At 66.3% G+C, this 84,628-nt stretch carries 93 protein-coding genes, 1 tRNA gene and 1 pseudogene (1 of these 95 only partly in view); 45 read left to right on the forward strand and 50 right to left on the reverse strand.

Going from position 1 to position 84,628, the window contains the following annotated elements; all coding sequences use genetic code 11:
- Positions 1 to 132 carry the 3' end of a PleD family two-component system response regulator gene (locus tag HCU64_RS17390; RefSeq protein ID WP_233385405.1) on the forward strand. Its footprint begins 1,242 nt before the window's first position, so 132 of the gene's 1,374 nt are visible here — the last part of the coding sequence; its start codon lies off the left edge, out of view; the stop codon is at positions 130 to 132.
- Here the strand turns inward: HCU64_RS17390 and HCU64_RS17395 are convergent.
- The 5 genes from HCU64_RS17395 to HCU64_RS17415 form a co-directional block, all read right to left on the reverse strand.
- Positions 129 to 317, reverse strand: coding sequence for a hypothetical protein (locus HCU64_RS17395; RefSeq protein ID WP_233385406.1), 189 nt, complete (start codon positions 315 to 317; stop codon positions 129 to 131). The genes HCU64_RS17390 and HCU64_RS17395 overlap by 4 nt on opposite strands.
- A gap of 98 nt (positions 318 to 415) precedes the next feature.
- Positions 416 to 1,657, reverse strand: coding sequence for a DUF2254 domain-containing protein (locus tag HCU64_RS17400; protein WP_233385408.1), 1,242 nt, complete (start codon positions 1,655 to 1,657; stop codon positions 416 to 418).
- A gap of 147 nt (positions 1,658 to 1,804) precedes the next feature.
- Positions 1,805 to 2,779 carry a cysteine synthase A gene (gene cysK / locus HCU64_RS17405; protein ID WP_233385409.1) on the reverse strand — a complete coding sequence of 325 codons (975 nt, stop codon included), beginning with the start codon at positions 2,777 to 2,779 and terminating at the stop codon, positions 1,805 to 1,807.
- Positions 2,780 to 3,059: 280 nt separating this feature from the next.
- Positions 3,060 to 3,233 carry a hypothetical protein gene (locus tag HCU64_RS17410; RefSeq protein WP_233385410.1) on the reverse strand — a complete coding sequence of 58 codons (174 nt, stop codon included), beginning with the start codon at positions 3,231 to 3,233 and terminating at the stop codon, positions 3,060 to 3,062.
- A gap of 147 nt (positions 3,234 to 3,380) precedes the next feature.
- Entirely contained in the window at positions 3,381 to 3,863 is a 483-nt protein-coding gene (locus HCU64_RS17415) for an META domain-containing protein (RefSeq protein WP_233385411.1), read from the reverse strand.
- A 239-nt stretch (positions 3,864 to 4,102) separates the two neighbouring features.
- On the opposite strand from HCU64_RS17415, the gene HCU64_RS17420 reads away from it, so the two are divergent.
- Positions 4,103 to 4,423, forward strand: coding sequence for an XRE family transcriptional regulator (locus HCU64_RS17420; RefSeq protein WP_233385412.1), 321 nt, complete (start codon positions 4,103 to 4,105; stop codon positions 4,421 to 4,423).
- A 6-nt stretch (positions 4,424 to 4,429) separates the two neighbouring features.
- On the opposite strand, the gene HCU64_RS17425 is transcribed toward HCU64_RS17420, so the two are convergent.
- Both HCU64_RS17425 and HCU64_RS17430 read right to left on the reverse strand, forming a co-directional pair.
- Complete coding sequence (locus tag HCU64_RS17425) at positions 4,430 to 5,665, reverse strand: NAD(P)/FAD-dependent oxidoreductase (protein WP_233385413.1); 1,236 nt, start codon at positions 5,663 to 5,665, stop codon at positions 4,430 to 4,432.
- Positions 5,662 to 6,615 (reverse strand): LysR family transcriptional regulator, encoded by a 954-nt coding sequence (locus tag HCU64_RS17430; protein ID WP_233385414.1) that lies wholly within the window; start codon positions 6,613 to 6,615, stop codon positions 5,662 to 5,664. The genes HCU64_RS17425 and HCU64_RS17430 overlap by 4 nt, the downstream gene beginning before the upstream one ends.
- Before the next feature lie 166 nt (positions 6,616 to 6,781).
- Between HCU64_RS17430 and HCU64_RS17435 the strand changes: the two genes are divergently transcribed.
- From HCU64_RS17435 to HCU64_RS17460, 6 genes are all read left to right on the forward strand, one after another.
- Positions 6,782 to 7,831: a class 1 fructose-bisphosphatase gene (locus HCU64_RS17435; RefSeq protein ID WP_233385417.1), complete on the forward strand. Its 1,050-nt coding sequence runs from the start codon at positions 6,782 to 6,784 to the stop codon at positions 7,829 to 7,831.
- Between the two features lie 32 nt (positions 7,832 to 7,863).
- Positions 7,864 to 8,724, forward strand: coding sequence for a phosphoribulokinase (locus tag HCU64_RS17440; protein WP_233385419.1), 861 nt, complete (start codon positions 7,864 to 7,866; stop codon positions 8,722 to 8,724).
- Positions 8,725 to 8,855: 131 nt separating this feature from the next.
- Positions 8,856 to 9,539, forward strand: a complete 684-nt coding sequence (gene rpe / locus HCU64_RS17445; RefSeq protein WP_233385420.1) for a ribulose-phosphate 3-epimerase — start codon at positions 8,856 to 8,858, stop codon at positions 9,537 to 9,539.
- On the forward strand, positions 9,533 to 10,297 hold the full coding sequence (locus HCU64_RS17450) for an HAD-IA family hydrolase (protein ID WP_233385422.1): 765 nt from the start codon (positions 9,533 to 9,535) through the stop codon (positions 10,295 to 10,297). The genes rpe and HCU64_RS17450 overlap by 7 nt, the downstream gene beginning before the upstream one ends.
- Before the next feature lie 296 nt (positions 10,298 to 10,593).
- A complete protein-coding gene (locus tag HCU64_RS17455; protein WP_233385423.1) occupies positions 10,594 to 11,703 on the forward strand; it encodes an OpgC family protein in 1,110 nt (369 codons plus the stop codon).
- Positions 11,652 to 12,572 carry an SGNH/GDSL hydrolase family protein gene (locus HCU64_RS17460; protein ID WP_233385424.1) on the forward strand — a complete coding sequence of 307 codons (921 nt, stop codon included), beginning with the start codon at positions 11,652 to 11,654 and terminating at the stop codon, positions 12,570 to 12,572. Before HCU64_RS17455 ends, HCU64_RS17460 begins: the two co-directional genes overlap by 52 nt.
- A 12-nt stretch (positions 12,573 to 12,584) precedes the next feature.
- On the opposite strand, the gene radA is transcribed toward HCU64_RS17460, so the two are convergent.
- From radA to HCU64_RS17475, 3 genes are all read right to left on the reverse strand, one after another.
- A complete protein-coding gene (gene radA, locus HCU64_RS17465) occupies positions 12,585 to 14,015 on the reverse strand; it encodes a DNA repair protein RadA (RefSeq protein WP_233385425.1) in 1,431 nt (476 codons plus the stop codon).
- A gap of 119 nt (positions 14,016 to 14,134) precedes the next feature.
- The gene (gene alr, locus HCU64_RS17470; RefSeq protein ID WP_233385508.1) at positions 14,135 to 15,229 is read right to left on the reverse strand and encodes an alanine racemase; all 1,095 of its coding nucleotides are present in this window, start codon (positions 15,227 to 15,229) and stop codon (positions 14,135 to 14,137) included.
- Positions 15,230 to 15,405: 176 nt separating this feature from the next.
- A complete protein-coding gene (locus tag HCU64_RS17475; RefSeq protein WP_233385426.1) occupies positions 15,406 to 15,768 on the reverse strand; it encodes a hypothetical protein in 363 nt (120 codons plus the stop codon).
- A 93-nt stretch (positions 15,769 to 15,861) separates the two neighbouring features.
- On the opposite strand from HCU64_RS17475, the gene HCU64_RS17480 reads away from it, so the two are divergent.
- The gene (locus tag HCU64_RS17480; protein ID WP_233385427.1) at positions 15,862 to 16,812 is read left to right on the forward strand and encodes a LysR family transcriptional regulator; all 951 of its coding nucleotides are present in this window, start codon (positions 15,862 to 15,864) and stop codon (positions 16,810 to 16,812) included.
- A gap of 246 nt (positions 16,813 to 17,058) precedes the next feature.
- Here the strand turns inward: HCU64_RS17480 and HCU64_RS17485 are convergent, their stop codons facing one another.
- Together HCU64_RS17485 and HCU64_RS17490 are read right to left on the reverse strand one after the other, a co-directional pair.
- Positions 17,059 to 17,559, reverse strand: coding sequence for a hypothetical protein (locus tag HCU64_RS17485; protein WP_233385428.1), 501 nt, complete (start codon positions 17,557 to 17,559; stop codon positions 17,059 to 17,061).
- A 200-nt stretch (positions 17,560 to 17,759) separates the two neighbouring features.
- On the reverse strand, positions 17,760 to 18,251 hold the full coding sequence (locus HCU64_RS17490; RefSeq protein ID WP_233385429.1) for a hypothetical protein: 492 nt from the start codon (positions 18,249 to 18,251) through the stop codon (positions 17,760 to 17,762).
- Between the two features lie 416 nt (positions 18,252 to 18,667).
- Between HCU64_RS17490 and HCU64_RS17495 the strand changes: the two genes are divergently transcribed.
- Positions 18,668 to 19,786 (forward strand): metallophosphoesterase, encoded by a 1,119-nt coding sequence (locus HCU64_RS17495; RefSeq protein ID WP_233385509.1) that lies wholly within the window; start codon positions 18,668 to 18,670, stop codon positions 19,784 to 19,786.
- Positions 19,787 to 19,824: 38 nt separating this feature from the next.
- On the opposite strand, the gene HCU64_RS17500 is transcribed toward HCU64_RS17495, so the two are convergent.
- From HCU64_RS17500 to HCU64_RS17525, 6 genes are all read right to left on the reverse strand, one after another.
- The gene (locus tag HCU64_RS17500; RefSeq protein ID WP_233385431.1) at positions 19,825 to 21,312 is read right to left on the reverse strand and encodes a replicative DNA helicase; all 1,488 of its coding nucleotides are present in this window, start codon (positions 21,310 to 21,312) and stop codon (positions 19,825 to 19,827) included.
- 336 nt (positions 21,313 to 21,648) lie between these two features.
- Positions 21,649 to 22,221 (reverse strand): 50S ribosomal protein L9, encoded by a 573-nt coding sequence (gene rplI / locus HCU64_RS17505; protein WP_233385433.1) that lies wholly within the window; start codon positions 22,219 to 22,221, stop codon positions 21,649 to 21,651.
- A 28-nt stretch (positions 22,222 to 22,249) separates the two neighbouring features.
- Positions 22,250 to 23,281, reverse strand: coding sequence for a DUF2232 domain-containing protein (locus HCU64_RS17510; protein WP_233385434.1), 1,032 nt, complete (start codon positions 23,279 to 23,281; stop codon positions 22,250 to 22,252).
- A gap of 136 nt (positions 23,282 to 23,417) precedes the next feature.
- Positions 23,418 to 23,687 carry a 30S ribosomal protein S18 gene (gene rpsR / locus HCU64_RS17515; RefSeq protein ID WP_233385435.1) on the reverse strand — a complete coding sequence of 90 codons (270 nt, stop codon included), beginning with the start codon at positions 23,685 to 23,687 and terminating at the stop codon, positions 23,418 to 23,420.
- Between the two features lie 2 nt (positions 23,688 to 23,689).
- Positions 23,690 to 24,151 (reverse strand): 30S ribosomal protein S6, encoded by a 462-nt coding sequence (gene rpsF, locus HCU64_RS17520; protein ID WP_233385436.1) that lies wholly within the window; start codon positions 24,149 to 24,151, stop codon positions 23,690 to 23,692.
- A 270-nt stretch (positions 24,152 to 24,421) separates the two neighbouring features.
- A complete protein-coding gene (locus HCU64_RS17525; protein WP_233385437.1) occupies positions 24,422 to 25,195 on the reverse strand; it encodes a TIGR01458 family HAD-type hydrolase in 774 nt (257 codons plus the stop codon).
- A 446-nt stretch (positions 25,196 to 25,641) separates the two neighbouring features.
- On the opposite strand from HCU64_RS17525, the gene HCU64_RS17530 reads away from it, so the two are divergent.
- Positions 25,642 to 26,430, forward strand: coding sequence for a hypothetical protein (locus HCU64_RS17530; RefSeq protein WP_233385438.1), 789 nt, complete (start codon positions 25,642 to 25,644; stop codon positions 26,428 to 26,430).
- Between the two features lie 917 nt (positions 26,431 to 27,347).
- On the opposite strand, the gene HCU64_RS17535 is transcribed toward HCU64_RS17530, so the two are convergent.
- The 7 genes from HCU64_RS17535 to HCU64_RS17565 all read right to left on the reverse strand — a co-directional run bounded on the left by HCU64_RS17535 (position 27,348) and on the right by HCU64_RS17565 (position 34,020).
- The gene (locus tag HCU64_RS17535) at positions 27,348 to 27,677 is read right to left on the reverse strand and encodes a nitrile hydratase accessory protein (RefSeq protein WP_233385439.1); all 330 of its coding nucleotides are present in this window, start codon (positions 27,675 to 27,677) and stop codon (positions 27,348 to 27,350) included.
- Positions 27,674 to 28,336 carry a nitrile hydratase subunit beta gene (nthB, locus tag HCU64_RS17540; RefSeq protein WP_233385440.1) on the reverse strand — a complete coding sequence of 221 codons (663 nt, stop codon included), beginning with the start codon at positions 28,334 to 28,336 and terminating at the stop codon, positions 27,674 to 27,676. The genes HCU64_RS17535 and nthB overlap by 4 nt, the downstream gene beginning before the upstream one ends.
- Positions 28,333 to 28,983: a nitrile hydratase subunit alpha gene (gene nthA, locus HCU64_RS17545; protein WP_233385441.1), complete on the reverse strand. Its 651-nt coding sequence runs from the start codon at positions 28,981 to 28,983 to the stop codon at positions 28,333 to 28,335. The genes nthB and nthA overlap by 4 nt, the downstream gene beginning before the upstream one ends.
- A 122-nt stretch (positions 28,984 to 29,105) precedes the next feature.
- On the reverse strand, positions 29,106 to 30,518 hold the full coding sequence (gene pyk / locus HCU64_RS17550) for a pyruvate kinase (RefSeq protein WP_233385443.1): 1,413 nt from the start codon (positions 30,516 to 30,518) through the stop codon (positions 29,106 to 29,108).
- A gap of 97 nt (positions 30,519 to 30,615) precedes the next feature.
- Complete coding sequence (locus HCU64_RS17555; protein WP_233385445.1) at positions 30,616 to 31,467, reverse strand: haloacid dehalogenase type II; 852 nt, start codon at positions 31,465 to 31,467, stop codon at positions 30,616 to 30,618.
- Between the two features lie 77 nt (positions 31,468 to 31,544).
- The gene (locus HCU64_RS17560; protein WP_233385446.1) at positions 31,545 to 32,621 is read right to left on the reverse strand and encodes a tartrate dehydrogenase; all 1,077 of its coding nucleotides are present in this window, start codon (positions 32,619 to 32,621) and stop codon (positions 31,545 to 31,547) included.
- Positions 32,622 to 32,691: 70 nt separating this feature from the next.
- Positions 32,692 to 34,020 carry an MFS transporter gene (locus tag HCU64_RS17565; RefSeq protein ID WP_233385449.1) on the reverse strand — a complete coding sequence of 443 codons (1,329 nt, stop codon included), beginning with the start codon at positions 34,018 to 34,020 and terminating at the stop codon, positions 32,692 to 32,694.
- Positions 34,021 to 34,179: 159 nt separating this feature from the next.
- Between HCU64_RS17565 and HCU64_RS17570 the strand changes: the two genes are divergently transcribed.
- The 7 genes from HCU64_RS17570 to era all read left to right on the forward strand — a co-directional run bounded on the left by HCU64_RS17570 (position 34,180) and on the right by era (position 39,629).
- Positions 34,180 to 34,878, forward strand: a complete 699-nt coding sequence (locus HCU64_RS17570; RefSeq protein ID WP_233385450.1) for a GntR family transcriptional regulator — start codon at positions 34,180 to 34,182, stop codon at positions 34,876 to 34,878.
- Between the two features lie 214 nt (positions 34,879 to 35,092).
- Positions 35,093 to 35,833 carry a pyridoxine 5'-phosphate synthase gene (locus tag HCU64_RS17575; RefSeq protein WP_233385510.1) on the forward strand — a complete coding sequence of 247 codons (741 nt, stop codon included), beginning with the start codon at positions 35,093 to 35,095 and terminating at the stop codon, positions 35,831 to 35,833.
- Between the two features lie 465 nt (positions 35,834 to 36,298).
- On the forward strand, positions 36,299 to 36,712 hold the full coding sequence (gene acpS, locus HCU64_RS17580) for a holo-ACP synthase (protein WP_233385451.1): 414 nt from the start codon (positions 36,299 to 36,301) through the stop codon (positions 36,710 to 36,712).
- A gap of 122 nt (positions 36,713 to 36,834) precedes the next feature.
- Positions 36,835 to 37,641 (forward strand): signal peptidase I, encoded by an 807-nt coding sequence (gene lepB, locus HCU64_RS17585; RefSeq protein ID WP_233385452.1) that lies wholly within the window; start codon positions 36,835 to 36,837, stop codon positions 37,639 to 37,641.
- 92 nt (positions 37,642 to 37,733) lie between these two features.
- A complete protein-coding gene (locus tag HCU64_RS17590; RefSeq protein WP_233385453.1) occupies positions 37,734 to 37,898 on the forward strand; it encodes a hypothetical protein in 165 nt (54 codons plus the stop codon).
- A 1-nt stretch (position 37,899) separates the two neighbouring features.
- Positions 37,900 to 38,688 (forward strand): ribonuclease III, encoded by a 789-nt coding sequence (gene rnc / locus HCU64_RS17595; protein WP_233385454.1) that lies wholly within the window; start codon positions 37,900 to 37,902, stop codon positions 38,686 to 38,688.
- Positions 38,685 to 39,629 carry a GTPase Era gene (era, locus tag HCU64_RS17600; protein WP_233385455.1) on the forward strand — a complete coding sequence of 315 codons (945 nt, stop codon included), beginning with the start codon at positions 38,685 to 38,687 and terminating at the stop codon, positions 39,627 to 39,629. Before rnc ends, era begins: the two co-directional genes overlap by 4 nt.
- Before the next feature lie 114 nt (positions 39,630 to 39,743).
- Here era and HCU64_RS17605 read toward each other — a convergent pair whose 3' ends face one another.
- Positions 39,744 to 40,376, reverse strand: coding sequence for a LysE family translocator (locus HCU64_RS17605; protein WP_233385456.1), 633 nt, complete (start codon positions 40,374 to 40,376; stop codon positions 39,744 to 39,746).
- Between the two features lie 53 nt (positions 40,377 to 40,429).
- On the opposite strand from HCU64_RS17605, the gene HCU64_RS17610 reads away from it, so the two are divergent.
- Both HCU64_RS17610 and HCU64_RS17615 read left to right on the forward strand, forming a co-directional pair.
- Positions 40,430 to 41,386 carry a class I SAM-dependent methyltransferase gene (locus HCU64_RS17610; RefSeq protein WP_233385457.1) on the forward strand — a complete coding sequence of 319 codons (957 nt, stop codon included), beginning with the start codon at positions 40,430 to 40,432 and terminating at the stop codon, positions 41,384 to 41,386.
- Entirely contained in the window at positions 41,383 to 42,120 is a 738-nt protein-coding gene (locus tag HCU64_RS17615; RefSeq protein ID WP_233385458.1) for a pseudouridine synthase, read from the forward strand. Before HCU64_RS17610 ends, HCU64_RS17615 begins: the two co-directional genes overlap by 4 nt.
- Before the next feature lie 9 nt (positions 42,121 to 42,129).
- Here HCU64_RS17615 and HCU64_RS17620 read toward each other — a convergent pair whose 3' ends face one another.
- From HCU64_RS17620 to HCU64_RS17630, 3 genes are all read right to left on the reverse strand, one after another.
- Positions 42,130 to 42,906, reverse strand: coding sequence for a creatininase family protein (locus tag HCU64_RS17620; RefSeq protein WP_233385459.1), 777 nt, complete (start codon positions 42,904 to 42,906; stop codon positions 42,130 to 42,132).
- Between the two features lie 160 nt (positions 42,907 to 43,066).
- Positions 43,067 to 43,483 (reverse strand): CsbD family protein, encoded by a 417-nt coding sequence (locus tag HCU64_RS17625; protein WP_233385460.1) that lies wholly within the window; start codon positions 43,481 to 43,483, stop codon positions 43,067 to 43,069.
- A 161-nt stretch (positions 43,484 to 43,644) separates the two neighbouring features.
- Positions 43,645 to 43,848 carry a CsbD family protein gene (locus HCU64_RS17630; protein WP_233385461.1) on the reverse strand — a complete coding sequence of 68 codons (204 nt, stop codon included), beginning with the start codon at positions 43,846 to 43,848 and terminating at the stop codon, positions 43,645 to 43,647.
- A gap of 182 nt (positions 43,849 to 44,030) precedes the next feature.
- On the opposite strand from HCU64_RS17630, the gene HCU64_RS17635 reads away from it, so the two are divergent.
- Positions 44,031 to 44,441, forward strand: a complete 411-nt coding sequence (locus HCU64_RS17635) for a hypothetical protein (RefSeq protein ID WP_233385462.1) — start codon at positions 44,031 to 44,033, stop codon at positions 44,439 to 44,441.
- Positions 44,442 to 44,448: 7 nt separating this feature from the next.
- Here the strand turns inward: HCU64_RS17635 and HCU64_RS17640 are convergent, their stop codons facing one another.
- Both HCU64_RS17640 and HCU64_RS17645 read right to left on the reverse strand, forming a co-directional pair.
- The gene (locus tag HCU64_RS17640; RefSeq protein ID WP_233385511.1) at positions 44,449 to 45,180 is read right to left on the reverse strand and encodes a M48 family metallopeptidase; all 732 of its coding nucleotides are present in this window, start codon (positions 45,178 to 45,180) and stop codon (positions 44,449 to 44,451) included.
- A 181-nt stretch (positions 45,181 to 45,361) separates the two neighbouring features.
- Positions 45,362 to 46,636 (reverse strand): polyhydroxyalkanoate depolymerase, encoded by a 1,275-nt coding sequence (locus HCU64_RS17645; protein WP_233385463.1) that lies wholly within the window; start codon positions 46,634 to 46,636, stop codon positions 45,362 to 45,364.
- A 185-nt stretch (positions 46,637 to 46,821) separates the two neighbouring features.
- Here HCU64_RS17645 and HCU64_RS17650 point away from each other — a divergent pair, with 185 nt between their 5' ends.
- The 3 genes from HCU64_RS17650 (at position 46,822) to HCU64_RS17660 (ending at position 49,152) form a co-directional block, all read left to right on the forward strand.
- Positions 46,822 to 48,195, forward strand: a complete 1,374-nt coding sequence (locus tag HCU64_RS17650) for an ActS/PrrB/RegB family redox-sensitive histidine kinase (protein ID WP_233385512.1) — start codon at positions 46,822 to 46,824, stop codon at positions 48,193 to 48,195.
- A gap of 36 nt (positions 48,196 to 48,231) precedes the next feature.
- Positions 48,232 to 48,834, forward strand: coding sequence for an ActR/PrrA/RegA family redox response regulator transcription factor (locus tag HCU64_RS17655; RefSeq protein ID WP_233385464.1), 603 nt, complete (start codon positions 48,232 to 48,234; stop codon positions 48,832 to 48,834).
- Between the two features lie 84 nt (positions 48,835 to 48,918).
- Entirely contained in the window at positions 48,919 to 49,152 is a 234-nt protein-coding gene (locus HCU64_RS17660) for a hypothetical protein (protein ID WP_233385465.1), read from the forward strand.
- Positions 49,153 to 49,158: 6 nt separating this feature from the next.
- On the opposite strand, the gene HCU64_RS17665 is transcribed toward HCU64_RS17660, so the two are convergent.
- Positions 49,159 to 50,082, reverse strand: coding sequence for a 3'-5' exonuclease (locus HCU64_RS17665; RefSeq protein WP_233385466.1), 924 nt, complete (start codon positions 50,080 to 50,082; stop codon positions 49,159 to 49,161).
- A gap of 450 nt (positions 50,083 to 50,532) precedes the next feature.
- On the opposite strand from HCU64_RS17665, the gene HCU64_RS17670 reads away from it, so the two are divergent.
- Together HCU64_RS17670 and HCU64_RS17675 are read left to right on the forward strand one after the other, a co-directional pair.
- The gene (locus HCU64_RS17670; RefSeq protein ID WP_233385468.1) at positions 50,533 to 51,012 is read left to right on the forward strand and encodes a PAS domain-containing protein; all 480 of its coding nucleotides are present in this window, start codon (positions 50,533 to 50,535) and stop codon (positions 51,010 to 51,012) included.
- Positions 51,013 to 51,127: 115 nt separating this feature from the next.
- Positions 51,128 to 51,203: transfer RNA gene (locus tag HCU64_RS17675), tRNA-Thr, on the forward strand.
- A gap of 739 nt (positions 51,204 to 51,942) precedes the next feature.
- On the opposite strand, the gene HCU64_RS17680 is transcribed toward HCU64_RS17675, so the two are convergent.
- Complete coding sequence (locus HCU64_RS17680) at positions 51,943 to 52,218, reverse strand: DUF6894 family protein (RefSeq protein WP_233385469.1); 276 nt, start codon at positions 52,216 to 52,218, stop codon at positions 51,943 to 51,945.
- Between the two features lie 392 nt (positions 52,219 to 52,610).
- A complete protein-coding gene (locus HCU64_RS17685) occupies positions 52,611 to 53,402 on the reverse strand; it encodes an IclR family transcriptional regulator (RefSeq protein ID WP_233385470.1) in 792 nt (263 codons plus the stop codon).
- Positions 53,403 to 53,730: 328 nt separating this feature from the next.
- On the opposite strand from HCU64_RS17685, the gene HCU64_RS17690 reads away from it, so the two are divergent.
- Complete coding sequence (locus HCU64_RS17690) at positions 53,731 to 54,255, forward strand: peroxidase-related enzyme (protein WP_233385471.1); 525 nt, start codon at positions 53,731 to 53,733, stop codon at positions 54,253 to 54,255.
- Positions 54,256 to 54,344: 89 nt separating this feature from the next.
- Here HCU64_RS17690 and acuI read toward each other — a convergent pair whose 3' ends face one another.
- From acuI to HCU64_RS17705, 3 genes are all read right to left on the reverse strand, one after another.
- Positions 54,345 to 55,328 (reverse strand): acrylyl-CoA reductase (NADPH), encoded by a 984-nt coding sequence (gene acuI, locus HCU64_RS17695; RefSeq protein ID WP_233385472.1) that lies wholly within the window; start codon positions 55,326 to 55,328, stop codon positions 54,345 to 54,347.
- A 71-nt stretch (positions 55,329 to 55,399) separates the two neighbouring features.
- Entirely contained in the window at positions 55,400 to 56,968 is a 1,569-nt protein-coding gene (locus HCU64_RS17700) for a tripartite tricarboxylate transporter permease (RefSeq protein ID WP_233385473.1), read from the reverse strand.
- 1 nt (position 56,969) lies between these two features.
- Positions 56,970 to 57,428, reverse strand: a complete 459-nt coding sequence (locus HCU64_RS17705; RefSeq protein ID WP_233385474.1) for a tripartite tricarboxylate transporter TctB family protein — start codon at positions 57,426 to 57,428, stop codon at positions 56,970 to 56,972.
- A gap of 310 nt (positions 57,429 to 57,738) precedes the next feature.
- Here HCU64_RS17705 and HCU64_RS17710 point away from each other — a divergent pair, with 310 nt between their 5' ends.
- From HCU64_RS17710 to HCU64_RS17750, 9 genes are all read left to right on the forward strand, one after another.
- Complete coding sequence (locus HCU64_RS17710) at positions 57,739 to 58,698, forward strand: D-2-hydroxyacid dehydrogenase (RefSeq protein ID WP_233385475.1); 960 nt, start codon at positions 57,739 to 57,741, stop codon at positions 58,696 to 58,698.
- Positions 58,699 to 58,766: 68 nt separating this feature from the next.
- A complete protein-coding gene (locus tag HCU64_RS17715) occupies positions 58,767 to 59,966 on the forward strand; it encodes a mandelate racemase/muconate lactonizing enzyme family protein (RefSeq protein ID WP_233385477.1) in 1,200 nt (399 codons plus the stop codon).
- A gap of 75 nt (positions 59,967 to 60,041) precedes the next feature.
- Positions 60,042 to 61,004 (forward strand): Bug family tripartite tricarboxylate transporter substrate binding protein, encoded by a 963-nt coding sequence (locus HCU64_RS17720; protein ID WP_233385478.1) that lies wholly within the window; start codon positions 60,042 to 60,044, stop codon positions 61,002 to 61,004.
- 2 nt (positions 61,005 to 61,006) lie between these two features.
- Positions 61,007 to 62,566, forward strand: a complete 1,560-nt coding sequence (locus HCU64_RS17725) for a class I adenylate-forming enzyme family protein (protein ID WP_233385479.1) — start codon at positions 61,007 to 61,009, stop codon at positions 62,564 to 62,566.
- The gene (locus tag HCU64_RS17730) at positions 62,563 to 63,303 is read left to right on the forward strand and encodes an enoyl-CoA hydratase/isomerase family protein (protein WP_233385480.1); all 741 of its coding nucleotides are present in this window, start codon (positions 62,563 to 62,565) and stop codon (positions 63,301 to 63,303) included. The genes HCU64_RS17725 and HCU64_RS17730 overlap by 4 nt, the downstream gene beginning before the upstream one ends.
- Positions 63,304 to 63,370: 67 nt before the next feature.
- Positions 63,371 to 63,949 (forward strand): cysteine dioxygenase, encoded by a 579-nt coding sequence (locus HCU64_RS17735; RefSeq protein ID WP_233385481.1) that lies wholly within the window; start codon positions 63,371 to 63,373, stop codon positions 63,947 to 63,949.
- Positions 63,950 to 63,978: 29 nt separating this feature from the next.
- The gene (locus tag HCU64_RS17740; protein WP_233385482.1) at positions 63,979 to 64,584 is read left to right on the forward strand and encodes a glutathione S-transferase; all 606 of its coding nucleotides are present in this window, start codon (positions 63,979 to 63,981) and stop codon (positions 64,582 to 64,584) included.
- 150 nt (positions 64,585 to 64,734) lie between these two features.
- A complete protein-coding gene (locus HCU64_RS17745; protein ID WP_233385483.1) occupies positions 64,735 to 65,580 on the forward strand; it encodes a nitroreductase family protein in 846 nt (281 codons plus the stop codon).
- A 133-nt stretch (positions 65,581 to 65,713) separates the two neighbouring features.
- A complete protein-coding gene (locus HCU64_RS17750; protein WP_233385515.1) occupies positions 65,714 to 66,268 on the forward strand; it encodes a methylated-DNA--[protein]-cysteine S-methyltransferase in 555 nt (184 codons plus the stop codon).
- Positions 66,269 to 66,273: 5 nt separating this feature from the next.
- On the opposite strand, the gene HCU64_RS17755 is transcribed toward HCU64_RS17750, so the two are convergent.
- The 3 genes from HCU64_RS17755 to HCU64_RS17765 form a co-directional block, all read right to left on the reverse strand.
- Positions 66,274 to 67,677, reverse strand: coding sequence for a polyhydroxyalkanoate depolymerase (locus HCU64_RS17755; RefSeq protein ID WP_233385484.1), 1,404 nt, complete (start codon positions 67,675 to 67,677; stop codon positions 66,274 to 66,276).
- 250 nt (positions 67,678 to 67,927) lie between these two features.
- Positions 67,928 to 69,361, reverse strand: coding sequence for an NAD-dependent succinate-semialdehyde dehydrogenase (locus HCU64_RS17760; RefSeq protein WP_233385485.1), 1,434 nt, complete (start codon positions 69,359 to 69,361; stop codon positions 67,928 to 67,930).
- Between the two features lie 73 nt (positions 69,362 to 69,434).
- On the reverse strand, positions 69,435 to 70,223 hold the full coding sequence (locus HCU64_RS17765) for a class II glutamine amidotransferase (RefSeq protein WP_233385486.1): 789 nt from the start codon (positions 70,221 to 70,223) through the stop codon (positions 69,435 to 69,437).
- Between the two features lie 383 nt (positions 70,224 to 70,606).
- Here HCU64_RS17765 and HCU64_RS17770 point away from each other — a divergent pair, with 383 nt between their 5' ends.
- On the forward strand, positions 70,607 to 71,002 hold the full coding sequence (locus HCU64_RS17770) for a response regulator (protein ID WP_233385487.1): 396 nt from the start codon (positions 70,607 to 70,609) through the stop codon (positions 71,000 to 71,002).
- Positions 71,003 to 71,089: 87 nt separating this feature from the next.
- On the opposite strand, the gene rpsU is transcribed toward HCU64_RS17770, so the two are convergent.
- From rpsU to HCU64_RS17795, 5 genes are all read right to left on the reverse strand, one after another.
- On the reverse strand, positions 71,090 to 71,401 hold the full coding sequence (gene rpsU, locus HCU64_RS17775) for a 30S ribosomal protein S21 (protein ID WP_147047328.1): 312 nt from the start codon (positions 71,399 to 71,401) through the stop codon (positions 71,090 to 71,092).
- Between the two features lie 274 nt (positions 71,402 to 71,675).
- A complete protein-coding gene (locus HCU64_RS17780) occupies positions 71,676 to 71,915 on the reverse strand; it encodes a DUF2188 domain-containing protein (protein ID WP_233385488.1) in 240 nt (79 codons plus the stop codon).
- A 64-nt stretch (positions 71,916 to 71,979) separates the two neighbouring features.
- Entirely contained in the window at positions 71,980 to 72,207 is a 228-nt protein-coding gene (locus HCU64_RS17785) for a hypothetical protein (protein WP_233385489.1), read from the reverse strand.
- Positions 72,208 to 72,689: 482 nt separating this feature from the next.
- A complete protein-coding gene (locus tag HCU64_RS17790; RefSeq protein WP_233385490.1) occupies positions 72,690 to 73,253 on the reverse strand; it encodes a glutathione peroxidase in 564 nt (187 codons plus the stop codon).
- A 239-nt stretch (positions 73,254 to 73,492) separates the two neighbouring features.
- Positions 73,493 to 73,936 (reverse strand): histidine kinase, encoded by a 444-nt coding sequence (locus HCU64_RS17795; RefSeq protein ID WP_233385491.1) that lies wholly within the window; start codon positions 73,934 to 73,936, stop codon positions 73,493 to 73,495.
- Between the two features lie 233 nt (positions 73,937 to 74,169).
- Here HCU64_RS17795 and argJ point away from each other — a divergent pair, with 233 nt between their 5' ends.
- The 3 genes and pseudogenes from argJ (at position 74,170) to HCU64_RS17810 (ending at position 76,563) form a co-directional block, all read left to right on the forward strand.
- Positions 74,170 to 75,426 (forward strand): bifunctional glutamate N-acetyltransferase/amino-acid acetyltransferase ArgJ, encoded by a 1,257-nt coding sequence (argJ, locus tag HCU64_RS17800; protein WP_233385492.1) that lies wholly within the window; start codon positions 74,170 to 74,172, stop codon positions 75,424 to 75,426.
- Positions 75,423 to 76,144, forward strand: a pseudogene (locus HCU64_RS17805) (SIMPL domain-containing protein). The gene argJ and the pseudogene HCU64_RS17805 overlap by 4 nt, the downstream one beginning before the upstream one ends.
- Positions 76,141 to 76,563: a (deoxy)nucleoside triphosphate pyrophosphohydrolase gene (locus tag HCU64_RS17810; protein WP_233385493.1), complete on the forward strand. Its 423-nt coding sequence runs from the start codon at positions 76,141 to 76,143 to the stop codon at positions 76,561 to 76,563. Before HCU64_RS17805 ends, HCU64_RS17810 begins: the two are co-directional and overlap by 4 nt.
- An 81-nt stretch (positions 76,564 to 76,644) precedes the next feature.
- Here the strand turns inward: HCU64_RS17810 and HCU64_RS17815 are convergent, their stop codons facing one another.
- Together HCU64_RS17815 and HCU64_RS17820 are read right to left on the reverse strand one after the other, a co-directional pair.
- A complete protein-coding gene (locus HCU64_RS17815; protein ID WP_233385494.1) occupies positions 76,645 to 77,004 on the reverse strand; it encodes a DUF427 domain-containing protein in 360 nt (119 codons plus the stop codon).
- Positions 77,001 to 77,903, reverse strand: a complete 903-nt coding sequence (locus HCU64_RS17820; RefSeq protein ID WP_233385495.1) for a methyltransferase domain-containing protein — start codon at positions 77,901 to 77,903, stop codon at positions 77,001 to 77,003. The genes HCU64_RS17815 and HCU64_RS17820 overlap by 4 nt, the downstream gene beginning before the upstream one ends.
- A gap of 131 nt (positions 77,904 to 78,034) precedes the next feature.
- On the opposite strand from HCU64_RS17820, the gene HCU64_RS17825 reads away from it, so the two are divergent.
- Entirely contained in the window at positions 78,035 to 78,259 is a 225-nt protein-coding gene (locus HCU64_RS17825) for a hypothetical protein (protein WP_233385496.1), read from the forward strand.
- 12 nt (positions 78,260 to 78,271) lie between these two features.
- Complete coding sequence (locus tag HCU64_RS17830) at positions 78,272 to 79,024, forward strand: ComF family protein (RefSeq protein WP_233385516.1); 753 nt, start codon at positions 78,272 to 78,274, stop codon at positions 79,022 to 79,024.
- Between the two features lie 132 nt (positions 79,025 to 79,156).
- Here HCU64_RS17830 and HCU64_RS17835 read toward each other — a convergent pair whose 3' ends face one another.
- On the reverse strand, positions 79,157 to 79,459 hold the full coding sequence (locus HCU64_RS17835; protein ID WP_233385497.1) for a hypothetical protein: 303 nt from the start codon (positions 79,457 to 79,459) through the stop codon (positions 79,157 to 79,159).
- Between the two features lie 333 nt (positions 79,460 to 79,792).
- Here HCU64_RS17835 and HCU64_RS17840 point away from each other — a divergent pair, with 333 nt between their 5' ends.
- Positions 79,793 to 80,770, forward strand: a complete 978-nt coding sequence (locus HCU64_RS17840; protein WP_267922466.1) for a L,D-transpeptidase — start codon at positions 79,793 to 79,795, stop codon at positions 80,768 to 80,770.
- 86 nt (positions 80,771 to 80,856) lie between these two features.
- Here the strand turns inward: HCU64_RS17840 and HCU64_RS17845 are convergent, their stop codons facing one another.
- On the reverse strand, positions 80,857 to 81,225 hold the full coding sequence (locus HCU64_RS17845; RefSeq protein WP_233385498.1) for a hypothetical protein: 369 nt from the start codon (positions 81,223 to 81,225) through the stop codon (positions 80,857 to 80,859).
- Positions 81,226 to 81,296: 71 nt separating this feature from the next.
- Positions 81,297 to 82,343 (reverse strand): alpha/beta hydrolase, encoded by a 1,047-nt coding sequence (locus HCU64_RS17850; RefSeq protein ID WP_233385499.1) that lies wholly within the window; start codon positions 82,341 to 82,343, stop codon positions 81,297 to 81,299.
- Between the two features lie 206 nt (positions 82,344 to 82,549).
- On the opposite strand from HCU64_RS17850, the gene meaB reads away from it, so the two are divergent.
- Positions 82,550 to 83,539, forward strand: a complete 990-nt coding sequence (gene meaB, locus HCU64_RS17855; RefSeq protein WP_233385500.1) for a methylmalonyl Co-A mutase-associated GTPase MeaB — start codon at positions 82,550 to 82,552, stop codon at positions 83,537 to 83,539.
- Positions 83,536 to 84,171, forward strand: a complete 636-nt coding sequence (locus tag HCU64_RS17860; protein WP_233385501.1) for a pyroglutamyl-peptidase I family protein — start codon at positions 83,536 to 83,538, stop codon at positions 84,169 to 84,171. The genes meaB and HCU64_RS17860 overlap by 4 nt, the downstream gene beginning before the upstream one ends.
- The last annotated feature ends 457 nt before the right edge of the window (positions 84,172 to 84,628 follow it).

Here is an 84,628-nt window from a genome sequence, read left to right on the forward strand (position 1 = left end):
ACGGTCTCCGTCGGCGTCGCGACCCGGCATACGAGCGACACCAGCGCGTCGGACATGCTCAAGCGCTCGGACGACGCCCTCTACCGGGCCAAGGCCGACGGCCGGAACCGCGTGGTCGCGGAAGCGGCTTAACCGCCGCCCGGGTCGGCATCCCTGCCTTGGCCGGAATCCGAGGGAAGCCCCGGCTTGCCCTCGGTCTTCTGATTGGGATCTTTGACGGCGTCCGGCGCCACGTTCTTCTTCTTCTCGTCGCCGGATCGCGATCCGTCATGCGGATCGCCATGCTTGCGATCGCGGCTTGTTGTGGTGTTGCTCACGCTGACCCCGCGGATGCCATGCCCGGCAACGCCGAGAGGCGTCTCCGGGCCTTCCTTCTCAACGGATCGCGACGGGAGAGGTTTCTTCCGGCCGACGGCTACGAGCGCCCAGCGGCCGCCGTGATCGCCTCGACGTCTTCCGAGATCATGCCGCTGGCCTGAGCGCGCTTGATGGCGAGTGAGGCATGCCGCTCGGCCGTCGGCGCGAAGTCAGGACCTCCGATCCGTCCGAGGGCCGCCAGGGCCTTCTGCAAGCGGATGCCGACCTCGACGAGGCCGGCGCCATCCCGCGCGATGGGCGTGAAGCCGTCCTCGAACAGGTCTTCCACCGTCAATCCCAGGACGTAGAGGCGCGGAAAGTCGGGTTCTTCCGCAATCGAACGGTCGCGGGTGGCCCAGATCTCCAGAACGCGCACCAGCGTGCCGATCACGTCGATCGCCGTGCCGGGATCGTTCACCGCCGGCGACAGGGCACGGGAGGCGACCTCGGAGAGCGCGATGATGCCGAAGCGGGGATCGTTCTCGTAGACGCGCCGATCGCCGACGACGAAGGCCCGGCGCACGATCGCATGATCGTCCTCGTCGAGCGAGCCGGTGACCTCGGCGATCGGGCAGCCCCCATGGACGAAGCTGCCGGGAACGACGGCGAGATGTATCTCGACGCCCTTCTTCTCGGCCCAGGCATCGAGGCTGCGCGTATCCACGTGCTGGACGTATCCGGTCTCGCGGGACGCGACGCCTTCGGAGCCAGCCGGAGCGGGCCGCCAGGGACGGCCGCCGAGATAGGGCATCTCGGCTCGGCGCTTGAGGGCTTCGCCGGCCGCCGCTTCGATCAGATCGATCGTCGTGCCGACCCGTCCGAGTTCGGACAGCGTGTCGATCCAGCGGATGAGCGTCGCCACCACGAGCACCATCACGACGAGCGTCACGGCGAAGACGACGACGCGGCCCTGCTGGCCGTAGTAATCGGTCTTCAGCGCGATCAGGCCGACCACGCTATAGAGAAAGGCGCCGATGAAGCTCGCCAGCGCCGTCTGGGCGCGGGTGTCCTGCAGGAGGAGCGGAACGGCGCGCGGCGTGACGTTGCTGGTCGCCGAGCCATAGGCCTGAACCATGGTCGACAGCGAGAAGGTCGCCACCGGCAGCATGCTCGTCGCCAGGATCGACAGGATCTGGTCGACGGCTTCCGAGCCGATCGAGGAGGCGATGCTCGACGGGATGAATGGTCCGAGCGCCGAAGCCGCCAGAGCCGCGACGACGGCAGCGAAGCAGAACAGCGCGACCCTGATCCACGGCCGGCGGCTCAGGACCTTCAGATGGAAATAGCCATTCGAGAACACGACGCACGAACCCCGGTCGATCCAGCCGGGATCGCCGCTGGACGGGCGCCGGTCTCTCAGCGGTGACCCTCGGGGATCACCGCAATGGAATGATGCCGCCAGGCGGCACGCGCCGAGGACATCGATCCCCGGCGCGACGCGTGCGTGCTAGCCGATGCCTTCGAACAGCACCGAGGAGATGTAGCGTTCCGCGAAGGAGCAGGCGACGGTGACGATGCGCTTGCCCTTGAACTCGGGCCGCTTCGCCAGTTCGAGAGCCGCCGCGACGTTGCCGCCGGTCGAGATGCCGCCGGGGATGCCTTCGAGCTTGGCGAGCTGGCGGGCGGTTTCGATGGCCTGCTGGTTGGTGACGGCGAGCACGCCGTCGAGGATCGAGCGATCGAGGTTGTCCGGGATGAAGCCTGCGCCGATGCCCTGGATCTTGTGCGGGCCGGGCTGGCCTCCGGCGATCACCGGGGAATCCGTCGGCTCGACGGCGAAGACCTTCAGGTTCGGCAGGCGCGGCTTGAGCACCTGGCCGACGCCGGTCACGGTGCCGCCGGTGCCGACGCCGGCGACGAAGGCATCGAGCTGGCCGTTGGTGTCGTTCCAGATCTCCTCCGCCGTGGTCTTGCGGTGGATCTCGGGGTTGGCCGGGTTCGAGAATTGCTGCGGAATGACCGAGCCGTCGATCTCCTTGTGGAGTTCCTCGGCCCGGGCGATGGCGCCCTTCATGCCCTGCGGGCCGGGGGTCAGTTCGAGCTGCGCGCCGAGGAAGGCGAGCATCTTGCGGCGCTCGATCGACATGGTCTCGGGCATCACCAGGATCAGACGGTAGCCGCGGGCGGCGGCCACGAAGGCCAGCGCGATGCCGGTATTGCCGGAGGTCGGCTCGATCAGCGTGCCGCCGGGCTTGAGCCGACCGGAAGCCTCGAGCGCATCGATCATGTTGACGCCGATACGGTCTTTCACGCTGGCGATCGGGTTGAAGAATTCGAGCTTCAGCAGGATCTCGGCATCGACACCGTGCTCCTTCGGCAGCCGGTTGAGGCGCACGAGCGGCGTGTTGCCGATGGTTTCGGTGATCGAGCCGTAGATGCGGCCGTGGCCCGGCTTGCGCGCTGCAGTGGTATCGTCGGCCATCACGGGTCTCCTGATCGTCCAAGGCAAGAAGGTTGGAAGCCTTGGATGCACGTGCGCCGAATATGGGCCGGCGACGCCGATGTTCCACCAGACTTCTCGGAGCGACCGGATATCGCGTCACCGCGGCAGGAGCAATTGACCTAAGCCCCTCTAAAGCAATTCTTTTCTTGATTTCCTCCGCACTGCGGCCAAGCGGAGAAGAACGGTATCGCCGGTTTGGGCAAGCGGAGAATTTACTTCCGCGGCGCCTATCGACCGATCAATCGCCGCCGGAAGCGGATCAGCCGCGCAGGACGATGGCGCAGCACACGAGCAGGAAGGAGGCGAAGATCGTCACGCCGAGCGCGAGGAAAGCGGCGTTCTCGTCGAAGCCTCGGGTCGTGACGTAGCGGGCCGTGGCCGTGCGCGCAGAGGCCCGGACGATCGACTGCCGACCTGCCTGCACGATCTTCATCGGTCCCGAGCTCCATGGAGCCACCCAGGACGGGCAGGCTCGACAGGGCCAGAATGACGAAATCAGTCTGAGGGAGTTCTGAATCCGCGGTCGCGACCGCGGATTGTCGTCAATGAAGACTTAAAGGCGCCCGGGAGGGCGACACCGTCACAGCGAGCGGTCGAAGCGCAGCTCGCCGGCCTGGCTCTTGATCACGAGCTGGGAGCCGACGATGTCCCAGACGCCTGCCGTACGCAGGGCCGTGAGAAAGGCGGTCTCGCTGGCGGCCAGCGCCTTGTCGCAGGACTTCTTGGTGATCGCGAGCGGCCCGACGGCCAGATGCTGCTCCTTCAGCGGGAAGGCGGTCGCCGCGAAGGTGTTGCAGCCGCCATATCCGCGGGCACGGTACTGCGTGTCGATGATGAAGCTCGGCCGGTCGCTGCCGCCGAAGGGCTTCCCGTTCAGGCTCACCGCGGTCCAGGTGGTGCCGAGCGGAAACACCTTCTCCTGCGCCTTGGCGCCGGGGACGTATTGCGGCTTCTTCTCCTGCTGCTGCCCCTGACCGAGATTGCGCACGCCGCTCATCTGTGCCGACGCCGGAGCGGCGGCCAGGATTGCGCCCGTCAGCGCGACGGCTAGAATCTTTTTCATGGTGAAGCCCCCTTGGTTCGCAGCGCTGCGGCGTCGATGGAAAGTCGGTCTCGTACCTTTCCGAGGCACGTAGCGGACCGCGCATCCGATAGGAATCGAGCGCAAATAAGGTCGAGGACGGCCGTTCCCTCGTTGTCGCACCCGCCGTTGCAACGATCCCCGGCCTCTTCGTGTTGTCGAGGCTCTCGGGGCCGGTCTCCGGGTTCGAGCGGGTTTCGAGGGCGGCAAGGAGTGCGCGAGTGTCCGGATCGGATGAGGGAGGGGCGAGCGGCCGCTTGCCCAATACGATGACGCCGGAGCAGTGCCGTGCAGGTCGCGCGCTGATCGACTGGTCGGTCGGTGATCTCGCAGCCAAGGTCGGCCTCGGCGAGGCGATGGTGCGCGATTACGAAGGTCGGCTGAGCGACCCGCCCTCCGGGCAGATCGAGGCGTTGCGCAGCGCGCTCGCGACGGCCGGCGTGATCTTCACCGATGACGGCTCGGCCGGGGTGCGGCTCGGCCGCCGTGGCGCCGACGAGGGGACGCGGCTCGATAGCCTGACCACCGAGAACGACCGCTGACGGGATTCAGCCGGCCGTCGCCAGGGCCTTGAGGTCGAAGGCCGGCTCGGCTGCCTGCGCCGGGGTCAGCGCCCGGCCCAGTGCGAGGATGCGGCGGGCCGCCATGTGCTCGGCCGGCCGGTTGATGGATTCGACGGCGCAGAGCCGCCCGTCTCGGAAGCGAAACACCGAGAAGGCCTCTCCACCACCGCGCACGACGCTGCCGTCGCCCGTCTCCGCAAGGCCGGCGATCTGCAGCTTGTGCCGGCCCTGGTCGCTCCAGAACCACGGCACCGCATCGTAGGCGCTCGGCCGCCCGGTCAGCCGCGCGGCGAGGCATCGGCCCTGGTCGATGGCATTCTGCACGGATTCGATCCGCACACGGTCGCCGCGCGACATCCCGGCCGCGAACCGCGTCGGGAAGCGGGCACAGTCGCCGATCGCCGAGATGGCCGGATCGGAGGTCGTGAGGAAGGCGTCGATCTCGATGCCGTCCCGAACCGCCAGCCCGGCCCGCTCGGCAAGCTCCTGGTTGGGCAACACGCCCACACCGACGAGGACGAGGTCGGCCGGAATGCTTTCGCCGTCTGCCAGGACGACCGCGGCGGCGCGGCCCTCATGGCCTTCGATCGCGACGACGCCGGCCCGGAGGCGGAACGTCACGCCCATGGCTTCGTGCGCGATCCGGAACGCGTCGGAGGTTTCGGCCGAAACCGCGCGTTCCATCACGCGCTCGGCCGCCTCGACCACCGTGACGGCGAGGCCGCGTCCGGCGCAGACGGCGGCGAATTCGAGCCCGATGAAACCCGCGCCCACCACTACGATCCGGGCGGCGGCCTCGAGCGCCTCGCGCAGCCGGTCGGCATCGGCGAGCGAGCGGAGCTGGTAGACGCCGGGCAGATCGGCTCCCGGCACCGGGAGGGCGCGGTTGCGCGAGCCCGTGGCGAGGACGAGGTGGTCGTAGGCGAGCTCCGACTCGTCATCGAGTCCGAGCGTCCGGGCATCCCGATCGATGCGCACGGCCCGCGCCCGGCGGTGCGCGATGCGATGCTCGGTGAAATACGAGGCCGGCCGCAGCAGCAGGCCTTCAGCGTCGGTCTTGCCGGCGAGATAGGCTTTCGAGAGAGGAGGACGCTGATAGGGCAGCGCATCCTCGTCGCCGACCACGGTGATCGGAGCGGCAAATCCCGCCTCGCGCAGGCTCGCGGCCGTCTGCAGGCCGGCTTGGCCGGCCCCGACGATGACGACGCCCGCCTGGCTCACGGCTCGACCTGCTCGGGCGAGGCCTGTCTGATGATCTCGTCGATCCCGGGCAGGAAGCCCTCGCCCTCCTGGACGAGGTAGTGCCAGAACGAGTCCGAGGCCGGCCCGAGGACCTTGTCGGCGCGGCGCACGACGTACCAGTCGCGCCGGATCGGCAGCCCCTGCACATCGAGAAGCACCAGGCGCCCGCTGGCGAGCTCGGCGGATACCGTGTGCGAGGAGAGCAGGGCGATGCCGAGCCCGGCCATCACCGCCTGTTTCAGGGTCTCGTTGGACCCGGCATCGATCCCGAGCCTCGCCCGGCGGATCATCACGCCGTTCATGAATTCCTCGAAGACCGCGCGCGTCCCCGAGCCTTCCTCGCGCACGAGGAAGGATTGGTCGGCGATGTCCTCGCGCGTGAGGCCCGTCTTGCCGGCCAGCGGATGGTCCGGCGCGGCGATCAGCACGAGGGGGTGCGGCCCGAACCTTTCCGCCTCGATCGCGAAGTCGCGCGGCGGCCGGCCCATGATCGCGAAATCGATCTCGTAATTGCGCAGCGCATCCACCGTGCCGGTGCGGTTGCCCACGGTGAGGTTGATCTCGACCTGCGGATGCGAGCCCATGAATCCGGCGATCACGGCCGGCGCGAAGTACTTCGCCGTCGAGACCACGCCGAGCGCCACGCGGCCGCCGCCGGCACCTTTCAGCGTCCGCAGCCGCTCGGTGCAGGTCTCGAGGACGGTATTGATGCTGTTGATCGCCCAGAGCATCTCGCGGCCGGCATCGGTTGGCTTGAGGCCGGTGGGCGTGCGGTCGAAGAGCAGCAGGCCGGCCTCGTCCTCCAACTGGCGGATGCGCGCGTAGAGCGCGGCCGAGGTCACGTTCAGCTCCTGCGCCGCACGTGTCATGGTCCCGAGCCGGGCGACGGCGGCGACGGCCTGCAACTGCTTGAGCGAGAGGTTGCGCATAGGCCGCTTTTAGTTTTTTTGCGCGGCACCACAAGTTTGGTCAGATTATTTCGCGGCCTCGTGCACCGGATCTGGTACTGGCGAGCGGCGGCGGGATATCATCTGGCCAATCGGGACTGCGCCGCAGGCCTTGCCCGGCATTCGTATGGGGATTTGGGTTCAGCACATGGCGATCACGATCGGCTCAACGCTTTCCGAGTATCTCGACGCGGAAGTGGCGCGTGAGTCCGGCCTCGCCGACACCGCAAAGACCCTGCTGGCGCTTGCCGCCGCCTCGATCGACGTGAGCGAAGTCTGTGGGCGCGGCGCGCTCGCCGGCGATCTCGGCGCGCAGGGCGAGACCAACAGCGACGGCGACGTGCAGAAGGCGCTCGACGTCATCGCCCACAAGCGCTTCACCGAAGCCCTGAAAACGGCCCCTGTCGCCGAGGTCTGCTCGGAAGAGGCCGAGGACGTCATGGTCCTCAATCCCGGCGCGCCGCTCGCCGTGGCGATCGACCCGCTCGACGGCTCGTCGAACATCGCCGTGGGCATGGTGGTCGGCACGATCTTCGGCATCCGCCCCGTGGTGTCGGACCCGAAGGATCCGAACGCCTCGTTCAAGACGCCGGGCACCACGCAGACGGCCGCCGGCTTCACCGTGTACGGGCCGGCGACCACCTTCGTAATCACGCTCGGCAACGGCACGCGCATCTTCACGCTCGACCGCGCGGCCAAGGTCTTCACGCTGACCCATGACGCGCTCCAGGTCGTCGAGAGCGCCAACGAATACGCGATCAACTCCTCGAACGGCCGCCATTGGGACACGCCGGTGCGCGCCTTCATCGAGGATTGCATGCGCGGGGACGAGGGGCCGCGCGATCGCAACTTCAACATGCGCTGGACCGCAGCCCTGGTGGCGGACGCCCAGCGTGTGCTGATCCGCGGCGGCGTGTTCCTGTATCCCGGCGACAGCCGCAAGGGCTACGAGCAGGGCCGCCTGCGCCTGCTCTACGAGACCGCACCGATCGCCTTCGTCATGGAGCAGGCCGGCGCTGCCGCCACGGACGGGCGCGGCCGCATCCTCGACGTCGTCGCCAAGAAGATCCACGAGCGCTCGCCGCTGGTTTTCGGCTCGAAGGAAGAGGTCTCCAGCGTTCAGGCGTATTATGACGGTCGTCAGCCCGCCGCCGGCCGCTCTCCTCTGTTCGGCCAGCGCGGCCTGATGCGAAGCTAAGCGCCCCTACGGCCCCCGGAAGCCCAGTCACGATGTCGGCGCGTCATCCCATCATCTCGGTCACGGGCTCCTCGGGTGCCGGCACGACCTCCGTGCGCAACACCTTCGAGCAGATCTTTCGACGCGAGGACGTGAGCGCGGTCTATATCGAGGGCGACGGCTTCCATGCCTTCGACCGCGACACCATGCGTGCGCGCATGGCCGAGGAACCGCATCTCAGCCACTTCGCGCCGCGCGCCAACCTGCTGCCTGCGCTGGAGGAAACCTTCCGCCGGTACAGCGAATCCGGCGAGGGCCGGACGCGGTCCTACGCCCATGATGAGGTCGACGCCGCCCGGCTCGGCGTACCGATGGGCAAGTTCACCGAGTGGCAGGACTTCGCGCCCGGCTCGGACCTGCTCTTCTATGAGGGCCTGCATGGCTGCGTCGTCGACAACACCATCGACCTCGCCCGCTACCCGGACCTGAAGATCGGCGTCGTGCCGGTCATCAACCTCGAATGGATCCAGAAGCTGCATCGGGACCGCTCGATCCGCGGCTATTCCACCGAGGCCGTGACCGACGTGATCCTGCGCCGGATGCCGGATTACGTGCAGACGATCTGCCCGCAATTCTCCTGGACGGACATCAACTTCCAGCGCGTGCCGATGGTCGATACCTCGAACCCGTTCATCGCGCGCTGGATCCCGACCGCCGACGAATCGATGGTGGTGATCCGCTTCCGCGATCCGCACGGGATCGATTTCTCGTATCTCGTCTCGATGATCCACGACTCGTTCATGAGCCGGGCGAATTCCATCGTGATTCCGGGCTCGAAGCTCGATCTCGCCATGCAGTTGATCCTGACGCCGATGATCATGCAACTCGTCGAGCGCAAGCGCAGGCTGGGATGACATTGCGGTCCTCGCGGCATTCCTGCCCGGACGAAAGACCACTACATCGGCGGCAACCCGCGCCTTAGTTTTGCATTGCACACTTCTACGGGCCGGGTCGCGCGCCATCTGCGTTCCCCATCGAGGACCCCATGACCATCATCGCCCCCTCCATCCTGTCGGCTGATTTCTCCCGGCTCGGGGAAGAGGTTCGCGCCGTCGACGAGGCCGGCGGGGACTGGATCCATCTCGACGTGATGGACGGGCATTTCGTGCCCAACATCACCTTCGGGCCGGCCCTGGTGAAGGCGCTGCGTCCACACACGAAAAAGCACTTCGACGTGCATCTGATGATCGCGCCGGCCGATCCCTATCTCGCGGCCTTCGCCGATGCCGGCGCGGACACGATCAGCGTGCATGTCGAGGCGGGGCCGCACATCCACCGCTCGCTGCAGACGATCCGGGCGCTCGGCAAGCGAGCCGGCATCGCGCTCAATCCCGGCACGCCGGCCGCGATGGTCGAGCCTCTGCTCGACATGGTTGACCTCGTCGTCTGCATGACGGTCAATCCCGGCTTCGGCGGCCAGAGCTTCCTGCCATCGGCTCTGGAGACGGTCTCGCGCGTGCGCACCATGGTCGCGGGGCGCGCCATCGACATCGAGGTGGACGGCGGCATCACTCCGGCGACCGTCGCCGAGGCGGCCCGGGCCGGCGCCAATGTCTTCGTGGCCGGCTCCGGCGTGTTCAGCGGCGGCCCGAGTGCCTACGCCCGCAACATCGCGGCGATCCGCGAGGGCGCGAATACGGCAACCGGCCGAGACGGCCTGCGATGCTGAAGGCGCTGATCTTCGACGTCGACGGTACGCTGGCCGAGACCGAAGACCTGCACAGGCAGGCGTTCAACCGCGCCTTCGCGCAACTCGGACTCGACTGGCGGTGGAGCCCGGAGGTCTATGCCGAACTGCTCAAGGTCATGGGCGGCAAGGAGCGGCTGCTGCACTATATTGCGCAAACGCATCCCGAGGATGACGGTGCGCTCGCCTCGCGGATGCCCGAAATCCATCACCTCAAGACCCGCATCTATGGCGAACTGATCGAGACGGGCCATCTCGCGCTTCGGCCGGGCATCGGTCGGCTGATCGCCGAGGCGCGTGCCGCCGGCGTCCGGTTGGCCGTGGCGACGACGACGACGCGACTGAACCTCGACCGGCTGATCGCTATCAATTTTCCCGAGGGCGGCACTCCATTCGACGTCATCGCGGCGGGAGACGAGGCGGCCCACAAGAAGCCTGCGCCCGACATCTTCGACATCGCCGTTGAGCGGCTCGGCATCGCTCCGTCCGAGGGCATCGCCTTCGAGGATTCCGCCGCCGGCATCCGTTCGGCGCTCGATGCGGGTCTCGCGGTGCTGGCCACCCGCAGCCGGTACACGGAGAGCCATCGCCTCGACGGCGCCTTCTCGGCGGTGTCCGATCTCGGTGAGCCTGGGCAGCCGCATCAGCATCTTGCCGGCGCGGTCTGGCCGAATGGCGTGGTCACGCTCGCCGGGCTCCAGTCCTGGCACGCTGCCCATCGAATGGGCGCGACGGCATGACGTTCGCCCAAAAAACAAACAGCGCGCCCGAGTTGGACGCGCTGGCTGAGGTAGTCCGTGGTCTCTGGAACGGACGCTGCCTGTTTAACGGGCTTGTATGCAAAATACAGTCACTTTTGGGCAACGGTACATCTTAACATGTGACAGCCGCCGTTCGCATGCACGGGAACTGCGGCGGCGGTTCCACTTTCCAGAACGTGACAGGAGCCGTATCACGGCGCGCCTTCGTCTCGTGACATCCGTCCGCGCTCTCGTTTGAGCGTCATCATGCAACCTTCGCCGGAGTCGGGAGCCCGATGCGTGGACCGAACGCGATCGATTTCTGGCGCGGCTTCGCCCTCATCACGATCTTCGTCAACCACATCCCCGGCAACACCTTCGAGCGCTGGACCTATTCCCAGTACGGCATTTCGGATGCCGCCGAGCTTTTCGTGTTCCTCGCCGGCTGGTCGATCGGCATCGCCACGACGGACCGCGAAGGACGGCCCGAGCCGGCGCTGACCTCGATCCTGCGGCTGCTGTCGCGAACGGTCGAGGTCTATCGTGCGCAGGTGATCATCATGGTGCTGGCGCTCGCGATGATCGCGGGCACGGCGCTGTTGCTCGACAACCCGCTGATCCTCGAATGGCACAATGCCGGCGGCTTCTTCGCCGACCCGATCCAGTCGATGGTCGGCCTCGTGCTGCTGACCTACCAGCTCGGCTACTTCAACATCCTGCCGCTCTACGTCGTGCTGATCGCGGTGGCGCCGGTCTTCGTGCTGATGTCGCGGGTGAGCCGGGCCGGCGCGCTGTTCCTGTCCTTCAGCCTCTACGCGGCGAGCCTCGTCTTCGAGTGGGATGTCCCGTCCTGGCCGGGTGAGGGCGACTGGTTCTTCAACCCGTTCTGCTGGCAGTTGCTGCTCATGCTCGGCTATTGCCTGCAGGGCTGGAGCCGCGAGTGGCCGCGCTTCCGCGTCTGGTGCTTCCGACTGATGCCGCTCGGCATCGTCATCGTCGTCGTCGGGATCGTGCTGGCCGTCTTCGAGATCCGGCCCGATCCGCTGATGGTGCCGGAGCCACGCCTTATTTTTACCTTCGACAAAACCTACCTGTCGCCGGCACGGCTGATCCATTTCTGTGGTGTTCTCCTGGCCTTCCAGGCGGTCTACCGGTGGGTATCCCCCTGGATCGGGCCGATCGCGCGCTTCCTTGCAAGCCTCGGGCGGAACTCCCTCGCGGTCTTTTCGATGGGATCGCTTCTGAGCCTCGCCGCGCAGTTCGTGAGGTTTCAGTACGGTGGTGGTATATTCGTCGACGTTTCGGTCGTAGGCTCCGGCCTGTTCGCTCTGGGTTTCACTGCATGGTTCGTCGAATGGCGTTCCCGCAAGCCGAAGAAGGCGGCCGTCGCTCCTGCCGCGCCGTAGGTGTGGCCGCGCTCGGCCTCTTCCTCACCGTTTCGGCAGCCTCTGCCCTCGCCGAAGGCGCCGCGACCGTCGTGTCGCCGCCGCATCCGCCTGCGGCCGCCCCCGGCGCCGTGCCGATCGAGGGCGTCGACCTTAGCCTCTCGCCGGAATGCCGCGTTCCGGGCTCCAAGCTCTACACACTCGCCCGGCTCGCCGCCGTGAAGCATGCCCTCAAGGAGAAGCGCCCGGTGCGCGTGCTCTCCGTGGGCTCGTCCTCTTCAGGCCTCGGCGCCTCGGCCTCCTATCCCGTACGGCTCGAGAACGCCCTCGAGCGCTCGCTTCCCAACGTCGACGTCCAGATCGATTCGCGCGGGCTCTCCGGCGAGGTGGCGAGCGGCGCCGGCGAGCGGCTTCGCACCATGGTTGCCGAGGTCGAGCCGGATCTCGTTGTCTGGCAGGTCGGCACCAACGATGCGCTGGCGCGCGTGGATGCCGATGCCTTCGCCGATGCGCTGAAGGACACGGTGGAGTGGATCAAGTCGCACCATATCGATGTGGTGCTGATCGACCCGCTCTTCACTCAGAGCGTCGCCGAGGACGAGTCGTATAACGGGCTCGTACACAAGGTGCAGGACGTGGCGGTGGCGCAGGGCGTCCCGCTGGTGCGCCGCTACGAGGCGATGCGCTTCCTCTCCGCCAGCGCCGACAAGGGCAGCGAGACGCACATGCTCGGCCGGCACTTCCGGCTGAACGATCTCGGCCTGCGCTGCATGGCCGAGCACGTCACCCGCGCCATCACGCTGTCGCTGCTGCAGCCCGATCTCGCGGTTGCGCCGGCCGCTGAGCCGCAGGCGAAGACGACCGAGCCTGAGAAGCCGTCAGGGCACTGAGGCCAGCCTCTTTCAGTCGTCGTCGCTCGGCCAGTCCCGTGCCGCCTTGCGCCGGCCGCCGCGCGGCGCGCCGGAGGCGATGCCGGCGACGAGATCCGCGATGTGCCGCAGGGCCTCCGTCTGCATCCCACGCTCACCGACCTCGCTGCGGGCCTGGGGCATGACGGCCTTCGAGAAGCCGAGCTTCTCCGCCTCCTTCAGCCGCGCCACGGCCTGCGAAACCGGACGGACTGCGCCGGACAGCCCGAGCTCGCCGAAATAGACCGTCTCCGCGGGCAGGGCCGCGCCCGACATGGAGGAGACGAGGGCCGCCGCGACGGCAAGGTCGGCCGCGGGCTCGGTGATGCGCAGGCCTCCGGCGACATTGAGGTAGACATCATGCGCGCCGAGCCGGATGCCGCCATGGGCCTCCAGCACCGCAAGCACCATCGAGAGCCGGTTCGGGTCCCAGCCCACCACCGCGCGGCGCGGCATGCCGAGCGAGGAGGGCGCGACGAGCGCCTGGATTTCAACGAGAAGCGGACGCGTCCCCTCCATGCCGGCGAAGACGGCGGTGCCTGGCGCCGCATGGTCGCGCCCGGCGAGAAAGAGCGCGGAAGGGTTCGGCACCTCCGCGAGGCCGCCATCGGTCATTTCGAAGACGCCGATCTCGTCGGTCGGGCCGAAGCGATTTTTGACGGCGCGCAAAATCCGAAAGTGGTGGCCCTGGTCGCCCTCGAAGGAGGCGACCGCGTCGACCATGTGCTCGACGACGCGCGGGCCGGCGATCTGGCCGTCTTTGGTGACGTGGCCGACCAGGATCACCGCGGTGCCGGTCGTCTTGGCGAAGCGGATCAGGGCCTGGGCCGAGGAGCGCACCTGCGTGACCGTGCCGGGCGCGGATTCCACCGTCTCCGTCCACATGGTCTGGATCGAGTCGATGATGGCCAGCGCAGGCGGGCGCCCTTGAGAGAGCGTCTCGACGATGTCCTCGACATTGGTCTCGGCGGCGAGCTCGACCTCGCGGTCGGCGAGGCCAAGGCGCTCGGCCCGCAGCCGCACCTGGCCGACCGCCTCCTCGCCCGAAATGTAGACGACGCGCTCCTTGCGGAAGGCCATGGCGGCGCCGGCCTGCATCAGCAGGGTCGACTTGCCGATGCCGGGATCGCCGCCGATCAGGATCACCGAGCCGCGCACGAAGCCGCCGCCGGTGACCCGGTCGAGCTCGGCGATGCCCGAGGGCGTGCGCGGCGCCTCCTTGGCCTCCCCCGTCAGGCCTTCGAGCGGAAACACGCGGCCCCGCGCCCGGGAAGGGCGGGTCGCAACAGGGCCCGATGCGGGGCCGGTCGTGCCGGTTTCCTCGACGATCGTGTTCCAGCCGTTGCAGGCCTCGCAGCGTCCGCGCCAGCGATTGTAGACCGCCCCGCAGGACTGGCAGACGAAGGTCTGGTGGATCTTTGCCATCGACGATGCCGTGCGCGAGCGAGGGTTAGCCCACTCACACCCTCATCCTGAGGCGCGAAGCGGAGCGAAGCCTCGAAGCACCTCAGGATGAGGTGGTTGGGTGGAATGGGCGGCGAAGCTCAGCCGCCAGTATAGCTGCGAACATAACGAGAACCTAGACCCGTCAGGATCTCGTATCCGATGGTTCCTGCCGCTTCGCCGACCGTATCGACGTCGAGACCGTCGCCGATCAAGGTGGCCATGACACCGCGCCGGGCGCCGGGCGCGTCGGTGACGTCGAGGATGATCAGGTCCATCGAGATCAGGCCGAGGATCGGGCAGAGGACGCCACCGACCAAGGCGTGGCCGGTCTGGCTTCCCGAGCGCGGGTAGCCATCGGCATAACCCAGGGAGAGCGTTGCGAGGCGGCGGGGCGAAGGAGCCTGCCAGCGGCCATTATAGCCCGCAGTGTCGCCGGCTTCGACGTCGCGGATCTGCAGGATCGGCGATTCGAGCCGCACCACCGGACGCATCGGGTTTTCCGCGCGATAGGGCGTCGGGTTGCCGCCGAATAGCGCGTAGCCGGGCCGCAGCAACTCGTGATGGGCCGGGGCGCCGAGAAACACGCCGGAGGAATTGGCGAGCGAAGCCGGGATGCCGGGATGCGCCTGCCTCACCGCCGCGAAGGCCTCGATCTGGCGCGCGTTGATCGGCTCATCCGGTTTCTCGGCGCTGACGAGATGGCTCACGAGCAGGCGGATGCCGGCCCGGGCGAGAAGCGGATCGCCTGCCAGCGCCAGGGCCTCGGACATGTGCAGGCCGAGGCGGTTCATGCCGGTATCGACATGGAGCGCCGCTGGGAGAGCGCCGTCGGAGATGCCGGCCCATTCGGCCAACTCCTCTTGCGAGCCGAGCACCGGCATCAGGCGGTGTGCCGCGAAGCTCTTGCCGGCGCCCGGCGCGAGCCCGTTCAGAATGTAGATGTCGGCATCCGGAAGGCACTCCCGTGCGGCGAGCCCCTCTTCGAGATGTGCGACGAAGAAGGTGCGGCAGCCGGCCCGCGCCAGGGCCGGGGCAACGGCGGTGAGGCCACAGCCATAGGCGTCGGCCTTCACTACGGCGGAGCATTCGGCCCGCGGCGCTTGCGCCCCGAGGCGCCGCCAATTCGCGACGATCGCGTCGAGATCGATCGTGAGACGCGCGCCATGCGCGACGGCGGGAATTGCGGAGGGGATCGGGCTCTCCCAACGGCGAGGACGTCGCCCCGGAGGTATCGCCGTTGCGGTGCGATGTCATCCGCGAGTGGGCAGCTTCCGACAGGCGATCCCACCCAACAACCTCATCCTGAGGTGGTTTGGTGGGAAAGGTCGTCGCGAAGCGGACGGAAGGAGTGCCTTCCGCCCGCTCTTGCTTATTCGGCCGGCGCCGAGGTCCAACGGACGGCGGCCGCGGTCCGGGCACCGCCCTGACGGCCAACCTCACCGGGATTGGTGGCGAGGCCGAGGGTTTCGAGCGTCAGGGCGCCGACGCTGCCGGCATTGTGGATGACGGCCGAGGCCTGCTCGGCCGGCGTTGCCGTCCAGCGCACGGTGCCGGCGGTGGCAAAACCGCCCTGGCGGCCAACCTGCATCGCATTGACGGCGATGCCGCGGGTCTCGAAGGTCATCGCGCCGACCGTCTTGGCGCCCGCGGTTTCGTCGGCGAGGGCAGGGGTGGCGAGAGCGGCGAGGGCGATGGCGGCGGCAGTGGTGATGGTGGCGATACGGTTCGACATGGTGTGATCCTCAACGGGCCGGCGGGCTGTCCGCCGTTTCGTGAGCACAATCTGTTTGCGCTGCACCAATTAATCAAACAGATTGCATGCATAATGAGTATCGATCACATTCATCTTGCCAGGCTCGACCTGAACCTGCTCGTCGCCCTCGATGCTCTACTCACCGAGCGCAGCGTGACGAGAGCAGCGTCGCGGGTCGGCATCGGCCAGTCGGCGATGAGCCATGCGCTCGGTCGTTTGCGGACTGTCTTCCACGACGAGATCCTGACGCGGGCGCCGGAAGGCATGCGGCCGACGCCGCGCTCCCTGGCGCTGGTCCAGCCGGTGCGGGCGGCCCTGGCGCAGATCGAGGCGATCGTCGCGCCGCCCCAGGCCTTCGATCCGGCAACGGCGGACGTCACCTTCACCCTGGGCATCCCGGATTCGACCGAGGTCCTGCTCATGCCGCAGCTCGTGGCGCATCTGCGGGCGGTGGCGCCGGGGGTGAAGCTTCTGCTGCACACCGTCGACCGGCTGCGCATCCTGGAGGATCTCGATACCGGCCGGGTCGATCTCGGCATCGGCGTGTTCGAGCAGGGTCAGACCCACCACAAGAGGCGCGTGCTCTACCGGGAGAACTATCTCTGCGTGTTCAACGCCGATCTCGTCGGCGTAACGCCGCCGATCTCGCTCGAGGATTACGTGCGGCTGCCGCACCTGCTGACCAGCCTCGTCGAGACCCCGCATGGCGTGGTGGACGATGCGCTGGCCAAGATCGGCCTCACGCGTGTGATCGCGATGACCTCGCCGCGCTTCACCGTGATGCCGTTCGTGCTGCAGCAGGCTCCCGTGATCGCGACGATGCTTTCGCAGCTCGCCCGCTTCTTCGGCGACTCCATGGGGCTGACCGTGAGCCCGGCGCCGATCGCGCTGCCGGATATGGCGATCTCGATGATCTGGCACGCCTCGAACGACGAGGTGCCGGCGCAACGATGGCTGCGGGAAACGATCGTGCGATTGCAGCGGGAGGATCGCAGACCGATGCCGGCGTCCCAGCAGACCTGAGTCGCCGACACAGTGTCCCACGCAGAAAAAAGGCCGCCCTGTTGAGAGGGGCGGCCCGAAGTCTTGGGAGGAACGCAGCCTGGAGGGGCTGCAGGAACCGCGACGCCATCGCGATCCCGTCCCCAGCAAGATCGAGCGTTCTGGCCGCTTGTTCAAGCGGCGGAGGCTCGCTTTCGGCGCATAAGTGCGGTGGATCTTGCTGCGAGGTGCGCAACCGCACCATGGCTCGATAGCGAAGGGCCTCGATCAGGCGCCGGCTTCGGCGGGGCGCCGACGGCGGCGCAGGGTGCCGACGATCGCTCCGAGGATGATCGCGACGATGGCCCCGGCGCCGACGACGAGCGTGATCGTGCGGTTCCAGAGCTGGTTCAGGCCGAGATCCGTCGTCGCCAGCTCGGGATGCGCCGGATCCGCCATCACCGAGACGCTGTAATTGCCGACATGGACGTCCGTGAACACGTAGTTCACCCGATGCTCGATCCGTCCCTTCGGCGTCTGCAGGCCGATCGTGGCGTTGCAGATGTGGAAGACGAGCTTGCTCGTGCATTTGGCATCGCTCACGCGGCCATCCTCGACGATCCGCGCGCTTCCATGGACCTGCCAGTCCGTCATGAGCGCCGGCAGCGTGTAGACGGCGCTGGCGACCAGGATGCCGGCCAGGGCAACGAGCCCGACGATCGACCAGAGGATCTGCTTCCAGCCTCCCCCTTCGGATGGAGAAGGCGCGCGTTCGGTGGATGCGGTCATGGTGAGACTCTCTTCGATATGCGGCGGTGATGGGGATCAGGAACGGCTTGCCGGCATGCGTATCTGGCCGTCTCGCACCGTGCTGCCGGAGCGCAGCGGAGGCCTCGCGGGAAGGCGAGGATGGGGGAGCCGATCACATTCACGAGGAACGCCCCCCTTCCCAGAAGGGAGAGGGGCGCTCGGCTCGGCCGGGGTATGGATCAGAGGTTCTTTTCCAGAAGCTGCACGATGGCGTCGACGCGGGGCTTGAAGTCCTGCGTGTTCGCGAAGGGCCGCCAGTTCACGTCCAGTACGCCGCCGTCGAACTTCAGGCTGCCGAGGTAATTACTGGACGAGGTCTTCTCGTCGTAGCGCACGCGGATCGACTTGAGCTTGGCCTTGAGTGCCTGGCGGCCCATGTCGTCCTTGCCGACCTCCTTCAGGCCGGCCGCGAGCGGCTCGAAGATGGTTTTCCCGAAATAGCCGTCATCGGCGTAGTATTTCGCGTCGCCCGCCACGGCGAGCTGGTCCCAGTTCACCTCCACCGGCACGGCGAAGCCCGCCGCATCCTGAATCGCCTTGAGGAGCGCAGGGTATTTCTCCTGCTGGTAGGCCGTGATTGCCCGCCGTTCGCCGAGACCGCCCTCGGCGGCGGCTCCCGAGATCGTCGCGAGAACGATGGCGGCGCCGAGTAGGGTGCGTCGTGAGATCATGGTGGTCCTGTCTCGATTCGTTGGCTGAAGCCCGCTCGCCAGATCCCATAGGAGCGAAGCGCGACAGTTCTATCGCTCGTGACGAATGCTTCGGTGCGGGCTTGCACCTGCGGATCGCGACGCTGCGCAACTTGGACCGAGGTGTCTCGATACCGATAGAGACTTCGGCAGCCGGGCGGTTCTATTCGCCGAGGTCGCGTCCAAGCTCGATAAAGGCCTCCGGCACGCAGGGCCTCACCTTTGCGAGAGCGGCGCGCTTCGGTCTCGAAGAGCGCGCGGCGCCAGGATGGCAGCAGTCGCTCGGGCTACTGCTGTGGTGCGATGGCGCGTTGCATGCAGGGCGCCTAGCGACGGCATGAAGCCACGCTTAGCTAAGCAGCGGGCCGGGCCATCCGGCGCTGCGGCGGAGACCAGCCATCTTTCACCTGATCCTCGCGGCCCCGAGCCTGGTCGTCATCGCCCGCTGGCTCTGGCCGCTCTCGCTGCCGCTCTGGGGCACGGCCGCGATCGCGCTGCTGCTGCTCTTCGTGTCGCAATACCATGTCTGGAGCCGGCTCTCCTCCGGCTCGGTCTTCGCGCCGGAATTCCCGCGGCCCGTCGTGGTCCTGTTCAACTGGGGTTTCGGCGCGATCGTGCTGCTGGCCCTGCTCCAGATCCTGCTCGATCTCGGCTCCCTGCCGGTGATGCTGCTGCGGCAGAGTGCTGTCAGCATCCCGGACGGCCTGCGCTACGCGATCGCCTGTGTCGCGGCGCTGCTCGCGGCCTACGGTGTCGCGGGCGCCATGCGCGTGCCGCCGCTCAAGGACATCGAGGTCGCGATCCGCGATCTGCCGCCGGAGTTCGAGGGCTACCGGCTGCTGCACCTCACGGACCTTCACATCAGTCGCCTGTTTCCGGCGCGCTGGGCCAGCGCCATGGTCGAGCGGGCGAACGCCTCGGGTGTCGACCTGATCGTGGTGACGGGCGACTTCATCGACGGCTCGCTCGAGATGCGCCGCGCCGATGTCGAGCCTCTGCGCGATCTCCACGCGCCGGACGGCGTCTACGCGATCCCCGGCAACCACGAGTATTTCTTCGACTACGCCGCCTGGATGCGTCACCTCCGCGGCATGGGCATCCGCATGCTTGAGAACGCGCATGCCGTGCTCCAGCGGAGAGAGGCCCGGATCGTGCTGGCCGGCGTCACCGACCGGTCGGCGCGCGGGCACGGACAGCCCGGCCCCGACCTCGACGCGGCCCTGGCCGGCGCGCCGGAGGGTGCCCCCATCCTCCTGCTCGACCATCAGCCGGGCGGCGCGAGGGCTGCCGCCGCGCGCGGCATCGCGCTCCAGCTCTCAGGCCATACCCATGGCGGCATGAGTATCGGCCTCGACCGGCTCGTCGCGAACGGCAATGGCGGGTTCGTGTCGGGGCGCTACACGGTCGGAGGGATGACGCTCTACGTCAGCAACGGCACGGCCCTGTGGCCGGGCTTCGCGTTGCGCTTCGGCCGGCCGTCCGAGCTGACGCGGATCACGCTGCGCGGGGCGCCGTGAGGGGGATGGGTTGGAGGAGTAGGCGTCGCGAGTAGCGGCTACATCCGCTCCGGCATCCGCTCGTCGCTGGCAAGATTCGAGAACCGCGTGATGTTCGCGTCGAAGGCCAGTTCCACCGTGCCGGTGGGGCCGTGGCGCTGCTTGCCCAGGATGACCTCGGCCTTGCCGTGGACGCGGTTCATCTCCGCCTCCCAGGCGAAGAACTCTTCGGTACCCTCGCGGGGCTTCTTGTTGTTCACGTAGTACTCTTCGCGGAACACGAACATCACCACGTCGGCGTCCTGTTCGATCGAGCCGGATTCGCGCAGATCCGAGAGCTGCGGGCGCTTGTCGTCACGGTTCTCGACCTGACGGGAGAGCTGCGAGAGCGCGATGATCGGTACCGAGAGTTCCTTGGCCAGCGCCTTCATGCCGGTGGTGATCTCGGTCATCTCCTGCACGCGGTTGTCGCTGCGCTTGCCGGAGCCGGCCAGCAGCTGCAGGTAGTCGACGATCAGCACGTCGAGGCCCTTCTGGCGCTTCAGGCGGCGGGCGCGGGCGGCGAGCTGGGCGATGGAGATGCCACCGGATTGGTCGATGTAGAACGGGATCGTCTGCATGTCCCGGGCGGCATCGGTGATCTTGTAAAAGTCTTCCGGACGGATGTCGCCGCGGCGGATCTTGTAGGAGGGCACGCCGGATTGCTCGGCGATGATACGGGTCGCCAATTGCTCGGCCGACATTTCGAGCGAGAAGAACCCGACGATGCCGCCGTTCTTGGTCTTGATCGTGCCGTCCGTCTGCTTCTCGCCCTGGTACGCCTTGGCGATGTTGAAGCCGATATTGGTGACGAGCGAGGTCTTGCCCATGGCCGGGCGTCCCGCGAGGATGATCAGGTCCGAGGGCTGCAGGCCGCCCATCTTGGCGTCGAGGTCAGACAGCCCGGTGGCGATGCCCGAGAGCTTGCCCTCGCGCTGATAGGCCTTGGCCGCCATGTCGACGGCGGCGGTGAGCGCGTCCGAAAACTTCTGGAAGCCGCCATCGTATTTGCCGGCTTCGGCCAGTTCGTAGAGCCGACGCTCGGTCTCCTCGATCTGGTCGCGCGGCGCCGACTCGACCGGGGCCTCGTAGGCGCCGTTGACCAGGTCCTCGCCGATGGTGATCAGCCGGCGGCGGATGGCGAGATCGTAGATGGTGCGGCCGTAATCGGCGGCGTTGAACACGGTGGTCGCCTCGGCCGCGAGCCGGGCGAGATAGGCCATCACCGTGATGCCGCCGAGATCGGCGTCGCCAAGATACGTCTTCAATGTGATCGGCGTGGCGAGCTTGCCGGCCTTGATCAGCGAGGAAGCGGTCTCAAAGATCCGGCGGTGCACCTCCTCCATGAAGTGCTCGGGGAGCAGGAAGTCCGAGACGCGGTAATAGGCGTCGTTGTTCACCAGGATGGCGCCGATCAGTGCTTGCTCGGCATCGATGTTGTGAGGCGCGACGCGATACTCGGCCTGCACCGCGTCGAGATTCGCCACGAGGGCGTTCGGCAGGGCCATGGGCGTCAGCTCCGAATCGTCCGGGCCCGGCCACCGTCGCCGGGCGAGACCTCATGCATGATGGCCTCGGACTCGTGACCATCCTCTTAGCCGGCATCTCCCGCAGCCACTATCGCAGGGACGCATCAGCCGGCCGATACTGGCATGCTGGAAGCCGGTGACCGAGAGTCAAGCGTGGCGGGACGATACTCCCCGTTCTGCCCGGTTGGCGGGGTGGCGTGCTCCGTGTCTCGGCGTTGATAGCGCGGAGCAGAGTCGGGCACGACCCGCACAAACGAAAAAGGCCGAGCCCGGAGGCTCGGCCTTGTCCCTGCGGAAACCAGCAGGACGCTGCGATCAGCCGCGGTCGTCGGCGCCTTCGCCGGCATCGGCGAGCGCCTGGCCGACTTCGAGGCCGAGGTCGTCGAGGTTGAAGGTCTCGCGCTCGATCACGGTCTCACCGCGCGCCTGGCGCTCGGCTTCCTCGGGAGAACGGGCGACGTTGACGGTCACGGTGACCTCGACCTCGGGGTGCAGCGTCACCGGCACGTTGTGCAGGCCGAGCGTCTTGATCGGCTGGTTGAGCACGAACTGCTCGCGGCCGACGGTGAAGCCTTCCTTGGTGACCACCTCGGCGAGGTCGCGGGTCGAGACCGAGCCGTAGAGCACGCCGGATTCGCCCGACTGGCGGATCAGCACGAAGCTCTGGCCGTCGAGCTTCTCGGAGACGGCCTCGGCTTCCTTGCGGCGATCGAGGTTGCGGGCCTCGAGCTGGGCGCGCTGGGCCTCGAAGTGCTTCTTGTTGGCCTCGGTGGCGCGCAGGGCCTTGCCGCGGGCGAGCAGGAAGTTGCGGGCGTAGCCGGGGCGCACGTTCACGGTCTCGCCCATCTGGCCGAGCTTGGCGACGCGTTCGAGGAGGATGACGTCCATGGTGTAAGTCCTTCTTTCGGTTGGATGTCTAGAGAGGTCGAGGGCCGCCGGGCGGCCCCGCTTGGGGCACGCGCCGGGCGAGCGCCGTATCGGCGATGCCGAACAGGGTCAGGGCGACGAAGGCGAGGCCCTGCGTGATGAAGAGAACCATGTAGAGGCCGAAGAGCAGCGCTCCGCGCGCCGGCCGGCCCCGGCTCCGATCGTGGAAGGCTGCAAGGCCCTGCAGCGCGAAGGCCGCGCTCAGCGAGCCTATCAGCGCGACGCCGAGCACGCCGGCATAGCCCGGCGCCAGTGCGAGCGCGACGGCGACGGCCAGCATGATCAGGGCGTTGCGCGGCATCTGGGTGGAGGGGATGTCCGGCCAGGGCCTGATCAGCCGGCCCGAGATCTTCACGATGCGCGCGGCGAGCCAGAGGTAGAAGGTCAGCAGGACCGTCAGGCCCTGCGCGGCGAGGGCGGGGGCGATCACGGAGAGCGCGTCGGCGACCTCCTCCTGCAGTTCCTGCGGCTTGGCGTCCTTGGCGGAATCCTGGGACGGGGCAGGGGTCTGCTCGGCGGGTTTGGGCGCGTCCTTCGGCGGAGGCGTCGGCAGGCCGCCGCGCCCTTGCATCTGCATCTGGACGACCTTCTTGGCCATCCCGCCGATCTGCGTGCGGAAGGTGTCGTAGTTCGGCGCGGCGATCACGGCGATGGCGACGAAGGCAAGCGCAGCGGTGCCGGCCACCCAGGCCAGCAGGCGCCCGACGGGATACCATTCGAGGCTGCCATCCTCGTTCGGCCGTCCGAGCAGCGCGAGATAGGCGAGCCACCAGGCGGGAACGGCGAGATAGACCGCGAAGCCGATGCCGAGATAGGGCGAGAAGGCGAGGGCGAGCGCGAGGCTGCCGGCCACGACGGCGGCGAGCGCCGCCTTATGGCTCCAGCCCAGCCCGACGATGAGGATCGGCAGGGGGGCGAGCAGGTAGAGCACGATGGCGAGCGGCGTCGCCTTGAGCAGCATCCCGAAGAGGAGCGCCGAGACGAGGCCGGCGAGGACGCCGATGCCGAGATTCTGAGCCATTGACCTTGCGCTGTCCCACTGTCCCGAAAAGGGCAGGGTTAGAGGCGTCCCATGACGCCCCAACGATCGGACGGTCTAGGCCGCCCGGAACGAAGAGCCGGCCCAGCGAAGCCGGGCCGGCCCAATCTCAAGAAACCTACTTGATGACGTAGGGGAGCAGGCCGAGGAAGCGCGAGCGCTTGATCGCCTGGGCGAGCTCACGCTGCTTCTTGGCCGAGACCGCGGTGATGCGGCTGGGAACGATCTTGCCGCGCTCCGAGACGTAGCGGGAGAGCAGCTTCACGTCCTTGTAGTCGATCTTCGGCGCGTTGGGGCCGGAGAACGGGCAGGTCTTGCGACGACGGAAGAAGGGACGACGGCCACCGCCGCCACCGGCACCAGCGCCGGCACTTGCACCGAATGCCATGATCAGTTCTCCCCGCCGAAGGAACGCTCGGGACGGTCACCGCGATCGCCGCGGTCACCCCGGTCGCCGCCGAAGCCGCCGAAATCGTCGTCACGACGACGCGGACGGTCGCCGCGGTCGCGATCCTTGCGGTCGTCGCGGTCGCGCTTCTGCATCATCGCGGACGGCTCGGCCTCGAGCTCCTCGACGCGGATGGTCATGAAGCGCAGCACGTCCTCGGAGATCTGCATCTGGCGCTCCATCTCGGCCACGGCGGCCGGGGGGGCGGAGATGTTGAGGAGCGTGAAGTGGGCCTTGCGGTTCTTCTTGATCCGGTAGGCGAGGGACTTGATGCCCCAGGGCTCGATCTTCTCGATCGTGCCGCCATTGGCTTCGATGACGCCCTTGTAGGTCTCGACCATGGTCTCGACCTGCTGGGACGTCACATCCTGGCGCGCCAGGAAGACGTGTTCGTAGAGAGGCATTCTCGGGCCTTTCATCACAAAAAGGAGCCCGACCGCGGCGAAGCGGGTGTCTCGGGCCGGTTCATTCGCAGTTCTCTCGGCGCCAAGCCCTTCGAGCCGTTTGATGGCCCGAGCGGATGATCGAAGGCGGAGACACGGGACGACGGATTCTTTTTGGGAAATCCTATGCCGCGAACGGCACCGTCCGTTCAGCCCCCAGCCGGAGCGAACGCGAAGCGGGGCGTGTAGACGGGTTTGGGGGGGATGGCAAGGATCGGGATGGCGCGGTGATCACCGGCCACCCGCAAGGATCCAGTCGACCCCCTCGCGCAGGTCCGCCACGACGGCGCTCGGCGGCGGATCGATCAGGCCCTCGTCACCCTGCCTGTATTTGCCAGTGCGCACCAGCAAGCCCCGCAATCCTGCCTGCAGGGCGCCTTCGACATCCGACTCGACATCGTCTCCGATCATCACGGTTTCCGCCGGGGGCGTGCCGAGATGCGCCACGGCATCGGCATAGAAGGCGGTTGCGGGCTTGCCGACCAGCAGGGCCTCTCGGCGGGTCGCGAATTCGAGGGCCTTCACGAAGGGGCCGGCATCGAGGCTGAGATCGCCTTTGCCGTCGCGAAACGTCCGGTTGCACGCCAGGGCGATGAATTCGGCGCCGCCATCGATGGCCCGAAAGGCCTCATTGAGGGCCTCGAAGGTGAAGGCCGCGCCCGCATCGCCCACGATGACCGCATCCGGGGTGCCGGCCGCAGGCGCGTCGAAGTCCTCGAGCAGGTTCGGATGGACGAGCAGATGGGGCGTGAGGCCACGCTCCTTCACTAGCCTGCATGCGGCGACGGCCGGCGTGAAGATGTCCTCGCGCGATGCCGCGACCCCGATGGCCTGCAGTTTTTCGAGCAGCCCGCGCAGCGGCGCCGACGTCGTGTTGGTCACGAAACAGAGCGGGATATTGTGCGAGCGGAGGTCGTCGATGGCAGCCAGGGAGCCCGCGATCGCGTCGTCGCCGCTGAACACGACACCGCTCAGATCCAGAAGAACGCCGGACACCTTGGGCATGACCGATTTCCGTTTCGCGTGCCGCGCCGCGAACGACGCTAGCGGCATGTCTTCATGTGGAGCAAGCCGGCTGCGTGGGGGCACCTATGCTCTGCTGAGGTGCTGGCGGGCGATGTCCGCCGATGATGCTCAGAGACACGGCGCGAGCGCCGCCGGGCGAGCCGCGTATGTGATCGTGCCGGCTGCTGAGCACCCCGCTTCTTGCGCTGAAACGATGCTCCCGCGAGCTGATCGACCGAAGCACACCGTAGAGCTGAGAAACCAGCTAAGCGATCGGATGGAGCACTGATATAGGAGGAGCGGACTCATCCGAGGCGGCTTCCTCGGCTTGCGCTCTGCTTTTGACCTTGCGGTTCCGTAGGATGGAAGCTTTGCTTTATCGATTCATGCGCGGTCGAAGGGAGGACGGGTTGCCGAGATCGACGAACAGGCTGGCTGCAGTGCTGATGGCAGCACTCTTCGCCGGGCTGGTCTCCCCAGCAGATGCCAAAAGCATTGGCCCTGGGATCGTGCAGCGGCTCGAATGCGCCCCCACGAGCGAAAGCACCGAGGCCGCGACGCCATCGGGTAAATCGTACTGTCGGACCGTCAGTAACGGTTGCGGATCACCCGTATCACTGAGCGTTACCGATACCGTCACGCATGTTCGAAAGAATTCCAGCCGGGTTGAGGACACGAAGATCGGTAAGGTCTGCACGCCCAATGCAAATACGATTGATTATTTCGTCGTATATCCGAATCCGAGAGAGCCCGCCGCAAAGGGCAGTGGAAATGAAATCAATCTGACCATCAGCGGCAAGAGTGGCGAACCCGAAAACCTCAAACTCACTCATGACTTCAAAATCAGGATCGCGGACGGCAAGATCTACGGACTGAACGACTTGAGCCCCGAGTTTGCTGCGCTCGAAGGGCTGACACTGGGGACGTCTACGGTCTTCGCTCCGTACCGGAAAAAGCCGGATGGCACTCCCGACGCAGACAACACGATCGTCGATCGGGGCGCGACCGTTTCTTCGAGCATGAGCGGCAGTCAGATTACGATATCGATCAAATATCAATACGAGTCCGCGGGGAAAGAGCCTCCGGTTTCCTCGGTTGAGGAGACAAGAATTCTTATCGTAACGACTTCGTCCAGATCATGCTCGTTCGATTATAATAGAAAGACTGCACGGAAAGATCCGGACAAACATTTTACCTACCAGAATTTCAGGAGCACGCGCTGCTCGCGGAGTTGAGGCTTCGTCAACCCGGATAAGTCCCTCCACCATGGCGGCGGAGACCGCGCCATTGCCTTAGTCCACGCCAGCCGCACGCTCACTGGCGCGCCGGGCGCCGATGCCGCGCGATCCGTTCGATCTTGACAAAAATCCTATTTTATGATTGTGTCCCTGCATCCGCTTCCCGGCACTTTCGGGGGAGCGCCGCGGGGTCGAGGGCGGTGCTTTGGGAGGTGGGGCGATGCCCGCGTCGGTGGTCTCACCCATCGCCGCCCCGGGCGGGTGTTCGACGCAAGGTCTGCCCGGGTCGTGGCGGGGTTCGGCGAGGAAATGCGCCGGGTTTTGGCCGACCCCTCCTGGGCGACACCGAGATGCTGTCGGCGGCGTCCATTACGAGGCGACGCGCACGGAAGGAGGTGCCACGCAACGGTTCGGGGATGGGGGCTTCTGAGGGAGCCCGGCACCCGAATGGGTTGAGCGACAGGTCGAGGCCACCCGACGACATCGTGACGTCAAATCGGTCTGCGAGGTCCCGAGGACGACCTCCCGAGACCGCGGGACGCCGGGGAACCGTATCTTCCTCGCACCATCCTACGAGTGGTTCTGCGGCGTCCCGCGTCACCCCTCCGACGGCCAAGCACCATGCCCCCGGAGCGAAACGCTCGCGGGGATAAGGGCGTATGGGGCGTGGGCTGGTGCCGGTTGATCCTGCGCTTGCGCGTGGTCCCTCTCGCCCAGGGGGCGGGGAGAAACGCGGCGGCCGTAAAGGATGTCATGCGTGATCCCACCCACTCCCTCATCCTGAGGTGCGGAGCGAAGCGCAGCCTCGAAGGAGGGCTCCAGATGCCGCGTGATCCCTGGAGTGCTCCTTCGAGGCTTCGCTTTGCTTCGCACCTCAGGATGAGGTGGTTTGGGTGGGATGACTCGGACCGATGTCAGCCCGGCCCCGGATCGTTCTCCAGCAGGATCGGCTGGCCGTGCGGCGTGGCCTGGGCCGCGCGGAGAAATGCGTCGCGGCGCCCCTCGATTGCGGTGCCGTCGGCGATGCGCTTGCGGGCGAGGATCGTTTCGAGGGCGGCGAGCCAATGCGCATAGTCGGCCGGGCGTTCGGGCGCGTCGGCGGGGCGGATGGCGGCGCTCAGCGCTTCGGCCCATTCGCCGGAGGTGATGACGCCGGCATCCTGGAGGCCGACGACGAGGGCGAAGATCTGCGCCTCCCAGGGTTCCGCGAAGGGGCGGGGAGCATCGAGGCTGCACCCGCTCATGCCCGCGGCTCCAGGTAGCTCTCGAAGGCGGCGATCGTGACGCGGCCGCCGGGATCCGCGCTCTCGCCCCACAGGTCCTCCGCCGTGAAGGCAGCTGTGTAGAGCCATTGTGGCGGGGCGGCCTTGCCGTCGGCGGCCGCGTCCGGAAACACGAAGGCGCCGTGCACGCGCTCGATGATGCCCGGCCGCCCGCGGACATAGCGCGGCAGCCGCGTATGGCCGGCCGGATGGATGTTGCGCGCGACGATCCGGTCGCCGACGCCGAAGCGGGCGGGTCCCGCGGGCGGCCGATCGCTCGGGAAGCCGCCATCGAAGAGCGGCGCGACCTGGTCGGCCGCCAGGACACGCTTGACCGGGCTCGGCGCGGCCTCGCTGACGCCCGAGCGCATCTCTTCCGGATGGCAGAGCCCGTTTTCGGCGACCTGGATTTCGAGCGCCTTCAGCCAGATCTCGTAGTAGCTCGACGAGAGATACTCGACGGGCGGCAGCGCCTCCCGCACGGCGCGGCTCCCGTCGAGGGTCCAGGTTCCGGTGAAGCCCATCGCCATGGCGAGCCCGAAGACCCGGCGCTCCCACTCGGCATGGAAGACCGGCTCGTCCGGCTCGGCCTCCACCGGCCCGAAGCCGTGGGCGCCACCGAGATCCTGCGCGCCGTTCACCGCGCGGCCTCCGGGGAGAGCGGGAGACCGGTCCCGATCATCGAATCCCGCGTGACGAGGGCGGCGAGCCCAGCTTCGTCGAGCGTCTCGGTTCCGTCCGGCCGCATCGGCAGGACCATGAAACGGGTCTCGGCCGTCGAATCCCAGACGGTGATGCGGGTCGTGTCGGGCAGCGTCACGCCGAACTCGGCGAGCACACCGCGCGGATCGATCACGGCCCGGGCGCGATAGGGCGGCGCCTTGTACCAGACCGGGGGAAGCCCGAGGACGGGCCAGGGATAGCAGGAGCACAGGGTGCAGACGACGAGGTTATGCGTGTCCGGCGTGTTCTCGACGACCACCATGTGCTCGCCGCCGCGGCCGCCGATGCCGAGTTCGGCGATGGCCGGCGTCGCATCCGCCAGCAGCCGGGCACGATAGGCCGGATCGACCCAGGCGCGGGCCACGACGCGCGCGCCATTATGCGGACCGACCTGGTGCTCGTAGCGCTCGATCAGCGCGTCGAGCGCGGCCGGCTCGACATAGCCCTTCTCGACCAGCAGGGATTCGAGGGCGCGGACGCGGGCCTCGATCGGCGACAGCTCGCTGCCATGACCATGCCCATGGTCATGATCCTCGTGATCGTGATCGTGATCGGCAGCCGCCATGTCGCTCGGTCCAACGCGCGGTCTCGCTCGCCGCGCCATTGCGCCGGACAACGCCCGATCGCTCGGGCATCGGCAAGGCCCGATCCAGCATAGCGGGCCGGCGAGTGCCGCTCCTGCGCAGCTCAGATCTGGATGAGCCGGATGTTGTTGGTGTTGCCTGTGGTGTGGAAGGGGATGCCGGCCGTGGTGACGATGATGTCGTTCGGCTCGGCGAAGCCCTCGGTCCGGGCGTGGTGGGCGGCGTTGGCGGTCATCTCCTCGTAGGAACCGACATCCTGCGTCAGCACACTGTGCGCGCCCCAGAGCAGCGACAGGCGGCGGGAGGTCGCGAGGTTCGGCGTCAGGGCGAGGATCGGCGCCTTGGGGCGCTTGCGGGCGACGCGGGCGGCGGTCGTGCCGCTGGAGGTGTAGGCCACGATGGCAACGGCGTTGACCGCTTCTGCCAGGCCCGCCGTCGCCGTGGCGACAGCATGCGGCGGCGTCTCCTCCTCGCCGGGCTCGGAGGCGGCGATCAGCGAGTGATAGAGCTTGTGCCCTTCGACGCTGCGGATGATGCGGTCCATCATGCCGACCGCCTCGACCGGATAGCGGCCGGTGGCGGATTCCGCCGAGAGCATCACCGCGTCGGCGCCGTCGTAGATCGCGGTGGCGACGTCGGAGGCCTCGGCGCGGGTCGGGGCCGGCGAGCCGACCATCGAGTCCAGCATCTGGGTGGCGACGATCACCGGCTTCACCGCGAGGCGGCAGGCGCGGATCAGTTCCTTCTGGCGGCCGGGCACGTCCTCGTGCGGGATCTCCACGCCGAGATCGCCGCGCGCCACCATCACCGCATCGGACAGGCGGATGATGTCCTCGATCCGCTCCAGGGCCTGCGGCTTCTCGATCTTCGACATGATGCCGGCGCGGTCGCCGATGATGCCGCGCGCCTCGATCAGGTCGGAGGGCCGCTGCACGAAGGAGAGCGCCACCCAGTCGACGCCGAGCTCCAGCCCGAAGGCGAGGTCGGCCCTGTCCTTCTCGGTGAGCGGCGAGAGGTCGAGCAGGGTGCCCGGCAGGTTCACGCCCTTGCGGTTCGAGATCGTACCGCCGGTCACCACCTCGGCCGTGATCGTCGCGGCCTCCAGGCCGGTGACCCGCACCCGCACGCGGCCATCGTCGATCAGGAGTTCCTGGCCCGGCACGACGGCGGCGAAGATCTCGGGGTGGCGCAGGGGGATCGCCTGCTTGTCGCCATCGGCGCCTTCGAGGACGAAGCGGATGCTCTCTCCGGCCACCAGATCGAGCCGGCCACCGGCCACGGTGCCGACGCGGATCTTCGGTCCCTGGAGATCCTGGAGGATGCCGATCGGCCGGCCGACCTCTTTCTCCAGGGCGCGGATCGCGGCGTGGACCCGGGCGTGATCCTCCTGGACGCCGTGGCTGAAGTTCAGCCGGAAGGTGTCGACGCCGGCGAGAAACAGGTTTCGCAGCATCTCCGGCGAGTTGGTCGCTGGCCCGACGGTGGCGACGATCTTGGCGTGGCGGTGACGACGCATGGGAGTCTCCATCGGCGAAGCAGTCGGCGGGGCGCTCACTAGCACGGACCGGCACGGCGGCGATGCCGTGCGGCCCGGTTCCCGCAGATTTGATGGCTCAGGCGCCGAGCTTGCCGGCGAGATCGACGAAGTCGTTGGCCATCAGGTCGAAATACGGCTCCGGCGTGAGATCGACCTTGCCCTTCGGGCCGAACTCGAGCGGACGCGGAACGAAGGCGGTGTTGAAGCCGAATTTCTTGGCGGCCGCGAGATCGTATTTGTGGCAGGCCACCATCAGCACTTGCTCGGGCTTCAACGCCAGCGCGTTCTGGCCGAGCGCATAGACCTTCGGGTCGGGCTTCGACGACTTCACGAGCTCGGCGGTCAGAATGCAATCGAAGGGGAGCTGGCCGAGCTTGGCGATGCTGACCACCGAGGCCATGCTGCCGTTCGACAGCGTCGAGAGGGTGAACTTCCTGCTGAGGCGGTCGAGGCCGGGGCGGCTATCGGGCCAGGGTTCGAGTTGCGACCAGACCGCATTGAGCTGGTCACGATCGGCAGGACTGAGCTTCGGCCCCCAATCATAGGTCGCGAGCAGGTTGTCGAGGCCCTCGCGGTAGATCTGGTCGGTCGAGCGCCAGGGGATCGTGCCGGCGATGATCTGATCCAGCAGGTGGCGGTATTCGGTGCGCCATTGGTCGGCGATGCGGGTCCAGTCGGCCTCGATGCCATGCGCCCTGGTGAAGACGTCGCCCTTGCGCAGGATGGTGGCGTAAAAATCGACGGTGGTGCCCTGCACGTCGAACAGGATGCCCTTGATCGAGGCGGGATCGACCATCGTCTTCGTCTCCGATGCGGCTTCGGCAACGGGCGCCGGGATGGCGGCCCAGGCTGCGGCCGAGGCAGCCGCGATCTTCAGCACGTCACGGCGCCCGAGGCCGGGGCGACTTGATTGATCTCTGCCACTCATACGGCATCCTCCCATCGCGGTGTTCGTCGAGCCCAAAACGATAGGGCCCGGGTGCTGCTGCGCCCGGGCCCTCGCCATCACTCGTTGTCGCCCTGGATGGCGCCGATCACCGCATCCGTGACCTGGCGGGTCGTCGCCTTGCCGCCGAGATCCGGCGTATGCAGGCTCGGGTCGGCGGTGACACGCTCGACCGCCCGCATCAGCCGGGCGGCGGCGCGCGGCTCGCCGAGATGTTCGAGCATCTGGCAGGCGGTCCAGAAGGTGCCGATCGGGTTGGCGATGCCCTTGCCCGTAATGTCGAAGGCCGAGCCGTGGATCGGTTCGAACATCGACGGGAATTTCCGCTCGGGGTTGATGTTCGCGGTCGGCGCGATGCCGAGCGAGCCGGCAAGCGCTGCCGCGAGATCCGAGAGGATGTCCGCGTGCAGGTTCGTGGCCACGATGGTGTCGAGGGTCTGCGGCTTCATCGTCATGCGCATGGTCATGGCGTCGACCAGCATCTTGTCCCAGGTCACGTCGGGGAATTCCTGCGCGACCTCGGCGGCGATCTCGTCCCACATCACCATGGCGTGGCGCTGGGCGTTGGACTTGGTCACGACGGTAAGCAGCTTGCGTGGGCGGGACTGCGCCAGCTTGAACGCGAAGCGGATGACGCGGGCGACGCCGGCGCGAGTCATGATCGAGACGTCGGTGGCGACCTCTTCCGGAAGGCCCCGGTGCACCCGGCCGCCGACGCCGGCATATTCGCCCTCGGAATTCTCGCGGACGATCACCCAGTCGAGCTCGGGGCCGGACACATTGCGCAGCGGGCTGGTGATGCCGGGCAGCACGCGGGTCGGGCGCACGTTGGCGTATTGATCGAAGGGCTGGCAGATCGCGAGGCGCAGGCCCCAGAGGGTGATGTGATCTGGCACGTCGGGCGCGCCGACCGCGCCGAAGAAGATCGCGTCCTTGTCCTTGATCGCGTCACGCCCGTTCTCGGGCATCATGACGCCGTGCTGCTTGTAGTAGTCCGACCCCCAGTCGAAATGCTCGAAGGTGAAGCGGAAGCCGCCGTCGCGCTCGGCCAGGACGTCGAGCACTTCGATTCCGGCCGCGATGACCTCCTTGCCGATTCCGTCACCGGGAATGGCGGCGATGTTGTACTGAGCCACGGCAGTTTTCCTTTGGTTTGCTGAAGTGGGAGGCGGGCCGGGTCCGGTCCGCGGGAAGGCGAGGGGATCGTCAGTGCGAGGCCGGCGACGCGGCTCCGACGGGGGCGGCCGTACCGGCTGTGGCCTCGGCGCGTGCGGAGCGCTTCAGCGAGAAGACGAACAGGGCCGACACGCCGAGGGTGACCGCCGAGATCATCAGGCCGGCGGTGAAGCTCCCCGTGAGGTCTCGCGCCCAGCCGATTAGTGAGGGACCGACGAAGCCGCCGAGATTGCCGATCGAGTTGATCGCCGCGATGCCGGCCGCGAGCTTGGCTCCCGACAGAAATTCCGGAGGGAGCTGCCAGAAGGGCGGCCGCGCCGCCATCACGCCGGCGATGGCGATGGCAACGAAGATCACCGTCGGGACGGCCATGGTGTGGACCAGACCGGCAATCACCAGGCCCGCGCAGCCGATCAGGCAGGCGATGGCGACGTGGCCGAAGCGCTCTCCGCTGCGGTCGGAGTGGCGCGCCCAGAAGCCCATCGTCGCGATGGCGAGGAGGTACGGAATCGCGCTGACGAAGCCGACCTGGATGTTCGTGAGGCCGAAGCCTTTCACGATCTGCGGGAGCCACAGCTCGATGCCATAGAGGCCGGTCGTCAGGCCGAAATAGACCAGCGAGAGCCGCAGCACCGGCCAGGAGATCAGGGTCGCCCCGATCTCGCGCAGGGAATGGCGCTCCGGCTTGCCCTGCTCCTTCGCCATCTCGGCGACGAGCCATTCACGCTGCTCCGGCGCGAGCCAGGTCGCCTGCTCGGGCTTGTCGGTGAGGAAGAACAGGCAGACGAAACCGAGCACGACGGCCGGTGCGGCTTCCAGGATGAACATCCACTGCCAGCCGTGGAAACCGAGCACGCCGTCCATCGCCAGGAGGTAGCCCGAGATCGGCGCCGCGATGGCCGAGGCGATCGGGATGGCGACGACGAAGCCCGCGGTCACCCGCCCGCGCCAGCGCTTCGGGAACCAGTAGGTCAGGTAGAGGATGACGCCGGGGAAGAAACCGGCCTCGGCGATGCCGAGCAGGAAGCGCAGGAGGTAGAATTGATTGGCGCTGCTGATGAAGGCGAAGCCCATCGAGATGATGCCCCACGTAATCATCACGCGGGCGATCCAGCGCCTTGCACCGACCTTGTCGAGCATTAGGTTCGAGGGGACCTCGAACAGGAAGTAAGCGATGAAGAACAGGCCTGCACCAAACCCGAACATCGTCGGGGTCAGGCCGAGATCTTTACTCATCGTCAGCGCGGCGAAGCCGACGTTGATCCGGTCGATGAACGCGATCGTGTAGAGAACGCACAAGAACGGCACCAGCCGCCACGTCACGCGGCGCATGGTGGACTGCTCGAGCGAGCTGCCCATGGTTTCCTCCTCTCGAAAACCTCGCTGGCGCGGCAATCTTGTGTGCCATCTTCCATGCAAGATGGCATTTCTTGTAAGATAATGCCGAATGAGCGTCAACCCATCCATTGCAACTTGCATGGAAGATGGTAGGCGGGCTGTCGAAGTTGGGGGTTTTCGATGGCGAGATCGACGGCGCGAGTGGACGAGGAGCGGAAGGGCTCACTCGTCGACGATGCCTACGCGGCGATGCGCTCGGCGATTCTGGATGCGAGCTTTGCGCCCGGCTATCAGGCCTCCGAGCAGGAAATCGCGCTGCGCCTCGGCATGAGCCGTACGCCCGTGCACGAGGCCGCGATTCGGCTGCAGGAGGACGGCCTCGTGCGGGTGCAGCCACGCCGGGGCATCCTGATCCTCGCGCTCGCGCCGGAGGACGTTCGCGAGATCTACGACGTCGTGATCGCCATCGAGGGGCGCGCGGCGGAGATCATCGCCGAGATGGCGGAGCCGGCGCGTCTCAAGGCCGCTGCCGCGCTCGATGCAGCCACCGAGAAGATGGCGAAGGCCCATGCCGATGGCGACCTTCCGGCCTGGGGGCAGGCCGATGGCGCGTTTCACAGCCTGTTGATCGAGCATGCCCGCAATCGGCGCATGAGCCGGATCGCGCAGACGATCTCGGACCAGTTACATCGCGCGCGGATGCTCACGCTCAACCTGCGCAAGGGGCTCGAGGCCTCCGTCGAAGAGCATCGGGCGATCATTCGCTCCATCCTGGCCGGCGATCCGGTGGCAGCCTTGAACGCAGCAAGGCGGCATCGCATCCGGGCGCGGGACGAGCTCCTGCCGCTGCTGACGAGCTATGGCCTCAAGCATCTCTGACGTCTGTCTGACGTAAGCACCGTCCAGACGGGCATGCTGCCCGGCCGGGCGTGGAGGATGTGACCGAGCGGGATCTCTGTCACAGGCGCAGGCCGCATCGGCGAAGCGTTGCGTTGCCAAGACGGCGGTGACGGTCCAATTCGGCGTGAGGCTGCCTGGCCATTCTCGGCCTGACCGGCGGAGGTTTCCCGTGTCCCCGTCTCATTCCTCTCCGTTGCATGCGCTGCGGCTCGGCGTGAACATCGATCACGTCGCCACCGTGCGGAACGCGCGCGGCGGCGTCTATCCCGATCCGGTTCGTGCGGCCCGAGAGGCCGTCGCTGCCGGGGCCGATGGGATCACGGCGCATCTGCGCGAGGACCGGCGCCATATCCGCGATGCCGATATCGCCGCGCTGAAAGCCCTGCCGGTGCCGCTGAACCTGGAAATGGCGGCGACGGACGAGATGGTCACCATCGCGCTCGCCACCCGCCCGCACGCCTCCTGCCTCGTCCCGGAGAAGCGCGAGGAGCGCACCACTGAAGGCGGTCTCGACATCATCGGCGGCCGCGCCCATCTCGCGCCGCGGATCGCCGCGCTCGGGCAGGCGGGCATCCGCGTCTCTCTCTTCGTCGAGCCGGACGAGGCCGTGATGGAGGCGGCCTTCGCTCTCGGCGCGCCGGTCGTCGAGCTGCATACGGGCAGCTATTGCGAGGCTCATGTCGACGGTGACGCGGCGCGGACCCGGGCCGAGTTCGAGCGGATCGCTCGGGCCGCGCGCCACGGTACCGCTCTCGGTCTCGAGGTTCATGCCGGCCACGGCCTGACGCTGGACAGCGTCGGCCCCGTCGCGGCGCTGACCGAGCTCAGGGAATTGAACATCGGCCACGCGCTGATCGCCGAGGCGATCTTCGTCGGTTTGCAGCAGGCCGTTCGCGACATGCGCGCGGCAATGGATCGTGCCCGCGCGTCCTGATCGCCGCTGCCGGCGCAGGGTGCTGCGCGAGAAAGTACGGTCTTTGGCGGTACGGCGGTCGCTGCGCGCTGGACGCGGTCGATCTGTACGATAGGATACGCCTGCCGGTCTCGAATGAACGCTGGCCTGCCGCGCTCGCCGGCTCCGATCATTCCCCAGTGGCGATCGGCGAGCGCGGTAGTTCGGGCCGAAAAAAGCCCCGCAAGCGCGAGGCTGCGGGGCCTTAGGTGTCGGCTCGGAGCGATCGGGAATGCTCTCTGCCGACGCCAGCTTCTAGCACAGGCCTCGTCCGAGACTGTTGCGTTTCCGGCTCAACCGAACGTCTCGCGTCGGCGGATCGCCAGGAGGCTCCGTATCGGTTTCGTCGAACTCGACGTCGGACGAAGCATCGTCCATGGACCATAGGGTTCATGCGGTAATCGCGAGCGCGGCCCGGCGCCGCTCCGGCGGAGATGCGGACCTTCCATGATTCTCGGCATTGGCTCTGACCTCTGCGACATAAGGCGCATCGAATCCTCGCTCGATCGATTCGGAGAGCGCTTTACCCACCGCGTCTTCACCGATGGCGAGCGGGCCAAATGCGATGCGCGCGCCGCACGGGCTCCGTCCTATGCGCGCCGTTTCGCCGCGAAGGAGGCCTGCTCCAAGGCGCTCGGCACCGGCATGAGCCAAGGCGTGTTCTGGCGCGATATGGAGGTCGTGAACCTTCCTGGTGGCAAGCCGACCCTTCGGCTGACCGGCGGTGCCTCGGAGCGGTTGAGTGCGATGGTGCCCGAGGGATACGAGCCGCGGATCCATATCTCGCTGACGGACGACCCGCCTCTGGCACAAGCCTTCGTGATCATCGAGGCTGTGCTCTCCGGCACGCCGCATCCATAGCCGGCACGACCCTGCGTTGCCGGAGGGCTCGGCTTGGTCTAGACCGCGGCACACCGTCGGCGCGGCGCCGGGCGCAGGTGCGGCCGTTGCAGAGATCGGCCGGGAGCCTCAGAACCAACGACATGGAACAGGCGCGCGTGGATCAAGACACGAAGCAGCAGGCGCGGTCGGCCGAGCCCGATGCCGGAACCTGGGCGAGCATCCGGGAGACCTTGAAGGTCGGCATCCAGGCGCTGCTCATCGCGCTCGTCGTGCGCACGCTTCTGTTCCAACCCTTCAACATCCCATCGGGCTCGCTGGTGCCGACCATGCTGATCGGCGACTACCTGTTCGTGTCGAAGTACTCTTACGGGTACTCAAAATACTCGCTTCCGCTCTCAGAGTACTTGCCGATTGATTACCACGGCCGCATCTGGGGTGCCGAGCCGAAGCGTGGCGACATCGCGGTGTTCAAGCTGCCGAAGGACAACGCGACCGACTACATCAAGCGCGTCATCGGCCTGCCCGGCGACAAAATCCAGGTGATCGCGGGCGTGCTCAACATCAACGGTAAGCCGGTCAAGCGCGAACAGATCGCCGACTACGAGACGACCGACCCGTTCGGCCAGCCGACCAAGGTGCCGCAATATCTGGAGACACTGCCCGGCGGTGTGGAGCACCGTGTGGTCGAACGCGACGGCGACCACGGCTTCTGGGACAATACCGAGCTGTATACGGTGCCCGCCGGCCATTACTTCATGATGGGCGACAACCGCGACAACTCCACCGACTCTCGCGATCTGTCGAGCGTCGGCTACGTGCCGTTCGAGAATTTCGTCGGCCGCGCCGAGATGATCTTCTTCTCGATCGACGAAGGCACCCCGGCCTGGCAGATCTGGCGCTGGCCTGCCGACGTACGCTGGAATCGCATCTTCACGGCGATCCATTGATGCTTTGATGCCGCCCTCGACGGCGGCGCGCATGGCGTGGCGAAGACGGGCGGAAACGTCGCTGGTCGTCGTGCAGCATGATCACGGGTTCCTTGGACTCCCGCGGCCCGAGCGGTATGGGCTACGTTCCGCTCGACACGATCGTCGAGCGCATCGTCATGCTGTTCCCCTCGGTCGAGGCGGCTGAGGCCGAAGCTTGCAATGCGGCCAACGGCCGAAGCGTGGGCTGGGACCGGCTCTTCACCATGGTTCATTGATGTGAGCACCGAGACCAACGCGCCACGGAGCGGGGATCGAACCGGACGCCCGTCGAGCCGCGCCCGACGCGCGCACCGTCCGAAACCTGCCGTCGACGTGCTCGAAGCTGCGATCGGCCATCTCTTTACCGACCGCGCCTTGCTCCCGTTGGCCTTGACCCATGTCAGCAAGGCAGGCGGCGACCGCGTCGGGAGCTACCAGCGTCTCGAATTCCTCGGTGACCGGGTTCTCGGCCTCGCCGTGGCCGAGCTTCTCTACGAGGCCTTCCCGCAGGCCGACGAAGGCGATCTGTCGAGACGGCTCGCCGGCCTGGTAAGGCGGGAGACCTGCGCCTCCGTTGCCGAAGCATGGGAGGTCGGACCGCATCTCAACCTTGGTCCGGGCGAAATCCAGGGTGGTGGCCGGCGCAATCAGACCATTCTCGCGGATGTCTGCGAGGCCATCCTCGGCGCCGTCTTCCTTGATGCGGGCTACGAGCCAGCCAAGGCGATCGTGCGGGCGGCGTTCCGCCCCGAACAGGATACGGCGGCCCCGCGCGGGCGCGACGCGAAATCGGCCTTGCAGGAATGGGCCATGGCGCGAGGCCTGCCGATTCCGGTCTATGAGGTTGCGGAGCGCTCCGGCCCGGACCACGCTCCTGTCTTCGCCATCGCTGTGCGAGTTTCCGGCATCGAGCCGGGTCTCGGTCGAGGTGGCTCGAAACGGCTCGCGGAGCAGGAAGCGGCGCAGAGCATCCTCGATCGCGAGGGCATCGGCGGCACGGAAGCTGCACAGGACGGACAGGAATGACAGCGAACGACGACAACGGGCCCGACGCTCCGGCGCTCATCCCGGCGGATACCCGTGCGGGCTTCGTCGCGCTGATCGGCGTACCGAATGCCGGCAAGTCGACCCTGGTGAACGCCATCGTCGGCGCCAAGGTCACGATCGTGTCGCGCAAGGTGCAGACGACCCGGACGCTGGTGCGCGGCATCGCCATGGAGGGAAGCGCCCAGCTCATCCTGGTCGACACGCCCGGCATCTTCGCGCCCAAGCGCCGGCTCGACCGCGCCATGGTGCATTCCGCCTGGAGCGGCGCGGCCGACGCCGACGCGCTCTGCCTGCTGATCGATGCGCGGAAGGGTATCGATGATGAGGTCGAGGCGATCCTGGCCCGGCTGCCCGAGGTGAAGCGGCCGAAGATCCTCGTCCTCAACAAGATCGACCTGATTGCGCGCGAAAAGCTGCTCGAACTGGCACAGGCCGTGAACGCGAAGGCGCCGTTCGAGGACACCTTCATGATCTCGGCGCTGAACGGCGACGGCGTCGCCGACCTTCGCAAGGCGCTCGCCGCCAGGATGCCCCCCAGCCCGTGGCTGTACCCGGAAGACCAGGTCTCCGACGCGCCGATCCGCATGCTCGCGGCTGAGATCACGCGCGAAAAGATCTACGACCGGCTCCACGAGGAACTGCCCTATCGCTCCACGGTCGAGACCGACCAGTGGCAGATCAAGACCGACGGGTCGGTGCGCATCGAGCAGACGATCTTCGTGGAGCGCGAGAGCCAGCGCTCGATCGTGCTCGGCAAGGACGGCCAGACCATCAAGGCGATCGGTCAGGCGGCGCGGCGCGAGATCGCCGAGGTCGCGGAGACCAAGGTCCACCTCTTCCTGCACGTGAAGGTGCGCGAGAACTGGGCCGACGATCCTGCCCGCTATCGCGAGATGGGGCTGGAATTCCCACGGGGCTGACTTAGAGCATGCTGCGAAAAAGTGGTGACGGTTCTTCGCTCAAAGCATACTCTAACTCTTTGAATCGATCATGTTTTCTGCGGTTTGATTGGCCGAATCAAAACGCAGCATGATCTAGCGCCGCGCCTCGGACGCCATCCGGACGGCGAGGCCGGCGAGGACCGTACCCATCAGCCAGCGCTGGACCACCAGCCATCCTGGACGCCGGTTCACCGTCCGGGCGATCGAACCAGCGGTGACCGCGATGATGGCGTTCACGCTGAGACTGACCAGGATCTGCACGGCGCCCAGAATGATGGCCTGGACCAGCACGCTGCCGTGATCCGGGCTGACGAACTGGGGGAGCAGCGAGAGGTACATAACTGCGATCTTGGGGTTCAGGACATTCGTCACGAAGCCCATCGCGAAGAGACGTCGCGGGCTGTCACTCGGCAGCAACGTTGCCTGAAAAGGCGAGCGCGCGCCGGGCTTTACGGCCTGCCATGCAAGGTAGAGCAGGTAGGCTGCGCCCGCCCATCGCAGCGTGTCGTAGGCAAACGGCACCGCAATCACCAACGCGGTGATGCCGAAGACCGCGCAAAGCATATAAAAGATAAAGCCGAGACCGATTCCCCCAAGCGAAACGAGTCCCGCCGCCGGTCCCTGAGAGATCGAGCGCGAGACGAGGTAAATCATGTTCGGTCCCGGGGTCAGGACCATTCCTAGTGAAATCAGAGCAAACGCGATGAGTTGAGTCGTTTCGGGCATGTATTGACGTCCTGCCGCCGTGTCCCCTGTCGTTCTTACTCAATTTGTCCCGAATGAGCCCACAAACTTCCACGGCAGACCCAGCGGCCAGTGTCATCGCCGCACGACCCGTCGTTTACGGTCTGCCATCCGCTGAATTGGTCGTGGTTCCGCAGCACGCAGCACAGGTTTCGCCGCTGATCCCTGGTTCTGCGCGGCTGGAGGACCATTCACTCGCGGCGGCTCCGGGACCAGCCGTCGTACTGGCGCCGCCGGGTACCTCGGAGCGCCGCTATACGCTCGCGCTCGCCCTGCGCGCGCTCGCGCCAGGCGAGACGCTGGTCGCGCTCGCGCCGAAAGACCGGGGTGGCAGCCGGCTGGCAAGGGAGCTCGCGGGCTTCGGCTGCATGGTGGCGGAGGAGGCCCGACGTCACCACCGGATCTGCACGGTTTCGCGGCCAGCCGCCCTCGACGGTCTTCAAGACGCGATCGAGGAGGGCCGCTCACGGCACATCGACAACATCGCGCTGTGCACGCAGCCGGGCATCTTCTCCTGGAACCGGATCGATCCCGGCAGCGACCTGCTGCTCCGGCACCTGCCTAAACTCTCCGGACGAGGTGCGGATTTCGGTTGCGGCCTCGGCGTTCTGGCGCTTGCCGTGCTGCATTCGGAGACCGTGTCGAGCTTGACCATGTTCGACATCGACCGGCGTGCGGTCGAGATGGCGCGTCGCAACGTCGACGATCCGCGAGCCAGCGTCGTCTGGGCGGACCTGCGCCAGCGCGATCTCGCCCTGACGCGGCTCGATTTCGTTGTGATGAACCCGCCCTTCCACGATGGCGGTTCGGAGGATCAGGCGCTCGGCAAGGCGTTCATCGCCCGGGCAGCCGAGGCCCTGCGGCCTGGCGGCACGCTCTGGATCACGGCCAACACGCATCTGCCTTACGAGGCGTCCTTGCGCGCGGCCTTCCGCAACGTGATCCCGGTCGTGTCGGAAGGGGGCTACAAGGTCTACGAGGCGCGCAAGTGAGCGGCGGCAAGTCCGTCCGTCTCGATAAGCTGCTGGCGAACCTCGGCTATGGCTCCCGCCGGGAGATCCAGGGGCTCGCCCGCGCTGGCGCTGTACTCCTCGACGGTAGGCCTGTCAGGGATGCGGCCGGGCGGATCGCGTTGGAGCCGGACCTGCCTGCACGCATGTCGATCGACGGCGAGGCACTGGATCCGTTGCCGGGCGTCGCGCTTCTCCTGCACAAGCCCCTCGGCGTGACCTGCTCCCACAAGGAGGCTGGTCCGCTCGTCTACAGTCTCCTGCCCGAGCGCTGGCGCAGGCGCGACCCCGCGCTGTCCACGGTCGGCCGGCTCGACAAGGAGACCTCCGGCCTGCTGCTCCTTACCGATGACGGCGCGCTACTCCATCGCATCATCTCGCCCAAGGCGCATGTACCGAAGCGCTATCAAGTGACGCTCGAGCGGCCGCTGGATGGCAGCGAGACGGAGATTTTTGCCTCTGGCACCCTGATGTTGGAGGGCGAGGAGCGTCCGCTGCTTCCGGCTCGACTCGAGGTCCATGACGCCACGCACGCGGCACTGACACTGACCGAGGGGCGATACCATCAGGTCCGGCGGATGTTCGCCGCCATCGGCAACCACGTCGCCGCCTTGCATCGGGACAAGGTCGGAGGAGTCGAGCTTGCCGGCGACCTCGAGGCCGGCGGCTATCGCATCATGGGGCCGAGCGAGATCGAAGCGGTCTTCCTGGGCTGAGGACGCGGCTCAAAGCTCGAAATGGGAGACCTCGCCAAGCAATTCCACGAAGCGCCGCGCCCCATGATCGAGGAGCGCCTCACCGATCTCCACGGTCCCGAGAGCCGCATGTCCGATCGCGCCGGATGCGTGCAGATCCTCGGCTTTCCAGGCAAACGCCGCCGGGCGACCGGCGCGCAGCAGCCGGTACTCGCGCTCCATCGCGACGGTGCGAGGCTCGAAATTGCCGACATGCTCGCGGCGTACGAGATCCGGCCGGAGGGCCAGCATCAGTGACGTTTCGACGGCACCAGCATGGATGCCGTGTCGGATCTCCTCCTCAGGAATCATATGATCCGGATAGCCGAGCCGGCCCCAGGATGTCGTGACGACGACCATCCCCAGACGCGCCCGAAGCTCCCCGGCAACGAGATCGATCAGGGCGTTGTTGCCGCCGTGGGAAGAGACGATCACGAGCTTGCGGCAGCCTGCTCGATGCACGCAGGCGCCGACTTCGCTCCAGGCCGCGAGCGCCGTCGCGGCACTATGCGTCAGCGTTCCGGCGAAGCTGTCGTGCTCATCGGATTTGCCGATCGACTGCACCGGCAGGGTCAGCACGTCGAGGGCGTCCGGAACGAGTGCAGCCGCCCGTGCGAGATAGCCTTCGGCAATGATCGCATCGGTGCCGAGCGGCAGGTGCGGGCCGTGCTGCTCAATGGCGGCGACCGGGAGCACTGCGACAGAACGCGACATCTCGCGCGTCGCGACGTCCACGGTGGTCAGATCGCGCCAGGGACGTGCGGGCATGGCTTCCTCGTCGAGCGACGCCCTGGTCGGCGACCTGATCATGGAAGCGGGATGCCGAGACGAGCGTCAAGGCACACAGGGAACAGATGGATGCGCCCGAGCCCGGCGGCCGCGTCCCATCTGGAACGGCGGATCCGCCAAGCAGCGACGAAGCGCGCTGTCAGCGTCGCCGGCTCAGCGCCCAGCCCAGGCCGAAGGCCGCCGCCGCGATCAATGCCAGGGTCGCGCCCTTGTTCTCCTCGGCGCGCGCGTAGACCGCGAGACCGCGGTCGTTTACCTCGCGGCCGTAGCGGCGGCCGCGCTCGAACACGTCGTCGCGCAGGGCACGACCCCGCTCGGTGGCGTCGTCGCGGAACCGTCGCCCGCGTTCGGCAGCGTCCCCGGCAAAGTCGCGGCCATCGCGGCGAAGCCGCTCGGCGCGTTCATGCACGCGGCCGTAGGTCGATTGTGCGACGCCGGCGACCTGCTCGTAGGCACCCTCGACCTGCGGGCGTGCTCGGCCTGTGACGGCTCCGAGGGCACTGCGCCCGCGGCCACGAATGTTGCGGATGCCGCCTTCGATCTGGTCTCGATTCATGGATTCGATTTTTCACAAGCACCGACCCGGCAGGCCATTGAAGCGGCGCGGACACGATGCGTGACGTTCGGGCAGCCCGACCCGGAGGTGGGCCGCCCGGCTCGCGACCGGTCCCGATCGGGCATGACTCGGCACGCCGCGATCGAGACCGTAGTGCAGGGTCAGAGACCCTTCTTGACCTGGGAGGCGAGATTCTTCGCGCCCTGTTTCACGTCGCCTACAGCCTTCTGCGCCGTCCCCTTGGTCTCCTGAGCCGCACCTTCGGCCTGAAGCTTGGTGTTACCGGTCACCTTGCCGACGCTCTGCTTCACCGAGCCGGCGGCCTGGTTGGCGGTGCCCTTGATCTTGTCGGTCGTGCTGCTCATGGAAACCTCCTGTGATGCCGCGTCGGGAATGACGCCGCTATCTTGGCAAGCGGAACGGTATCGGGCACCGAAGGTTCCATCCGGGAGATTGGACGGCGATCGCGGCAAGTGTGGCCGAACCGTGCTATCGCTGGGCCGTTCCAGCCATTAAGCCTGACCCAAAGCTCCGTTCGGAATTGCTCATGAACCGCAATGCGCTCCGTGGCCTCGCCCTCGTTTTTCCGATGCTTCTCGCGGGCACTAGCGGCGCGTCGGCTCTGTCCCTGCCGTACGAGGAATCGGACTACCTGCCGCCCGAGGAGACGACGACCTATGTCGAGCGCTCCTTGAACCATCAGGCGCCGCTCACGATCGAGCACCCGCCGGTCGCATCGAGCGGTCGCCGGGGACGGCGCTCCGCGGCGATTGCGGGATACTGCCGCGAAGGCGGAACCATCGTCCGTCGCGACGAACTCGGTCAGCCGGTCATCCGGCAGCGCGAGGTCTGCGACAGCGTGGCGCCGCGAAACCTCTGGCCCGGCCACACGGACCCACGACCGGCTTGGCCTGCGCCGCGCTTCATAAACCGCGCCGCGCTTCGCACGCGCGGTTGAATCGCCTTCAGCCGTAGCGGTGCAGTTCCGCGCCGTGCCGCTTCAGCCAGCGCTCGGCCTCGTCGACGTTCGGGCAGACCGAACCGACCAGGTTCCAGAACCGGGCCGAATGATTCATCTCGCGTAAGTGCGCCATCTCGTGCGCGACGAGATAATCGAGCACTACCGGTGGTGCCAGGATCAGGCGCCACGAGAAGTTCAGCTCGCCGCTCGCCGTACAGGAGCCCCAGCGGCTGCGCGTGTCCCGAACGGTGATCCGCCTGGGACGCTCACCGAGGCGCGCTGCGTAGACCTCGGCGGCGGCCGTGAGGTCGCGCCGAACCTCGCGCTGCAGGAAGTCGCGCACCCGGCGTGCCACGTGGGCGCTGTCTCCCGTCACTACGATTACGGGCTCCCCGTCGATCTGGTCGACAGCGCAAGCGCCTCGCCCCGCCCTGTGAGCAATCAGGTGCGCCTCTCCGCGCAGAGGAATGGCGAGGCCGACTTCGAAGGGCATGCGCGCCGGCACCTTGGCTAGCCGAGCGACGATCCAGCCGCCATGGCTGACCGCGAATTTCTGCGCCGTCGCGAGGGAGGTTCGGCTCGGAACCGTCATGATGACTTCGCCAGTGGCGTTCGAGACCCGCAGCGTGAGCCGTCGTGCAGTCGGGCGCCGGCGCAGGGCGATCTGCAGGTCGACGCTCCCGTGCCGGATCTCGAGGAACTCCGGATCCGGGGTGCGCAGCAGCATGGATCTCAGCGCGATGGCCATGGCGTCGTCTTGCGGCCTTCCGATCGCCGCGTTCCGGTCTCTGTGCAACGTCGGGCACCGCGCTCCGGCGATGACGGCGGTTCGGCTCGATGCACGACCCAACGGTCATAGCTGCGCGATTGCGCCCTTGCCATCTCCAATCCGATGAAATTCGCAGCAGGCGTTCCGGTCAGCCGACCTCGCGGAGATGGCGCCCCGTAGCCTGCCGGCCTTCCATGTCGCGGATGAAGCGTGAGATGCGAGGCGCGATCACGGAGCGGAAGCGCGAGCCGTTGAACACGCCGTAATGGCCGACCTGCTCCTGCAAGTGGTACGCCTTGCGCTCAGCAGGGAGGTTCGGCGTCAGGTCGAGGGCCGCCTTGGTCTGGCCGACGCCGGAGATGTCGTCGTTCTCGCCCTCGACCGCGAGGATCGCGCAACGGCGGATCGCGCCGAGATCGACCGGCATATCGCCGTGCATCATCTCGCCCTTCGGCAGGGCGTGGTCCACGAACACGGTCCCGACCGTCTGCAGGTAGAACTCGGCCGTCAGGTCCATCACGGCGAGATACTCGTCATAGAAGTCGCGATGTTTCTCCGCCGACTCGCCGTCTCCCGTGACGAGGTGGTGAAACATGTCGCTATGGGCCGTGACGTGGCGGTCGAGGTTCATCGCCATGAAGCCGGAGAGCTGCAGGAAGCCTGGATAGACCCGCCGGAAAACACCCGGATAGATGGCCGGAACCAGCGTGATGCAGTTCTGCTCGAACCACTCCATCCCCCGCTCCTGCGCGAGGCAATTGACGGCGGTGGGCGAGCGGCGCGTGTCGATCGGGCCGCCCATCAGCGTCATCGAGACGGGGATGTTCGGCGAATTCTGTGCCTCCATCAGCGCGATCGCGGCGATCACGGGAACTGCTGGCTGGCAGACCGCCATGACGTGCAGGTCAGGCCCCAGGTCCCGGAATATGTCGCGCAGGTAGTCGATGTAGGTGTCGAGATCGAACTGCCCGTCGAGCAGCGGCACCATGCGAGCGTCGGTCCAGTCGGTGATGAAGACGCGATGGTTCGGCAGCATCGCCTCGACTGTGCCGCGCAGCAGCGTCGCGTAGTGGCCCGACATCGGCGCGACGATGAGCAGCTTCGGATCGGGTTCGGCGGGACCGCGCACGAAACCTCGGTCGAAGGTGATGACCTGGCAGAAGGGCCGGGACCACACCACGCGCTCGGATACCGGCACGGCATTGCCGTCGATGACCGTGCTGTCGAGACCGAAGGCTGGCTTGCCGTATCGGCGCGTCACGCGCTCGAACATCTCGCAGGCGGCAGCGACCGGTCGAAAATACTGAGAGTAGGCCAGGGGATTGGCCGGGTTCTGCAAGCCGTGCCGGGTCATGTCTGCGGCGACGCGCGCCGGGGCGAGCATCGCCCTCATCGCTTCATACCAGGCGTAGGCGAGATCCATGACGACTCCCTGTCGTGCGGCCGCTGAGCGGCGCCTCTTAACAACCGCGTCCGCGCCGCAAAATCTATCTTTTCGGTAATGTCCGCTCTGCAAACATTTCCGCGCACTATCTCTTTGCGAAGCGATTTGAACCGGCGATGACACAGCGGCCGGTGCGCGATGGAGATCGAGAACTCGTGAACGAGATGGGCAGCGGAGCCGGCGTGAACGACGCGCGGCATCTCCGGCTCGATACGTTCGTGCGGCTGCGCTGGCTCGCCTTGACGGGGCAGAGTGCGGCTGTGCTCGGCGCGCAATTCGGACTCGGCCTGCGCCTGCCCTTCGGCTGGTGTTTTCTGGTGATCGCCATCTCCTCCTGGCTGAACCTGGCGCTGCGCATCCGATTCCCAGCGAGCTACCGTCTCAGCGACGACTCGGCGGCGCTGCTTCTCGCTTTCGACATCGTGCAACTGGCGGCGCTGCTGTTCCTCACGGGCGGCCTGCAGAACCCATTCTCGCTCCTGTTCCTCGCGCCGGTGCTGATCTCGGCCACCGCCCTGCCGCCGGAGCGGACGCTGGCGCTTGGGATGCTCGCGATCGGGCTGGCCACCCTGCTGGCGCTGGTGCACCAGCCGCTGCCCTGGTTCGCCGACGGGCGCATCGAGCTGCCTTTCCTCTACGTGTCCGGCGTCTGGACCGCGATCCTCCTCGGGACGGCCTTTACCGGAGTCTACGCTTGGCGCGTCGCAGAAGAGGCGCGGCAGCTCGCCCAGGCGCTCGCAGCGACCGAACTCGTTCTCGCGCGTGAGCAGCACTTGTCGCAACTCGACGGCCTGGCAGCCGCGGCTGCGCACGAACTGGGCACGCCGCTGGGTACCATCATGGTGGTTGCCAAAGAGCTCGACCGTCAGCTTGGCCCCAGCGCGACGCCCGCCGTGGCCGACGATCTCAAGTTGCTGCGCGATCAGGTCGATCGCTGTCGCGGTATTCTGTCGAAGCTCACTTCACTCGACGAGGACGAGGGCTTCCTGCAGACGCTGACATTCGGCCACTTGGTCGAGGAACTGGTGGCACCGCAGCGCGCGCTCGGCATCGTCTTGGAGGTCACCAGGAGCGGCGATGGGCCGGAACCGTCCTGTCGGCGCAATCCGGGCGTGATGTTCGGCCTCGCCAACATCCTCGACAACGCGGTCGACTTCGCCAGTTCGCGCGTGCTGATCCAGGCGCGCTGGACGCTCGACCGCGTGACCCTCGAAGTCCGCGACGATGGTCCCGGTTTCCCGAGCGAGGTGCTGCTGCGCGCCGGCGAGCCCTATGTCACGACTCGCAGCCCCGGGCCTTCGAAGTCGCCCGACACCGTAGGCTCTGGCCTCGGGCTCGGCCTGTTCATCGCCAAGACCCTGATCGAGCGATCGGGCGCGCAACTCACGCTGTCGAACACGACGGGTCCCGGCATGCGTGGCGCAGTGGCACGTATCTCTTGGACGCGCCAGGCTTTCGAACGTGGGTCCGTCGCCAACGAATTTATTGCGCACAATTCGGTCCGACCCCTGCCGGACCGGCTTGCCGCCCCCATATAACGCTTAGATTGTTCGCCCGACTGAGAGGATAGTCGCATGCTCACCCAAAGCGGAGCGCCAACCCACGGGACCGATCCGGTCGTCCTGTCAGACTCCGACCCGCTCGCCGCCTTCAGTGACCGTAGCCTGCTGATCCTCGACGATGACCGGCCGTTCTCGACGAGGCTCGCCCGAGCCATGGAGGCGCGCGGATATCAGGTCCAGGTCGCCGAGAGCGTCGCCGAGGGCGTCGCGGCCGTCGATCGTGAGCCGCCGGCCTTCGCCGTGATCGACATGCGGCTCGGAGACGGCAACGGGCTCGATGTGATCGCGCGCCTCAAGGAGCGTCGGCCGGAGGCGCGCGGCGTCGTGCTCACCGGCTATGGCAACATTGCGACGGCGGTGACTGCCGTGAAGCTCGGGGCCTTCGACTATCTCGCCAAGCCGGCCGATGCCGACGAGATCCACGGCACGCTCATGGCCCAGCCGGGCGAGCGGGCCGATCCGCCGGAGAATCCGATGTCGGCGGATCGTGTGCGCTGGGAACATATTCAGCGCGTCTACGAGCTGTGCCAGCGAAACGTGTCCGAGACGGCGCGTCGGTTGAACATGCATCGGCGCACGCTGCAGCGGATTCTCGCCAAGCGCGCGCCGCGCTGATCCGCCGAACGGCATCGGTTGCACGCGTGGGTGCTCTCGCGCTACTGCGCGTGCAAGCCGAAATCGAAGACAGGGTCGTAGCCCGTGAACACCCGTAACCTGATCACGATCGTCAGCCTGATGGTGTTGGTCGGGACCGAAGTCTTCGCTGCGGCCGTCGCCGCCGGTTGGGCACTGGCAGGTTTGTTCGAGCTCGGCGACACGATCGGCCACATCCTGATGGCTATCTTCAGCCTCGGCGCCGCCTGGATCATGCTCCAGCTCTGGCGCCGCGCCGTGAGCATCGAGCCGCTGCGCGCGCCCGCTCCGCGCCGCTGAAGCGTTTCACGCGAAGCCGAACTGCCTGCGCAGCGCGACAGGGGCGCCGGTCCTGCTTGGTTCGACGAGGGCGTCGCTCGCCAGAATGCGAATACGCAGGCGCTCGACGTCACCGAGATTTCCGGAGAGCAGGTCAGTGACGTCCCCGTCGATCATCGCATCGACGTGGCGGCAGCGCCTGCGGTGCCGGCCGGCGATGCAGTCGCAGCGCAGATAGAGCCCGAAACTGCGCTCTTCCAGGACGATCTCGTAGCGATTCCCCGTACTGCCTCGGACCGAGAAGCGCAGGTCGGTTGCAGCTTTCTGCTGCTCTTGGCCGGCTAGCAATGCGCGCGAAGCGGTCGGGCGTGCGATCTCTGAAGCCGGGAGGTCGCGGCCCGGCAGCGCCGTAGCCGGCATCTTCAGAAGGCGTGGCAGCTCCGCGACGCGCGCTGCACCGGTCTCGCGCATTGCGGCCAAAGCGATCTCGGCACAGGCATAGGCGTCTTCGCCCGCATCGTGATGCTCGAACCGGATGCCGAGACGTGCTGCGACCTTGGCCAGTCCACATCCGGCTGGATCGGGAAACACGTGCCGCGCGACCCGCAGAGTGCAGAGGTACTGCACGGCCGGGACGGCCTTTCCCCAGGCGGCCAGCGAGGCGGCGAGCACGCCCATGTCAAAGCCTGCATTGTGCGCGAGCACCAGCCGGTCCGACAGATCCGGAAGAAACTCTGCCATTGCGTCGGGGAGGTTCGGCTGGTCACGAACATCGGCCGGCAGGATGCCGTGGATGCGGATATTGCCCGGCGAGAAGCGGAGTTCCGGCGGACGGATGAACCGCGTTTCGCGCCGAACGACGCGGCCGTCCTCGATCCAGGCGAGACCCGCCGCACAGGCGCTGTCGCGTCGCTCGTTCGCTGTCTCGAAGTCGATCGCGATCGCGTCCATGCCCCCGACTTTAGGGCAGGCCGGAGTCCCTCATCAATGACCAATGCCGCGATTTGCTGCGCAGCAGCAGGGATTAAAACTCGTCGACCGCGTTCAATGACATTCCTCTGCAAAGGGCAAAATATCGCATCGCACCAATAGCTTCCGCCTCTTGCGCAGAAGTTTTTTTCGTGTTTTTACCACTGTGTCCGTACACGGCCCAGCATGAGAGCCCAGACTGGTCATCCCAGTCATGGCGTCGGGACAGCAACCGCCCCCGGAAGCTGTTCAGGCACAATCTTGGTGGGTTGGACGATCTGGAGTGCGCGCTCGCCGGCGCTCACCGACGAGCCTTCAGCGGCCCGCGAAAAGCGACCGGAGGGCTCACAGGTACACGCGACAGATGGGGGCAAACGGGAACCGATGACGGTTTCCGCCTTGGGCCTCGGCTCGTCTGTCGCGGGAGGGACAATGGACCTCGAAGGTATCGACTACGACTTCGACGCACCGGATTCCGATTGGAATTACGAGCCCTCGCGGGCGGAGCTGTTCCGCGAGATCCCGGCGGCTCTCTACACGACCGACGCCGAAGGCTGGCTCACCTATTACAACGATGCTGCGGCCAGGCTGTGGGGCTTCCGTCCCGTGCTCGGCAAGGCCCGCTGGTGTGGCTCATGGCGGCTGTTCGAGGCCGATGGGTCGGAGCTGGCGCACGACGAATGCTCGATGGCGGTAGCGCTCAAGGAAGGCCGCGCCGTGCGCGGCATCCAGCACATCCTCCAGAGGCCAGATGGCCGAGAGGTGTGTTTCATGCCCTACCCAACGCCGTTGCGCGACGTCTCCGGTCGGGTCGTCGCCGGCTCGAACATCTTGCTTGAGCTCGACCGCTCGATCTGCAGCGCCGTCGCAGCCTCGGGGCGGGCCGGATTTTCCGCCCGCGGGATGTGGTGATCCGGGAGCGCTGGCAGCCTCCGGCTGTGCCCAGGTGAGCCTTGCCAAGGTGGCGCATGGTCTCTAAGAGCCTGTGCCCACCAGGACGACTCGGCGATCCGCCTGAGCCGCCTCAGCCGCTTTAGCTCAGCTGGTAGAGCACCTCATTCGTAATGAGGGGGTCGGGGGTTCGAATCCCTCAAGCGGCACCACTCCTCAGCCCGATTTCGGTAGCCCATTAAAGACCCTGGCTAGGCTGTCGGTAACGGCGGCGCCCCAAAGTGCCTTGCCGGAAAGCGGGTAGAGACGGCTTTTCTGCTTGGGCGAATAGAACCAGCGACCAGGCCGTTATGAGCGGTCGGCTCTAACCGGGGGTGATGAGCTTCGCGGCCGGGCGAGAATGATCTCGACGATTTGCAGCGGCACCGCTTCCGCCTGCGGGGCCGGCGTGCCGATCAACTTCTCGGTCCGCAATTCGATCGAAGAGATCCCAATCGCCAGCATAGAACCGGAGGCTGATCCCATCCCACAGCCAGCCAATGGGAGAGGAGGCAGTATTGGCGAGTCGAGAAGGCAGTCAGCTCAATGCCATCGCACAAATGAGATCAGGCAATCTGGAGCTATCAAAAATTAGTTTAGCTTGCGGCATTGGAATCGTGAAAACATTTGTCGCAGGGCGCCGAAGCGTTAGCAAAACGGAAACCGCGGTTCTGCTTCCAGTTGTCCGAATTCGAACAAACACCGTGCCTGTGACTTGGTGAGTCTTGACTGATCAATACGGTCTCGCCACGACATGTGGCCGTTCGACGAGGTGGCGAATGCCAGTTGAAAAGAGTGCCACAAATGAGGTCAAAAGCCTCTGCCAAAAGGCGCTGGACACAGTCGGGTCATCTGGCAGGTTTCGCGTTCGAGTGCTCCTCGAAATGATCCTGATCGAGCTTGAAAACGAAGCTAAACAGCCTCTTCGAGTTGGCAGACAATCCGCACCTTCAAAGCAGTCTTGCCCACCTGATCGCGCACTGCCAGAACGAGAGTTGTCTCGCGGGCCTCTTCGGCTTCCGCGGCGGTCAGCCGTGTGATGACTCGGAGAGCCTCGGCCCGGAGGATCTCACCTCCTTCGAGCACTCGTCCTATTTCATCGCGAACTTCCGTGCCGTCGTTAATGTCGAAGTAATAGCGTTGTGCAGGCGCAGAGTTGAGTCGATGCGCTGATGCAGTGTGTGGCATGGCAAACCTCCACGTTCGGATTATGAATGCAATTGTTTCGTAGATATAAGCCTGCCCTCACGGATTTGTGAAGTGCCGATTGCGGACAGGTCCTTCCCATGACTGCTGCCACTCGCTTGGCGTAGGTGCGCGCGGGCGATCCGATGCGAAACAGGCCGCACGGCTCCCTACCCGAGCCCCAACAATTTTAATCGAGACGGAGCGCTTGGCCTGCTGCGCGGCATGAGTTGCCCGCAAGCTTTTCGTGTCTTTAGGACCGTGCTCGCTCGTTGCATTAAGAGCCTTAAGATCGTGAACGGGACGTTCTGTGCGTTAGGTTCGCCGAGTTGCTCTGCAGTGCTCGATGACACGGGTACGAAGAGCGGCTGCAAGATCTGCTTCCTGCATAACGTTCAGATCAATTCGGCTGCCGCCCGCTGACGTGGTTTGCCGCTCGACAAGGTGATCGGGTTGTAGCCGAGAGCGCGGGACAGGCCCCGGGCCGTGTCGACGACGACGTCGCTGAAGCGGCGCAAGACCGCCGCGTTCAGCCTGTCGGCAGGCCCTGAAATGCCGATTGCGGCAATTGGGTTACCCATCGCGTCACGAATAATCGCGGCCAAGCCACACACGCCCTCGCGCCATTCGCCGCGGTTGATCGCGAAGCCTTGCACGCGCACCTGTTCGAGTTCGCGATGCAGGAGTTCCAGGCTCGTGATCGTGCGTGCCGTGTGAGCCGGCAGCGGGTCGGAGAGATACTTCAGCGCATCGTCTCGATAAGCGAGCAGCGCCTTGCCCGATGCAACGCAATAAGCCGGAGCCCGGCCGCCAATCGAAGAGTAAGCCCTTACAGGGTGCGGACTCTCAATCTTGTGAAGATAGATTACGTCGCCCCTGTCCAGAAGGGACAGGTGGATCGTCTCCTGCGTGCTCTCCGCGAGCGAGCGCATGAACGGTTCGGCCACCTGCCGGACGTCGATCCGTGCCAGAACCGGGCTCGCCAACTCGAACAGCTTCAATGTGCACTCATAGGTGCCGCCTCGTGCCGGTCGAACATAGCCAGCCGCGACGAGTGTCTGAAGGGTACGGTGGGCGTTGCTCTTGGTGAGGCCGAGCGTCCGCGCAATCTCGCTCACGCCGCGCGGTGTCTCGCTGGCTGCGAGGTGCTCCAGCAGGTTCAGGCCTTTGAGAAGCGTGCTGTCCATGGTTCTATCATGCGGCACATCGTTCCGAGATTTTTAGGACGTGCTCAGGCCGCGGTCAAGTTTTAACAGCACTGTGAAGCAACGAAATGAACGATGAGACCTACGCTTGACCTGCCCTTGCAGTCTTCATTCGATCCGCTAGCTCTAGTATCATAAAACAACAAATCATTCTGAAATACGAGACATTTGAAAACGCGGAACGCGCACACTTGATCGCGCGGTGGGCCTCCTGGGATCGAGAGCCAGTCCGTAGCCGCAGGGAGTGAAAAATAAGATGGATGCCCGCGACGCGGCGATCAGCCGTTACCCGGTTCCCTAGCTACAGGACATGCCGGAGGACATCCGGGCGCGGATCCTGGCAGTGCAAGAAAAGTCCGGCTTCGTTCCGAACGTCTTTCTGATGCTGGCGTATCGTCCCGACGAATTTCGGGCTTTCATGGCCTATCACGACGCCTTGATGGACAAGGACGGTGGCCTGACCAAGGCCGAGCGGGAGATGATCGTCGTCGCGACCTCGGCCATCAATCAATGCCAGTATTGCGTCATCGCCCACGGCGCCATCCTGCGCATTCGCGCGAAAAACCCGCTGCTGGCCGATCAGGTGGCCGCCAACTTCCTTAAGGCGGACATCACCGCGCGTCAGAAGGCGATGATCGAGTTCGCGATGAAGATCTCGCAGCACGGGCATCTTGTGGGCGAGACCGACAGCGTCGCCTTGAGGGAGCACGGGTTCAGCGACGACGACATCTGGGACATCGCCGCCATCGCGGCGTTCTTCGGCATGTCCAACCGTCTCGCGAACTTCACCAGTTTGCGGCCCAATCCGGAATTCTACATGCTCGGACGGTCCTGACGCGTCCCTCGCGTCAGCGCTGACGATGCCAGAGAATGCGGGGCGTTCTCCGGGATACGAAGGCCGGACGCCCCGGTCTCGTCCCCGGATTATCGGTTGACGTCCACGATGACGCGGCCGCGCACGCCTCCAGCCATCAAGCGCCCGGCGGTGGCGACGACCTCGGACAGGCCAATCTCCGTGGTCATCACGTCGAGCTTGGCGGGGTCGAGGTCGCGGACGAGCCGCTCCCACGCCTCCAGCCGCTCGGGGCGCGGACACATCACGCTGTCGATGCCGACGAGGGTGACGCCGCGCAAGATGAAGGGCGCGACGCTCGCCGGTAGATCCATTCCCTGCGCCAGCCCGCACGCCGTGACCACACCCCGATATTTCGTGGAAGCACAGACATTCGCCAGGGTGTGGCTGCCGACGACGTCCACGGCACCGGCCCAGCGCTCCCTGGCGAGCGGCTTGCCCGGCTCCGAGAATGCCGATCGGTCCAGGATCTCGGCCGCTCCCAGGCCGCGCAGGTAATCCGCCTCGTTGGGGCGTCCACTGACGGCGGCGACGGTGTAGCCCAGCTTCGACAACAGAGTGATCGCGGCGCTGCCGACGCCGCCGGCAGCCCCGGTGACGACAATCTCGCCCTTGTCCGGGCTTACGCCGTGGCGTTCGAGGGCCATCACGCAAAGCATGGCGGTGTAGCCCGCCGTGCCAATCGCCATGGCCTGGCGGCTGGAGAAGGCCTCTGGCAGCGGTACGAGCCACTCGCCCTTCAGCTGCGCCTTCTGCGCGAGGCCACCCCAATGTGTCTCGCCCACGCCCCAGCCGTTGAGGACGACGAGATTGCCCTCCGCGTATCGCTCGTCCCGCGAGCGGACCACGCGGCCGGCAAGATCGATGCCCGGAACCATCGGAAACTTGCGGACCACTGGTCCCTTGCCGGTGATGGCGAGGCCGTCCTTGTAGTTTAACGTCGAGTAGGCGACGTCGATCGTCACGTCGCCCTCGGGCAGTTGTGCCTCGTCGATCTCCCGCAGGCCGGCACGATATCCGGCGTCGTCCTTGTCGATCACGATTGCATTGAACACGGGCGAAGGTCTCCGATTGGGTTGGACGTCGGCTGCAGATCGATAGCACCGGACGAGTCGAGCGGTCCGGTCTAGACTCGGGTTGCGGGGGCCGTGGGACAGTCGGCCAGGACGGGGGGCGCCTCGGCCCCAGATGTGCGGCCGGCCCGGAGGCGCCGTCGGAGGTGGACGATCACTTGGGCCGTCACCAGCAAGACCGCGATCCCGAGGAACGTCGCGCTGATCGGGCTTTCGATGAAGACGTTCAAGTCGCCTCTGGACAACAGCATCGCGCGTCGGAAGTTCTCCTCGAAACGCGGTCCGAGCACGAAGCCGAGGAGAATTGGCGCGGGGTGGAATCCGAGTCGAAGCAGCACGTAGCCGCCTATGCCGATCGCCAGGGTCTCGCAGACTAGGAACAGGTCGTTGCTGACGCCGTAGACGCCGATGCAGATGAAGAACAATGCGCTCGGGTAGAGGTAACGATAGGGGATCGCGAGCAGCTTAACCCAGATCCCGATCAGCGGGACGTTCATCAGGATCAGGAGGATGTTGCCGATCCAGAAGCTGGCGATCAGCCCCCAGAAGATATCGGGATGCTCGGTGATCAGTTGCGGCCCAGGTTGAATGCCTTGAACGATTAGGGCGCCGAGCAGCAACGCCATGACGGAATCGCCTGGGATTCCGAGACTGAAGGTCGGGATGAAGTCCCCCTGCACGGAGGCGTGCGTTGCCGCCTCGGGGGCCGCGACACCGCGGATCTCGCCGCGTCCGAACATCTCCTTGTTCCGTGAGAGGTTCTTTTCACTGGCATAAGCGACGAAGGAGGCAATCGTCGGTCCAGTGCCTGGGATGAGCGCACACAGACTGCCGATCAGCGTTCCACGCAGCATGGCGGGCGCGGCGCGTTTCAGCTCGGCGCCGCTTGGCCGCATGTCCCGCAGGCGAACATTCGTGCCGCGGACGTCCAACGTCGGAACGTTGTTCACGCTCTTCAGGAATTCCGCGATTCCGAACAGGCCGAGCGCCAGGGCGACGATCTCGATCCCATCTGCGAGTTGCGGGATGCCCATCGTCAAGCGCTGCTCGCCCGAATTCGGGTCGGATCCGACGATGCCGAGGATGAGGCCCAGCACCGTCATGGAGACGCCCTTGAGGGGCGAGCCTTTGGCGAGTGTCGAGCCGGCGAGAAGGCCGAGCAGCATCAGCGAACAGATGTCCTCCGGCCCGAAATGCAGCGCGAAGCCAACCAGTACGGGCGCGAAGAAGATCATCTCGACGATGCCGAACGAGGCGCCGACGAAAGAGGACAGCATGGTGATGCCGAGCGCCGTTGCGCCCTTGCCCTGTTTCGTCAGAGGGTACCCGTCGAGGCAGGTCACGGCATGTGGCGGATGGCAGGGCAGATTCAGGAGGATCGAGCAGATCGCCCCACCGTATTGTGCGCCGTAATAGATGCCGGCGAGCATCAGGATGGCGCCGACCGGCTTCATCGCAAAGGTCAGCGGCAGCAGCACCGAGATGGCGGCGAGCACGCCCATGCCGGGCAGCACGCCCACGATGTTGCCGAAGAGCACGCCGACGAAGCACCACATCAGGTTGTGGGGCTGAAACGCGACGCCGAAGCCGTGCCAGAGGTCGTTCAGTGCGGTCGCGAGCATCTCACCACCTCACCAGCGGGAACGGCATGTTCAGGGCGTAGGAGAACAGCAGGGCGGCGACGGCCGACAACGTCGCCGCGAGCACCAGGGCACCCTTCACGGTCATCTTTCGATCGCCGGCCGCAGCGATCAGAGCGGAGAGGAAGGTCGCCGGCAGCAACCCGGCATATTCGCCGAGCAGAACGAAGGCCAAGACGCTGGCGATGATTGCCGCGCAACCTCGCAGGTCGATCGGGTGGGAGTCCTCGACGGTCTCCGCGGCGTCGCTCGTGAAGCCGGACAGGACCGTGAGGGCTCCGAGCCCGATCAGCAGGATCCCCAGGATCAGAGGAAAATAGCCGGCCTGCATTTCGCTGAGCGTGCCGATGGCATGCCGTCGAGCTTCAACGACGACGCCAATGCCGATCGCAGCCAGCAGGCCGCCGGCCATCAATTCTCGCCGCGCGATCACACCGTTCATGTTCCCTCCCTGTCAGCGATCCTCTGAGGGATCGTCTCGCTGAGAAGGCAGCGGAGCGAGCCGATCCGGATGGGATGCGGCCAACTGCCTCTCACCGTGTCCCAGTCTGCTGCAGCGATGGCGTCGCCCAGCAGCCCTGTTCCGAACCGTGCACCAGCTTTCGCTCAGGACGGCCAACAAAAGAACGTGTGTTCTATAATATAATACGCTCTTTTATTAAATAGGATAGACAGTTTGAAAAATGAGTGTCAAGGAATGGCCCAAGGCCGCCGAACAAAAATTCAGGACGGCTACAGGTGAGTGGAAACGCATGCTTGATCAGCCGAAAGTGCTGTTCGGTCATCCAGCGTATCAGCTGGCAGATGCCTTCCGGGAGCGCGGTACAAATCTCCCCTTCGCAGAGCTGCGATCGCTGGCGGCGGTGGAAGAGCAGATCGCGACGGCCGAGGTGCTGGTCGTATCGCGCCTCTGGCGGAATGAGTGGATCGACCGCGCCGACCGTCTTCGCTTCATCCAATCCGTGAGTGCCGGCACGGAGCAGTTCGACATCGACCGCCTGCGCGCCCGAGGCATCCGGCTCGCGAGCGCGCAGGGCGGCAATGCCGGTGCCGTCGCCGAGCATGCGATGGCCATGATCCTGTCCCTAACGCGGCAACTGCACACGGCGCGCGACAATCAACATGCGCGGCGTTGGCGCGGTCTGATCTCTGATCCCGCCTCTCGTGAAATGGAACTGGCGGCCCGGACCATGACGGTGGTCGGCCTCGGCCGCATCGGCACCCGCATCGCTGCGCTCGGCGCCGCGTTCGGCATGCGCGTCATCGGCGTCCGGCGCGAGGCCGGCACCGTGCCGGCCCCGTTCGAGGCGGTATTTCCGACGAGCCGTCTTTCCGAGGCCTTGAGCGCCGCGGACATCGTCGTTCTGGCGTGCCCGCTGACGCCAGAGACCGACGGGTTGATCGACGCCGAAGCGCTCGCGGCGATGAAGTCCTCGGCCCTTCTGATCAACGTCGCGCGCGGCCGCATCGTCGACGAGGTCGCGCTGATCGAGGGCCTCGAGAATCGCGTGATCGCAGGGGCCGGACTCGATTGCTTCGTCGAGGAGCCGTTGCCGGAGAGTTCGCCACTCTGGGGCTTCGAGAACGTCGTCATGACTTGCCACACAGCGGGCGAGACCCGGGCCTGCGAAGAGCGCGTCATCGACATCCTCGTTGAAAATCTGTCGCGGCTCGCGAGCGGGCGAACGGATCTTTGCAACGAGATCATCTGATCCGCCCGCGGGCGGATCGTCACCGGGACGTCGACCGGCCTCGCCGGTCCAAGGCTGGGAAGGAACGTATGCGCGTCAGTGAGATCAAGACGTTTTGCTGCGATGCCGGCTGGCGGAACTACCGCTTCGTCAAGGTCACGACGGAGGACGGAATCACCGGCTGGAGCGAGTTCGACGAGGGCTTCGGCTCACCCGGAGTGACCTCGGTCATCGAGCAATTGGGCAAGCGCCTCATCGGACAGGACGTCCGCCAGCATGAGCGCTTCTTCGCGGAAGCCTCCTGCCTGACGCGTCCGGCATCCGGCGGCGTGGTCGGCGAAGGCATCGGCGCGATCGAGAATGCTCTGCTCGACGCCAAGGCGAAGACGCTCGGCATCCCGTGCCACGAGCTGCTCGGCGGCAAGATCCGGGATCGCGTCAAGGTCTACTGGTCCCACGCGCCGACATGGCGGATCAATCATCCGACCTTCTTCCCGCCTGCCATCACCGATCTCGCCGGCGTGCGCGCCGTGGGGGCAGAGGTGCGAGAGCGTGGCTTCTCCGCCTGCAAGACCAACCTGTTCCTGCACGATGACGGGCCGCTGCGCACCTGGCGTCCGGGCTTCGCCGTTCCATTCTACCCCGAGCTCAACGTCGACCCCGCTCTGATCCGCAGCATCCGGAAGCATCTCGAAGCGCTCCGCGAGGGCGCCGGGCCGGATGTCGAACTCCTGATCGACCTGAATTTCAACGCGAAGCCGGAAGGCCTGCTGCGGATCGTGCGGGCGCTCGAGGATCTCGACCTGTTCTGGATCGAGATCGACAGCTTCAATCCCAAGGCACTCGCCTACGTCCGGGCCAACAGCCGGAACCCGATCGCGTCCTGCGAGACCCTGATCGGCATGCGCCAGTTCCTGCCCTTCTTCCAGGAGCAGGCGATGGACGTGGCGATCGTCGACGTGCCCTGGAACGGGGCGTGGCAGTCCATGAAGATCGCGGCGCTGGCCGAAGCGCACGACGTCAACGTCGCGCCGCACAACTTCTACGGCCACCTCAGTACGATGATGAACCTCCATTTCGCGGCTGCCGTGCCGAATCTGCGGATCATGGAGGTCGACGTCGATCGCCTGAGCTGGGACCGCGAGCTGTTCTCGCACGAGCCTGAATTCGAGAACGGCCATCTCTTCGTTCCGGATCGGCCGGGCTGGGGGACGGAACCCATCGAGGAGGCCATCCTCGCCCATCCCCCGAAGGTTTCTGGCGGACTTCTTCAATACAAGCGGAACTAGAACAAACATAATACGCCAATCTTTCGATTGTCGGTTTTCAAATCAAAATAAAACCGCGACGACGGGAGGAATGAGATGAGGATAGTGTCGGCGGCCATCGCGATCGGCATGAGCTTCGTTGCCGGGGCAGCGCAGGCAGAGAGCAAATATCCCGATCACACGGTTCGGATCGTCGTTCCGTTTCCACCGGGTGGCATCACTGACGTCGCCGGCCGCCTCCTGGCGGACAAGCTCGGTCAGAAGTTTGGCCAGTCCTTCATCGTCGACAACCGCCCCGGCGCCGGAAGCATCATCGGCTCCGACATCGTCGCGAAGGCACCGGGCGACGGCTACACGATCCTGATGGGGTCGATCGCCAACGCGATCATCCCGGTGCTCTACAACAAGGTGCCGTACGACCTGCACAAGGATCTGACCCCGCTCTGCCAGGTGGTCAGCGTGCCGAACTTCCTCGTGGTCGGTGCGAGCTCGCCGTACAAATCCGTCAAAGACCTGGTCGAGGCCGCGAAGGCCAGTCCCGGCAAGCTGACCTTCGCCTCGACGGGCGTCGGTGCCAGCCCGCATCTCACTGGCGAGATGTTCAAGTCGATGACCGGCATCAACGTCGTGCACATCCCCTACAAGGGCAGCGGCCCAGCCCAGCTCGATCTGATGGCAAACCGCGTCAACTACATGTTCGACAACGGTGCCCTCGGTCAGGTCAAAGGCGGCAAGCTCCGGGCGCTCGCCACCAGCGCCGGCAAGCGGACCGACGTGACGCCGGATCTGCCGACCGTCGCCGAGAGCGGCGTACCTGGATTCGACATCACCTCCTGGTACGGATTGTGGATCCCCAAGAGCACGCCCGAGCCGATCGTCGCGCAACTGCGCAGCGCGATCGCTGAGGGCTTCGCGGATCCGGGCATCAAGGAGAAGCTCGCAGGGCTTGGAGCCGACGTCTCCATCAAGTGCGGACCCGACTATGGGACCTTCATCGACGCCGAGACGGCGAGATGGGGAGAATTGATCAAGAAGATCGGCTTGAAGCTGGACTATTGATCATGATGGGATCGCACGCCCTCACGGACGCGCCCGTTCGCTCGTCCGAGGCCGGAACATCCGACGGCGCGCCGTTCTCTGATCTCGTCCGCGCCGCCGCTGCCAGGACCCCCGACGCCCTCGCCATCGACGACGGCATCCGCTCGCTGACCTATGCAGCACTCGTGCGGGCGGTCGACCGTCTTGCCGTCCAACTCGGCGAACTCGGCCTCATGCCGGGCGACAGGGTGATGATCGTCGGGGAGAACGGCGTCGCGCTGGCGGCCCTGCTGCTCGCCGCCAACCGCGCCGGCGCCCGTCTGGTGCTCGAAAATGCGCGCAGGGCGGGGCCGGAAGTCTCAGGGATCGCAAATCACTGCCGCCCCCGCGGCGTGATCTTCGTAACGGAAGGATCGAGCGATGCGGCGCAGCACGCCGCTCGGTTCGAGGCGCGGGCGCTGACCGATCCCGAGATCGGAAGCTTCGCCATCGCTCGGCGCGACGTGTCTGACGAAGGGGAGGGCGCCGACCCCGATTTCGGCGCGATGATCTACACTACGGGAACGACGGGCACGCCCAAGGGCGTGATGCTGAAAGATGGCAGCCTCGTCTTCATCGCCTCGATGATGGAGCGGCTGCGTCATATCGGTCCGAGCGACCGGGTCTACGGCATCCTGCCGATCACCCACATCATGGGTCTCGCCTCGGTCCTGCTCGGCACCCTACGCAACGGCGCAACGGTCTACCTGCGGTCGCGCTTCTCGCCGGATGAGTGCCTCGACGAGATCGATGCCTTGCAGATCACCGCTCTGCAGGGGGCGACCGCAATGTTCGCAAAGCTCGCCGAGCGCGGACAAGCCCGTGGCTGGACGGCTCCGAAGAGCCTGCGTTTCACGGCGGCCGGCGGCTGCCCAATCGACTTGACGGTCAAGCGCAAGGTCGAGTCGATCTTCGGCACCACCCTGCATAACGGCTACGGCCTGACCGAAGCGGCCTCGATCTGCTGGACGCGTCTCGAAGACGGCACGCCGGACGATTCCGTCGGGCCGCCTCTGCCCGGGGTCGAGGTAAAGGTGCTCGGCACCGATGGCGGGGAGATCGCACCCGGAGGCACGGGCGAATTGTGGGCGCGCGGCCCCAACGTGACGGTCGGATATTTCCGCGATCCCGTCATGACCGCCCGCTGCCTCACGCCGGACGGTTGGCTCAACACCCAGGATCTGGCCCGCATCGGGCCGGATGGCCGTGTCTTCATTGTCGGCCGAACCAAGGACGTGATCATCCGCTCGGGGTTCAACGTCTATCCGCTCGAAGTCGAGACAGCGCTGAACCAGCATCCTGCAGTGGCGCACTCGGTGGTGGTCGGCCGCGCGGTCGAAGGCAACGAGGAGATCGTCGCCTTCCTCGAACTCGCCGGATCGGGCTCCGAGCTACCCGAGGATCTTGGGAGCCACCTGCGGGGGATCCTGTCTCCCTACAAACACCCGACCGCCTTCGTCGTCCTTCCCTCGCTGCCGCTTGCGGCGAACGGGAAGGTCCTCAAGTCGCAGTTGCAGACCATAGCCAGGGACATGTCGATATGAGCGACCTCCTCTACGAATCGGCGGATGGCATCGCCACGATCACCCTGAACCGGCCGGATAAGCTCAACGCCATCAACGAGAGCATCGAGACGGCGCTCGCCGAGGCCTGGCATCGGTTTAATGCGAGCGAGGACCGCGTCGCGATCCTGACAGGCGCGGGAGAGCGCGCCTTCTCCGTCGGCAAGGACACCCAGTCGGACGCCTTTCCGAACTATCGCCGCTTCCTGCCCGGTCTCGATATCCCGGTGACGAAGCCGGTCGTCGCGGCCGTGAACGGTTGGTGCATCGGCGGCGCGATGACGCTCGTGCAGATGTGCGACCTCTGCGTCGCCGGCGAGGGGACTCGCTTCATGTATCCCGAGCCGAAGCTCGGCTTCGCCGGGGGCCTGATCGCCGGCCTGGCGGGGCGGATCCCGCACAAGGTTGCCATGGAGATCATGCTGCTCGGCGAGGAGTTCTCCGTCGAGCGGGCCTATCAGGTCGGCCTCGTCAACAAGGTGGTCCCGGCCGGCGAGGTCATGACGGCCGCACGCGCCTATGCACGGCGTCTCGCCGACAATGCGCCGCTTGTGCTCGCCATGCTCAAGGAGCTCTCGGGCGAGACGGTGCCACGCTCGCCGCTCGAGCGCGTCAGCTTCGCGATGCGCACGGTCGATGCCGTCGCGAGGAGCAACGACTTCCGCGAGGGCTTCGCTGCAGCCCGCGAGAAGCGGCTGCCGACCTACACCGGCACGTGAGCCGGGCCTCGTCCCGTCAATCCGCCGGGGCCGCCCACTCGTCACCAATCGACCTGAGGAAATCGCAATGACCATCCGCCGCCTCAAGGACAGCGTTCAAGACTTCACGCGTCTCGCCGACCGATCAGGCACCGATCCCGAGGCGATGATCCAGGGCGGGAGGGAGATTCTCGGGCGGCTGATCGCGCAGGATGACTGGCTCCCGGACTTCGCGACGGTCCCGCACGAGCAGTACTACCGCCAGTACCTGCTGCATTGCGATCCGCTGGAGCGCTTCTCCATCGTCAGCTTCGTCTGGGGGCCCGGCCAGAAGACACCGATCCACGATCACACCGTCTGGGGCCTCGTCGGCATGCTCCGCGGCGAGGAGCGCTCGCGACGCTTCGAGCGCAACGGGACCGGTCTGACCGAGGCGGGGATCGAAAGGCTTCGGCCGGGCGAGATCGATGTCGTCTCGCCCACGCACGGCGACATCCATCAAGTCGCCAACGCCATAGAGGACCGGCCCTCGATCAGCATTCACGTCTATGGCGCAAATATCGGCCAGGTATCTCGGAACGTTTACGATGCCGAGACGGGGCAGGCAAAGCCGTTCGTCTCCGGATACAACAGCGAATTCGTTCCAAACATTTGGTCAATGCAATAATCGTACGATAACGGAGTTAAAAAAATCAAATGAAACTCTTCTATTCGCCGTCTTCGCCGTTCGTCCGCAAGGTGATGGTCTCCGCCCTGGAGCTCGGCTTGGCCGACAGACTGGATCATCAGCAGGCCGCCCCGCACCCCATCAAGCGCGATGCCGCGATCCGCGCGAAAAACCCCCTCGGACAGGCCCCGACGCTGGTGACCGATGACGGCCTCGTCTTGTTCGACAGCCGCGTGATCTGCGAATACCTCGATGCTCAAGCGGGCGGCAGCCTCTTCGGAACAGGTGCTGCACGTTGGCGCAATCTCGCTCGGGCGGCGATGGGCGACGGGCTGCTCGGGGCCGCGTTGCTCGTACGATACGAGGGGGTGGTTCGCCCTGAAGTCCTGCGCTGGAGCGATTGGACCGATGGTCAGATGGCCAAGGTCTCCGACGTCCTCGATGCCTTCGAGCAGATCGCTCCCGAGCTCGGTGACGCGGTCGATATCGGCTCGATCACCTTCGGTTGCGCCCTAGGATATGTCGACTTCCGTTATCCTTCGCTCGATTGGCGCGGCGGGCACCCTGCTGCAGCATCGTGGTTCGAGGCCTTCAGCGCACGTCCGTCGATGATGGAGACGAGACCTCGCGATTGAGGCCTACGACGAGGGTCGGCGGCAGGCTCGATGTCGTGCGGCCGATCGCGATCGTTGCCGAAGACCATTCATGGTCTTCGGCAGCCTGAGCCTCATCAGTGACACGCTCGTTTGGCTTGAGCCAGCTTATATTGAAGAAATATTGCTAAGATGAACTCAGATTTCGATAGAAGACAAAATATTCTCAAGCAAAGATATGGCGCGCAGGCGGCGCCAGAAAATCTAATGTGGAACGACCACGTCGAACATCTTCTCAACCATCGCTCCGTCCGTGCATTTCTCGATGAGCCGCTTCCCGATGGTGCGTTAGAGACCATGGTAGCGGCCGCTCAATCGGCATCGACGTCCTCCGCGTTGCAGCAATGGAGCATCGTTGCAGTCTCCGGCGAGCAGAAGCAGAGGGTTCACGATCTGATTGCGCCAACGGTTCCGGCTGGCCGGATCCCTTGGATCAATGAGGCACCAGTCGTCCTTCTATGGGTCGCCGACCTGTCTCGCTCCAACGCTATCGCCAAGGCGCAGGGGACCGAGCCCGTCGTTCACGACTATCTCGATGCGTTTCTGATGGCCTCGATCGATGCGGCACTGGCCGCCCAGAATGCGGCCGTCGCTGCGGAAGCGGTGGGCCTCGGGTTCGTGTTTCTCGGCGTCATGCGGAATGCCGCCAAAGAACTCGCCGCGCTGATCGACTTACCGAAGTACAGTTTCGTGACCTTCGGTATGGCGGTCGGTCGTCCGGACCCCAAGCGTCCGAGTGGCCCGCGGCCGCGGATACCTCAATCGGTGGTCTTGCATCACGACCACTACGTTCATCGGAACCACGAAACCCATCTTCCGGGCTACGAAGAGGCCTATCTGGCATTTCGTGACATGTGGGGCATGGATGCGAAGACATGGCAGGATGCCGTCCACACGTCAGCGACCAGCATGAAGTATATGAAGGGCCGCGAAAAACTGCGCGCAACCCTCGCTGAGCGCGGCTTCAGGCTGCTTTAGCGGCGGCAGAGGTCGTACTTTCCAACTGCATCCTGCTCCGCCCGCTTGGCGCGCGCCAAGACGCAGCGGGCCGGAAATTCCCACACCTGGGCGGATGGGATATTCAGCGCGTTTGGAGGGTCGTTCCGTGCTCATGGCAGTTGGCAAACCGCGGCCCATCGCAGCGACGATCGTCGACTATGTTCGCTGCGTCGTACCCTCGCCGGTGGGAGCGCTGACGCTCGTCGCAAGCCAAACTGGTTTGGCGGCTGTGCTGTGGGAGAACGACGATCCCCTACGGGTCAGGCTCGGCGCGCAAAGCGAGAGCCCAGAACATCCCGTGCTGGCCGAAACCGGGCGGCAACTCACCGAGTACTTCGTCGGCCATCGCCGCGCGTTTTCGCTCGGTCTCGATTTCCGGGGCACGCCGTTTCAGCAGCGGGTCTGGCAGGCCCTGCTGACGATCCCATATGGCGAGACCCGTTCCTACGGACAGATCGCAGCGCAGATCGGCAGCCCGGCCGCGGTCCGCGCGGTAGGCGCCGCGAACGGCAAGAATCCGATTTCGATCATCGCACCATGCCACCGCGTCATCGGCGCATCGGGAAAGCTGACGGGCTTCGCGGGCGGCCTGCAGACGAAGGATTTTCTGCTGCGGCTAGAGGGCCGGCGAGACCTGCTCGATTCGGATGATCTGCCCGGCCCCTGACCTGCTCAACCCGCCCGCGCGGTCTTTTCTGGCGGCAAGCGCATGTGGCGGTCGCGATCTTTCGCGGGGTGCGCGCCACGGTTGGCCTTAACGCCGCGATGCCAATGATGTTCGGTCGGGCGATGCTCGCCGCGTCCGGAATGCGAATGCCCGTCGCGGGCGCGGATCCCGCGGATCTCCGGAGAGGCCGCCTTGGCAGCACGCTGGCCGCTCACAACGATCGGTCGGTCCGTCTCGTCGATCGTGAAGGCAACGATCTTCGGGACGATCTCGGCACGGAAGCGCGAGCCGTTGAAGATGCCGTAATGCCCGGCTTCCGGCTGCAGGTGGTAGGCCTTCCTGTCGGCCGGCAGGTTCGTGGCGAGGTCGAGCACTGCGCGGGTCTGGCCGATGCCGGTGATGTCGTCCTTCTCGCCCTCGACGGCCATCAGGCGGCACTGACGGATGGCGCCGAGATCGACCACGCGGCCACGATGCATCAGCTCGCCCTTCGGCAGCGTATGCTCGATGAAAACCTTCTCGACGGTCTCGATGTAGAACTCGGCTGGGAGGTCCATCACCGCGAGGTAGTCGTCGTAAAACCGGCGGTGCTTCTCCGCGGATTCGCCGTCGCCTGCCACGAGATGATTGAACATGTCCCAGTGCGAGCCGGCGTGGCGCTCGGGGTTCATGCTCATGAAGCCGACGAGCTGCATGAAGCCCGGATAGACGGGCCGGCCGGCGCCGCGATAGCCGTGTGGCACGCTCTCGATGCAATTCTGCTCGAACCAGCGGATGCCCTTCTCCTGAGCCACCGTGTTCACGGCGGTCGGCGACAGACGCGTGTCGATCGGGCCGCCGATCAACGTCGCCGAGCGCGGCGCCAGCGCGTTGCCGTCCTCCTCCATGCGCGCGATGGCGGCAATGACCGGCACCGAGGGCTGGCACACGGCCGTGACGTTCAGGTCCGGCCCGAGCGCCTCGAAGATCTCGATGCAGTAGTCGATGTAGTCCGATAGGCCGAAGGCGCCGGCGGATAGCGGCACCTCGCGGGCATTCGTCCAATCGGTGATGAAGACCTGATGGGTGTCTACGAAGGCAGCGACGGTCCCGCGCAGGAGGGTGGCGTAGTGGCCCGACATCGGGGCGACGAGCAGCATTTTCGGCTTGCTGGTGTCGTCACCAAAGGCAAGCACGCGACAGAACGGCTTCTCCCAGACGACGCGCTCGGGTGCGGGCAGGTCGAAGTCCGGTTTCGGATAGGAACGCGTGCTGCGCTCGAACATCTCGCAGCCGGCCGAGATGACGTTGCGGGAGGGGGCGTAGGCCAGGGGGTGGAACGGGTTCTCGCAGGCCAGCTTGGTCGCCTCCGCTGCCATCCGCATCGGAGCGAGCATGAGATTACGCGCCTCATGCATGAGGTATAGCATTGCGAGTACTCCTGGGAGCAGCTCGCTGACCAAGCTGTCCTTCGCGTCTAGAAATTGCGGACGGCAACGCGAGGAGTCGCGAGAAAGTTGCGTGAACAAAAGTTCATGCCGTTACCAAACAGGATTTGCAGACGATGAGCGCTCAAGCCTGGGGCGGCTGGTTTTGTCTTCGAGACACTTGGCTGTCGCTTATCAGATCGGCCAAGCCATCATCGCGGAGGCGTGCAGCGGCCCCGAACGGCGGCGCCGCTCAAAAGTTCGCCTGCGTGACGAACTTCGTCGACAGGTAGGCTTCGATCGCCTCCGAGCCGCCCTCGCTGCCGTAGCCGGAATCCCGCACGCCGCCGAAAGGCGTCTCGGGCAGCGCGATGCCATGGTGATTGATCGAGACCATGCCGGCCTCGATGCCGGACGACACTCGGGTCGCACGCTCCGACGAGCGCGTATAGGCGTAGGAGGCGAGGCCGAAGGGCAGGCGGTTCGCCTCGCGCAGGGCTTCGTCGTCGTGCTGGAAGCGGTTGATCAGGGCGATCGGCCCGAACGGCTCCTCGTTCATGGCGCGGGCCTCGAGCGGCACGTCGGTCAGCACGGTCGGTTCGAAGAAGTTGCCGCGGTTACCGATGCGCTTTCCGCCCGTGCGCAGCATCGCGCCCTTTGCCTCGGCATCGGCAACGAGCCCTTCGATCGCCTCCAGGCGACGTCCGTGAATGAGGGGACCCATCGTCGTCCCATCTTCCAAACCATTGCCGACGCGGATTTTTCGCGCGGCCTCGACGAAGCCGTCGACGAAGCGGTCGTAGATCCGCTCCTGAACGAGAAAGCGGGTCGGCGCGACACAGACCTGGCCGGCATTGCGATACTTGTTGGCGCTGAGCACCGTCACCGCCTTCTCGATATCTGCGTCGTCGAAGACGATCGCCGGGGCATGGCCGCCGAGTTCCATCGTGGCGCGCTTCATGTGTTGCCCAGCCAACGCCGCGAGCTGTTTGCCGACGGGGACGGAGCCCGTGAAGGAAATCTTCCGGATGACGGGATGCGGGATCAGATACCCGGAGATCTCGGCGGGGTCTCCGAAAACCAGCCCCAGTGCGTCTCCGGGCACCCCCGCGTCGAGGAACGCGCGAACCAGCTCGCGGCAGCTCGCAGGCGTGTCCTCCGGCGCCTTGAGGATCACGGAGCAACCCGTGCACAAGGCGGCCGAGATCTTCCTCACCGCCTGGTTCAGCGGGAAGTTCCAGGGTGTGAAGGCCGCGACCGGCCCGATCGGCTCGCGCACCACGATCTGCAGGACGCCATCGGCACGGGCCGGAATCACCCGGCCGTAGGCGCGGCGGCCTTCTTCGGCGAACCACTCCATCACGTCGGCGGCGACGGCGCACTCGATGCGGGCTTCCGCCAGGGGCTTGCCCTGCTCGGCGGTGAGCAGGCGGGCGATGTCCTCGGCGCGCTCGCGCATCAGGCCGGCGGCCTTGCGCAGCACCTTGGATCGATCGAAGGCGGAGACCTTGCGCCAGGCTGCGAAGCCGCGATCGGCCGCCTCCAGCGCCTCGTCTAAGTCGGTTCGCGTGGCGACGGCGATCTCGCCGAGGGTCTCGCCGGTAGCAGGGTTGAGGTTCGGCAGCGTCGCCCGTTCGCCGCCATCGCGCCAGGTGCCGGCGATGTGGAGCTGGACCGAATGGTTCATCCTGGAGGGCCTTCGAGCATCGTAATGCGATGCCCCCAAGATAGGGACCGAGGACGCCGGCTCCAGTGCGGGATCAGGCCGCGATGCGCCTTGCCTCGCCGCCCTTCTTCACGATCGCGGGATGTCCGCGCCGCGCCTGGAGCGTGCCACCCTTCGGCACCACTTGCCAGCCTTCGCGGCAGCCGTCGATCGGCTCGGACACCACGACGATGCCGGCCTCGGACTCCCGGAAATACAGGCTCGGCGGGCGGCCGTCGCAGGCCCAGCGATAGGCCGTGAGCGTGACGCCGTCGGTGAGCAGCGCCGTGAAGCGGAGCGGCTCGGTGATCTTGGCGGCCTGCATCAATTCGCGGACCGCAGCGAAGGTGGTCTCCATTGCGCCGATCGGATCCTCTACGAGGCCGTTGGCGAGCGCCAGGAGGAAGATCGCCTCGGAATCGGTGGTGCCGCGACGATGGTCGTAGAGGTCGTCCGGAATCAGCGCCTCGAGCCGGCGCTTGATGCGATGGTAGTCGCCGATCTGGCCATTGTGCATGAACAGGTGGCGGCCATGCGCGAAGGGATGACAGTTGGCGCGTGTCGTCGCGGTGCCCGTCGAGGCGCGGACATGGCCGAAGAAGGCGCTGGCGCGCACCTGCGAGCAGAGATTGACGAGGTTCTCGTCGGACCAGGCCGGGCAGACGTCGCGGTAGACGCCGGGCTCCCGCCGTTCGCCGTACCAGCCGATTCCGAAGCCGTCGCCGTTGGTTTCGGTCTTCGCCTCCGTCGCGTGCAACGACTGATGGATCAGCGAATGCGTCGGCGCGCAGACGAGCTCGTTGAGGAAGACCGGCTCACCGAGATAGGCGAGGAAGCGGCACATGGCTGACGCAAACCCTCTTGCTGCGCGGGTTCACGATCCGCCAGCGGACATCCTGACTGCTCAGCCTGCAAGACGCGGGCCGAATGGCGACGCTTTTGCCGACGACGTGTCATCATCCGATCGGGGCAGTGAACGAACCGTTAACCATGATCGAAGGTCGCGCGGGAATGCCGTTCGCCCAACACCGTGGCGAGCCCATGGCGGAATTCAATAACGAACTTGCGTGTTGACGCCATGCCACAGCACGTCCGACGATAGCTGCTTAATCGATTCGCAGACGGCACAGCCGAGCAAGCCCGTATCCGCGTTCGTTGGATACCGCTCCGCTTGGTCGCCGTGCCGTGAGACTTTGACCGAAAGCCCCCGATCATCGAGGAGATTCCATGGCCCAGCACGATTCCGCCGATTGTCCCGTCGCGCTCGTGGTCGAGGACGACGCAGCGATCCGCAATCTCGCATCCGCCGTCCTCGAGGAGACCGACCTCGACGTGATCGCCTGCTCCAGCGCAGAGGCGGCGATTTCGGTGCTGGAGCGGCCGGACGTGAACGTGGCGCTGCTGTTCGCCGATGTCGGGCTCGAGGGGAAGATGGACGGTCTGGCGCTCGCGCGCACAGTCGAGAAGCGCTGGCCGAAGGTGCGGATGGTGGTGACGTCGGGCCGCGCCAATGATCGCAACGAGTCCCTGCCGCGCCGCGCCGTCTTCATGCAGAAGCCCTGGCGCGCGCTGGACGTCCTGGTTCAGGCCGATCGCGCGACAATCGCCAACCGCGTGGCCTGACGAACGAAAACAGGCCCGCGCCACCGAGGGCCGGGCCTGCATGCATCGTCCAGACGGGCCGCGCTGAGCGGCCCGGCCGAGAATGGCTTACGAAGCGACGTTGGTCGCCGGAGCGGCGCTTGCCGACGGAGCGGCGGACGGGAAACCGCCGGGACGACGCGGGCCGCCGGTACGGGGCTTCGGCTTCGGAGCGGCGATCAAGCCCTCGCGGATGGCGGTCTTGCGAGCCTGCTTGCGGGCGCGGCGGACGGCCTCGGCCTTCTCACGAGCCTTGCGGACGGAGGGCTTCTCATAGGCCTTGCGCTGCTTCATCTCGCGGAAGATGCCCTCGCGCTGCATCTTCTTCTTGAGGACGCGAAGCGCCTGATCAACGTTGTTGTCGCGAACGAGTACCTGCAACTGTCGTAATCCTTCGGGTTCTGTCTGTTCGATCTGCGGACCGTGCCGGATCGCCATGCTCGACGGGCAAAACCGCCATGCGTTCCAAACCCCGGGGATCTTCCCGAGCGGAACGTCCTGACGGCAAGCGATTCGGCGTGGTGAATTCGCCTTGGCGTCGCCATACACCAAGCGTCGGCGAGTGGGAAGCCGCCGGGCGAAGCACCGCGGCAACATCGTGCGACTGTGTCGCCAACGATCGCAATCACCCTGGCAGAAGGCCGGAGCCTGCGATTCAGCCGTCGACGTCGGTGTCCGGCCTGTCGTCGCCGCGCGCCGTCTCGACGTGGCGGGCGCCGCGTGCGTCCTGATACTCGATCGTCGCGTCCTCGTCCGGCCTGCGCTGCTCCGCTGCCGCGATCCTCGCAGCACGCAAGGCCTCGTCATGGCTCGCGAAGGTCTCCGAGATCGTATCTCCGACCCTGTAAGCGTAGCCGCCGTCGTGCTCGATGACGTGATAGGTAAGGCGGCTCATCTCGCGCTCCCTGCCTTGCTGAGCATCGAACGGCCATCGCCCTCAGCAGTTCCGCTTGAGAGGATCAGTGCCGCGTCGGGCGCGGCCCGGGCCGACGGGTCACAGCTGCTTCGCAGCCTGCGATCAGGGAACCCCGTGGATCCTCCGGGTCGAAGCCGACGCCGTCCGGGAAGGCCATGAGTTGGACCTGGTCGTTGCCCTCGCGCCGGATGCGGGCGACCCACCCGTCCTGCGTCCGCTCGAACAACACCTCGTAGAGGCTGCCGTCGTGCTCGAACCGGTGCGGCTCCATTCTCGGTCTCCAACGCGTTCATCGTCGTCCGGCCCTCCGCCGGACTGTCGCCATATGGGGTGCCGCCCTACCATCGCGGGAGACCCTCGATCCAAGAGAAGGAATCTGATGCGGGCATTTCCATTCGGCCTGCTGCTGCTTGCCGTAACGGCGGCAGGTCCGGCGATCGCACAAGGATTTCCTGGCGGAACCGTCGGTCTCACCTCGACCGGGCTGCCGGCGAACCCCTTCGCCTCGAACTATCCGTCCGAGCCACCCTCCGTGCAAATCCGGCGTGATACGCGCCATGAGCGGTTTCGCGGCGGCCACGCACGGGGACGAGGCAAGGAAGCGCGTGGATTGCGACCGCCCGCCGATATTCCTCGTGCAGGCATCTCGCGATGAACATGGCCGATTGGCTCGGCGGCTTCGGCCTCCACGCGATCCTGCTGGTGGCCGGCCTCATCCTCGGCTTGATCGCGGTGACGCGCTGAGTGCTGCCTTCAGGCGGAGCCAAGCTCTGCAACGATGGCGCTGATGATACGCGGGTCATTCGGCTCGACCTGCGTGGCGAAGGCCGCGCGCAGGCTGCCATCGCGGCCGACCAGATATTTGTGGAAGTTCCACTGCGGCGTCTGGCCCGGCTTCTCCGCGGCGGCCCAGCGATAGAAAGGATGCGCCGAGGGGCCTCGCACGTGGGTCTTGTCGACGACCGGGAAGGTCACGCCATGGCTCTGGCGGATGGCATCGGCGATGGCCGCGCCGTCGAGCGGCTCCTGGTTACCGAAATCCGGCGACGGTACCGCGATTACCGTAAGACCGCGCATGCCGTAGCGCGTCCAGAGACCCTGAAGCCCCGTGAGCTGGCCCGCGAAACCGCAGGCCGTCGCGGTGTTCACGATGAGGACGGGCTTTCCGGAAAAATCGGCCAGCGGGAGCACGCCGCTCTCGCCGGGTTTGGAGAAAGAGAAGTCACGCGCGTTCGAAGCACTTTCCTCGGCGGCCCGCGCACCCGTCGCGATGAGCGTGCCGAGCAGGGCGAGGCAATCACGACGCAGCAGGGTCATGGCCCTCTCCATCAAGCACTGTCGTTCAAGGGTCCGATGGCGACTCCGAACCCGAAGGAGCGCCGGAGGGCGCCAGCCGCGAGCGGCCTCGACGACGTGTCTTGGCCGGTTATCGCGCGTGGATACCCCACGTGCCGCCCTCGATTCCGCAGCTTGCCTCGGACGGACAGAATGGGTTTGCTATGAGGCTGATAGCACAGCGCCGATGGTGCTCAGAGCCAAATCTGCGGTGCTGTCGCTCAGGTTCGGGCCTGGAGCGCCTCGCGGACGGTTCCGGCCAGCGCGCCTTCTTCCGCATCGGACGGTACCACCAGGGCATCCGGCACGCAGTCGATAATCTCGTCTTCATCGCTGGCGAAGACGATTGCGAGGTTCGGCCGCAGCGCGCGGGCCTCGATCGCGAGCCGGGAGCAGCGCAGGTCGCCCAACAATTCGGCGTCTGTCACGAGGACGTCCATCGGCAAGCCAAGCGCGAGAACTGTCAGCGCGTCGACGCCGGAATCGACAGAGGTGGCGCAATAGCCTGCACGTCTGATCTCGGCGCTGACTTCGTCGCGCCAAAGCTTGCGACGGCCGGCGACGAGGACCTGCACGCCGTAACAGCCACCCTGGACGTCGCCCTCCACAGATCCCGAAGGACCCGTCGCGAGATGATCAGCGCGCGGAGCAGCCGAGGCACCCATCTGTCCGTCCTGTCGTCCAGTCGCCGGATTAGGTTGCATTGCAACAGGCTAGGCCGGGCAATCAAATTGTTCAAGTCTAGATCTGTAGACGGCTCGGTTTTGCACTGCATCACAGGGTGCTGCTGCCGCGAAGCAACAGGGGGCATGACGCTGTTGACGCCTGCCTCGAAGCCGAGGCAACACGGCGCCGCCGCAACCGTCCGCAGCGGCCGCAGATGACGAGGCGCGAATCGATGGCATCTCAAACCGCAACGCCCGTCTCGCCGCTCGCTCCAGGCTCGACACCGAAGCTTCCGGCCGTTGCCGGTGTCAGGCTCGCCACGGCTCAGGCCGGCATCCGTTACAAGGGCCGCACCGACGTTCTCTGGGTCTCGCTCGACGAAGGCACGACGGTGGCCGGCGTCTTCACGCGCTCGCGCTGTCCGTCAGCTGCCGTGGACTGGTGCCGGGAGGCCCTGGCCGCGGGCAGCGGCACGGCCCGCGCACTCGTCGTCAATTCCGGCAACGCCAATGCTTTCACCGGCCTCAGGGGTCGCGAGGCCGTCGGGCTGACCGCCGACATCGCGGCAAAGGCCGCGCCGTGCGGACGCGACGAGGTGTTCATCGCGTCGACCGGCGTCATCGGCGAGCCGCTCGATGCCGGCAAGTTCGACGGCGTGCTCGCCGATTGTGCGGCCCGCGCCGAGGACGGCCCGCGCGCCTGGGAGGCCGCCGCTCGCGCGATCATGACCACCGACACCTTTCCGAAGCTCGCCAACCGGACGGCCGAAATCGACGGCAAGACGGTGACGATCAACGGTATGGCCAAGGGTGCCGGGATGATCGCGCCAGACATGGCGACGATGCTGTCCTTCGTGTTCACCGACGCGGCGCTGCCCCAGGATGTCCTCGGCGAGTTGCTGACCGCTGGAACGCGCAAGAGCTTCAACTGCGTCACCATCGATGGCGATACCTCGACCTCGGATACGCTGTTGCTTTTCGCGACCGGAAAGGCCAGCAACACGGCGATCGACCGCGCCGACGATCGGCGGCTCGCCGGTTTCCGCGCGGCGCTCGACGATCTGCTGATCGAGCTGGCCCAGCTCGTGGCGCGGGACGGGGAGGGCGCCCGAAAGCTCGTGACCGTCGAGGTCGAAGGCGCGGAGAGCGACGCGTCCGCCCATCGCATCGCCATGTCGATCGCCAATTCGCCGCTGGTGAAGACGGCGGTGGCCGGTGAGGACGCGAATTGGGGCCGTGTCGTCATGGCCGTCGGCAAGGCCGGCGAACCGGCGGATCGCGACCTCCTGACCATCTCCTTTGGCGGCGTGCGTGTCGCCCACAAGGGAGCGCGCGATCCGGATTACAGCGAGGAGGCGGCAAGCGCCGTGATGCGCCAGCCGGAGATCACGGTGAAGGCCGAGATCGGACTCGGCCAGGGGAGGGCGCGGGTCTGGACCTGCGATCTCACCAAGGAATACGTCGCCATCAATGGGGATTACCGCTCGTGAGGACGTCTGCGGCCGCGCTGTTCGGCGTTGTTCTCACGCTCTGCGGTCCGGCCTTCGCGGACGATGACGACAGGGCGGGCCGGATCGGTGTGATCGGCCGGGCCCAGATCGAGACGCAGCCGGATTTCGCCTCCGTCGAGATCGGTGTGCAGACCAAGGGCGAGACACCCGCTGCGGCGCTCGATGCGGCCAGCAATGCCGCCAAGGGTATCATCGCCACCGCGAAGGAACTCGGGGTGCCGGATACCGACATCGGCACCTCCTCGGTGACGCTGCAGCCCGCAAGCCGTCAGATCCGCCAGCCCGACGGCTCGTTTCGCGAGCAGTCCGACGGCTATGCGGCCTCGAACCGCGTCGTCGTGCGGCTCGGCGACATGCCGAAGCTCGGCGAGCTGATGCGTCGCGCGCTCGATGCGGGCTCGAACCGCATCGACGGCGTCAGCTTCGGCCTGCGCGATCCGGGCAAAGTCCAGGGGACGTCCAGGTCGCTGCGATGAAGGACGCCCGCGCCCAGGCCGAGCGACTCGCCGAGGCAGCGGGCGTGAAGCTCGGCCCGGCGCTCTCCATCGCCTCGCCGCCGCGAGCCGAGCATCCGCGCCCGGCGCCTTACGCCGCCATGGCGCGGTCCGTCGCGAAGGATCGCGCGGCGGTGCCCGTCGAGGCCGGAACGATCGAGACCAGCGCCGAGGTCGAAGCCGTGTTCGCGATCAGGCCGTGAGCGAGGCGACGCCGGTGCGGCTGCTCCTCGTCGTGGCGGTGGCGCTCGTCGATGCCGACGGGCGGGTGCTTCTGGCCCAGCGGCCACCAGGCAAACAATTGGCTGGTCTCTGGGAATTTCCCGGCGGCAAGGTCGAGCCGGGCGAACGGCCCGAGGCGACGCTGATCCGCGAGCTCGCCGAAGAGCTCGGGATCACGGTCGAAGATCCGTGCCTTGCCCCGCTCACCTTCGCGAGCCACCCCTATCCCGACTTCCACCTGCTGATGCCGCTCTATATCTGCCGCCGCTGGGAAGGGACGCCCAGGTCGATGGAGGGACAGGCGTTGAAGTGGGTGCGGCCGGGCGCTTTGCGCGACATGCCGATGCCGCCGGCGGACGCTCCGTTGATCCCGTTCCTGGTCGATCTGCTCGGAACCTGATCGCGGAAGCGGGAACTGGCGGTGCCGGCCCGAACTCCTGGCTGTCTTGGCGCGAAACAAACCTCGCGGTGCGATGAACCTTCAGCCTTGTTCGATCGCGTCCACCTTGTCGGGATAGAAGGCCAGATACTCTTTGATCTGCGCCACCGCCGGGAAAGGGTTCTCGTAGCTCCAGACGGCGGCCTGTCGCGGCGAGCCTCCGGCATCGAGATCGAAATAGCTCGCGTCGCCCTTGTAAGGGCAATGGCTCGTTCGAGCGCTTTTTGCGAAGCGCCCCCAATGCGCATCCTCCCGTGGAATATAGAGGACTACCGGATAGGCGGCCTCCTTCAACGCGAGCGCTCGCGTCGTTTCGGCGACGGTGATCCCTCCCGCGACGACGCGGACGCGCCCGGCATGCGGCGTAATGGTGATCGGGTGGTCTGGGCCCGGTTCCTTCATCGCAGGCTTCCTCCGATTGGATCGACGACGTGTTCCGGCGTGCCGAGCGCATCGGCGAGTCGCGCTTTGGCGCTGCCCGGCTTGAGTGGCTTCTGCTGGCTCTCGTGCGGAACCCAGCCTGAGAGCCAGATCAGCTCGAAGGTCGCGCGGAGGCGCCCGTCAGGATCCGAAAAGCGCTCGGCGTAGATCTCGGCGGCGCGCATAAGCGTCGCGCGGCGCAGTGGCGTCCGGCGTCGCTCGGTCAGGGCATTGGTGAGGCCCATGGCACGGAGGTCGCGCATCAGGGCAAACGGGTCGGAATAGCGAACCGTGAGGCGTTCGGAATCGGTCACCGGCAGGCTGAACCCGGCGCGCTGCAACAACCCACCGAGATCGCGCACCTCTGCAAGCGGCGCGACCCGCGGGCTGATGCCACCCTCCACCTCGCTCTCAGCATGCTGAAAGGCTTGGCGCAGCTCCGTCAGCGTTGAGCCGCCGAGAAGGCAGCCGACGAACAGCCCATCCGGCTTCAGCGCCCGGCGCAACTGCACGAGCGCACCGGGAAGATCGTTGACCGCGTGCAGCGCAAGCAGAGACACTGCGAGGTCGAAGGCAGCCCCGCCGCCAAAGGGCAGCGCCTCCGCATCGCCTGCGAGACAGAGCGGCTCGCCCGGCTCTGGGGTCGGGCTCAAGCGAACCAGCCTGTCGATGCGCCCGCTCGATCGAAGCCGCGCGGCGGCCATCGGCAACGGCGTGCCGAGGTCGAGTGCCAGCGGGAACCGACGCAGGACGGCGTCGAGGCGATCGCCGAGATCCTCGACCGCCCGCGACAGGAGGAAGTCGGCGAAGCCCGCGCGGCGCGCCCGCACGAGGCGTTGCCTCACGAGAGCGGTGTCGAAGAGGGGAGGAGGCTGGCTCATCGACCTGGGAGATGGGGCACAATCGGCCCGGACGCTAGGCTGGGCTCCGGGGTCGTCATCAAGATCACGAGATTGCGGAACGGGATGCCCCCAGCGCCGTTACTGCTGCGCTTTCGAACTGGGAGATGTCCATGTCACGCATGTTCACCGTCTTCGCGCTGGCCCTCGCCGTCACAGGCCTCGGCACCACGGCTGAAGCCAAGGGGTGCATCAAGGGTGCGCTTGTGGGGGGCCTCGCCGGGCATGCCGTCGGGCATGGTGTTCTCGGAGCGGCTGGCGGCTGCATCGCCGGGCGTCACTATGCGAACAAGAAGGCCAAGGAGCAGCAGCAACAGCCGCAGCAGAGCTCGCACTGATCGAGATCAGCGCTGAGCGCTCTGCCGGCAGGCCTGCGCGCCACGCTCGGTGCCGCACTCGGGCTCGTCTATCCGCCCACCTGCATCGCCTGCGGGCAGGCGACGGCGGAGCCGCACGCGCTCTGCCCCGCCTGCTGGTCGGGCCTTCGGCTGATTGAGCGACCGTTCTGCGAGCGTCTGGGAACGCCCTTCGCGCTCGACCTCGGGGTCGGCACGCTGCTCAGCCCGCGCGCCATTGCCGAGCCGCCGGTGTTTCAACGAGCGAGAGCGGTCGCGCTGTATGAAGGCACGGCGCAGGATCTGGTCCATCGCCTGAAATACGGTGACCGGCTCGATCTCGGCCGGGCCATGGCTCGGATGATGGCGTCGGCCGGCGCCGAGCTCATCGCCGAGACCGACCTCGTCGTGCCGGTGCCGCTGCATGCCCTTCGCCTCTGGCGGCGACGGTTCAATCAGGCGGCTCTGCTCGCACGCGACGTGGCCAGTGCGTCGAGCCTCCCCTGCGACGTGAGAGCGCTCGCGCGCGTGAAGCGGACTCGCCCTCAGGTCGGGCTCACACGAGTCCAGCGAGCGGACAACCTCCAGGGCGCCTTTCGGGTGCCGGAGGCCGCCAAGCCTCGGCTCGCTGGACGGCGCGTGCTGCTGGTCGACGACGTCGCGACCACGGGCGCCACCGGCAACGCGGCCGCCCGCGCCCTCCTGCGGGGCGGCGCCCGGCAGGTGGACCTCCTCACCTTCGCGACGGTCTCTACCGAAGCGGATTGAACGGCGCTCGGTCGATCCCCGAAATGAGGGGAATCCGGCGCGTACACTTCGGCGTCGAAGAGACGATCCCGCCGGTGGCACAAGCCGAGCGTCAGGCAAAGCTGCCTGGCGTCCCGAAATCTCAAGCTAGAATCAGGGGCAGACGGCGACCCGCTTGACCACCCATCCCTGGCCGTCCTGCCAGAGCTTGCGCCGGCCCTTGTAGCAGGCGCGATCCCCCTCGCCAGATGTCCAGACTCCGGTCGGCTGGACACGCTCTGTCGCGTTCTCTTCGAGCTTGGGCTCTGCCTTCACGGCCTTGGCCGGCTTGGCCTTGGCGGATCGCCGGGCATGAGAGTCCGAGATGCGGCCGGCTGCATCTGCCGACCCGGCAGCGAAACAGAGCGCGGCGAGGACCAAGCCGAATCTACGGAGATGGCGGACACGATAGGCCACGGCAGCAAAACTCCGGTCGGCAAGACAGCCAAGCTTCATGTCGTGGAAGCTGCACGGTTTTCAATGACGCCTTGTGACGATTCGCGAGGCGATCCACACTTTTGCCGCAGACCCACAAGACAGCAGCGGCCGCCTCGTCGATTCTCAGCTTTCGATCGATGTCTCCGCAATCCTGCGGCACGGCGACCGATTGTCGATAAAGCTATGATGTTGCAGGCAGGAAACATGATTTCTTGCTATCGGCTTGCCCAGGTGCCGGCCGATCGGCTGACGGGCATCGATGGATTCGCAACGACTCCGTCGGCAGCGCATTCGTGAATTTTGAGCGATCCCATGTTCAAAGCGATCTCTTCCCTCAACCGGCGCAAGCTCCTCGCCGGCGCCGCATCGAGTCTTGCGCTGATCGGGCTCGCAGGCCCTGTCTCGGCGCAGAGCGCCGGCGGCTACGACGACGCCCGCCTGTACAAGGATCAATACGGGCAGCTCTATCGGAAGCGCGCTGGCGAATACGTGCCGTATAGCGGTCCCGTCGTGAACGGCCGTCCGGTCGACGATCCGAGCGCTGCCATGGACGCCGACGAGTATGCCCGCCGCCGCGCGGCGCGCTACGGTGAACAGCCCCCGGTTACCGCGCCCGGCGCGCCGGCTGCGGCGAATGCTGGCGATCTGCCGCCCGAGGGGCAGCCCGGCGCGAGGCCCGCGCCGAAGCAGGCCGGCTATCCGGTGCCGCAGCGGGAGATCGACAACGGCCCGATCGATATCGCTCGTGCCTACGGCCCCGTTGAGGGCGAGCCCTTCAACGTGCCGCCGATCAACGTCAAGACCTTCAACAAGGCATTCCTCCGGGCAGAGGTCGACTACCGCACCAACGAGCCGGTCGGCACGATCGTCGTCGACCCGCGCGCTCACTACCTCTATCTCGTCCTGCCGAATGGCCGGGCGCGGCGTTACGGCGTCGGTGTCGGCAAGCAGGGCTTCTCCTGGAACGGCAGCGCGACGATCAATTCGAAGCAGGCCTGGCCGGACTGGTATCCGCCCAAGGAGATGATCGAGCGCCGGCCCGACTTGAAGGCCGAGGTCTCGAAGCTGCAGAGCGGCCTCGGCGTGCCCGGCGGCTCGCGCAACCCGCTCGGCGCGCGCGCCATGTATCTCTGGCAGAACAACAAGGACACGCTGTTCCGCATCCACGGAACCACCGAGCCGCACTCGATCGGCAAGAGCGTCTCGTCCGGCTGCATCCGCATGATCAACCAGGACGCGATCGACCTGTTCAGCCGCGTCTCCGTCGGCACCAAGGTCGTGGTGCTCTGAGCCCGATGCAACGAGGCCTCGCTGGACGTTGGTCCGGCGAGGCCCGCAATTAAGAAAACGGCCCCCGATCGGGGGCCGTTTCGCGTTTAGGCGTCGAGGTGGTCCTGCTCGTCGTCGAGATCGACCAGGAAGACGATGTCCGCCTCGTCTTCCTCATCGTCCTCTTCGTCGTGGTCCGCTGCGCCGGCCTTCGCATCCGCGGTGTCGTGGTGCGGATCGGCCTCGAAGTCGCCGGTGCCGTCATCCTCGGCGATGGCCTGCTCGAACTCGTCGGTCTCGTCCTCGGTGGAAGCCCTGATCTTCAGCTCGGAGGTGCCATTCCAGATCGGCTTGCCCTCGCTCGTCATCGTGCCGATGTCTTCCTTGAAGCCATCGCATGTGAAGAGGTCGCGGGCCGTCTGCTCATCGGAATTGATGACCGCAATCGCTTTGCCGTCGATTTCGAGGGTGAACATCGCGCGCCGATCTCTCTCAGGGGAGGGAATGGCGCCCGTGTAGAGCCTCGTCCGCCTCGCGTCGAGGCGGATCAGGCTCCTCCGCGCGAGATCGCGCGCTTCACCACACCCTGAACCTCCGGGTTCGAGAGGAAGAGGTCGTGGTTGATCAACCCGCCGCCGTAGTCCGAGGCGTCGGCGACTCGGACTCCGAGCGCTTCCAGACGGTCTCGATCGGCCGCACCCGCCCGGGTTCCGCCGGCGAGCACGCCTGAGAGTTCCAGAGCGCGGTCGTTGGTCGAGGAGATCACCGTGATCTTGTGAACGTCCGGCCCCATCCGCTCGACGCCGTTCGTGAACAGATCGATGTCGATGTCGGGGGCTGCGAGCACGACGGCGTTGATCCGGGACATCGCGGCCTCGCCCGCTTCTGCCCGGAGCATGCGCAGGGTCTCGAGCGTCAGCAGCGTGCCCATCGAGTGCGCCACGATGTTGATGCGCCCCCCCGATGGCGACGACGTCAGCGACTTCAGCAGATCCTCGAAACCGTCGCGCGACCACATCGCGCTCTCGCGGTCGTAACCGTAATCGAACGTGGCCGCGGCCGACGGCCAGGTGAACAAGGCTGAAGCACCGCGAAAGCGGATGCCGTCGGATAGCATGGCGGCGCTGACCGCAGCCGATTCGAAGCTCTCGCGATAGCCGTGGACATAGATCAGCACGTCGCGGCCAAAGGCCGATTGCGAGAAGGCGGAAGCTGCGTTTGCGCCGGTCTCAACCTGCTGAATCGACTTGATGCCCCAGTCGCCGCTGACCACCGACGAGACCTTGCCGATCAGCGAACGGTCCGGCGCCGACATGCGCACTTCCGCGAAGCTCAGCCCCCGCCCGCGCTCGGAGCCGAAATACGGAGACTTCAAGCCGCCGCCCACGGCCTTCCGTGTCGTGGCCACCAACAGGACCGGGCTGACGTCGAGAGCGGATTGCTCGCGGCCGCCCCCTCCGACGGCGCCCGTGGCAAGGCCGTCGGCGATGCATCCGGACAGGCCCGGCGTGACCGTTGCGGCGCCGAACAGCGCGGCGATCCGGACGATGGAGCGCCGGGTCGGCTCGGCCGCTTCGGCCTTCTCTGGCTGCAAGCCCTGCCACCTCATCGTACGATGCCCCTTCTGCCGGGCAGACGCGACTGCGCCCAGCTTCTCGGGGCTGCGTGTGACGCACGATCTTGGCCTTGGCGAGGCAATGCGCCGCTTTGTCCATCCTGCCCACGGGCGCGTGATCGACGCGTTACATCGGATCGGCATGCCCCCTCGACGAACGGCCTCTCGCCCGGCATGAAGCCCTTATGGCGCCTTCTCTTCCCGACATGAACACGATCCGCGAACGATTGCTCGCCGGGGACCGCGCGGCGCTCGCGCGCGCAATCACCTTGGCCGAGTCGCGACGGGCCGATCATCGTGCGGCAGTGCGCGACCTGATAGACGCGGTCCTTCCGGAGACGGGAAAAGCGATCAGGGTCGGGATCACCGGCGTGCCGGGGGTCGGCAAATCGACCACCATCGACACGCTCGGCAGCCAGCTGACCAAGGCGGGGCACAAGGTCGCCGTGCTCGCGGTCGACCCGTCCTCGACCCGCACAGGCGGCTCGATCCTCGGCGACAAGACCCGGATGGCGCAACTCGCGCAGGACCGGAATGCATTCATCCGTCCCTCGCCATCCTCCGGAACGCTGGGCGGTGTGGCGGCCAAGACCCGTGAGACCATGTTGCTCTGCGAGGCGGCCGGGTTCGACGTCATCCTGGTGGAGACGGTGGGCGTCGGTCAGTCCGAGACCGCGGTGGCCGATCTCACCGATTTCTTTCTCGTCCTGATGTTGCCGGGTGCCGGCGACGAGTTGCAGGGCATCAAGAAGGGCATCCTCGAGCTCGCCGACATGATCGCAGTCAACAAGGCCGATGACGGGGACGGCGAGAAACGTGCGCGCGCCGCCGCTTCGGACTATCGCGCTGCGCTCCACATCCTGACGCCGGCCTCCGCGACTTGGTCACCGCCCGTCGTCACGATCTCGGGGTTGCACGGGAAGGGCCTCGACGACCTTTGGTCGAAGATCGAGGATCACCGCCGGAAGCTGACCGCGACCGGCGAGATCGACGAGCGGCGCAGGAAGCAGGATGTGAGATGGATGTGGGCGCTGGTCCATGAGCGCTTGCACCAGAAGCTCACGGGGAGCGCTGAGGTCCGCAAGGCGACGACCGAAGCCGAGAAATCGGTGGCGAGCGGCGAGCATTCTCCGGCGGCCGGCGCCCAGGCCATTTCCGAGCTGATCGGTCTTTGAGCGCGCAAGAGCTCCTGATCGTCGGCTTCGGCGCCTTCCCGAGGGTCCCGATCAATCCGAGCGGGCTGCTGGCCCGCCGCGTCGCAGCCTCTCCGCGCCTGAAGCTATTGCTCGGCGCAAGGCCGGATTGCCGAGTGCTACGCACGGCCTATTCGGCCATCGGCTCGGAGCTCGAACCGGCGCTCGCCGAGGCGCGGGACGCCGTGGTGATGATCGGAGTTGCCATGCGCGCCCGGCGGATCCGCGTCGAGACCAGGGCTCGCAATCGAACCAATCTTCTGTTTCCCGATGCGGATGGATGGCTGCCGCCGCGTCTTGGCCTCGATCGAAGCGGGCCGGCACAGCGAACCAGCCGGCACGCACGCGCCGCACTCATCGCCCTGCGACGACGAGGAGTCGATGCCGCCCCATCGCGGGATGCCGGCGCCTATCTCTGCAACGCCACCTACTACCGCGCCCTGGCCGAGGGCCGACCGACGCTGTTCCTGCATATCCCACGCTTGCCCGACCCGGGGCGGCCGAGGCGCCATCGGGTTTCGCGTCGCGAGCGGCCGCTCGAATCCTGGACGCAGGCCTTCGTGGACGTTGCCCTGATTTTGCTGGCCCGCGCACGATCGCAGGGTCCCAGGTAGGCCCATCAAGCAGGGGAGGGGAGCGGACAATCAGTGCGTTCGCATCCCGTCTGCAAGCTGACTGGTCGGACCGACCCACACCCCCGTTCCGGGGATGCCGCCAGAAAAGCACCTGGCCGCCCGGAAACGGCAATCTTCGCTCCAACCGCATTTTTTGTGTTGACCTCGCTTGGGGCGATCCTTATACGGCTCTTCATCGGCGCCGGCCGCGAGAGCGGAACGGGCGCTGACGCATCTTCTGAGAGTTCGCGGATGGTACGATCCGGTTCACGCCGGTCGGCCTTCTGTTGTTTTCTGCTAAGGGTGCGACAGTCGATTGAGACGGTTCGAAACTTTCGAATTTTCCCAGTTGACACGGTTTCGGAGGGGCTTTAAACGGCGCCTCCACTTCGGAGCGGGGCCGGTTGATCTGGTCTTCTTCTGAGGCTCTACAGAGAAGATCTTGGGCTTTGCCTGT

Origin of the sequence: Methylobacterium sp. C25 (assembly GCF_021352225.1) — a bacterium.
Taxonomy (GTDB): domain Bacteria; phylum Pseudomonadota; class Alphaproteobacteria; order Rhizobiales; family Beijerinckiaceae; genus Methylobacterium.

Bases quoted from the DNA above. Each gene is read 5' to 3' on its own strand.
- HCU64_RS17815 (WP_233385494.1), bottom strand. From the start codon at position 77,004: ATGAAGGAACCGGGCCCAGACCACCCGATCACCATTACGCCGCATGCC.
- HCU64_RS17490 (WP_233385429.1), bottom strand. From the start codon at position 18,251: ATGATCTCACGACGCACCCTACTCGGCGCCGCCATCGTTCTCGCGACG.
- cysK (WP_233385409.1), bottom strand. From the start codon at position 2,779: ATGGCCGACGATACCACTGCAGCGCGCAAGCCGGGCCACGGCCGCATC.
- HCU64_RS17500 (WP_233385431.1), bottom strand. From the start codon at position 21,312: ATGGCCCTGCCGAACGCCCTCGTGGCGAATCTCGACGCGGTGCAGGCC.
- HCU64_RS17480 (WP_233385427.1), top strand. From the start codon at position 15,862: ATGAGTATCGATCACATTCATCTTGCCAGGCTCGACCTGAACCTGCTC.
- HCU64_RS17530 (WP_233385438.1), top strand. From the start codon at position 25,642: ATGGCAGCACTCTTCGCCGGGCTGGTCTCCCCAGCAGATGCCAAAAGC.
- HCU64_RS17650 (WP_233385512.1), top strand. From the start codon at position 46,822: ATGGGCAGCGGAGCCGGCGTGAACGACGCGCGGCATCTCCGGCTCGAT.
- HCU64_RS17570 (WP_233385450.1), top strand. From the start codon at position 34,180: ATGGCGAGATCGACGGCGCGAGTGGACGAGGAGCGGAAGGGCTCACTC.
- HCU64_RS17535 (WP_233385439.1), bottom strand. From the start codon at position 27,677: ATGAGCGGGTGCAGCCTCGATGCTCCCCGCCCCTTCGCGGAACCCTGG.
- HCU64_RS17525 (WP_233385437.1), bottom strand. From the start codon at position 25,195: ATGCCCAAGGTGTCCGGCGTTCTTCTGGATCTGAGCGGTGTCGTGTTC.
- HCU64_RS17450 (WP_233385422.1), top strand. From the start codon at position 9,533: ATGCTGAAGGCGCTGATCTTCGACGTCGACGGTACGCTGGCCGAGACC.
- HCU64_RS17745 (WP_233385483.1), top strand. From the start codon at position 64,735: ATGAACTCAGATTTCGATAGAAGACAAAATATTCTCAAGCAAAGATAT.
- HCU64_RS17785 (WP_233385489.1), bottom strand. From the start codon at position 72,207: ATGGAGCCGCACCGGTTCGAGCACGACGGCAGCCTCTACGAGGTGTTG.
- nthA (WP_233385441.1), bottom strand. From the start codon at position 28,983: ATGGCGGCTGCCGATCACGATCACGATCACGAGGATCATGACCATGGG.
- lepB (WP_233385452.1), top strand. From the start codon at position 36,835: ATGGAACAGGCGCGCGTGGATCAAGACACGAAGCAGCAGGCGCGGTCG.
- HCU64_RS17765 (WP_233385486.1), bottom strand. From the start codon at position 70,223: ATGTGCCGCTTCCTCGCCTATCTCGGTGAGCCGGTCTTCCTCAACGAG.
- HCU64_RS17415 (WP_233385411.1), bottom strand. From the start codon at position 3,863: ATGAAAAAGATTCTAGCCGTCGCGCTGACGGGCGCAATCCTGGCCGCC.
- HCU64_RS17475 (WP_233385426.1), bottom strand. From the start codon at position 15,768: ATGTCGAACCGTATCGCCACCATCACCACTGCCGCCGCCATCGCCCTC.
- HCU64_RS17840 (WP_267922466.1), top strand. From the start codon at position 79,793: ATGTTCAAAGCGATCTCTTCCCTCAACCGGCGCAAGCTCCTCGCCGGC.
- argJ (WP_233385492.1), top strand. From the start codon at position 74,170: ATGGCATCTCAAACCGCAACGCCCGTCTCGCCGCTCGCTCCAGGCTCG.
- HCU64_RS17610 (WP_233385457.1), top strand. From the start codon at position 40,430: ATGAGCCCACAAACTTCCACGGCAGACCCAGCGGCCAGTGTCATCGCC.
- HCU64_RS17565 (WP_233385449.1), bottom strand. From the start codon at position 34,020: ATGGGCAGCTCGCTCGAGCAGTCCACCATGCGCCGCGTGACGTGGCGG.
- HCU64_RS17455 (WP_233385423.1), top strand. From the start codon at position 10,594: ATGCGTGGACCGAACGCGATCGATTTCTGGCGCGGCTTCGCCCTCATC.
- HCU64_RS17555 (WP_233385445.1), bottom strand. From the start codon at position 31,467: ATGAGTGGCAGAGATCAATCAAGTCGCCCCGGCCTCGGGCGCCGTGAC.
- HCU64_RS17770 (WP_233385487.1), top strand. From the start codon at position 70,607: ATGGCCCAGCACGATTCCGCCGATTGTCCCGTCGCGCTCGTGGTCGAG.
- HCU64_RS17780 (WP_233385488.1), bottom strand. From the start codon at position 71,915: ATGAGCCGCCTTACCTATCACGTCATCGAGCACGACGGCGGCTACGCT.
- HCU64_RS17655 (WP_233385464.1), top strand. From the start codon at position 48,232: ATGCTCACCCAAAGCGGAGCGCCAACCCACGGGACCGATCCGGTCGTC.
- HCU64_RS17510 (WP_233385434.1), bottom strand. From the start codon at position 23,281: ATGGCTCAGAATCTCGGCATCGGCGTCCTCGCCGGCCTCGTCTCGGCG.
- HCU64_RS17720 (WP_233385478.1), top strand. From the start codon at position 60,042: ATGAGGATAGTGTCGGCGGCCATCGCGATCGGCATGAGCTTCGTTGCC.
- radA (WP_233385425.1), bottom strand. From the start codon at position 14,015: ATGGCAAAGATCCACCAGACCTTCGTCTGCCAGTCCTGCGGGGCGGTC.
- HCU64_RS17630 (WP_233385461.1), bottom strand. From the start codon at position 43,848: ATGAGCAGCACGACCGACAAGATCAAGGGCACCGCCAACCAGGCCGCC.
- HCU64_RS17725 (WP_233385479.1), top strand. From the start codon at position 61,007: ATGATGGGATCGCACGCCCTCACGGACGCGCCCGTTCGCTCGTCCGAG.
- HCU64_RS17625 (WP_233385460.1), bottom strand. From the start codon at position 43,483: ATGAATCGAGACCAGATCGAAGGCGGCATCCGCAACATTCGTGGCCGC.
- HCU64_RS17485 (WP_233385428.1), bottom strand. From the start codon at position 17,559: ATGACCGCATCCACCGAACGCGCGCCTTCTCCATCCGAAGGGGGAGGC.
- HCU64_RS17735 (WP_233385481.1), top strand. From the start codon at position 63,371: ATGACCATCCGCCGCCTCAAGGACAGCGTTCAAGACTTCACGCGTCTC.
- rpsR (WP_233385435.1), bottom strand. From the start codon at position 23,687: ATGGCATTCGGTGCAAGTGCCGGCGCTGGTGCCGGTGGCGGCGGTGGC.
- HCU64_RS17705 (WP_233385474.1), bottom strand. From the start codon at position 57,428: ATGAACGGTGTGATCGCGCGGCGAGAATTGATGGCCGGCGGCCTGCTG.
- acpS (WP_233385451.1), top strand. From the start codon at position 36,299: ATGATTCTCGGCATTGGCTCTGACCTCTGCGACATAAGGCGCATCGAA.
- HCU64_RS17700 (WP_233385473.1), bottom strand. From the start codon at position 56,968: ATGCTCGCGACCGCACTGAACGACCTCTGGCACGGCTTCGGCGTCGCG.
- HCU64_RS17740 (WP_233385482.1), top strand. From the start codon at position 63,979: ATGAAACTCTTCTATTCGCCGTCTTCGCCGTTCGTCCGCAAGGTGATG.
- HCU64_RS17605 (WP_233385456.1), bottom strand. From the start codon at position 40,376: ATGCCCGAAACGACTCAACTCATCGCGTTTGCTCTGATTTCACTAGGA.
- HCU64_RS17820 (WP_233385495.1), bottom strand. From the start codon at position 77,903: ATGAGCCAGCCTCCTCCCCTCTTCGACACCGCTCTCGTGAGGCAACGC.
- HCU64_RS17670 (WP_233385468.1), top strand. From the start codon at position 50,533: ATGGACCTCGAAGGTATCGACTACGACTTCGACGCACCGGATTCCGAT.
- HCU64_RS17435 (WP_233385417.1), top strand. From the start codon at position 6,782: ATGGCGATCACGATCGGCTCAACGCTTTCCGAGTATCTCGACGCGGAA.
- HCU64_RS17795 (WP_233385491.1), bottom strand. From the start codon at position 73,936: ATGGGTGCCTCGGCTGCTCCGCGCGCTGATCATCTCGCGACGGGTCCT.
- HCU64_RS17760 (WP_233385485.1), bottom strand. From the start codon at position 69,361: ATGAACCATTCGGTCCAGCTCCACATCGCCGGCACCTGGCGCGATGGC.
- HCU64_RS17845 (WP_233385498.1), bottom strand. From the start codon at position 81,225: ATGTTCACCCTCGAAATCGACGGCAAAGCGATTGCGGTCATCAATTCC.
- HCU64_RS17665 (WP_233385466.1), bottom strand. From the start codon at position 50,082: ATGGACGCGATCGCGATCGACTTCGAGACAGCGAACGAGCGACGCGAC.
- HCU64_RS17410 (WP_233385410.1), bottom strand. From the start codon at position 3,233: ATGAAGATCGTGCAGGCAGGTCGGCAGTCGATCGTCCGGGCCTCTGCG.
- pyk (WP_233385443.1), bottom strand. From the start codon at position 30,518: ATGCGTCGTCACCGCCACGCCAAGATCGTCGCCACCGTCGGGCCAGCG.
- HCU64_RS17825 (WP_233385496.1), top strand. From the start codon at position 78,035: ATGTCACGCATGTTCACCGTCTTCGCGCTGGCCCTCGCCGTCACAGGC.
- HCU64_RS17620 (WP_233385459.1), bottom strand. From the start codon at position 42,906: ATGCCCGCACGTCCCTGGCGCGATCTGACCACCGTGGACGTCGCGACG.
- rplI (WP_233385433.1), bottom strand. From the start codon at position 22,221: ATGGACGTCATCCTCCTCGAACGCGTCGCCAAGCTCGGCCAGATGGGC.
- HCU64_RS17755 (WP_233385484.1), bottom strand. From the start codon at position 67,677: ATGCTATACCTCATGCATGAGGCGCGTAATCTCATGCTCGCTCCGATG.
- HCU64_RS17430 (WP_233385414.1), bottom strand. From the start codon at position 6,615: ATGCGCAACCTCTCGCTCAAGCAGTTGCAGGCCGTCGCCGCCGTCGCC.
- HCU64_RS17730 (WP_233385480.1), top strand. From the start codon at position 62,563: ATGAGCGACCTCCTCTACGAATCGGCGGATGGCATCGCCACGATCACC.
- HCU64_RS17460 (WP_233385424.1), top strand. From the start codon at position 11,652: ATGGCGTTCCCGCAAGCCGAAGAAGGCGGCCGTCGCTCCTGCCGCGCC.
- rpsF (WP_233385436.1), bottom strand. From the start codon at position 24,151: ATGCCTCTCTACGAACACGTCTTCCTGGCGCGCCAGGATGTGACGTCC.
- HCU64_RS17790 (WP_233385490.1), bottom strand. From the start codon at position 73,253: ATGACCCTGCTGCGTCGTGATTGCCTCGCCCTGCTCGGCACGCTCATC.
- HCU64_RS17680 (WP_233385469.1), bottom strand. From the start codon at position 52,218: ATGCCACACACTGCATCAGCGCATCGACTCAACTCTGCGCCTGCACAA.
- HCU64_RS17750 (WP_233385515.1), top strand. From the start codon at position 65,714: ATGGCAGTTGGCAAACCGCGGCCCATCGCAGCGACGATCGTCGACTAT.
- HCU64_RS17635 (WP_233385462.1), top strand. From the start codon at position 44,031: ATGAACCGCAATGCGCTCCGTGGCCTCGCCCTCGTTTTTCCGATGCTT.
- rpe (WP_233385420.1), top strand. From the start codon at position 8,856: ATGACCATCATCGCCCCCTCCATCCTGTCGGCTGATTTCTCCCGGCTC.
- HCU64_RS17715 (WP_233385477.1), top strand. From the start codon at position 58,767: ATGCGCGTCAGTGAGATCAAGACGTTTTGCTGCGATGCCGGCTGGCGG.
- meaB (WP_233385500.1), top strand. From the start codon at position 82,550: ATGGCGCCTTCTCTTCCCGACATGAACACGATCCGCGAACGATTGCTC.
- HCU64_RS17440 (WP_233385419.1), top strand. From the start codon at position 7,864: ATGTCGGCGCGTCATCCCATCATCTCGGTCACGGGCTCCTCGGGTGCC.
- HCU64_RS17690 (WP_233385471.1), top strand. From the start codon at position 53,731: ATGCCGGAGGACATCCGGGCGCGGATCCTGGCAGTGCAAGAAAAGTCC.
- era (WP_233385455.1), top strand. From the start codon at position 38,685: ATGACAGCGAACGACGACAACGGGCCCGACGCTCCGGCGCTCATCCCG.
- HCU64_RS17710 (WP_233385475.1), top strand. From the start codon at position 57,739: ATGCTTGATCAGCCGAAAGTGCTGTTCGGTCATCCAGCGTATCAGCTG.
- HCU64_RS17645 (WP_233385463.1), bottom strand. From the start codon at position 46,636: ATGGATCTCGCCTACGCCTGGTATGAAGCGATGAGGGCGATGCTCGCC.
- HCU64_RS17685 (WP_233385470.1), bottom strand. From the start codon at position 53,402: ATGGACAGCACGCTTCTCAAAGGCCTGAACCTGCTGGAGCACCTCGCA.